This is a genomic window from Nocardioides szechwanensis (assembly GCF_900103935.1).
In the GTDB taxonomy this organism is placed as follows: domain Bacteria; phylum Actinomycetota; class Actinomycetes; order Propionibacteriales; family Nocardioidaceae; genus Nocardioides; species Nocardioides szechwanensis.
The window spans coordinates 495,887-608,627 of record NZ_FNIC01000001.1; the positions used below are offsets into that span (position 1 = coordinate 495,887).

The 112,741-nt window shown below is 69.9% G+C and carries 117 protein-coding genes (2 of these 117 cut by a window edge); 67 read left to right on the plus strand and 50 right to left on the minus strand.

Annotation, left to right across the window (positions count from 1 at the left end; translation table 11 throughout):
• Positions 1-13, plus strand: partial view of an alkaline phosphatase family protein gene (locus BLR90_RS02375; protein WP_091022198.1) — the 3' end only. The gene continues 1,106 nt to the left of window position 1, outside the view; the window shows 13 of its 1,119 coding nt (coding positions 1,107-1,119); its start codon lies off the left edge, out of view; it ends in the stop codon at positions 11-13.
• A 79-nt stretch (positions 14-92) separates the two neighbouring features.
• Here BLR90_RS02375 and BLR90_RS02380 read toward each other — a convergent pair whose 3' ends face one another.
• From BLR90_RS02380 to BLR90_RS02395, 4 genes are all read right to left on the minus strand, one after another.
• Positions 93-1,331 carry an SGNH/GDSL hydrolase family protein gene (locus BLR90_RS02380; RefSeq protein WP_245715115.1) on the minus strand — a complete coding sequence of 413 codons (1,239 nt, stop codon included), beginning with the start codon at positions 1,329-1,331 and terminating at the stop codon, positions 93-95.
• 71 nt (positions 1,332-1,402) lie between these two features.
• Positions 1,403-1,678: a hypothetical protein gene (locus BLR90_RS02385; RefSeq protein ID WP_091022200.1), complete on the minus strand. Its 276-nt coding sequence runs from the start codon at positions 1,676-1,678 to the stop codon at positions 1,403-1,405.
• 8 nt (positions 1,679-1,686) lie between these two features.
• Positions 1,687-1,950, minus strand: coding sequence for a hypothetical protein (locus BLR90_RS02390; RefSeq protein ID WP_091022201.1), 264 nt, complete (start codon positions 1,948-1,950; stop codon positions 1,687-1,689).
• Between the two features lie 94 nt (positions 1,951-2,044).
• Positions 2,045-2,710, minus strand: coding sequence for a thymidine kinase (locus tag BLR90_RS02395; RefSeq protein WP_091022203.1), 666 nt, complete (start codon positions 2,708-2,710; stop codon positions 2,045-2,047).
• 105 nt (positions 2,711-2,815) lie between these two features.
• Here BLR90_RS02395 and BLR90_RS02400 point away from each other — a divergent pair, with 105 nt between their 5' ends.
• Together BLR90_RS02400 and BLR90_RS02405 are read left to right on the plus strand one after the other, a co-directional pair.
• The gene (locus tag BLR90_RS02400; protein WP_091022205.1) at positions 2,816-4,492 is read left to right on the plus strand and encodes an alkaline phosphatase D family protein; all 1,677 of its coding nucleotides are present in this window, start codon (positions 2,816-2,818) and stop codon (positions 4,490-4,492) included.
• A 14-nt stretch (positions 4,493-4,506) separates the two neighbouring features.
• Positions 4,507-5,325, plus strand: a complete 819-nt coding sequence (locus BLR90_RS02405; protein ID WP_091022207.1) for a sulfurtransferase — start codon at positions 4,507-4,509, stop codon at positions 5,323-5,325.
• 226 nt (positions 5,326-5,551) lie between these two features.
• On the opposite strand, the gene BLR90_RS02410 is transcribed toward BLR90_RS02405, so the two are convergent.
• The 4 genes from BLR90_RS02410 to sepH all read right to left on the minus strand — a co-directional run bounded on the left by BLR90_RS02410 (position 5,552) and on the right by sepH (position 10,840).
• Positions 5,552-7,558: an SDR family oxidoreductase gene (locus tag BLR90_RS02410; RefSeq protein ID WP_091022209.1), complete on the minus strand. Its 2,007-nt coding sequence runs from the start codon at positions 7,556-7,558 to the stop codon at positions 5,552-5,554.
• Positions 7,559-7,618: 60 nt separating this feature from the next.
• A complete protein-coding gene (locus tag BLR90_RS02415) occupies positions 7,619-8,224 on the minus strand; it encodes a class I SAM-dependent methyltransferase (RefSeq protein WP_091022211.1) in 606 nt (201 codons plus the stop codon).
• A 72-nt stretch (positions 8,225-8,296) separates the two neighbouring features.
• A complete protein-coding gene (locus BLR90_RS02420) occupies positions 8,297-9,526 on the minus strand; it encodes an HNH endonuclease signature motif containing protein (protein WP_091022213.1) in 1,230 nt (409 codons plus the stop codon).
• A gap of 342 nt (positions 9,527-9,868) precedes the next feature.
• Positions 9,869-10,840: a septation protein SepH gene (gene sepH / locus BLR90_RS02425; RefSeq protein ID WP_091022215.1), complete on the minus strand. Its 972-nt coding sequence runs from the start codon at positions 10,838-10,840 to the stop codon at positions 9,869-9,871.
• Positions 10,841-10,987: 147 nt separating this feature from the next.
• Between sepH and BLR90_RS02430 the strand changes: the two genes are divergently transcribed.
• The gene (locus BLR90_RS02430) at positions 10,988-11,608 is read left to right on the plus strand and encodes a trimeric intracellular cation channel family protein (protein ID WP_091022217.1); all 621 of its coding nucleotides are present in this window, start codon (positions 10,988-10,990) and stop codon (positions 11,606-11,608) included.
• Between the two features lie 7 nt (positions 11,609-11,615).
• Here BLR90_RS02430 and BLR90_RS02435 read toward each other — a convergent pair whose 3' ends face one another.
• The 4 genes from BLR90_RS02435 to BLR90_RS02450 all read right to left on the minus strand — a co-directional run bounded on the left by BLR90_RS02435 (position 11,616) and on the right by BLR90_RS02450 (position 15,790).
• A complete protein-coding gene (locus BLR90_RS02435) occupies positions 11,616-12,692 on the minus strand; it encodes a hypothetical protein (RefSeq protein WP_091022219.1) in 1,077 nt (358 codons plus the stop codon).
• On the minus strand, positions 12,689-13,219 hold the full coding sequence (locus BLR90_RS02440; RefSeq protein ID WP_091022221.1) for a SigE family RNA polymerase sigma factor: 531 nt from the start codon (positions 13,217-13,219) through the stop codon (positions 12,689-12,691). Before BLR90_RS02440 ends, BLR90_RS02435 begins: the two co-directional genes overlap by 4 nt.
• Positions 13,220-13,283: 64 nt before the next feature.
• Positions 13,284-14,588 carry a D-arabinono-1,4-lactone oxidase gene (locus BLR90_RS02445; protein ID WP_091022223.1) on the minus strand — a complete coding sequence of 435 codons (1,305 nt, stop codon included), beginning with the start codon at positions 14,586-14,588 and terminating at the stop codon, positions 13,284-13,286.
• Positions 14,585-15,790, minus strand: coding sequence for an MFS transporter (locus tag BLR90_RS02450; RefSeq protein ID WP_091022225.1), 1,206 nt, complete (start codon positions 15,788-15,790; stop codon positions 14,585-14,587). The genes BLR90_RS02445 and BLR90_RS02450 overlap by 4 nt, the downstream gene beginning before the upstream one ends.
• A gap of 33 nt (positions 15,791-15,823) precedes the next feature.
• Between BLR90_RS02450 and BLR90_RS02455 the strand changes: the two genes are divergently transcribed.
• The 3 genes from BLR90_RS02455 to BLR90_RS02465 all read left to right on the plus strand — a co-directional run bounded on the left by BLR90_RS02455 (position 15,824) and on the right by BLR90_RS02465 (position 18,152).
• Entirely contained in the window at positions 15,824-16,912 is a 1,089-nt protein-coding gene (locus BLR90_RS02455) for a ferrochelatase (protein WP_091022227.1), read from the plus strand.
• Complete coding sequence (locus BLR90_RS02460) at positions 16,909-17,751, plus strand: inositol monophosphatase family protein (protein WP_091022229.1); 843 nt, start codon at positions 16,909-16,911, stop codon at positions 17,749-17,751. The genes BLR90_RS02455 and BLR90_RS02460 overlap by 4 nt, the downstream gene beginning before the upstream one ends.
• Positions 17,752-17,861: 110 nt before the next feature.
• The gene (locus tag BLR90_RS02465; protein ID WP_091022231.1) at positions 17,862-18,152 is read left to right on the plus strand and encodes a DUF4193 domain-containing protein; all 291 of its coding nucleotides are present in this window, start codon (positions 17,862-17,864) and stop codon (positions 18,150-18,152) included.
• Between the two features lie 22 nt (positions 18,153-18,174).
• On the opposite strand, the gene BLR90_RS02470 is transcribed toward BLR90_RS02465, so the two are convergent.
• Together BLR90_RS02470 and BLR90_RS02475 are read right to left on the minus strand one after the other, a co-directional pair.
• On the minus strand, positions 18,175-18,492 hold the full coding sequence (locus BLR90_RS02470) for a DUF4235 domain-containing protein (RefSeq protein ID WP_091022233.1): 318 nt from the start codon (positions 18,490-18,492) through the stop codon (positions 18,175-18,177).
• A gap of 50 nt (positions 18,493-18,542) precedes the next feature.
• Entirely contained in the window at positions 18,543-19,019 is a 477-nt protein-coding gene (locus BLR90_RS02475) for a DUF3093 domain-containing protein (RefSeq protein ID WP_091022235.1), read from the minus strand.
• Between the two features lie 52 nt (positions 19,020-19,071).
• Here BLR90_RS02475 and dut point away from each other — a divergent pair, with 52 nt between their 5' ends.
• From dut to BLR90_RS02495, 4 genes are read left to right on the plus strand one after another with little or no spacing between them, the layout of a single operon-like run.
• Complete coding sequence (gene dut / locus BLR90_RS02480; protein ID WP_091022237.1) at positions 19,072-19,566, plus strand: dUTP diphosphatase; 495 nt, start codon at positions 19,072-19,074, stop codon at positions 19,564-19,566.
• Positions 19,567-19,569: 3 nt separating this feature from the next.
• Entirely contained in the window at positions 19,570-20,211 is a 642-nt protein-coding gene (locus BLR90_RS02485; protein ID WP_091022239.1) for a DUF3710 domain-containing protein, read from the plus strand.
• A gap of 10 nt (positions 20,212-20,221) precedes the next feature.
• Positions 20,222-20,575: an OB-fold nucleic acid binding domain-containing protein gene (locus tag BLR90_RS02490; RefSeq protein ID WP_091022241.1), complete on the plus strand. Its 354-nt coding sequence runs from the start codon at positions 20,222-20,224 to the stop codon at positions 20,573-20,575.
• Positions 20,576-20,580: 5 nt separating this feature from the next.
• Complete coding sequence (locus BLR90_RS02495; protein WP_091023184.1) at positions 20,581-21,294, plus strand: DUF3159 domain-containing protein; 714 nt, start codon at positions 20,581-20,583, stop codon at positions 21,292-21,294.
• A gap of 63 nt (positions 21,295-21,357) precedes the next feature.
• Here the strand turns inward: BLR90_RS02495 and BLR90_RS02500 are convergent, their stop codons facing one another.
• Both BLR90_RS02500 and BLR90_RS02505 read right to left on the minus strand, forming a co-directional pair.
• Positions 21,358-22,038 carry a potassium channel family protein gene (locus tag BLR90_RS02500; protein ID WP_091022243.1) on the minus strand — a complete coding sequence of 227 codons (681 nt, stop codon included), beginning with the start codon at positions 22,036-22,038 and terminating at the stop codon, positions 21,358-21,360.
• A gap of 2 nt (positions 22,039-22,040) precedes the next feature.
• Positions 22,041-22,688, minus strand: a complete 648-nt coding sequence (locus BLR90_RS02505) for a potassium channel family protein (protein WP_371863142.1) — start codon at positions 22,686-22,688, stop codon at positions 22,041-22,043.
• Between the two features lie 72 nt (positions 22,689-22,760).
• On the opposite strand from BLR90_RS02505, the gene BLR90_RS02510 reads away from it, so the two are divergent.
• The 7 genes from BLR90_RS02510 to BLR90_RS02540 all read left to right on the plus strand — a co-directional run bounded on the left by BLR90_RS02510 (position 22,761) and on the right by BLR90_RS02540 (position 32,789).
• Positions 22,761-24,803, plus strand: coding sequence for an APC family permease (locus BLR90_RS02510; RefSeq protein ID WP_091022247.1), 2,043 nt, complete (start codon positions 22,761-22,763; stop codon positions 24,801-24,803).
• Positions 24,800-25,948, plus strand: a complete 1,149-nt coding sequence (locus BLR90_RS02515) for a class I SAM-dependent RNA methyltransferase (RefSeq protein ID WP_091022249.1) — start codon at positions 24,800-24,802, stop codon at positions 25,946-25,948. The genes BLR90_RS02510 and BLR90_RS02515 overlap by 4 nt, the downstream gene beginning before the upstream one ends.
• A 118-nt stretch (positions 25,949-26,066) precedes the next feature.
• Positions 26,067-26,783 carry a helix-turn-helix domain-containing protein gene (locus BLR90_RS02520; RefSeq protein ID WP_091022250.1) on the plus strand — a complete coding sequence of 239 codons (717 nt, stop codon included), beginning with the start codon at positions 26,067-26,069 and terminating at the stop codon, positions 26,781-26,783.
• 17 nt (positions 26,784-26,800) lie between these two features.
• Positions 26,801-27,505, plus strand: coding sequence for a hypothetical protein (locus BLR90_RS02525; protein ID WP_143016080.1), 705 nt, complete (start codon positions 26,801-26,803; stop codon positions 27,503-27,505).
• A 2-nt stretch (positions 27,506-27,507) separates the two neighbouring features.
• On the plus strand, positions 27,508-28,482 hold the full coding sequence (locus BLR90_RS02530) for an ERCC4 domain-containing protein (protein WP_091022254.1): 975 nt from the start codon (positions 27,508-27,510) through the stop codon (positions 28,480-28,482).
• A gap of 393 nt (positions 28,483-28,875) precedes the next feature.
• Positions 28,876-31,716, plus strand: coding sequence for an aconitate hydratase (locus BLR90_RS02535; protein ID WP_091022256.1), 2,841 nt, complete (start codon positions 28,876-28,878; stop codon positions 31,714-31,716).
• Between the two features lie 107 nt (positions 31,717-31,823).
• Positions 31,824-32,789, plus strand: coding sequence for a glycoside hydrolase family 26 protein (locus tag BLR90_RS02540; protein ID WP_091022257.1), 966 nt, complete (start codon positions 31,824-31,826; stop codon positions 32,787-32,789).
• A gap of 45 nt (positions 32,790-32,834) precedes the next feature.
• On the opposite strand, the gene BLR90_RS02545 is transcribed toward BLR90_RS02540, so the two are convergent.
• Together BLR90_RS02545 and BLR90_RS20850 are read right to left on the minus strand one after the other, a co-directional pair.
• Positions 32,835-33,536, minus strand: a complete 702-nt coding sequence (locus BLR90_RS02545; RefSeq protein ID WP_170254201.1) for a Vgb family protein — start codon at positions 33,534-33,536, stop codon at positions 32,835-32,837.
• A gap of 46 nt (positions 33,537-33,582) precedes the next feature.
• Positions 33,583-33,735, minus strand: a complete 153-nt coding sequence (locus BLR90_RS20850; RefSeq protein ID WP_170254200.1) for a hypothetical protein — start codon at positions 33,733-33,735, stop codon at positions 33,583-33,585.
• Positions 33,736-33,804: 69 nt separating this feature from the next.
• On the opposite strand from BLR90_RS20850, the gene BLR90_RS02550 reads away from it, so the two are divergent.
• The 5 genes from BLR90_RS02550 to BLR90_RS02570 all read left to right on the plus strand — a co-directional run bounded on the left by BLR90_RS02550 (position 33,805) and on the right by BLR90_RS02570 (position 36,751).
• Positions 33,805-34,104 carry an MTH1187 family thiamine-binding protein gene (locus tag BLR90_RS02550; RefSeq protein ID WP_091022261.1) on the plus strand — a complete coding sequence of 100 codons (300 nt, stop codon included), beginning with the start codon at positions 33,805-33,807 and terminating at the stop codon, positions 34,102-34,104.
• Entirely contained in the window at positions 34,104-34,853 is a 750-nt protein-coding gene (locus BLR90_RS02555; protein WP_143016081.1) for a thioredoxin-like domain-containing protein, read from the plus strand. Before BLR90_RS02550 ends, BLR90_RS02555 begins: the two co-directional genes overlap by 1 nt.
• Positions 34,853-35,257, plus strand: coding sequence for a secondary thiamine-phosphate synthase enzyme YjbQ (locus tag BLR90_RS02560; protein WP_091022265.1), 405 nt, complete (start codon positions 34,853-34,855; stop codon positions 35,255-35,257). Before BLR90_RS02555 ends, BLR90_RS02560 begins: the two co-directional genes overlap by 1 nt.
• A 151-nt stretch (positions 35,258-35,408) precedes the next feature.
• Positions 35,409-36,320, plus strand: a complete 912-nt coding sequence (locus BLR90_RS02565) for a hypothetical protein (RefSeq protein ID WP_091022267.1) — start codon at positions 35,409-35,411, stop codon at positions 36,318-36,320.
• Between the two features lie 59 nt (positions 36,321-36,379).
• Positions 36,380-36,751: a hypothetical protein gene (locus BLR90_RS02570; RefSeq protein ID WP_091022269.1), complete on the plus strand. Its 372-nt coding sequence runs from the start codon at positions 36,380-36,382 to the stop codon at positions 36,749-36,751.
• A gap of 14 nt (positions 36,752-36,765) precedes the next feature.
• On the opposite strand, the gene BLR90_RS02575 is transcribed toward BLR90_RS02570, so the two are convergent.
• Both BLR90_RS02575 and BLR90_RS02580 read right to left on the minus strand, forming a co-directional pair.
• Complete coding sequence (locus tag BLR90_RS02575; RefSeq protein WP_091022271.1) at positions 36,766-37,749, minus strand: glycosyl hydrolase family 18 protein; 984 nt, start codon at positions 37,747-37,749, stop codon at positions 36,766-36,768.
• Positions 37,750-37,962: 213 nt separating this feature from the next.
• Positions 37,963-38,958, minus strand: coding sequence for a helix-turn-helix transcriptional regulator (locus tag BLR90_RS02580; RefSeq protein ID WP_091022273.1), 996 nt, complete (start codon positions 38,956-38,958; stop codon positions 37,963-37,965).
• A 111-nt stretch (positions 38,959-39,069) separates the two neighbouring features.
• Between BLR90_RS02580 and BLR90_RS02585 the strand changes: the two genes are divergently transcribed.
• From BLR90_RS02585 to BLR90_RS02625, 9 genes are all read left to right on the plus strand, one after another.
• A complete protein-coding gene (locus tag BLR90_RS02585; RefSeq protein WP_091022275.1) occupies positions 39,070-40,023 on the plus strand; it encodes an alpha/beta fold hydrolase in 954 nt (317 codons plus the stop codon).
• 107 nt (positions 40,024-40,130) lie between these two features.
• Positions 40,131-40,553 (plus strand): NUDIX domain-containing protein, encoded by a 423-nt coding sequence (locus BLR90_RS02590; protein WP_091022277.1) that lies wholly within the window; start codon positions 40,131-40,133, stop codon positions 40,551-40,553.
• Complete coding sequence (locus BLR90_RS02595; protein ID WP_091022279.1) at positions 40,550-41,485, plus strand: SMP-30/gluconolactonase/LRE family protein; 936 nt, start codon at positions 40,550-40,552, stop codon at positions 41,483-41,485. The genes BLR90_RS02590 and BLR90_RS02595 overlap by 4 nt, the downstream gene beginning before the upstream one ends.
• Before the next feature lie 29 nt (positions 41,486-41,514).
• Complete coding sequence (gene dxs / locus BLR90_RS02600; RefSeq protein ID WP_091022281.1) at positions 41,515-43,419, plus strand: 1-deoxy-D-xylulose-5-phosphate synthase; 1,905 nt, start codon at positions 41,515-41,517, stop codon at positions 43,417-43,419.
• Positions 43,400-44,785 carry a hypothetical protein gene (locus BLR90_RS02605; protein WP_091022283.1) on the plus strand — a complete coding sequence of 462 codons (1,386 nt, stop codon included), beginning with the start codon at positions 43,400-43,402 and terminating at the stop codon, positions 44,783-44,785. The genes dxs and BLR90_RS02605 overlap by 20 nt, the downstream gene beginning before the upstream one ends.
• Before the next feature lie 118 nt (positions 44,786-44,903).
• The gene (locus tag BLR90_RS02610; RefSeq protein ID WP_245715116.1) at positions 44,904-45,857 is read left to right on the plus strand and encodes a PAC2 family protein; all 954 of its coding nucleotides are present in this window, start codon (positions 44,904-44,906) and stop codon (positions 45,855-45,857) included.
• 23 nt (positions 45,858-45,880) lie between these two features.
• The gene (locus tag BLR90_RS02615; protein ID WP_307725092.1) at positions 45,881-46,735 is read left to right on the plus strand and encodes an acyl-CoA thioesterase; all 855 of its coding nucleotides are present in this window, start codon (positions 45,881-45,883) and stop codon (positions 46,733-46,735) included.
• Complete coding sequence (locus BLR90_RS02620) at positions 46,732-47,616, plus strand: acyl-CoA thioesterase (protein ID WP_091022285.1); 885 nt, start codon at positions 46,732-46,734, stop codon at positions 47,614-47,616. The genes BLR90_RS02615 and BLR90_RS02620 overlap by 4 nt, the downstream gene beginning before the upstream one ends.
• Before the next feature lie 47 nt (positions 47,617-47,663).
• Complete coding sequence (locus tag BLR90_RS02625) at positions 47,664-48,140, plus strand: hypothetical protein (protein WP_091022287.1); 477 nt, start codon at positions 47,664-47,666, stop codon at positions 48,138-48,140.
• 10 nt (positions 48,141-48,150) lie between these two features.
• Here the strand turns inward: BLR90_RS02625 and BLR90_RS02630 are convergent, their stop codons facing one another.
• Entirely contained in the window at positions 48,151-48,996 is an 846-nt protein-coding gene (locus tag BLR90_RS02630; protein ID WP_091022289.1) for a MaoC/PaaZ C-terminal domain-containing protein, read from the minus strand.
• Between the two features lies 1 nt (position 48,997).
• A complete protein-coding gene (locus BLR90_RS02635; protein WP_091022291.1) occupies positions 48,998-50,332 on the minus strand; it encodes a 3-oxoacyl-ACP reductase in 1,335 nt (444 codons plus the stop codon).
• Between the two features lie 130 nt (positions 50,333-50,462).
• On the opposite strand from BLR90_RS02635, the gene BLR90_RS02640 reads away from it, so the two are divergent.
• Complete coding sequence (locus BLR90_RS02640) at positions 50,463-51,746, plus strand: acetyl-CoA C-acetyltransferase (RefSeq protein ID WP_091022293.1); 1,284 nt, start codon at positions 50,463-50,465, stop codon at positions 51,744-51,746.
• 51 nt (positions 51,747-51,797) lie between these two features.
• Here the strand turns inward: BLR90_RS02640 and BLR90_RS02645 are convergent, their stop codons facing one another.
• From BLR90_RS02645 to BLR90_RS02655, 3 genes are all read right to left on the minus strand, one after another.
• Positions 51,798-52,490, minus strand: coding sequence for a TetR/AcrR family transcriptional regulator (locus BLR90_RS02645; protein ID WP_091022295.1), 693 nt, complete (start codon positions 52,488-52,490; stop codon positions 51,798-51,800).
• Positions 52,491-52,579: 89 nt separating this feature from the next.
• Positions 52,580-53,887, minus strand: a complete 1,308-nt coding sequence (locus BLR90_RS02650) for an HNH endonuclease signature motif containing protein (RefSeq protein WP_091022297.1) — start codon at positions 53,885-53,887, stop codon at positions 52,580-52,582.
• A gap of 99 nt (positions 53,888-53,986) precedes the next feature.
• Entirely contained in the window at positions 53,987-54,283 is a 297-nt protein-coding gene (locus BLR90_RS02655; protein ID WP_342706565.1) for an ATP dependent DNA ligase, read from the minus strand.
• Here BLR90_RS02655 and BLR90_RS02660 point away from each other — a divergent pair.
• A complete protein-coding gene (locus BLR90_RS02660) occupies positions 54,266-55,699 on the plus strand; it encodes a recombinase family protein (RefSeq protein ID WP_091022299.1) in 1,434 nt (477 codons plus the stop codon). The genes BLR90_RS02655 and BLR90_RS02660 overlap by 18 nt on opposite strands.
• 367 nt (positions 55,700-56,066) lie before the next feature.
• On the opposite strand, the gene BLR90_RS02665 is transcribed toward BLR90_RS02660, so the two are convergent.
• Genes BLR90_RS02665 through BLR90_RS02680 form a run of 4 tightly spaced genes read right to left on the minus strand, consistent with a single transcriptional unit; the run spans position 56,067 to position 57,278 of the window.
• Positions 56,067-56,405, minus strand: coding sequence for a hypothetical protein (locus tag BLR90_RS02665; protein ID WP_143016082.1), 339 nt, complete (start codon positions 56,403-56,405; stop codon positions 56,067-56,069).
• Positions 56,402-56,626, minus strand: coding sequence for a hypothetical protein (locus tag BLR90_RS02670; RefSeq protein ID WP_091022303.1), 225 nt, complete (start codon positions 56,624-56,626; stop codon positions 56,402-56,404). The genes BLR90_RS02665 and BLR90_RS02670 overlap by 4 nt, the downstream gene beginning before the upstream one ends.
• 14 nt (positions 56,627-56,640) lie before the next feature.
• Positions 56,641-56,985, minus strand: coding sequence for a hypothetical protein (locus tag BLR90_RS02675; RefSeq protein ID WP_091022305.1), 345 nt, complete (start codon positions 56,983-56,985; stop codon positions 56,641-56,643).
• Positions 56,982-57,278: a DUF7249 family protein gene (locus BLR90_RS02680; RefSeq protein ID WP_143016083.1), complete on the minus strand. Its 297-nt coding sequence runs from the start codon at positions 57,276-57,278 to the stop codon at positions 56,982-56,984. Before BLR90_RS02680 ends, BLR90_RS02675 begins: the two co-directional genes overlap by 4 nt.
• A 113-nt stretch (positions 57,279-57,391) precedes the next feature.
• Between BLR90_RS02680 and BLR90_RS20855 the strand changes: the two genes are divergently transcribed.
• The 3 genes from BLR90_RS20855 to BLR90_RS21740 all read left to right on the plus strand — a co-directional run bounded on the left by BLR90_RS20855 (position 57,392) and on the right by BLR90_RS21740 (position 60,207).
• Positions 57,392-57,547: a hypothetical protein gene (locus BLR90_RS20855; protein ID WP_170254199.1), complete on the plus strand. Its 156-nt coding sequence runs from the start codon at positions 57,392-57,394 to the stop codon at positions 57,545-57,547.
• 672 nt (positions 57,548-58,219) lie between these two features.
• Complete coding sequence (locus BLR90_RS02685; RefSeq protein ID WP_143016084.1) at positions 58,220-59,029, plus strand: hypothetical protein; 810 nt, start codon at positions 58,220-58,222, stop codon at positions 59,027-59,029.
• A gap of 695 nt (positions 59,030-59,724) precedes the next feature.
• Positions 59,725-60,207 (plus strand): hypothetical protein, encoded by a 483-nt coding sequence (locus tag BLR90_RS21740; RefSeq protein WP_176943972.1) that lies wholly within the window; start codon positions 59,725-59,727, stop codon positions 60,205-60,207.
• 371 nt (positions 60,208-60,578) lie between these two features.
• Here BLR90_RS21740 and BLR90_RS20625 read toward each other — a convergent pair whose 3' ends face one another.
• Positions 60,579-60,893: a hypothetical protein gene (locus BLR90_RS20625; RefSeq protein ID WP_143016086.1), complete on the minus strand. Its 315-nt coding sequence runs from the start codon at positions 60,891-60,893 to the stop codon at positions 60,579-60,581.
• A gap of 15 nt (positions 60,894-60,908) precedes the next feature.
• Between BLR90_RS20625 and BLR90_RS02690 the strand changes: the two genes are divergently transcribed.
• From BLR90_RS02690 to BLR90_RS02700, 3 genes are all read left to right on the plus strand, one after another.
• A complete protein-coding gene (locus tag BLR90_RS02690; protein WP_143016087.1) occupies positions 60,909-64,763 on the plus strand; it encodes a hypothetical protein in 3,855 nt (1,284 codons plus the stop codon).
• Positions 64,764-64,978: 215 nt separating this feature from the next.
• Positions 64,979-65,659, plus strand: coding sequence for a TolC family protein (locus BLR90_RS02695; RefSeq protein ID WP_091022312.1), 681 nt, complete (start codon positions 64,979-64,981; stop codon positions 65,657-65,659).
• A gap of 405 nt (positions 65,660-66,064) precedes the next feature.
• A complete protein-coding gene (locus tag BLR90_RS02700; protein WP_143016088.1) occupies positions 66,065-66,445 on the plus strand; it encodes a hypothetical protein in 381 nt (126 codons plus the stop codon).
• 1,011 nt (positions 66,446-67,456) lie between these two features.
• Here the strand turns inward: BLR90_RS02700 and BLR90_RS02710 are convergent.
• Together BLR90_RS02710 and BLR90_RS02715 are read right to left on the minus strand one after the other, a co-directional pair.
• On the minus strand, positions 67,457-68,149 hold the full coding sequence (locus BLR90_RS02710; RefSeq protein ID WP_143016089.1) for a hypothetical protein: 693 nt from the start codon (positions 68,147-68,149) through the stop codon (positions 67,457-67,459).
• Between the two features lie 9 nt (positions 68,150-68,158).
• Entirely contained in the window at positions 68,159-68,473 is a 315-nt protein-coding gene (locus tag BLR90_RS02715) for a hypothetical protein (protein ID WP_091022317.1), read from the minus strand.
• 80 nt (positions 68,474-68,553) lie between these two features.
• On the opposite strand from BLR90_RS02715, the gene BLR90_RS02720 reads away from it, so the two are divergent.
• Together BLR90_RS02720 and BLR90_RS02730 are read left to right on the plus strand one after the other, a co-directional pair.
• On the plus strand, positions 68,554-69,453 hold the full coding sequence (locus tag BLR90_RS02720) for an LAPAL motif-containing putative phage structural protein (protein ID WP_091022318.1): 900 nt from the start codon (positions 68,554-68,556) through the stop codon (positions 69,451-69,453).
• Positions 69,454-69,866: 413 nt separating this feature from the next.
• Positions 69,867-70,697, plus strand: coding sequence for a hypothetical protein (locus tag BLR90_RS02730; protein WP_091022319.1), 831 nt, complete (start codon positions 69,867-69,869; stop codon positions 70,695-70,697).
• Between the two features lie 69 nt (positions 70,698-70,766).
• Here the strand turns inward: BLR90_RS02730 and BLR90_RS02735 are convergent, their stop codons facing one another.
• Both BLR90_RS02735 and BLR90_RS21745 read right to left on the minus strand, forming a co-directional pair.
• The gene (locus tag BLR90_RS02735) at positions 70,767-71,033 is read right to left on the minus strand and encodes a hypothetical protein (protein WP_091022320.1); all 267 of its coding nucleotides are present in this window, start codon (positions 71,031-71,033) and stop codon (positions 70,767-70,769) included.
• 9 nt (positions 71,034-71,042) lie between these two features.
• Positions 71,043-71,666, minus strand: coding sequence for a helix-turn-helix domain-containing protein (locus BLR90_RS21745; protein WP_091022321.1), 624 nt, complete (start codon positions 71,664-71,666; stop codon positions 71,043-71,045).
• A 201-nt stretch (positions 71,667-71,867) separates the two neighbouring features.
• Here BLR90_RS21745 and BLR90_RS02745 point away from each other — a divergent pair, with 201 nt between their 5' ends.
• The gene (locus tag BLR90_RS02745; protein WP_143016090.1) at positions 71,868-72,599 is read left to right on the plus strand and encodes a hypothetical protein; all 732 of its coding nucleotides are present in this window, start codon (positions 71,868-71,870) and stop codon (positions 72,597-72,599) included.
• Positions 72,596-73,639, plus strand: a complete 1,044-nt coding sequence (locus BLR90_RS02750; RefSeq protein ID WP_091022323.1) for a helix-turn-helix domain-containing protein — start codon at positions 72,596-72,598, stop codon at positions 73,637-73,639. Before BLR90_RS02745 ends, BLR90_RS02750 begins: the two co-directional genes overlap by 4 nt.
• 139 nt (positions 73,640-73,778) lie before the next feature.
• Here BLR90_RS02750 and BLR90_RS02755 read toward each other — a convergent pair whose 3' ends face one another.
• Entirely contained in the window at positions 73,779-74,801 is a 1,023-nt protein-coding gene (locus BLR90_RS02755; protein ID WP_143016091.1) for an LPO_1073/Vpar_1526 family protein, read from the minus strand.
• A gap of 295 nt (positions 74,802-75,096) precedes the next feature.
• Positions 75,097-76,689 carry an ATP-dependent DNA ligase gene (locus BLR90_RS02760; RefSeq protein WP_091023192.1) on the minus strand — a complete coding sequence of 531 codons (1,593 nt, stop codon included), beginning with the start codon at positions 76,687-76,689 and terminating at the stop codon, positions 75,097-75,099.
• A gap of 146 nt (positions 76,690-76,835) precedes the next feature.
• Here BLR90_RS02760 and BLR90_RS02765 point away from each other — a divergent pair, with 146 nt between their 5' ends.
• The 12 genes from BLR90_RS02765 to BLR90_RS02820 all read left to right on the plus strand — a co-directional run bounded on the left by BLR90_RS02765 (position 76,836) and on the right by BLR90_RS02820 (position 89,861).
• The gene (locus tag BLR90_RS02765) at positions 76,836-80,069 is read left to right on the plus strand and encodes a M36 family metallopeptidase (RefSeq protein WP_091022326.1); all 3,234 of its coding nucleotides are present in this window, start codon (positions 76,836-76,838) and stop codon (positions 80,067-80,069) included.
• 112 nt (positions 80,070-80,181) lie between these two features.
• The gene (locus BLR90_RS02770) at positions 80,182-80,760 is read left to right on the plus strand and encodes a TetR/AcrR family transcriptional regulator (RefSeq protein ID WP_091022328.1); all 579 of its coding nucleotides are present in this window, start codon (positions 80,182-80,184) and stop codon (positions 80,758-80,760) included.
• Positions 80,757-82,004 (plus strand): cytochrome P450, encoded by a 1,248-nt coding sequence (locus tag BLR90_RS02775; RefSeq protein ID WP_091022330.1) that lies wholly within the window; start codon positions 80,757-80,759, stop codon positions 82,002-82,004. The genes BLR90_RS02770 and BLR90_RS02775 overlap by 4 nt, the downstream gene beginning before the upstream one ends.
• Positions 82,001-82,786, plus strand: a complete 786-nt coding sequence (locus BLR90_RS02780; RefSeq protein ID WP_091022332.1) for an SDR family oxidoreductase — start codon at positions 82,001-82,003, stop codon at positions 82,784-82,786. Before BLR90_RS02775 ends, BLR90_RS02780 begins: the two co-directional genes overlap by 4 nt.
• Positions 82,783-84,150 carry a cytochrome P450 gene (locus tag BLR90_RS02785; protein WP_091022334.1) on the plus strand — a complete coding sequence of 456 codons (1,368 nt, stop codon included), beginning with the start codon at positions 82,783-82,785 and terminating at the stop codon, positions 84,148-84,150. Before BLR90_RS02780 ends, BLR90_RS02785 begins: the two co-directional genes overlap by 4 nt.
• A gap of 7 nt (positions 84,151-84,157) precedes the next feature.
• A complete protein-coding gene (locus tag BLR90_RS02790) occupies positions 84,158-84,358 on the plus strand; it encodes a ferredoxin (RefSeq protein ID WP_091022336.1) in 201 nt (66 codons plus the stop codon).
• Between the two features lie 7 nt (positions 84,359-84,365).
• Positions 84,366-84,998: a nuclear transport factor 2-like protein gene (locus BLR90_RS02795; protein ID WP_091022337.1), complete on the plus strand. Its 633-nt coding sequence runs from the start codon at positions 84,366-84,368 to the stop codon at positions 84,996-84,998.
• Complete coding sequence (locus BLR90_RS02800; protein ID WP_091022339.1) at positions 84,995-86,449, plus strand: aldehyde dehydrogenase; 1,455 nt, start codon at positions 84,995-84,997, stop codon at positions 86,447-86,449. The genes BLR90_RS02795 and BLR90_RS02800 overlap by 4 nt, the downstream gene beginning before the upstream one ends.
• Before the next feature lie 106 nt (positions 86,450-86,555).
• A complete protein-coding gene (locus BLR90_RS02805; RefSeq protein ID WP_091022341.1) occupies positions 86,556-87,308 on the plus strand; it encodes an SDR family oxidoreductase in 753 nt (250 codons plus the stop codon).
• Positions 87,305-88,144, plus strand: a complete 840-nt coding sequence (locus BLR90_RS02810; protein WP_245715117.1) for an NAD(P)-dependent oxidoreductase — start codon at positions 87,305-87,307, stop codon at positions 88,142-88,144. Before BLR90_RS02805 ends, BLR90_RS02810 begins: the two co-directional genes overlap by 4 nt.
• Entirely contained in the window at positions 88,141-88,539 is a 399-nt protein-coding gene (locus BLR90_RS02815; protein ID WP_091022343.1) for a carboxymuconolactone decarboxylase family protein, read from the plus strand. The genes BLR90_RS02810 and BLR90_RS02815 overlap by 4 nt, the downstream gene beginning before the upstream one ends.
• Positions 88,434-89,861: an alpha/beta hydrolase domain-containing protein gene (locus tag BLR90_RS02820; RefSeq protein WP_218029301.1), complete on the plus strand. Its 1,428-nt coding sequence runs from the start codon at positions 88,434-88,436 to the stop codon at positions 89,859-89,861. Before BLR90_RS02815 ends, BLR90_RS02820 begins: the two co-directional genes overlap by 106 nt.
• Here the strand turns inward: BLR90_RS02820 and BLR90_RS02825 are convergent.
• From BLR90_RS02825 to BLR90_RS02840, 4 genes are read right to left on the minus strand one after another with little or no spacing between them, the layout of a single operon-like run.
• Positions 89,852-90,085 (minus strand): hypothetical protein, encoded by a 234-nt coding sequence (locus BLR90_RS02825; RefSeq protein ID WP_091022345.1) that lies wholly within the window; start codon positions 90,083-90,085, stop codon positions 89,852-89,854. The genes BLR90_RS02820 and BLR90_RS02825 overlap by 10 nt on opposite strands.
• A gap of 57 nt (positions 90,086-90,142) precedes the next feature.
• Complete coding sequence (locus tag BLR90_RS02830) at positions 90,143-90,709, minus strand: dienelactone hydrolase family protein (protein WP_091022346.1); 567 nt, start codon at positions 90,707-90,709, stop codon at positions 90,143-90,145.
• Positions 90,709-91,500, minus strand: a complete 792-nt coding sequence (locus BLR90_RS02835) for a DinB family protein (RefSeq protein WP_091022348.1) — start codon at positions 91,498-91,500, stop codon at positions 90,709-90,711. Before BLR90_RS02835 ends, BLR90_RS02830 begins: the two co-directional genes overlap by 1 nt.
• Positions 91,497-92,051 (minus strand): DinB family protein, encoded by a 555-nt coding sequence (locus tag BLR90_RS02840; RefSeq protein WP_091022351.1) that lies wholly within the window; start codon positions 92,049-92,051, stop codon positions 91,497-91,499. The genes BLR90_RS02835 and BLR90_RS02840 overlap by 4 nt, the downstream gene beginning before the upstream one ends.
• Positions 92,052-92,113: 62 nt before the next feature.
• Here BLR90_RS02840 and BLR90_RS02845 point away from each other — a divergent pair, with 62 nt between their 5' ends.
• Entirely contained in the window at positions 92,114-93,067 is a 954-nt protein-coding gene (locus BLR90_RS02845) for a helix-turn-helix transcriptional regulator (RefSeq protein ID WP_091022352.1), read from the plus strand.
• Here the strand turns inward: BLR90_RS02845 and BLR90_RS02850 are convergent.
• The 4 genes from BLR90_RS02850 to BLR90_RS02865 all read right to left on the minus strand — a co-directional run bounded on the left by BLR90_RS02850 (position 93,064) and on the right by BLR90_RS02865 (position 97,764).
• Complete coding sequence (locus BLR90_RS02850) at positions 93,064-94,209, minus strand: alpha/beta hydrolase (RefSeq protein WP_091022354.1); 1,146 nt, start codon at positions 94,207-94,209, stop codon at positions 93,064-93,066. The genes BLR90_RS02845 and BLR90_RS02850 overlap by 4 nt on opposite strands.
• A gap of 4 nt (positions 94,210-94,213) precedes the next feature.
• Positions 94,214-95,608, minus strand: a complete 1,395-nt coding sequence (locus BLR90_RS02855; RefSeq protein ID WP_091022356.1) for a wax ester/triacylglycerol synthase domain-containing protein — start codon at positions 95,606-95,608, stop codon at positions 94,214-94,216.
• Between the two features lies 1 nt (position 95,609).
• Positions 95,610-97,073, minus strand: coding sequence for a WS/DGAT/MGAT family O-acyltransferase (locus tag BLR90_RS02860; protein WP_170254197.1), 1,464 nt, complete (start codon positions 97,071-97,073; stop codon positions 95,610-95,612).
• 67 nt (positions 97,074-97,140) lie between these two features.
• Positions 97,141-97,764 (minus strand): TetR/AcrR family transcriptional regulator, encoded by a 624-nt coding sequence (locus BLR90_RS02865; RefSeq protein ID WP_091022360.1) that lies wholly within the window; start codon positions 97,762-97,764, stop codon positions 97,141-97,143.
• A 100-nt stretch (positions 97,765-97,864) separates the two neighbouring features.
• Here BLR90_RS02865 and BLR90_RS02870 point away from each other — a divergent pair, with 100 nt between their 5' ends.
• Complete coding sequence (locus tag BLR90_RS02870) at positions 97,865-98,980, plus strand: DNA glycosylase AlkZ-like family protein (RefSeq protein WP_245715118.1); 1,116 nt, start codon at positions 97,865-97,867, stop codon at positions 98,978-98,980.
• A gap of 181 nt (positions 98,981-99,161) precedes the next feature.
• Positions 99,162-100,382, plus strand: coding sequence for an HNH endonuclease signature motif containing protein (locus BLR90_RS02875; protein ID WP_245715119.1), 1,221 nt, complete (start codon positions 99,162-99,164; stop codon positions 100,380-100,382).
• A 17-nt stretch (positions 100,383-100,399) separates the two neighbouring features.
• Here the strand turns inward: BLR90_RS02875 and BLR90_RS21205 are convergent, their stop codons facing one another.
• A complete protein-coding gene (locus tag BLR90_RS21205) occupies positions 100,400-101,296 on the minus strand; it encodes an MOSC domain-containing protein (RefSeq protein WP_218029300.1) in 897 nt (298 codons plus the stop codon).
• A gap of 10 nt (positions 101,297-101,306) precedes the next feature.
• Entirely contained in the window at positions 101,307-101,882 is a 576-nt protein-coding gene (locus BLR90_RS02885; protein ID WP_091022364.1) for a GNAT family N-acetyltransferase, read from the minus strand.
• Positions 101,883-101,942: 60 nt separating this feature from the next.
• On the opposite strand from BLR90_RS02885, the gene arr reads away from it, so the two are divergent.
• Positions 101,943-102,398 (plus strand): NAD(+)--rifampin ADP-ribosyltransferase, encoded by a 456-nt coding sequence (gene arr, locus BLR90_RS02890; protein ID WP_091022366.1) that lies wholly within the window; start codon positions 101,943-101,945, stop codon positions 102,396-102,398.
• Here arr and BLR90_RS02895 read toward each other — a convergent pair.
• From BLR90_RS02895 to BLR90_RS02910, 4 genes are read right to left on the minus strand one after another with little or no spacing between them, the layout of a single operon-like run.
• The gene (locus tag BLR90_RS02895) at positions 102,395-103,234 is read right to left on the minus strand and encodes an SDR family NAD(P)-dependent oxidoreductase (RefSeq protein ID WP_218029299.1); all 840 of its coding nucleotides are present in this window, start codon (positions 103,232-103,234) and stop codon (positions 102,395-102,397) included. The genes arr and BLR90_RS02895 overlap by 4 nt on opposite strands.
• Before the next feature lie 9 nt (positions 103,235-103,243).
• Complete coding sequence (locus tag BLR90_RS21210) at positions 103,244-103,576, minus strand: rhodanese-like domain-containing protein (protein ID WP_218029298.1); 333 nt, start codon at positions 103,574-103,576, stop codon at positions 103,244-103,246.
• A complete protein-coding gene (locus tag BLR90_RS02905; RefSeq protein ID WP_091022368.1) occupies positions 103,527-104,357 on the minus strand; it encodes a class I SAM-dependent methyltransferase in 831 nt (276 codons plus the stop codon). The genes BLR90_RS21210 and BLR90_RS02905 overlap by 50 nt, the downstream gene beginning before the upstream one ends.
• 43 nt (positions 104,358-104,400) lie before the next feature.
• Complete coding sequence (locus tag BLR90_RS02910; RefSeq protein ID WP_091022370.1) at positions 104,401-105,186, minus strand: enoyl-CoA hydratase/isomerase family protein; 786 nt, start codon at positions 105,184-105,186, stop codon at positions 104,401-104,403.
• 126 nt (positions 105,187-105,312) lie between these two features.
• Between BLR90_RS02910 and BLR90_RS02915 the strand changes: the two genes are divergently transcribed.
• The 7 genes from BLR90_RS02915 to BLR90_RS02945 all read left to right on the plus strand — a co-directional run.
• Positions 105,313-106,251, plus strand: a complete 939-nt coding sequence (locus tag BLR90_RS02915) for a DNA-3-methyladenine glycosylase family protein (RefSeq protein ID WP_245715120.1) — start codon at positions 105,313-105,315, stop codon at positions 106,249-106,251.
• A complete protein-coding gene (locus BLR90_RS02920; protein ID WP_091022371.1) occupies positions 106,248-107,192 on the plus strand; it encodes an SCP2 sterol-binding domain-containing protein in 945 nt (314 codons plus the stop codon). The genes BLR90_RS02915 and BLR90_RS02920 overlap by 4 nt, the downstream gene beginning before the upstream one ends.
• A gap of 70 nt (positions 107,193-107,262) precedes the next feature.
• Entirely contained in the window at positions 107,263-108,522 is a 1,260-nt protein-coding gene (locus BLR90_RS02925; protein WP_245715121.1) for a phospholipase D-like domain-containing protein, read from the plus strand.
• Between the two features lie 51 nt (positions 108,523-108,573).
• On the plus strand, positions 108,574-110,718 hold the full coding sequence (gene uvrB / locus BLR90_RS02930; protein ID WP_091022373.1) for an excinuclease ABC subunit UvrB: 2,145 nt from the start codon (positions 108,574-108,576) through the stop codon (positions 110,716-110,718).
• On the plus strand, positions 110,715-111,146 hold the full coding sequence (locus BLR90_RS02935; protein WP_091022375.1) for a VOC family protein: 432 nt from the start codon (positions 110,715-110,717) through the stop codon (positions 111,144-111,146). Before uvrB ends, BLR90_RS02935 begins: the two co-directional genes overlap by 4 nt.
• A gap of 153 nt (positions 111,147-111,299) precedes the next feature.
• Positions 111,300-112,073 (plus strand): alpha/beta fold hydrolase, encoded by a 774-nt coding sequence (locus BLR90_RS02940; RefSeq protein WP_218029297.1) that lies wholly within the window; start codon positions 111,300-111,302, stop codon positions 112,071-112,073.
• A 199-nt stretch (positions 112,074-112,272) separates the two neighbouring features.
• Positions 112,273-112,741, plus strand: partial view of an MFS transporter gene (locus tag BLR90_RS02945; RefSeq protein ID WP_245715122.1) — the 5' portion only. 719 nt of this gene lie beyond the right edge of the window; only the first 469 of its 1,188 coding nucleotides appear in the window; it begins with the start codon at positions 112,273-112,275; its stop codon lies off the right edge, out of view.

The following is a 112,741-nucleotide window of genomic DNA, read 5'->3' on the forward strand; positions in this document are numbered from 1 at the left end:
CGTCGTCGACTGACGGGAAAGTACGGAACGTTTTCGACCTGGATCTGCTGATCTGAGGTCGAAAACGTTCCGTACTTTCCGGGGGACGCGGGCTACTGGAGGGCCATCCTCGGCTCGCCGTTGACCAGGCCGATTCCGGAGATCGTGCAGCGGCCGCCGCGGGTGGTGCCGCCGTTGTAGGCCTGGCGGACGCAGGAGCGGGTGGCGAGCTGGGCCCAGTAGTTGGGGTGCAGCGACTCCTGCACGTAGTAGGGGCTGTTGGAACAGCAGGTGGAGACGGTGCGGATCTGGTTGATCCACTCGGTCTGGTCGACCGCTCCGGGCGACTGCCAGCTGGCGATGCCACGCTCCTCGTAGAGGCCCACGGTGTTCTCGCAGAGGCGGCGGCCGTTGAACGCCGTGGCGAGGTCGAGCACCTTGGCGTTGGGCAGCCCCGAGGCGGCGATCGCGCCGGTCACCGTGGCGTTGATCGTGGGCAGCGCGTAGTCGTTGGCCCAGTCGGCGTCGCCGTTCCAGAAGCCGCAGCCACCGGTGCTCTGGCGGGTGTAGCCGCTCTGGGAGTAGCGGATGCCGCTGCCGCGGGGGATCGGCGACGGGTAGGTCTGGACCATCAGGGTCCAGGAGGTGTCGGAGTAGCCGGCGTTGCGCATGGCCGTCTGGACGTTGCGGAAGGCGCCGGCGATGCGCGCCTTCACCGCCGCGATGTTGGCGGAGGTGAAGTTGGTGGTGACCGAGCTGTCGTCGCGGCAGTAGTCCTTGGCCCACGACGGCGAGTAGAGGAAGTCGACGACGCACGACTGCACGATCGAGGCGAAGTTGAAGTCGTTGCCCCCGATGGACAGCACCACCATCCTGACGTTGTGGCTCGCGGCGAACTGCTGGAGCGCGTTTGCCTGCCCGATCTTGCCGGCCCCGTTGTCGAAGAAGTCGATGCCAGGCTTGAAGTTGTCGCCGTCGCTGGTGGCGGTCGTGGCGCCGGAGCAGGCCAGGTTGAGCCCGTTGACGCCGCCGCCGATGTAGGCCTCGCTCGACTTGCTGCGGTGACAGCGGTTGATCGCCTCGCCAGTGCCGCTCGCGTTGTCGTAGTACGCCGTGGCGCCCAGCGCGTCGGCGCGGGCGGACGAGGCGTTGGAGCTGCCGGCCCAGCGGCCGGCCTCGCCGCTGATGTAGGAGTCGCCGAGGGTGACGACCCACGGGGCGCCGACACCGGGGCCGTCGGCGCGCGCGGGCGAGGTGGTCGCCGGCACGGCCAGCAGGGCGACGAGGAGGGCTCCGAGGAGCGCGAGACACACACGGGGGGACAGGCGTGCAGCCTGGAGGGGGAGGGTCACCCGCTGAACGTAGTGACGGCCGTCACGACCGGCAAGGGGGAAGTCCCTTGCCGGTCGTGCCGGCGCAGCGGTCAGCGGTAGGTGACGACCCGCACGGGGAAGCCGCTGATCGCGGCCTGGGCGCCGCCGCTGAAGTTGCACAGCACGGCGTCGTCCACGATGTTCACCGCGCTCACCCGGACGCCGTACCAGAAGACGCCGTCCTGCATGTCCGCCAAGACCGAGAACACGACGGCGTCGCCGACGGCAGCGCCACCGATGTTGACGGGGATGTTCCGGCAGGTGCCGTTGGCGACATAGCCGGCAGGGACGGCGACGTCGCCCGTGACGTCGGCTGCCGTGACCACAGCCAAGATCAAGGACGGCCAAGCGAGCTCCAGGACAACTCGGTCGACGGCGGCGAGATCGTCAACGACTCTCTGACCGCCACCGAGATCGCCGACAACGCCATCGGAGCCGGCGAGCTCGCCGACAGCTCCGAGGCCGCGGCCAACGTGGTCAACAACAGCCTCACGCTCTCGAACATCGCGGGCACGGCGGCGTACGAGACGCCGGTGCTGGTCGCGATGACCAGGGCGAGGAGCGAGCAGACGTTGGCGAAGGTGAGATACCGGCGCACCGACTGGGGCAGGGGCGGGTCATGAGGGTTCTTTCCGGAGGGCTGGAGCGATCCTCGGAGTGTCCCGCTCCGGCTCGCCTCGCGGAAGAGCCGCTCAGCCGAACGGCAGGGGCTCCGCGGCCAGGCTGACGGCCTTGGCGCGGGCGGCGGTGAGCCGGCGGCGGTGGTGCTGGCGGCACAGGACCTCGTAGGACACCTCGGCCGGCTCGCCCGCGCGCGCGTCCTCGGGCTGGTCGACGTCGCCGACCACGATCACCTCGCCCTCGACCACCATGACGCCGTCCTCGGTGCGGGCGTTGTGGGTGGCGCGCTTGCCGCACCAGCAGAGCGTCTCGACCTGGAGGACGTTCATCCGGTCGGCCAGCTCGACCAGCCGGGCGCTGCCCTCGAAGAGCGAGGTGCGGAAGTCGGTGAGGATGCCGAAGGCGAAGACGTCGATCTGGAGCTCGTCGACGACCTTCGCCAGCTCGTCGACCTGCTCGCGCGTGTAGAACTGGGCCTCGTCGCAGATCAGGTAGTCGATCCGGGCGCCCTGGGTCAGCGAGTCGACGACGTAGCGCCAGAAGTCGAAGCCGGTCGCCACCTCGATCGCGTCGTGGGTGAGCCCCAGCCGGCTGGAGAGAGTGGCCGAGCCGGCCCGGTCGAGGGTCGTGAAGATCCGGCCCTGGCGGCCCCGGACCGCGTGGTTGTGGTTGGTCTGGAGGGCCAGGGTGCTCTTGCCGGAGTCCATGGTCCCCGTGAAGAAGTGCAGTTCAGCCACGCGGCGCATCCTGTCACGAGCCGGCCCTCGGCGACGCAGCGGTGAACACCGGGTGACACCTCGCGGCCGGGCGTCACGCAGCGTGCCGCCGGTCGTTGAGGCTGCGTGACCACTCTCGACCGCCGTACCGTCCTGGCCACCGGCACCGCCGGTGTCACCGCCGCCGTCGTGTCCGCCCCGGCCCTCCCGGGAGCCGCCTCCGCCTCCCCGGGCTCCCGCGCCGCGCGGGTCTTCGCGCACGGCGTCGCCTCCGGAGACCCGCTGCCGCACGCGGTGGTGATCTGGACCCGGGTCACGCCGACCAGCGCCAGCCGTCCCGGCTCCGGCAAGGGTCCGCAGGTGGCGGTGCGGTGGGAGGTCGCGAAGGACGCGCGGTTCGACAACGTCGTACGCCGGGGCGTCTTCCGCACCGGTCCGGGCCGCGACCACACGGTGAAGGTCGACGTCGGGGGACTCGCCCCAGCCACCTGGTACCACTACCGCTTCGTCCTCGACCGCAGCGACGGACCGGTGAAGAGCCGGGTTGGCCGCACTCGGACGGCGCCAGCGGCCGACTCGCATCCCGAGCGCCTGCGGCTCGGGTTCGCCTCCTGCTCCAACCTCCCCGAGGGCTTCTTCGCCGCCTACCGCGGGCTGGCCGCGCGCGACGACCTCCACGCGATCGTCCATCTCGGCGACTACCTCTACGAGTCGGGGACCAAGAAGGTGCGGGCTCACAAGCCCGACCACGAGATCGTCAGCCTGGCCGACTACCGCCAGCGGCACGCCCAGTACAAGACCGACCCGCACCTGCAGGACGCCCACGCCAAGTTCCCCTGGATCGTGACGTGGGACGACCACGAGGTCACCAACGACGCCTACCGCAACGGCGCCGAGAACCACACCGGGGGCACCGGAGAGGGCGGCGAGGGCAGCTATGCCCGGCGGCGCGCTCGCGCGCACCGGGCGTACGACGAGTGGATGCCCGCGCGCCTCGACGGCACCGCGGCGCTGGGTGACGGGACCCGGCTCTACCGGCGCCTGAGGTTCGGGCGGCTGGCCGAGCTGAGCATGCTCGACCTGCGCAGCTACCGCGACCGGCAGGTCGAGACCCCCGGTCTGGACTCCTCGGTCGACGACCCCGACCGGACCATCACCGGCAAGGAGCAGCTGCGCTGGCTGACCGACGGCCTCGACAACGACCGCGCGCAGTGGAAGCTGATCGGCAACTCGGTGATGTTCGCGCCGCTCAAGGTGGCCGCTCTGCCCGGTGACGTGGTCGCCGCCATCAACACGCTCTCGCCACTGCTGCCGCAGGACGGCGCCTACGCCAACCCCGACCAGTGGGACGGCTACACCGCCGACCGTCGTACCGTCCTCGACCACCTCCAGGCCCAGGAGGTCAGCGACACGGTGTTCCTCACCGGCGACATCCACTCCGCCTGGGCGATCGACGTCCCTGTCGACGCCGGCACCTACCCCGTCAGCGGGACCGCGGCGGTGGAGTTCGTGTGCACCTCGGTGACCTCCGACAACCTCAAGGACGTGCTCGGCACGCCGCCACGCGCGGCGCCCAACCTGGCGGCAGAGCAGGCGATCCTCGCGGCCAACCAGCACATCAAGTACCTCAACTTCGACGACCACGGCTTCTGCGTCCTCGACGTCACCGCCGAGCGCACCCAGTGCGACTGGTTCATCATCGGGTCCCGGACCGACCGCCGGGCCCCGGTCACCTGGACCAAGTCGTTCGTGACGCAGAGCGGCTCGAGCACCGTGCAGGAGGTCGCCGCGCCGGTCCGGTGAGGCAGGATGCGGGCGTGACCGGTCCGCTGATCTCCGTCTCCGAGCTCCAGTCGCTGCTCCAGGCCGGCTCGGGCTCCGTGACCCTGCTCGACGTCCGCTACCGGCTCGGTGGCCCCGCTGGGGCGGGGGAGTACGACGCCGGGCACCTGCCCGGTGCGGCGTACGTCGACCTCGACACCGACCTGGCGTCCCCACCGGGTGCGGGCGGTCGGCACCCGCTGCCCGACCCGGCCGTCTTCGAGGCCGCGATGCGGCGGTCCGGAGTACGCAACGACCGGCCGGTCGTCGTCTACGACGACTGGTCCGCCCACGCGGCCGGCCGTGCCTGGTGGCTGCTGCGGTTTCACGGACACGGCGACGTGCGGGTGCTCGACGGAGGACTGGCGGCGTGGGTCGCCGACGGCGGCGAGGTTGCGACCGGCCACGTGAGCCCCGAGCCGGGTGACTTCACGGTCAGCGCCGAGCCCGGGATGCCGATGGTCGAGGCCGACAGGGTGCTCGCCGTCGACGTGCTGCTCGACGCCCGCGCCGCCGAGCGCTACCGCGGCGAGGTCGAGCCGATCGACCCGGTCGCGGGTCACATCCCCGGTGCGGTCAACGTGCCGACCGCGCGCAACCTGTCGGACGACGGGCGCTTCCGATCGGCGGACGAGCTCCGCGCGACGTACGCCGAGGTGGGCGCCGTGCCGGGTGCCGACGTAGCGGCGTACTGCGGCTCGGGCGTCACCGCCGCCCACGACGTGCTCGCGATGGAGGTCGCCGGGATCTCCGCCGCGCTGTACCCGGGCAGCTGGAGCGGGTGGATCACCGACCCCGACCGTCCGGTCGCGTGAGCGGGCTCACGGCCCGGCCACCCCTTCAGGGGAGATAGCCGCGGCCCGGTCGCGGGCACCGGGAGGCATGTTCCTCTTCTTCAGCAACCGTCTGGGATGCGCCGGCTCACTGCTCGTCTCGGCGGCAGTGAGCGTCATCGTGGTTGCCATCCTCATGCTCCTGAACCGCTGAGAGGCCGCCGTGCTCTTCCTTCTTCGTCTGCTGCTCTGGTCGGGCAGCCTGCACTCACCAGTGGATGCCCTTGAAGACCCTCGCGAGCATGATCTGCTCTGACTCGCGGGTGCCGCCGGTGGCCTCCTGACCCTTGGCCGCGGCCGAGTCGGGGAACACGTGGTAGGCCATGTTGAGCACCCGGAACGCCAGCTTTGGCGCCACCGTGTGCGCGATCGCGCCGGCGTTGCCGAGCGCGGTGTTGATCTCGTGCGGCCGGTCGACCATGGCCGTGATGACCAGGTCGGCCGCCTGCGCGGGTGAGATCGTGGGGAACTTGTCGTAGAGCTTGGTGGGCGCGATCATCGGCGTCCGCACCAGGGGCATGTGGATGTTCGTGAACGTCACGCCGTCGCCGACCAGCTCGGAGGAGACGACGTTGCTCCACGAGTCGAGCGCCGACTTCGAGGCGACGTACGCCGAGAAGCGCGGCGGGTTGGTCTGCACGCCGATGGAGCTGATGTTGACCACGTGGCCGCGGTGCTGCGAGCGCATCTGTGGCACCAGCCCCATGATCAGCCGGATCGCGCCGAAGTAGTTGAGCTGCATGGTGCGCTCGAAGTCGTGGAAGCGGTCGTGCGACAGCCGCAGCGACCGTCGGATCGAGCGGCCGGCGTTGTTGATCACGAAGTCGACCGACGGCAGCTCGGTGGTCAGCTGCTCGCACAGCCGGTCGATCGCGTCGAGGTCGGACAGGTCGCAGGGGAACACGTGGGCGGTGCCGCCCCGCTGCTCGATGGCGGCGCGCGTCTCCTCGAGCTTGTCCTTGCCGCGCGCGACCAGGACCGGGACGCCGCCGGCCTGGGCGACCTTGAGCGCCGTCACCTGCCCGATGCCCGACGAGGCGCCGGTGATCACGACGTACTTGCCGGTCAGTGCCTCGCGGATCCTGGGGTCCCGCCCGGTCGACTCGTCGAGGTGCTCCTCCCAGTAGCCCCACAGGGTGCGGGCGTAGGACTCGAGGTCGGGTACGCCGATGCCGGAGCCGGCGAGAGCCTTCTCGGTGCGGCGGGAGTCGAACGTGGCCGTGAACGAGCTGTGCCCGAGGACCTCGGCGGGGATGCCGAGCCGGCCGATCGTCTGGTCGAGCACCGCCTGCACCGGGCCCATCCGGACCAGGCCGGTGGCGATCGTCGAGGGGTGCAGCGCCCGGGGGATGAGCGACATCGGGCCGCGCGTCACGGACCGGTCGATCGGGGTCGCGAACGTCGGCGCGCCTGCTGCCCGGCAGAACGCGTTGACCATGTCGACGACCGGCTGCGGCTCGGGGTTGACCAGGTGGAACGCCTCGCCGTCGTGCCCGGGTAGGTGCGCGAGGTGGTCCATCGCCTTGGCGACGTAGTCGACCGGTACGACGTTGGTGTCGCCGAGGTCGATGCCCACCATCGGCAGCCACGACGGCAGCCGGTCACGCATCGCCTTCATCAGCGGGAAGAAGTAGTAGGGGCCGTCGACCTTGTCCATGTCGCCGGTCTGGCTGTTGCCGACCACGATCGCGGGCCGGTAGACGCGCCATGGCACCCCCGCCTCCTCGCGCACGATCCGCTCGGACTCGTACTTCGTGCGGTGGTACGGCGACGGCAGGTGCTGCCCCTCCGCGAACATCGTCTCGTCGAACCGGCCGTGATAGTCACCCGCCGCCGCGACCGACGAGACCTGGTGGAAACACCCCGCCTTGAGCTGGTCGGCGAGCTCCACCGCGTTGCGGGTGCCACCGACGTTCATCGTCTCGTTGGTGGCGTCGTCCGCAGTCATGTCGTAGATCGCCGCGAGGTGGAAGAAGTGGTCGATCGTCCCCCCGTGCTCCTTGACCCACGCGGGGTCCACCCCGAGCGCCTGCTCCCCGAGGTCACCGACGACCGGGGTGACGCGGCCGGAACCCCACTTGGTGAGCAGTGCCTCCATGCGACTCATCGACCCCTCACGCACGAGCACGAAGATGTCGCCCTCACGGTGGTCGGCGAGCTCCTGGACGAGGTGGCGGCCGATGAACCCTGTGGCGCCGGTCACGAAGTACGACATGCCCGGGAGGTTACTCGTTGGTCACCTGAGGCGGCAGGGGTGCGGCAGGGCTTGCTGGCCCTAGCAGGGCCTGAGGACTGCGACCAGGAAGCTCGAGTCCGGGAGCCACGGGCGCAGGTCCCACGTGGACAGCAACAGGTCGGGCTCCAGCCCCGCTTGGCCGGCATCGCTCAGAAACTCGGAGAACTCGTAGTCGCGGCCGACACCGAAGCCGATCACGACGCGCCCCTCTTCGTGAACGTGTCCTCGCAACCGCCGCAGCACCTCGGCGCGGGTGCTCGGCGCCAGGAACGTCATCACGTTCCCGGCACACACGATGGCGTCGAAGGGCTCAGGGATCCCGTGGGCACCCAGGTCCAGCTCCGCCAGGTCTTCGACGATCCAACGCGGACCGGGATGGTCCTCGGCGGCCGCCGCGATCAGCACCGGGTCGACGTCGACCCCGACCACGTCGTGCCCGAGCCGGGCCAGCTCGGCACCGACGCGACCAGGGCCGCAGCCCGCATCGAGGATGCGCGACCCACGACCCACCATCGCGTCGACCAGGCGCGCCTCGCCGGCCAGGTCCTTGCCGGCTGCCGCCATCGAACGAAACCGCTCGACGTACCAGGACGAGTGGTCCGGGTCCTCCGCCACCCGCTGCATCCACGCACTCTGCTCGACCATGTCTGCATTGTGCCGTCACGTGTCATGCCCTCGTCGGCCGCGGTCTTCGGAGCGACGCGAGCGATCGGATGTCTACTCGCGCTTGGTGAAGCTGATCTTGCCGTTGGGGTGGTGGGTGAGGTCGTAGTCGTCGTGGTGGGCGAGGGTGTGGTGTCTCGGGCACAGGAGCACGCCGCCTTTCACGGACGTGCTGCCGCCCTTCGCCCACGGGACCAGGTGGTGGGCGTGGCAGGCCGAGGTAGGACGCTCGCAGCCCTGTGCCGCACAGCCCTTGTCGCGCACGGCCATGGCGATGCGTTGGGCCTTGGTGTGGAAGCGGCGCCTGCGGCCGGCGTCGAGGACCTCGGACCTGCCGCTGAGGACGGCGGGGATGACGCCGGCGTCGCAGGCCAGCTTGCGGGCGAGGCCGGGGCTGATCCTGGTGCCGGTGTCGAGCTGGGCCGCCTTGAGTCCGCCGAGGAGGGTCTCGAGGGTCATGGTCACCACCACGGTCGCGGAGACACCACCGGCTTCGGGGAGCTGCTCGGTGGGGTAGCGGCGGACGTACTCGGCGAACGCCAGCCCCATCCCGTGCGGGGAGAGTCCTTCGCCGCCGGCCTGGGGTGAGGCGATCGCCTGGAGGGCTTTGCGGAACATGTCGGCCTCGGCGGTGCCGAGGGTGAACCGGCCGTGGGTCTGGCCGTGACCGTCGTCGTGCATCGTCAATCGGGCGGCCTGATCCGCCTTCTTCTCTTCGGCGGCGAGCTGTCTGGCTTCCTCGGCCTCGCCGATCTCGGGGGCGACGACGTCGAGGATCCGTCGGCCCTGGATGCGGAGCGCACGTGCGTCGAAGTGTCGGGCGGCGTCGAGGAGGTAGTCACGTGCTCGAGTGCGGAGGTCGGGCTGGACGGTATCGGGAAGAGCGTCGACCGCATCGGTGATCACGCTCGCCTGGTCGAGGAGGACATCTCCAGCTGCGAGCGCGTGGCCGACCGCGTCGTGCTGCTCCAATGCCTTGGCGAGCTTGACCTTCCGGGCGGCTTCTCGCTGGGTCATCCGCGTGTGGTTGGCCCACCACACCGACGTCGACGTCGCAACAGACGCGTCGCCGACCTGGTTGCGGTCGGCGTGCGCGGCGACCTTGAGCTCGAGCGAGGTGACTTGCGCGACGAGCCGGGTCAGCTCCACCAACACGCGTCGGGTCTCGTCGTCGCTCATCGACCACGCCGGAGCGCGCTCGAGGGTGTCGATCTCGGAGTCAATCGCGGACAACGCAGCGAGGATCGGGTGGCCCCGATCGGCGCGGTGTCCGGTGTTAGTCATAGGTCAATTGCAGCATCGACCACCGACAGTCCGAGGCCTCAGAACCCTGTATCCACAAGGGATTCGGAAAACTTTCTGAGACTTTGCTTTCGGGTTCGCGATGGTGGGTTTGAGAATCGCTGCGCTCGCACCTCACCCACCGTGAGCCGGGCGCGGCGCGCAATCACGCGCCCACCTTCTCCCAGCTGCCAAGGCCGCAACCACAGCGGCGCGAGAGCCTAGGCCGCGTCCCCGAGGAGTCGGTCACCTCAATGGGTTTCGACGCGCCTTGCGCGACCTCGTTCCTCAGTCGCGGGCTTGCTCAACCTTCGCGACCGACGCAGTCTGCTCGTGGCCCGCGGACTACTGGTCGCCGCCGCCGAACATGATCTCGTCCCAGCTGGGGACGGACGCGCGGCCGCGCTTCTTGGCGACGGGCTTGCGTGCGGGGGGTTCGTCGGCCGCTGGGTCGTGATCGGGAGCCGAGTCAGGCTGGGGCTCGGGCTCAGGCGCGTCGGAGGCGGCGGCCTCGGCGGCCTCGGCGGCCTCCTCACGGAGGTCGGGGTCGTCGGAGGCGGGGGAGTCGTCGAGGAACGCCTCGACGGGGGCCTCCGCTCCGAGGGTGTCCTCCTCGGGAGCGTCGTCCTCGCGGACCATCTCGAGGACGTCGTCGCCGAGCGGCAGCTCGTCGGCGGGTACGGCGGAGAGCTTGCGGGAGCGGGCGCTGCGCAGGTCGTCGCGGGGCTCGGGGGCGGTGGCGACCGCTTCGCCGACCAGCCAGCGGGCATCGTCGTTGTCGAGCAGAACGAAGTTGCCCGGGGCGTCGTAGGTCAGCTCGGCGGTGCCCTTGCGGCGCAGCGTGGTGAAGACCGCGCGCAGCGCCCAGCGGCCGTCCTCGCGGCGCCAGGCGTCCCACTCGACGGTGGCGGACGGGTCGACGTTGAGGGAGCGCAGGTGGGCAGTGACGGCGTCGCCGAGGGTGCGGGCGCCGCCCTCGCCGGACGAACGGCGTACGGAGGAGCGCTGGGCGCGGTCGGCGACGTGCTGGCGCTCGGCGAGCACCGGGCCGGCGTAGACCATCACCTTCTCGACGCTGGTCTGGGCGGACTGGGCGACCGCCTCGGGGCTCTCACCGGCGCGGATCCGGGCCTGGATGTCGCGGGGACGGAGGGATGAGTCCATCTGTATCTCCAACTGGCCGAGGCGAGAGGCGTCGCCGCGGAGCGCGGCCCGGAGGCTCGGGGTGATGTCGAGCGTGAACTCGGCACCGGCATCGCTGACCAGCAGGAGGCGCTTCCCGTCGTCGCTCACTCCAGCGAGCGTGAGGTGCGCCATGGGATCTGCTTCCTGGGTCCTGCGGTGTCGGGGTGGTCGAGCCTTCGGTTGCGCCGAGCCTACGCCAGCGCCCGCCTCCGTCCGGGGTCATCACACGGCGTGCCCGACCGATAAATCGGTGACCTGATCTGCGACTACGCTGCCGAGGTGCCCGGCACCCTGGTGACCCTCGACCTCGTGGGGATCTTCGTCTTCGCCATGTCCGGCGCTCTCGTGGGGGTCCGCAAGGACGTCGACGTCTTCGGGGTGATGGTCCTGGCCGGTACGACGGGCCTGGGGGGCGGTTTCCTGCGCGACGTGCTGATCGGGGCCACACCGCCTGCCGCGCTGGCCGACTGGCGCTACCTGCTCGTGCCGGCGGCCGCTGGGCTGCTGACGTTCGTCTACCACCCCGTGGTCGGGCGTCTGGAGCGGATGGTCAACGTCTTCGACGCGTTCGGCCTGTCGCTGTTCTGCGTCACCGGAGCCACGAAGGCGCTCGAGTACGGGCTCGGCCCGGTGCCTGCCGCCCTGATGGGCATGCTCACCGGCATCGGGGGCGGCATGCTCCGCGACCTGCTGGCGGGGCGGGTGCCCGTCATCTTCCGGGGCGAGCTCTACGCCACGCCGGCGCTCGCCGGGGCCGCTATCGCCGTCGTCGGCACCCGGCAGGACCTGCCGGTCCTCGCGGTCGCCTTCGCGGGAGCCAGCGTGTGCCTGGTCTGGCGGCTGCTGGCGATGTGGCGTGGCTGGCAGGCCCCGATGCCCACCGGGCCTGCGAGCGTCTGAGCCGGTCTCAGCCGCCAAGGGGCTCCCCGACGGGCAGCTGGAGCCCGCCCATCCGCCCGACGGCGTCCGCCAGCAGCTCACACTTCCCGGTCGGGATCGAGCACGTGAGCAGGTCGGCGGCCGACGCCTCGTCCTCGAGCGCGATGACGTGGACGGTGTCGTCGTCGGCCCACTCGTAGACGGTGGCGAAGAAGTAGCCGTCCAGGGCGGGGGTCAGGTCACCTCCGTCCACGCCGAGCACCGTGAGCTCCTCAGCGTCGGGGGCGAACCTGGTCGCCGACGGCGACAACGTGCCGCCGCTGCCCTCGGCCCCGGGCAGAGGCTCGGCGTCCTCGACGCTCGTGCCGATCTCGACGCCCTGGGCGCCGTACAGCGCCAGTACGCCGGCCTGGACGTCGAGCAGGTCGAAGCCGGTCTCCTCGCCGGCGTCGTCCTGGACCACCTCGGCGTCACCGGTCGTCACGTCGACCGCCACCGCGCCGCGCTGGTCGCGCCAGTAGGCGGTGTTGCCGTCCAACGCATAGAAGCGGGGTCGCGTGCCCGCGTCAGAGGTGCTCTCGAGGACCCGTGAGCCCGCGGCCAGGTCGTGCACGACGTACGTCGGTCTGTCGCCCTCGGTCGAGACCCAGCCCACGAACGAGCTGTCGTGGTCGGTGACCAGCCGCGCCGAGTCGGCGTCGATCCGGCCGATCTCGGAAACCTCTCCGTCGAGCACCGCGTAGACCGAGTCGTCGGTGCCGGCGAACACGTAGCCGGTGTCGTTGACGACGTACGCCGCGATCGGTACGCCGACGTCGACCTGCTGGTCACCGGTGTGGATCACCGAGCCGGTGACCCAGGTGAGGGGAGCCGGCGGGGTGGTCGAGGTGTCGTCCGCCGACGGAGACACCTCGTCGTCGCCGCCGGTGAGGGCGGGCACGATCAGGACGCCGGCCACGGCGAGCGCGGCAACGCCACCGACGAGGGCGCTGCTGCGGCGCCGTCGACGGCGGTCGCCGGCGCGGACCAGGGTGTCGAGATCGGGGGTCGCGAAGTCCACGTCCGTCGCACGGTCGTGGAGCAGGGAGCGGAGCTTCTCGGTCATCGGTTCACCACCAGGTCGGTCAAGGGGAGAAGGTCGTCGTCGGCGGAGTCGCCGAGGTGTTCGCGCAGCTTGGCGATGCCGGCCGAGACCTGGCTCTTCACGGTGCCGACCGCGCAGCCCATCGCCTCCGCGGTCTGCGCCTCGGTCAGGTCCTCGTAGTAGCGCAGCACGATCGCCGCCCGCTGCCGCACCGGCAGCTGCTGGAGCCCGTCCCACAGCCACTGGCTCTGGGCGACCCCGTCGGCGTGCCCGGGTACGTCGGTCGGCTGCGGCAGGCGCTCCATCGGGCGCTCCTGCCAGCTCTTGCGCCGGAACCACGTGATCGCCGTGGTCGTGATCGCCTTGCGGCAGTAGGCCTCGGCGTTCTGCTTGGCCCGCAGCCGCGGCCACGCGGCGTAGGTCTTGACCAGGGCCTCCTGCACGAGGTCCTGGGCGAGCGCGGCGTCGCCGACCATGAGGTACGCCGCCCGGTGCAGGGCCGGCGAGCGGGCGGTCACGAACTCCGCGAACTCGTCGCGACGCGTCATGGCTTTCCCTTCGTCATGACCACCAGACGACCCGGGTGCGGCAAAAGGTTCGTCGGCGGACGCCCTAGGGCCCGAGCACGCGGCGCAGGTAGCCGTTGGCGAAGACCCGGTCGGGGTCGAGCCGCTCGCGCATCGCGAGGAACTCGTCGAAGCGCGGGTAGAGCGGCGCCAGGCCGTCGGCCTGCCGGGTGTGCACCTTCCCCCAGTGGGGGCGTCCGTCGTGGGCGCGCATGACCTGCTCCATCAGTGCGAAGTAGGCCGTGTGGTCGGCGTCGCGGTGCGTGTGGAACGCGAGGTAGAACGAGTCGCGGCCGCCGGCCGTCGACAGCGGGATGTCGTCGGCCGGCGCGACCCGGATCTCCACGGGGAAGCTGATCTTGAGGTCGGAGGTCTCGAGCGCCGCCCGGGCCTCGCGCAGCGCCGTCAGGCCGGCCTCGCGCGGCACGGCGTACTCCATCTCGCGGAAGACGACGTTTCGCTCGGTGATGAACACCTTGTGGGCGACGTCGGAGTAGGTGCGGGCGCCGAGGAGCCGGCCGTTCATCCGGTTCATCCGCGGGATGACCGCGGGCGCCCGGTTGGCGGCGGCTGTCAGCAGCCCGAACGCCTTGTTGGACAGGAGGTTGTCGTCGAACCACGCGCGGGCCTTCGAGAGCGGCTCGGCCTCGGAGACCTCGGCGGCCAGCCGGACGTTGCGCTTGGTCAGCATCCGGTCGCTGTGGGGGAACCAGTACATGTCGACGTGGTGGCTCTCGGCGGTCATCTGGTCGAACGTGCCCAGTGCCTCGTCCCAGAGCATCGGCTGCTCGGTCGCCTCCAGCAGGAACAGCGGCTCGACCCGGAACATCACCTTCGTGAGCACGCCCAGGGCACCGAGCCCCACCCGGGCGACGTCCAGGACGTCGGCGTTCTCGTACTCGGTCGCGGTCAGCACCTCGCCGGTGCCGGTGACCAGCTCGAGGCCGCACACCTGCGCGGCCAGGCCGGCGGCGACGCCTCCGGTGCCGTGGGTGCCGGTCGAGATGGCGCCGGCCAGGGTCTGCTCGGCGATGTCGCCCATGTTGTGCAGGCTCAGGCCGAGCGACTCCAGACCGGCGTTGAGGTGCTTGAGCTGGGTGCCGGCGCGGGCGGTGACCGTCATCGCGTCGCGGTCGACCGAGAGGATCCCGGTCAGGCCCTGCGGGCGCAGCATCGTGTGCTCGGGCTCGGAGATCGCGGTGAAGCTGTGGCCGGTGCCGATCATCTTGACCGTCGTGCCCTCGGCGCGCGCCCTCTCGACGGCGGCGACCACGGCGGCCACGTCGTCCGGCGTCTCCTCGCGCTGCGCGCGGGCGGTCGCGAGACCGGACCAGTTCTGCCACTCAGTCACGAGGACACGTTAGTGCGTCTTCCGGACGCCCCGGTGGGCAGCCGCACCGCCAGCGCGGCGAGCAGCGCGACGACCCCGCCGCCGAAGGAGACGAGGTACGCCGCGGAGGCGCCGTGGGCGTCGATCACCACCCCCGCAAACGCGGCCCCGGGGGCCACCCCGGCGACGATGCCGGTCTGGAGGAAGGCCATCCCCTCGGTGAGGCGTGAGGGAGGCACCACCCGCTCGGCGAGCGACATGGTGGCGATCAGCGTCGGCGCGATCGCGAAGCCGGCGACGAAGAGGACCGCCCCCATCACGACGACAGAGTCGATGAAGACGAGCGGCAGCATCGCGACGGTCATACCGAGCGCGCCCCACCGCAGGCGCTGCTCGGGACCGCGGCGCCAGGTGACGGCGCCGGTCAGGACCCCCGCGATCAGGCTGCCGGCCGCCCACAGGGCCAGCAGCACCCCGGCGAAGGCCTTGGTGTCGCGCTCCTCGGTGAAGGCCACGGTCGTCACCTCGGCGGCACCGAAGAGCAGGCCGAGGCAGGCGAAGACCACGGTGAGGGGGATCACCGCGCCCCAGGGCATCGCGGCGCGGTCGGCGGCGAGCGTCCGCGGCTGCACCGGCGGCTCGGTGGCCCGCTGCGCGGCGAACGCGTAGGTGCCCAGCGCGCCCGAGACCAGGGCGGTGACGAGACCGGCCGCCGGGTGCACCGCGGTGGCGAGCACGGTGACCAGGATCGGCCCGGTGATGTAGACCGCCTCGTCGGCGACCGCCTCCAGCGCGAAGGCCGTCTGCAGCTCGTCGGGGTCCGAGAGCCGGTGGGACCAGCGCGCGCGCACGCACGTGCCGACCGAGGGCATCGCGGCCCCGGAGACGGCGGCCAGCGCATAGGTGGCCGCGATCGGCCAGTCGAGCTCCACCGACCAGATCAACAGGGCGAGGGCGACGCCCCACACCGAGATGACCACCGGCAGGACCCGGCCCTGGCCGAGCCGGTCGAGCAGCCGGCCCTGGAGGATCGCGAAGGCAGCGTTGGCCAGCAGGCCCACGGCCGACACGGCGCCGGCCAGCGCGTACGAGCCGGACGCGTCCTCGACGAGGAGCACGATGCCGAGGCCGACCATGGAGATCGGCAGGCGCGCCACGAGGCCGGTCGCGCTGAAGAGTGCGGTCCCGGGGCGGGCGAGGATCCGGCGATAGGTGGTGAGCATGGCCTGCGAACAGTAGATCCATACGATGGGGGAGTGCCCAATCCGGACGTGACCCCTTACGACGCCCTCCTACTCGTCTCGTTCGGTGGCCCCGAGGGTCCCGACGACGTCGTGCCCTTCCTCGAGAACGTCACGCGAGGCCGCGGCATCCCGCGCGAGCGGCTCGAGGAGGTGGGCAAGCACTACAGCATCTTCGGCGGACGGTCGCCGATCAACGACCTCAACCGCGACCTGCTCGCGTCGCTGCGCGCCGACCTCGCCGAGGCCGGCATCGACCTGCCCGTCTACTGGGGCAACCGCAACTGGGACCCCTACCTGCGCGACACCCTCGCGCAGATGGCAGCAGACGGGGTGACCCGCGCGGCGTGCTTCATGACGAGCGCCTACTCGTCGTGGTCGAGCTGCCGCCAGTACCGCGAGAACCTCTACGACGCCGTCGAGGGACAGCCCGGTGCGCCCGTCCTGGACAAGCTGCGTCACTACTTCAACCACCCCGGGTTCGTGGGGCCGGTCGTCGACGCCACCCTGGCGGCGCTCGCCGACCTGCCCGACGACGTACGGCGTGGCGCGCACCTCGCGTTCGTGACCCACTCGGTGCCGACCGCGATGAACGACACCAGCGGGCCCGACGGCGGCGCCTATGTCGAGCAGCACCTGAGCGTGTCGACCGAGGTGGCCCGGCAGGTGGGCGAGGAGACCGGCATCGAGCACCCGTGGGAGCTCGTCTACTGCTCACGCTCGGGGTCGCCGCACGCGCCGTGGCTCGAGCCCGACGTCAACGACCACCTCGAGGCCCTGCACGGGGCCGGGGCCCAGGCGGTCGTGATGGTGCCGCTGGGCTTCGTCTCCGACCACATGGAGGTCGTCTACGACCTCGACACCGAGGCCCAGGCCACCGCCGAGCGGCTGGGGCTGCCGGCCCGCCGGGCCGCCACCGCCGGCACCGACCCGCGGTTCGTGGCGATGGTGCGCGACCTGCTCCTCGAGCGGGCGACCGTCGAGCGCGGGGAGGACGTCGTGCGGGCCAGCGTGGGCAGCCTGGGCGCCCTGTGGGACCGCTGCCCGGTGGGCTGCTGCGCCAACCCCAAGGGCGAGCGCCCCGCCCTGTGCGGCGAGCAGTGAGCGACGAGCGGGGGCAGGCGCTCGACCAGGAGCTGGCCGACCTCGCCCTCGAGGCGGCCCGGCTGGCCGCGACGCTCGTGCGCGGGCGGGCGGCCCAGGGCGTGACCGTCGCCGCGACCAAGACCAGCGACATCGACGTGGTCACCGAGGCGGACCGGGCGGCCGAGACGCTGATCCGCGACACCATCCGGGCCCGCCGCCCCGACGACGCCTTCCTCGGCGAGGAGGGCGACGACGAGGCCGGCACCAGTGGCGTGCGCTGGGTCATCGACCCCATCGACGGCACGGTCAACTTCCTCTACGGGCTGCCGCAGTTCGCGGTGTCGATCGCCGCGGAGGTCGACGGCCGGGCGGTGGCCGGCGTGGTGCTCAACGCGGCCACCGGCACCGAGTACGTCGCCCGCACCGAGGACGGCCGCACCGTGGCCCGACGCGACGGGCGACCCATCGGCGTACGAGCTGAGGCGCCGCTGTCACACCGCCTCCTGGCCACCGGCTTCTCCTACGACCGCGAGGTCCGGGTCCGCCAGGCCGAGGCCCTGACCCGGCTGATCCCGCACGTGCGCGACGTACGCCGGCTCGGGTCGTGCGCCCTCGACCTGTGCCTGGTGGCCGAGGGATCGCTCGACGGCTACGTCGAGGAGGGCGTCAACCTCTGGGACCACGCGGCCGGCGGCCTGATCGCCCGCGCGGCCGGCGCGAGGACCGCCATCGGGACCGGAGTGGGCGGGCTGGAGCTGCTCCTGTGTGGCCCTGCTCACGGCTTCGACGAGCTCTCGCGGGCCATCGAGGATGCCGGTTTTGTGGTCCCGGGCACCATGGCGCCCACAGGGGAATAGCCCACCGTCAAACGACGTTCCCGTCCCTGCCACCGCCCGGTGTTTGAGAAGCCGCCGGGATAGTGCACAATCTGGCCCGCCAACACACAGCCGAAGGGAGTGAGCGACGCATGGCTACTGACTACGACGCACCGCGTAAGAACGAGGAAGACCAGTCCGAGGAAAGCATCGAAGAGCTCAAGGCGCGTCGCCACGACAAGAACTCCGGCAAGGTCGACGAGGACGAGGCCGAGGCCGCTGAGGCGTTCGAGCTCCCCGGGGCCGATCTGTCGCACGAGGAGCTCGCCGTCGAGGTGAAGCCCAAGCAGGAAGACGAGTTCACGTGCATGAGCTGCTTCCTGGTGCACCACCGCAGCCAGCTGGCTGACAGCAAGAAGATGATCTGCCGCGACTGCGCCTGAGCGCAGCGCCTGGGCCGTGGGCTCAGGTCTTCGGAGTGGGCGCCGAGGCGTCCTGGTTGTCCTTCTGCAGGCCCGGCGGCAGGTGGCCGGTCGACTTCGCGTAGTAGTTGGCGGCCTTGCGGGTCGCCATCATCCGCGCGATCGCGACGAACGTGCCGCTGACCGTCGCCCAGGCCACTGCCTCCCAGACGTCGACGTCGGGGTCGGCCGGGTTGGCCGGCGGGTTCTTCCCGGTGGCCGCCTTCCAGGACGTGTTCAGCGCCTTCTTGGCGAGCGCGGCCGCCCCCAGGGCAGCACCGAGCGAGAAGACGGACCAGAGCTTGGAGCTGTCGGAAGCCATGACGCAACCCTAACCACAGGCCGGACCGCCGGGGCTCACCCCAGGGTGCCTCAGTGGTCGGCGAGCGCCTGCAGGGCCGCGGCCAGCCGGTCGGGGTGCCGCGAGCTGACCAGCCAGTACGGCGTCGGGTCGGCCGGGTCGTCGAGGTGCACCTTGACCGCACGCTTGAGGTAGGGCCGCAGCACCAGGAACGCGCGGGCGTCGGCCTCCATCCCCGCGACGCGGCGGGTCTGGTCGGCGTCGAGCGCGGTGACCGCGCCGAGCAACGAGGTGTCGATGTGGGCGCGGCCGGCATAGAGGACGCCGTCCTCGACCTTGATCCGGGCCGAGCCGTAGGACGTCAGGCCCGCGGCCAGCAGTGCGAGAGCGGCGCCCGTCACGATCCACGGAACCACGCCGGGCACGGCCACGACCAGGGCCAGCCACAGGCTCGCGACCAGCATCGTCCCCTGCACCCACCAGCGCAGGGGAACACCGAGCCGCTCGGAGTAGGCGACGGTCTCGCCGTCGTTCCCAGGGCTGCTCACAGGCCCCAGCCTCCCATCCCGGCCCCCACCCGGGTTGCACTAGGGTCCCTGCGTGCCCACGCCTGACCCGACCTCGCTGACCGTCGAGGTGGTCCGCCTGGACCCCGACCTGCCGCTGCCGTCTTACGCCCATCCCGGCGACGCCGGCGCCGACCTCGTGACCACCGTCGACGTGACGCTGGCGCCGGGGGAGCGGGCGATGGTGCCGACCGGGGTCGCGATCGCGCTGCCGGAGGGGTTCGTGGCACTCGTGCACCCGCGGTCGGGGCTGGCCGCGCGGCACGGGCTGTCGATCGTCAACACTCCTGGCACCGTCGACTCCGGTTACCGGGGCGAGATCAAGGTGCTGCTGGTCAACCACGACCCGGTCGAGCCGATCGAGCTGAGCCGCGGTGACCGCATCGCGCAGCTGGTCATCCAGCGCTACGAGCGGGTGCGGTTCGCCGAGGTGGACGTCCTGCCCGACAGTGTCCGGGGGGACGGGGGTTACGGTTCTACTGGTGGCTTCGGCCGGCCCACACCGTTCGGCCCAGACCATGAGGAGTAGCACGTGAGGTTCCGCCGCAAGTCCGAGGACGACATCGACGCAGCAGCCGAGGCAGCGCTGGAGGCCGAGGCCGACGCACAGGCCGACGCCGGGGGTCCGATCGACGCCGACGACCTGCCCGACGACGGCACCGACCGGGTCGACCTCGGGTCCCTGGTCCTCACGCCCGAGGAGGGTCGCGAGCTCCGGCTCCAGGTCGACGAGGCCACGGGTGCGGTGCAGTCGGTCGTGCTCGCCGGCAGCGACGGCGCCGTCGAGCTCCGTGCCTTCTCCGCCCCGACCAACGGCGACCTGTGGAGCGACGTGCGCCCGCAGATCGCGGCCGACATGGCCCAGCGCGGCGGCACCGCCACCGAGCGCGAGGGCCGCTTCGGCACCGAGCTCCTGTGCCAGGCCACCATCCAGCGACCCGACGGCACCACCGGCACCCAGCCCTCGCGGATCATCGGCATCAACGGCCGGCGCTGGCTGCTGCGGGCGACCCTGCTAGGACGCCCCGCCGTCGAGCCCGACTCCGCGGAGGCCTGGGAGGAGACGATCAGCAGTGTCGCCGTACGACGTGGCTCGCACGCGATGCCCGTGGGCGAGGCGCTCCCCGTCGTGATGCCCGCCAACGCCCGGCGCGTCGAGCCGCCGACCTCGTGAGCAGCCCGCGATGAGCAAGCTCCGCCGCACGATCAGCCGGTGGGCCAACAGCTCCGACCAGCACGCGCGCGACATGCGGCGCACCTTCGCCGACCAGGGCAACGACACCATCGCCGAGGCGCCTGACCGCGAGGTGGTCCGCCTGCGAGGCACGCTGCGCACGGTCACGCTGCGCCCGCGCGGCGGCGTACCGGCCCTCGAGGCGGAGCTCTTCGACGGCTCCGGCGTCATCACCGTCGTCTGGCTCGGCCGGCGCCGGATCGCCGGCATCTCGCCCGGCCGCTCCATCCAGGTCCAGGGCCGCATCGGCATGCACGACGGCGTTCGCATCATCTACAACCCGCGCTACGAGCTGTTGGTGTGACCGGAGTGACCGACCACACCGCGCCCTCCGTGGCCACGGTCGAAGAGGTCGTGCGCGCCCAGCTCTCGCGCGCTCTCGGCGGCCGGCGCGGGATGGTCGAGGCGGCGGTCCCCACCCTGCTCTTCACGGTCATGTGGCTGACCACCCGCGAGCTCCAGCTGGCGCTGCTGGTGAGCATCGGCGCCGCGGTGGTGATGCTCGTCATCCGGGTGGTGCAGCGCTCCTCGCTGCAGTTCGTGCTCAACGCGATCTTCGGGATCGGCATCGGCTGGCTCTTCGTACGACTCGCCGCCAGCCGCGGCGGCAGCGAGGACGAGCAGGCGCTCGCCTACTTCCTGCCCGGGCTGATCTACAACACCGGCTACTCCGTCGTGCTCGCCGCGACCTGCCTGGTCGGGTGGCCCCTGGTGGGCTTCATGGTCGGCAGCGTCACCGGAGACCCGACCGCCTGGCACTCCAGCAAGCAGGTCGTCCGCCTGTGCACGACGCTCACCTGGCTGTTGGCCGTGCCCTGCATCATCCGCGTCGCCGTCCAGGCGCCGGTGTGGTTCGCCGGCCGCTCCGGCGGCATGGACGCCGACACCGCCGTGGCGGTCCTCGGCATCCTCAAGGTCGGCCTCGGCTGGCCGCTCCAGCTCGCCGCGCTCGGCGCTATGGTGTGGGTCCTCTCCCGCAACGCCACGCCCGTCGACCCCGGCGACCAGGTTGAGCTCGCCTAGAACCCACGGTGGTTTCGAGGCTCGTCGCTGACGCTCCTCGCACCTCAACCACCGTGGGTTGGGTCAGCCGGTCTTGCCCCCGTGGTGGGACGGGGCGAGCAGGCGCTCGAGCTCGTCCTCGCCGGCATCGGGTACGACGAACAGGAGCTCGTCGCCGGCCTCGACCGGCTGCTCGGGGTCGGGCACGTAGACCTGGCCGTCGCGCAGGATGGTGACCAGCGCGCAGTTGTCGGGCAGCGGGATGAGGCCCGACGGCTTGCCGACGTAGGGCGAGTCGGCCGGCAGCGTCATCTCGACCAGGTTGGCGTCGCCCTGGCGGAACGTGAAGAGCCGCACCAGGTCGCCGACGGTGACGGCCTCCTCGACGAGCGCCGACATGATCCGCGGGGTGGAGACGTTGACGTCGACACCCCACGCCTCGGTGAACAGCCACTCGTTGTTGGGGTGGTTGACCCGGCCCACCGTGCGGGGCACGCCGAACTCGGTCTTGGCCAGCAGCGAGGTGACCAGGTTGGCCTTGTCGTCGCCGGTTGCGGCGATGACCACGTCGCACTTGTCGAGGCGGGCCTCCTCCAGCGAGGACAGCTCGCACGAGTCGGCGAGCAGCCACTCGGCGTCGGGGACCCGCTCGGGGTGGATGGAGCCGGGGTTCTTGTCGATGAGCAGGACCTCGTGGCCGTTGCCGATCAGCTCCCGGGCGATGGAGCGGCCCACCGCTCCGGCTCCCGCAATGGCAACTCGCATGGCTACTCCTCCTCCGGTCCGCGCTCGATGACCTGGTAGGTGTGCGCGGCGTTCTCCTCGCGCATCACCAGGTGCAGCAGGTCGCCCTCCTGGATCACCGAGTCGCGCGAGGGCAGCATGCCCTCGCCGAGCCGGTCGATCCAGGCGATGCGGCTGCGCGACTGCATCTGGAAGGCCACCGTGCGGTGGCCGATCCAGGCCTCGGTGACCGGGATCTGGTCGAGGCGGATGGTGCCGGACGGGTCGCGGAAGTCGGGCTCGGCGCCGACGGGCAGGATCCGGCGGAGCACCTGGTCGGCGGTCCACTTCACCGTGGCGACGGTGGTGATGCCGAGACGCTGGTAGACCTCGGCGCGACCGGGGTCGTAGATGCGGGCCACGACCTGCTGGATCCCGAAGGTCTCGCGCGCGACTCGCGCGGCGATGATGTTGGAGTTGTCGCCGCTGGAGACCGCCGCGAACGCGTCCGCCCGGCGGATGCCGGCCTTCTCGAGGACCTGCTGGTCGAAGCCGTAGCCGGTCACCTTGTCGCCGTTGAAGCCAGGCCCCAGGCGCCGGAAGGCGTCGGGCTCGCTGTCGATGACGGCCACGGTGTGGTTGCGGTCCTCGAGGCTGCGGGCGAGGGTCGAGCCGACCCGGCCACAACCCATGATCACGACATGCACGACGCAACCGTACTGCCATGAGCCGGGTCCGGCGTCCGTGCCGTAGCCTTTCCGCTCGTGGGTGTCGGCGACGTCTCCAAACGGATCCTGCTGGGACGGAAGCTGCGAAGCTCCCAGCTGGGGGAGACCCTTCTCCCCAAGCGGATCGCCCTGCCCGTTTTCGCCAGCGACGCCCTCTCCTCCGTGGCCTACGCGCCCGACGAGGTCTTCATCATGCTGTCGCTGGCCGGCGCGTCGACCTACATCTGGTCGTGGAAGATCGCCATCGCGGTGGCCCTGGTCATGGCGGCCGTGATCGCCTCCTACCGCCAGAACGTCCACGCCTACCCGAGCGGCGGTGGCGACTACGAGGTGGCCACCGTCAACCTCGGCGCCGCCGCGGGCACCACCGTCGCGAGCGCCCTCCTCATCGACTACGTGCTGACCGTCGCCGTGTCGATCTCGTCGGGGGCGCAGTACGCCGCCTCCGCGATCCCGGCGCTCAGTGGGCACGAGGCGACCTTCGCGGCCGTGCTCGTCGTGGTCCTGATGGCGCTCAACCTGCGTGGCATCCGCGAGTCGGGCACCATCTTCGCGATCCCGACCTACCTCTTCATGGTCGCGATCCTCGGGATGTGCGCGATCGGTCTCTATCGCCTGGCGGTCGGCACCCTGCCTCAGGTGGAGAGCGCCGGGCTGTCGATCGAGCCCGCGCCGGGACTCGACGGCCCGCTGACGACGTTCGCCCTGCTGTTCCTGCTGGCCCGGGCGTTCTCCTCGGGCTGTGCCGCGCTGACCGGGGTCGAGGCGATCTCCAACGGGGTCCCCGCCTTTCGCCGCCCCAAGAGCCAGAACGCCGCCACCACGCTGCTGCTGCTCGGTGTCATCGCGATCACGATGATGATCAGCGTCATCGTGCTGGCCAAGCAGATGGGGCTGCGCTACGTCGACCCGCACGACCTGGACCGGCTCACGATGGACGGCAAGCCGCTGCCCGACGACTACGACCAGCACACGGTGATCGCCCAGATCGCGCGCGCCGTGTTCCTCGACTTCTCGCCCGGGTTCTACTTCGTGGTCAGCGTGACCGGGGTGATCCTGGTGCTGGCCGCCAACACGGCGTTCAACGGCTTCCCGGTGCTCGGGTCGATCCTCGCCCAGGACGGCTACGCCCCGCGGGCGCTGGGCTCGCGCGGCGACCGGCTCGCCTACAGCAACGGGATCGTGTTCCTCGCGGTGATGGCGATCATCCTGATCCTCGCCTTCGACGCCGAGGTGACCCGGCTGATCCAGCTCTACATCGTCGGCGTCTTCGTCTCCTTCAACCTCAGCCAGCTCGGCATGATCCGGCACTGGACCCGTCACCTCGCCACCGAGCGCGACCCGGCCGAGCGACGCCGGATGATGCGCTCCCGCGCCATCAACGCGGTCGGGCTGACGTTCACGGCGGTGGTCCTCGTGATCGTGCTGATCACGAAGTTCCTGGCCGGGGCCTGGATCACGATCCTGGCGATGATCTTCTTCTTCGTCCTCATGCGCGGCATCAAGAGCCACTACGACAAGGTCCAGCTCGAGCTCGCCGCCGACGAGGAGGACAAGCTCATGCCGACGCGCGTGCACGCGATCGTCCTCGTCTCCAAGCTGCACAAGCCGACACTGCGGGCGCTGGCGTTCGCCAAGGCGACCCGCCCCAACATCCTCGAGGGCGTCTACGTCGCCACCGACTCCGCGGCCACCAACCGGCTGCTGGAAGAGTGGGACGAGCGCCGCATGGACGTCCCGCTCAAGGTGCTGCACTCGCCCTACCGCGAGCTGGTCCGGCCGATCGTCGAGTACGCCACCGAGATCCGCAAGACCAACCCGCGCGGCGTGGTGGCGGTCTACATCCCGGAGTACGTCGTGGGCCGCTGGTGGGAGCAGCTCCTGCACAACCAGACCGCGCTGCGGCTCAAGGGGCGCCTGCTCTTCACGCCCGGCGTCATGGTCATCTCGGTGCCGTTCCAGCTGCGCTCCTCGCAGATCGCCCGCGAGCGCGAGGAGCGCGACGACGCCCGCGTCCGCGCCGGCGACCTGCGTCGCGGCCGGGTCTCCGACCGCAGCGACCGTCAGATCCAGCCGTGACGCCGCGCCCACCCCATCCGGGGCGGCAGTCGCGCCGGCCCCGTGAGCGCCAGGCCAAGGGCGCCTCGCGGGTCGGCGAGCGCTTCGAGGCCGAGGTCGGTCCGGTCGCGCACGGCGGCCACTGCATCGTTCGGCTGCCGGAGCCCGAGTCCCGCGTGGTCTTCGTGCGCCACACGCTGCCCGGCGAGCGCGTCGTGCTCGAGATCACCGAGGGCACCGAGGGCGACAAGTTCTGGCGCGCCGACGCCGTCGAGGTCCTCGCGCCCTCGCCCGACCGGGTCACCGCTCCGTGCCGGTTCGCCGGCCCCGGACTCTGCGGCGGCTGCGACTTCCAGCACGTCACGCTCGCACGGCAGCGCGAGCTCAAGGCCGCTGTCGTCCGCGAGCAGCTGTCCCGGCTGGCCGGGCTCGACCTCGACGTCACTGTGGAGCCGGTCCCGGGCGACGTCGACGGTCTGCACTGGCGCACTCGCCAGCGCTACGTCGGACTGCCCGGCGGCCGCCGGGGGATGCGCAAGCACCGCTCGCACGAGGTCGTCGAGATCGACGAGTGCCTGATCGAGGCGCCGCAGCGTCCGACGTACGTCGTGGGGCCGCACGCCTTCGATGTTGCCGACGACGGCTTCTGGCAGGTCCACCCGGGAGCGCCGACCGTGCTGGTCGACACCGTTCTCGACTACCTACGCCCGGCGCCCGGTGAGCGGGCGCTCGACCTGTACGCCGGCGTGGGGCTCTTCGCGCGCTTCCTCAAGGACGCGGTGGGGGAGTCGGGCCGGGTGGTCGCGATCGAGGGCGACGCCGACGCCTCCAAGCTGTCGAAGCGCAACTGCCCCGGGCTCGTCGCGACCGCCGGCCGAGTCGACGAGGTCCTGCGGGGCGAGGTGCACGACGAGCCGTTCGACCTGGTGGTGCTCGACCCGCCGCGCGAGGGCGCCAAGCGCAAGGTGGTCGAGCAGGTCGTGGCGCGCGCCCCTCGTGCGGTGGCCTACGTCGCGTGCGACCCGGCCGCGCTGGCCCGCGACGTGGCGATCTTCGCCGAGCACGGTTACTCGCTGACCCGGCTGCGTGCCTTCGACCTGTTCCCGATGACTTCCCATGTGGAGTGCGTTGCGCTTCTTGTGAAAAGCGACTCCGGCCTGCGGTGATGTCATCGGGGCTCGTGAGCACGAGCCCCGCGAACGGGCCGTTGGGCTCGCTTTGGGCCCGCTCTGACAATCCCGAGCCTTCTTCCACAATCCTTGAACTTCTTCTAGGATTGTGCGTATGGGAGCAGTCAGCGTCGCACAGGCCGCGGAGCGGCTGGGCGTCAGCGTGCCCCGGATCCACCAGCGCATCGCGGACGGCTCGCTGTCCGCTAAGCGGATCGGCTCCCAGTGGGTGGTCGATGAGCGCTCGCTCCTGCGTATCCAGGAGCGCAGCAAGGCAGGCCGTCCGTATTCGGCCCGCTCTGCATGGGCGGTCATCGCGGCGTCCGAGGACGACAGCGACCTGGTAGGCGTCAGCGGGCCTGCGGTGTCGGCGCGGGTGCGGATGCGGTTGCAGCGTTTGCTCGAGCCGGCCGCGGAGCCCGTCGCCCATGAGGAAGTCATCAGGCAACTTGTGGTGTCGCTCCGGTCGGTGTTGCGCAACAGGGCCGGACGGCGCCTGCTGCGTGCAGCGCCGGCCGACCTTGCCGATCTCAGGGCTGACGAGCGTTGGGCAATGATCGTCGACCTGGGTTCGAGTGGCATCGCCTCGCCCGACGTGGAGGGATATCTCGCCGAGTCGCTCGTGGAGGGAATCCTCAAGGACTACCTCTTGGTCGAGTCCGATCGAGATGCGAACGTCGTGCTCCACGTCGTCTCCGACGGGCAGTACCCCTACCCGGACTCGCGGCTCCGGCTTGCCGCCGATCTCGCCGAACACCGCGGGCCGCGCGAGGAGGCCCGGGCTGCGGAACTGCTGCACGAGCTCGCACTGGAGTGGAAGGCAGGCGAGTGATGATCTTCCTACCGCCCATGCCGCCCGAGCAGACCGCCTCGTGGATGGGCTTGCTTGACCTCCACGAGCGGCTTGCCGACGGCTGGACCCTCATCGGCGGTCAACTCGTCCACCTGCACTGCGCCGAACGGGGGCAGTTCCCGGTGCGGCCGACGAACGACGCTGACACGGTGATCGACGTTCGCGCCGACCCCACGATGCTCGCTACCTTCACGAGGACGTTGACCGACCTCGGGTTCACTTCTTCCGGCATCTCGGCCGAGGGACTTCAGCATCGCTGGATCCGGGGCGACGCGTCGCTCGACGTGCTGCTTCCGGACGGGATTGGCGAGCGCGCGAGCCTGCGTCCTGGTGTCACCGGCAGCCCGACCCTCCCGACGGCCGGCGGGACCCAGGCGCTGCTGCGCAGCGAGACCGTCGCGGTGACTGTCGCTGGCCGCGAAGGATCGGTACGTCGTCCCAACCTCGTCGGCGCACTGGTCGGCAAGGCGGCAGCGCTCAGCAACGCAGGCGACCCCGGTCTCGGTCGGCACCGGCGCGACTTCGTCATTCTCGCCGGGCTGCTCACAGCCCGCGACTTCAGGAACGAAAAGCTCACGAAGAAGGACCGGCAGCGGTTGCGGGCGATGGTTGCCGCGGCGAAGAAGGATCGCGCGCTGCTGCTCGAGGTGCCCGATGCGGAGAACTCGCTCGATCGTCTCGCTACGGCGGGGGAGCTGTAGCCATGCCCGACGACTTCGTGATCGCCCGCAACGCCGAACCTGGATCAACGCTGCCCTACCTCCTCCGCATCCCGCTCGGGGACGGGATCATCCTCAAGGCGAAGGACACCTGGCCGCGCACCGGCAAGGTCTACTGCCACCGGGTCGAGGAGTGGCCGGATGACGCCGAGATCGTCGAGCGGGTGCCGGTGCGGTCATGCGTACGACGAGGAGCCGCGATCGACCTCGTGCTCGACCGTGGCCGTGAGAACCGCTCCCAGATCATCATCACCAATGCCCGCGGACGGCAGATGATTTTTTGGCAGACGGCCCGCACCGCCAAGCAGGCGCGGCCAGCGGTGGCCCTGCCGGGCGCCCGCGCCAGCGGTGTCGCCGACCTGGAGATCGCTGTCGACATCCGTGAGCGCTATCCGTTCACGTTCGCCGACCGGCAGGCGACGACCCGACGCCAGCCGCTCAGTGCCGGCGACTACGGACTCATCGTCGACGGGCTGCTGCAGGCCACGGTCGAGCGCAAGTCCCTGGCCGATCTCGTGACCTCGCTGACGACCGGAAAGCTGAAGTTCCAGCTCACCGAGTTGGCTGCGATCCCGCGCGCAGCGGTGGTCGTCGAGGAGCGTTACTCCGAGGTCTTCAAGCTCGATCATGTCCGGCCGAGTGTCGTGGCCGACGGGATCGCCGAGTGCCAGATCCGGTTCCCGACCGTGCCCATCGTCTTCTGCGAGACCCGCAAGCTCGCTCAGGAGTGGACCTACCGCTTCCTGGGGGCTGCGCGCGTCGGGCTGGCCGAGGAGATGGTCGGCGACCTCGCCCTACGAGCAGTCCAAGCGGCGCCGCCGCTCGCGCCCGCACCGCCGACCCCGGCCGCCGTACGTCGCTGGGCATCCGCGCACGACATCGTAGTGTCCGACCGCGGTCGGATCCCGGCGGCGGTGATGGATCAGTACCTCGAGGCCTGCGCTCGTGGTGCGATCTGAACTGCGGTTGTTGCGGCTGTCGGTTTCCGCTGATAGGAGGGCTCGGAATGGGCTCGCTTTGATTGGCAAACTCCCGCAGCGGCGTGCTCACGACCTCAGGCCTCACGGGCGGCATCGCTGCAGGTCAGAGGGCAATTTTGCCCGTTGGGTACAGCCAGTCGCAAGCGATCGCACTCACGCTCAGGCCCGTCGACCTGTTCCCGATGACGCACCACGTCGAGTGTGTCGTGCTGCTGGAGCGCGCCGGTTGAGCGATGGCTCGATGTCATGTATCTTGATGTCAAGACAGTTACGCCGCTCTAGGTAAGGCACGCCTTACTACCCCGGTTCGCCAACGCGGCGGCAAGATGGGCCGGAGCAAGGACGCGACTCAACGACGAGGGAGACGGCTTGATGGCCAGCCAGGACAGCTTCGGAGCCAAGAGCACGCTGGACGTGGACGGGAAGTCCTACGAGATCTTCCGTCTCGACGCCGTGACCGGGGAGGGCCTGTCCGAGGACGCGGTCGCGAGCCTGCCGTTCTCCCTCAAGGTGCTGCTGGAGAACCTCCTGCGCACCGAGGACGGCGCCGACATCACTGCCGACGACATCCTGGCGATCGCCGGCTGGGACGCGGACGCCGACCCCAGCAAGGAGATCCAGTTCACCCCCGCCCGGGTGATCATGCAGGACTTCACCGGCGTCCCCTGCGTCGTCGACCTCGCCACCATGCGCGAGGCGATGGCCGACCTGGGCGGCGACCCGGCCAAGATCAACCCGCTCGCGCCGGCCGAGATGGTCATCGACCACTCCGTCATCGCCGACGTCTTCGGCACGCCGGAGGCCTTCGAGCGCAACGTCGAGATCGAGTACGAGCGCAACCGCGAGCGCTACCAGTTCCTGCGCTGGGGCCAGGGCGCCTTCGACGACTTCAAGGTCGTCCCCCCGGGCACCGGCATCGTGCACCAGGTCAACATCGAGCACCTCGCCCGCACGATCTTCACCCGTGAAATCAAGGACGGCGAGCGCGGCAACATTCTTCAGGCCTACCCCGACACCTGTGTCGGCACCGACTCCCACACCACGATGGTCAACGGCATCGGCGTGGTCGGCTGGGGCGTCGGCGGCATCGAGGCCGAGGCGGCCATGCTCGGCCAGCCGGTCTCCATGCTGATCCCGCGCGTCGTCGGCTTCAAGCTCTCCGGCGACCTCCCCGAGGGCGCCACCGCCACCGACCTGGTGCTCACGATCACCGAGATGCTGCGCAAGCACGGCGTCGTCGGCAAGTTCGTCGAGTTCTACGGCCCCGGCGTCTCGGTGCTGCCGCTCGCCAACCGCGCGACCATCGGCAACATGAGCCCCGAGTTCGGCTCCACGATCGCGGTCTTCCCGATCGACGAGGAGACCACCAAGTACCTCAAGCTCACCGGCCGCTCCGAGGAGCAGCTCGCGCTGGTCGAGGCCTACGCCAAGGAGCAGGGCCTCTGGCACGACCCCGACGCCGAGCCGCGCTTCAGCGAGAAGCTCGAGCTCGACCTCGCGACCGTCGTGCCGTCCCTGGCCGGGCCCAAGCGCCCCCAGGACCGGGTGTCGCTGTCCGAGGCCAAGGAGTCCTTCCGCACCGCGCTCGCCGACTACGTCGACGACTCCGCCAGTGACGGGAACAGTGAGAACGGGTACGACGAGGCCGTCGCCGAGTCCTTCCCGGCCTCCGACTCCCCGGCCAACGGCCACGGCGAGGCCGCGCCCAACGAGCTCGCTCACGCCCACCCGGCGCCGGGCGCCGGGCGGCCGAGCAACCCGGCCCAGGTGACCCTGGCCGACGGCACTGAGTTCGAGCTCGACCACGGCGCGGTGACGATCGCGGCGATCACGTCGTGCACCAACACCTCCAACCCGTCGGTGATGATCGGCGCGGCGCTGCTCGCCAAGAAGGCCGTCGAGAAGGGCCTCGAGCGCAAGCCGTGGGTCAAGACCACGCTGGCGCCCGGCTCCAAGGTGGTCTCCGACTACTACGAGAAGTCCGGCCTCACGCCGTACCTCGACAAGCTCGGCTTCAACCTCGTCGGCTACGGCTGCACCACCTGCATCGGCAACTCCGGCCCGCTCATCCCCGAGGTCAGCCAGGCCGTCAACGACAACGACCTCGCGGTCGTCTCGGTGCTGTCGGGCAACCGCAACTTCGAGGGCCGGATCAACCCGGACATCAAGATGAACTACCTCGCGTCCCCGCCGCTGGTCGTCGCCTACGCGCTGGCCGGCTCCATGGACGTCGACCTGTTCAACGACCCGCTGGGCCAGGACCAGGACGGCAACGACGTCTACATGTTGGACATCTGGCCGACCTCGAAGGAGGTCGAGGACGTCATCGCCGGCGCGATCACCTCCGAGATGTTCGACGACGGCTACGCCGACGTGTTCGCCGGCGACGCCCAGTGGCAGTCGCTGCCGACCCCCGAGGGCAAGACCTTCGCCTGGGACCCGGAGTCGACCTACGTCCGGAAGCCTCCCTACTTCGACGGGATGCCCGACGAGCCCGAGCCGGTCTCGGACATCGAGGGCGCGCGCGTGCTGCTCAAGCTGGGCGACTCGGTCACGACCGACCACATCAGCCCGGCCGGTGCGATCAAGAAGGACTCGCCCGCCGGCACGTACCTCGCCGAGCACGGCGTCGAGCACCGCGACTTCAACTCCTACGGCTCGCGCCGCGGCAACCACGAGGTCATGATCCGCGGCACGTTCGCCAACATCCGGCTGCGCAACCAGCTGGCGCCGGGCACCGAGGGTGGCGTCACGCGTGACTTCACCAACGGCGGCGAGGTGACGTCGGTCTTCGAGGCGTCCGAGAACTACCTCGCGGCCGGCACCCCGCTGGTGGTGCTGTCCGGCAAGGAGTACGGCTCGGGCTCGTCGCGCGACTGGGCGGCCAAGGGCACGTCGCTGCTGGGCGTGAAGGCGGTCATCGCCGAGTCCTACGAGCGGATCCACCGCTCCAACCTGATCGGCATGGGCGTCATCCCGCTGCAGTACCCCGAGGGCCAGAGCGCGGAGTCGCTGGGCCTCACGGGCGAGGAGGAGTTCTCGATCACCGGGATCACCGAGCTCAACGAGGGTCGTACGCCGAAGACGGTCAAGGTCAAGGCGGGAGACGTCGAGTTCGACGCGGTCGTCCGCATCGACACCCCGGGTGAGGCCAACTACTACCGCAACGGCGGGATCATGCAGTACGTCCTGCGGAACCTTCGCAAGGGCTGACCCCGCATCAGCACCTCCCGACGCGGGCGCCCTTCGACTGAGGGGTGCCCGCGTCGCGCTTTCTCCAAAGCGCCACCGGATCCACAGAGGTGCCACAGACTGGTGACATGTTGCGCATCTCGGGCCGTCTGCTCTTCCTGGTGGGAGCAGTACTGCTGCTCCTGCTCCCGGTCTTCTCCGGGACGGCCATGTCGGCCCCGCGCAAGCCGCCGGTCGTGGCGCCGCAGCAGACGTTCGGCGTGAGCCTGCCCGACGTGCCCGGAACCATGGCGCCCCTGCAGCAGCTCTCCGACGCGCTGGGCCGGCGCCCCACGCAAGTCATGTGGTACGTCGCGTGGGCGTCGGGCACCGGCTTCCCGAGCACCCAGGCCGCCGCTGTCGCGTCGTTCGGCGCCACGCCCGTCATCACCTGGGAGCCCTGGGACCCAGCCCGCGGCGTCGACCAGCCGGCGTACTCGCTGGACGCCATCACGGCCGGTAGCCATGACGCCTACGTCACGACGTGGGCGCGTCAGATCCGTGCCTACGGCAAGCCGGTCACGCTGCGGTTCGCCCACGAGATGAACGGCAGCTGGTACCCCTGGGCGGCGGGTGTCAACGGCAACACGGCGAGCGACTACGCCCCGGCGTGGCGCCACGTGCGGGCGGTCTTCGCCCGCGAGAAGGTCTCCAACGTCTCGTGGTCCTGGTCGCCCAACGTCCCCTACGACGGCAGCACCCCGCTGCGCTCGCTCTACCCCGGTGACAGCCAGGTCGAGCAGGTCGCCCTCGACGGCTACAACTGGGGCGGGGTCCAAGCGGGCGCGCCGTGGCAGTCCTTCTGGGACGTGTTCGACGACGGTGTCGCCGAGCTGCGCAGCTTCACCACCAAGCCGCTCTTCGTCGGCGAGGTCGGGTCGCCCGAGGCCGGCGGTGACAAGGTGCAGTGGGTCACCGACATGTTCGCGTCGCTGAAGGCACACCCCGAGGTCGCGGGCTCCACTTGGTTCTCCCACCTCAAGGAGGCTGACTGGCGCATCGACTCCAGCGCTGCCACCTTCGAGGCGTTCCGCACCGGCCTCGCGACCTACTGACCCGCGCTCAGCCGCCGGGGTGACCAGGGGATAGGTCGCTCAGCGTCACCGGGTGCTGAGCGGAACGTGGCGGACGAGGTCCTCGCCGAACGACGAGATCCAGACCTGCCCGCCGCTCACGGCGACGCCCAGGTTGGCGCGGTCATAGAGGGGCGCCGCGGCGCCGAGGACCGTGCTCGAGAGGACCTCGCCGGTCGCCGGGTCGATGGCCACGACGGTCGGTCCTGACTCCGCGACGACCAGAAGCCGGCCGTCGGGCGTGCTCGTCATCGCGTCCGGCGACGTCGCGCCGGACACCGACGTCTCGACCTCGAGGGTGGTGGCGTCGAGGGCGAGCACCTGGTCGGCGTAGGTGCAGGAGACCCAGAGCCGGTCGTCGACGACCTGCATCCCCTGGGGGCCGTCGCAGATCTTGGCGCTGCGGGTGACCTCCCGGGTGCGGGGGTCGAGCCGGAGGACGACGTCGTCGGCGAAGTGGGAGACGTAGACCGCCGTGCGGCCCACCGTCACCAGCCGGGCTCCGACGCCGATCTCGACCCGGTCCCGCACGCGTACCGTCTCCGGGTCGACCTCAACGAGGGGCCCGGCGTCCTGGGCAACCACCCAGATCGAGCCGAAGCCGGCCGCGACGCCTTCGGGGCCGGCGCCGATCGCGGTCTCGCCGAGCACCTCTCCGGAGTCCGGGTCGACGCGCACCAGCGTCTCGCCCCGGAAGGCGGTCACCCAGACCGAGCCGTACGCCGCCACCACCCGCAGCGGAACGCCCGCGACCTCCGTGGTCAGGTCGGGCTCGTCACCGCCGCGCGGGGATCCGCGTGAGGGTGCCGGGGGAGGACCCGTCGCCGCCGCTCACGACCCACACCGCGCCATCGGCGCCCGGCGCGACGCCGACCGGTCCGGGAGCGAGCGCGACCCCGGGAGCGGTGGTGACGGCTGCGCCCGCCACCTGCGCACGCTCGTCGAGGGCGTGCTGGCCGGCTGAGCGAGGCTGCGGGCGCTTGGCTACCGTGGCGGCATGATCGTGGCGTTCAGCATCAGCCCCATGTCGGCCGACGAGACCGGAAGCGTCACCGAGGCCGTCGCGGCCGCGGTGCGCGTCGTGCGCGAGTCCGGGCTGCCCCATGAGACCAACGCGATGTTCACCAACATCGAGGGGGAGTGGGACGAGGTGATGGCCGTCGTGAAGCGCGCCGTCGAGGTCGTCGCCGAGGTGTCCCCGCGGGTCGGTCTGGTGCTGAAGGCCGACATCCGCCCGGGCTACACCGGTCAGCTCGCCGCCAAGGTCGAGCGCATCGAGCGCGCGCTGGAGGGCTGATGTCGGAGCAGCCTCCGCCGCCTGGCCCGCCGCCCGTTGGCCCGCCGCCCGGCCCGCCCCCACTCGGTCCGCCGCCGCCGGGGCCGCCTCCGGCGTACCAGGCCTACTCGCCCTTCCCGACCGGTCCGCCGCCGGCCGAGCCTCCTCCCGGCTGGGTGCCGCAGGCTGGTCCGCCGCCACGGAAGGGACACACGCTCGCGCTCGTCCTCGGGCTGCTGGGCGCCCTGGTGGTCATCGCCGGAGCCGTTCTCGTGCCGCTCCTGGTCTCCAGCGACGACGCCGAGCCGCGTACCGGCGAGCCCACGCTCGACGCGGTCGAGAGCTTCGACGACCTCGTGCCCGACCACACCGAGGAGGACCAGGACTACCCGCAGTCGCCCGCCATCGGCGGTCCGCACAGCGGCTCCTGGCTCGACTGCGGGGTCTACGACGAGCCGGTCCGCGAGGAGAACGTCGTCCACGACCTCGAGCACGGGACGGTCTGGATCACCTACGAGACCGGGCTCGACGAGGACTCGGTGGCCCAGCTCGAGGAGGTCCTGCCGCAGAACGGCATCCTCTCGCCGTACGACGACCTCCGGGCGCCGGTGGTCGTCACGGTGTGGGGCCGTCAGCTCGAGCTCACCGGTGCGGACGACCCGCGGCTGGAGCTGTTCATCGAGCGGTTCGGCGCCGGCGAGACGGCCCCCGAGCCCAACGCATCGTGCGCGGGCGGCATCGACAACCCGTCGAGCGGGGCGGTCGCCTGATGCTGAGCGAGACCAGGAGCTACCGCACCGGCAGCGAGGAGACCGTCCTCGACCTGACCCGGGACTGCGAGGCGTTCGTGCGGGGACACGGCGACGGCCTGCTCAACGTCTTCGTGCCCCACGCCACTGCCGGGATCGCGATCATCGAGACCGGCGCCGGCAGCGACGACGACCTGCTCGCCGCGCTCGGCGACCTGCTGCCCGCCGACGACCGTTGGCAGCACCGGCACGGCTCTCCCGGACACGGCCGCTCCCACGTGATGCCGGCGTTCGTCCCGCCCTCGGCGACGGTCCCGGTGATCGGCGGCCGGCTCGCCCTCGGCACCTGGCAGAGCGTGTGCCTGGTCGACCTCAACGTCGACAACCCCGACCGTGAGGTCCGTTTCAGCCTCATCACCGCCTGAGGCTCGTCGGGGGTCGTGAGCCCGGCCGAGCGCAACATGAGAGTCCCCTCATGAACCCCCCAGGGGGGTTGCCGCTTCGCTACTGTCGGCTCGTCATGATTGATCAACTCGACACAGTCGGCTACACCCCCCCCAACAGATCGGTCCCCTGATGACACGCTCGATCACCTTGTCGGCCGCGACAGCCGCCGCCTTCCTGCTCACAAGTGCTTTCTCCGGTGCCGTGGCTGCCGAGCCGGGCGGCCGCGACTCGGACCAGGACGGCATCCCCAACCGGTGGGAGCGCGTCCACGGGATGAACCCGCACAGTGCCGCCGATGCCCGCAAGGACTTCGACCACGACCGGTTGTCCAACCTTGCGGAGTACCGACTCCGGACGCAGATCCGCGACGAGGACACCGACAACGACGGGGCCGACGACGGCGACGAGGTCAAGGACGGTCTGCGCGGCACACGGGTCCGTGACCGCGACACCGACGACGACGGAACCACGGACGGGGATGAGGACGCCGATCACGACGGCCTCGACAACGAGGACGAGGACGACTCGAGCGAGTCCTGCGTGGCCGACGACGACGACAGTGACGACGACTCGGTCGCCGACGAGGACGAGAACGAGCACGGTGCGAGCTCGCACGACTCCGACTCCGATGACGACGGCGTCGCCGATGGTGACGAGGACTCCGACGAGGACGGCGAGGCGGACGAGGACGAGGACGACGCGGCTGTCGACGACTGCGTGGTCGACAGTGACGACGACGGCGAGGGCGACGAGGACGAGGGTGACGTCCTGGGCACGATCACCTCGTTCGACTCGCTCACCGGCGTGCTGGTGATCGCCGCCGCCGCCGGGTTCGACGTGACCGGCACGGTCACCGACGACACCGAGATCACCTTCGAGGACGTCGAGGACGTCGAGGACGGGGGAGAGGTGTCGCGCAGCGACTCTGACGCGCCCGGCACCGTCGAAGACCTCCAGGCTGGTGTCGTCGTGGCCGACGTGGAGTTCGAGGACGACGGCGTCGAGCTCGACAACGTCGAGATCTACGCTCCGGCGAGCTGAGCGTCTCACGCGTGAAGTCCCGAGCTGCGATCGAACAGGTGTTCGAGTAACCTCAGGGGATGACCCCCTGCGTCGCTCCGCCCGGTTGGCCCGCGCAGGTGCGCCCGCCGGACGCCCCCGACTGGGAGCGGACCGCGGCCAGCTGGCTGCTCGACCTGTGCCCGGCCGACTACCGCGGCTACCCCGGGCTGCGTCGCCACGTGGTGGTGCTCGCCCGCTTCGCGGTGCTGTACGTCGAGGCCGGCCAGGCGGCCTGTCGTCGCGGCCTGAGCGAGGCGCGGGCCGACCTGCGCGAGGTCGCCTCCGACGAGGTCATCGACGCCGCGATCCAGACCTTCCAGCTCGAGGAGTCGCGGCTGCTCGGCATCCGCCGGGCGGTCGGGCTGGTCGAGGAGGCGCTGCGGGGCCGGCGCTACGTCGCCCGCCTCTAGCTGCCCTCGGAGCCTCAGGGCAGGGTGTCGGCCGAGCCGAGCCGCCACAGCGCGAGGCCGTGCAGCCCGCGCTGTGCCGCCAGCTCCGCACGCAGGTCCCACGAGCGGCCGTCGGACCACCAGAGCACGGTGCCGTTGGAGAGCCGCGCGCTCCACTCGCCGTACGCCTCGTGCCACACGGCGCGGGCGCCGTCGGTCCTCACGAGCCGGCGGGCGGAGGCGACGGTGAGCGAGCGACCGGTGCCCTCCTGTGGCCAGCTGTAGCCGTAGCCGGCCACCCCGAGGTCGAGCCGGTCGGCGGGCACCGCCTGGCGGGCCGCGGCGATCGCCTGGCGCTGCCACTTCAGGGGCCCGATCGGCCCGGGCTCGGACCAGGTCGGTCCGTGCATGTCGTAGGCCATCAGCACCACGACGTCCGCGGCGCGTCCGATGGCGCGCAGCCGGTAGCCGTGGGCCCGGTAGGCCTTCAGGGTGGTCGAGGCGCTGACGTCGATCGAGACCGTCCTCTTCGGCGGCATCAGCTCCTGGAGCCGCCTCAGCAGGCGCACCAGCCCGTCGGCGTCCGCCTGGCGGACGCGCTCGAGGTCGACGTTGACGCCGTCCCAGCCCTGGCGGCGTACGAAGCCGGCGACCCGGCGCGCGACCCGGTCGGTCTTGGCCGGGCTGCGCAGCATCCGACTGGCAGCGCGCGGGTCGAAGGCCTCGAGGGCGTTGCTGTAGTTGCTCAGCAGCAGCTCGGCGCGCAGGCCCTGGTCGTCGGCGGTCCCGAGCAGGCGGCGCAGGTCGCGGTTGGGCGCCGCCACGCCCGCGCCGTCGGGGGTGATCCCGATGCCGGCGACCGTCAGGGTCGTCAGTGCGTGGGCGTTCTTCTCCACGAGCCGGTTGTAGGCGCTCCCGAGCGCGAAGCCGGTGACGTCGCTGTCGGCGCTCGCCGGGGCGGACAACCCGCCGACCAGCACCGACGCGAGCAGGGGAGCGACGAGGCGCAGCCGAGACATGCGCCCACCCTGGCACGGCTAAGTGCGTTCCTTCACGACGTTGTTGACACGTCGGGACTCTGCCGGCGGCGCTGGCGGTACTTCACAGGGCCCTCGACTGCCTCCGCCGTGACGCCGACCTGCTCGCCAATCCACTCGTAGGCGCCCCCAGCGGCATGGAGTTGCGCTGCGATCTCGCGGCGGTGCCGAGACTCAGTGCGGGCACCGGCGCGGTCATCTGTCCACTGATGTCGTCGCGGTCATGGTCGATGCTGGTGTGAGGTGGGCGCCGAGGCGCTTGACGGCGTACGCGAGGTCGGCGGGTTCGATCACGCGCACGGATGTGGTGAGAGCGATGCGGGCGACCGTCATGGCCAGCCGCCCATGGTCCTCGCCACGGATCTGGATCACCGTGGCCCCGGTCGTGGTCTCGACCACCCCGTGGTCCACCCACCGGAGCACGTCAGTGAGGTCGTCGAGCTCGGCGCCCAGGGTGAGGGTGGCGACCCGCTCACGGGGGATCGAGCCAATGGCGCGGGCGACGTACGCTGCCGCGTCGCCGCCGGGGATCTCGCGGGGCGTGAAGCGACCCGAAGTCGCCCAGGGGCGCGCGAGTCGGTCGAGCCGGAAGGTGCGCCAGTCGTCGCGGTCCCGGTCCCACGCAAGGAGGTACCATCGGCGGCCGGCCGTGACGAGCCGATGCGGCTCGACCAGGCGTCGAGTGTCGATGCCCTCGCCGGGGCGGTAGTCGAAGCGTGCTAATTCATGGTCGCGGCACGCCGCGGCAAGCGCGCTGAGCAGATCTGGGTCGACCAGGTCCTGCCCGGTGGGCGACGGCACGGACGTGACGCTGGAGTGCAGTGCCGCCACCCGCCTGCGAAGTCGATGTGGCAGCAGGCTCTCGATCTTGGTGAGGGCGCGCAGCGACGTTTCCTCCATGCCGTCGATGGCGGCGACGGCCGCAAGGCGGAGCCCCACCGCGAGCGCGACGGCCTCGTCATCGTCGACCATGAGCGGCGGCATGTGCGCTCCGGACTCCAGGCGATATCCCCCGTACCTGCCCGAGGTGGCGGCGACGGGATAGCCGAGCTCCCGGAGACGGTCCAAGTCGCGGCGCACCGTCCGCTCGGTCACGTCGAGGCGCTCGGCGAGCTCCGCACAGCGCCAGAACCGGTGGGTCTGGAGCAGCGAGAGCAGCGTGAGCGCGCGCCCGGTGGGGTCAGCCGACATGTTCCCAGTCTGCCCGGTATCGCGGACAGTTCCTGTCCGCGATGGCTTCTACGGTCACATCGACCGACCGCCACACCGCGCGCATCGGCACGTCACTGAAAGGACAACGCAGTGTCAGACACCATCGACTTTGCCCAACCGAGCATGATCGCCGTCAACGGCATTGAGCTCGAAGTCTTCGAGGCCGGGCAGGAGAACGTCGGCAATCCCATCATCCTCTGCCACGGCTGGCCGGAGCTGGCCTTCTCGTGGCGCCATCAGATGGGTGCGCTCGCCGACGCCGGCTACCACGTCATCGCCCCCAACCAGCGCGGCTACGGCAAGTCGTCCCGCCCCGCCGAGGTCTCCGACTACGACATCTCGCATCTCTGCGGCGACCTCGTCGGCCTCCTGGATCACTTCGGATACGAGGACGCCACGTTCGTGGGCCACGACTGGGGCGCAAACGTGGTGTGGAGCGCAGCCGTGCTGCATCCCACCCGGGTGAACAAGGTGATCGCGCTCAGCGTGCCGTACATGGAGCGCGGTGAGGTGCCACCCCTCGCGTTCATCGAGGCGATCGTCGGCAGCGACTCCTACTTCGTCCACTTCAACCGCCAGCCCGGGGTGGCCGACGCCGTGTTCGACGCGAACGCGCGCCAGTTCCTGTGCAACCTCTACCGCAAGAACGAGCCCGCGGCCGAGCCGGAGCCGGGCATGCCGCTGATCAACCTCGCACACGCCGAGACTCCACGCGGCGACCCTGTGATGAGCGACGGCGAGCTGGCGGTGTTCGTTGACGCGTTCGAGGCGTCGGGCTTCACTCCCAGCGTGAACTGGTACCGCAACGTGGACCGCAACTGGGAGCTGATGGAAGATGTCGACCCGATTGTCCGCCAGCAGGCGCTGATGATCTACGGCGCACGTGACACGGTCATGAGGGCGCCGAACCTTGAGGCGTTCGTACCGCGCGTCGAGGTCGTGGAGCTGAACTGTGGCCACTGGATCCAGCAGGAGCTGCCGGAAGCGGCCACTCGCCTGATTCTCGAATGGCTCCAGCGGCAGGATGTCGCCGACAAGTCGTAACCGGATTCGGCGGGCATCGGCACTCGCCTCGGTGTCCTCGGATACGAGTCCACGCTGTTCGATCTGCTGTGAACAACCTCATGAAGAGGAACAGCTAGCCTCACCGGATGCATCACTTCGCGAGCGTCGCCCTGGTCGACCGTCGTGGCTGGGTCCTGCTCCAGGAGCGCGACGGTCACCCGCGGATCGACCCTGAGAAGTGGGGCTTTCCCGGCGGGCACCGCGAGGCCGGCGAGAGCTACGAGCAGACCGCCTACCGCGAGCTGGCCGAGGAGACAGGGGTCCGGCTCGCGCTCGGCACCCTCGAGCTGTACGGCGAGTTCCAGTTCTTCAGCGAGGCGTGCGGGGAGACCGACGCGTTCCAGCTCTTCGTGGCCGGCACCGACGTCACCGAGGTCGAGTGCCACGAAGGGCGGCAGATGGTCTTCGTGGACCCCGAGGTCGCGGTCGGGCTCGACCTGACGGTCTCGGCGCGCCTGGTGCTGGCGAACTTCCTTGTCTCGCCGTTGTACGCGAGGGTGTGCGCATGACCTTCTCAGTGATCCCCGTGCCCGGCTCCGGCGCCGAGGACGTGGTGGTGGCGACCAGCGGTCCCGACGAAGGTGCGGTCTTCACCGGCACCGAGGACGGCGCGATCTTCCGGGTCAGCCACGACGGCCGCAAGGTCGACCGGGTCGCCGACACCGGTGGACGGCCCCTCGGCATCGAGCTCGACGTCGACGGCCGGCTGCTGGTCTGCGACGCCCGCCGCGGCCTGCTGCGGGTCGACACCGCCAGCGGAGCCGTCGAGGCGGTCACCGACAGCGTCAACGGCACCAAGATGGTCTTCTGCAACAACGCGGCCGTGGCCTCCGACGGCACCGTGTGGTTCTCCGACTCCTCCACGAAGTACGGCATCGACCAGTGGAAGGACGACTTCGTCCAGAACACCCGCACCGGTCGGCTGATGAAGCTCTCGACCGACGGCACCATCGAGGTGGTCCTCGACGGGCTGGCCTTCGCCAACGGCGTCGCGCTGTCGGCCGCCGAGGACTTCGTCTGCGTTGCCGAGACCGGCGCGCGGACCGTCGTACGCCGCTGGCTCACCGGCAACCGCGCCGGGATGCGTGACCTGCTCTGCCAGGGCCTGCCCGGCTATCCCGACAACATCGCGCGCGGCACCGACGGCTTGATCTGGATCACCATCGCCAGCCCGATCGACCCGCTGGTGGAACGGCTGCAGACCGGTCCGATGCCGTTGCGCAAGCTGGTGACCAAGATCCCCGAGCGGCTGCAGCCCAAGCCCAAGCAGACCGTCCGGGTCCAGGCCTACGACGAGACCGGCGTGCTCGTGCACGACATCGACGTGCGGCCCGCCGACCACGGCGCGGCGTACCACATGGTCACCGGAGTGCGCGAGCACGACGGCCGCGTGTGGATGGGGAGCCTCCACGAGCCGGCCGTGGCCGTGCTGGATCGGTGACCGGACCCGCAACCCGTAAACTCGCCGACATGAGTGTCCTCGAGTCGATCGCCGGGCCGCGCGACCTGCGTGGCCTGTCCGACGACCAGCTGACGACGCTGGCCGCGGAGATCCGTGACCTGCTCGTCCGGTCGTGCTCGCGGGTCGGCGGCCACCTCGGCCCCAACCTGGGCGTCGTCGAGCTCACGCTCGCGATCCACCGTGTCTTCGACTCGCCGCGCGACCGGGTGGTCTTCGACACCGGCCACCAGGCCTACGTCCACAAGATGCTCACCGGGCGCGCCGAGGACTTCTCCGGGCTGCGCACCGAGGGCGGCCTCAGCGGCTACCCGAGCCAGACCGAGTCTCCCCACGACATCGTCGAGAACTCCCACGCGTCCACCGCGCTGAGCTACGCCGACGGCATCGCCAAGGCCTACGCCATCCGTGGCGAGGACCGCCACACGGTCGCCGTGATCGGCGACGGCGCCCTCACCGGCGGCATGGCCTGGGAGGCCCTCAACAACATCGCGATCGCCCGCGACTCCCGCCTGGTGATCGTGGTCAACGACAACGGCCGCTCCTACACACCCACCATCGGCGGCCTCGCGACCGCGCTCACCGCGCTGCGGACCAACCCGCGCTACGAGCAGGTGCTCGACCAGGTGAAGCGGCGCCTCAACGCGGTCCCCGGCGTCGGCCCCGCGGCGTACGACGCCCTCCACGCGGTCAAGAAGGGCCTCAAGGACGCGCTGGCGCCCCAGGGTCTCTTCGAGGACCTCGGGCTCAAGTACGTCGGTCCGGTCGACGGCCACGACCTCCAGGCCATGGAGCACGCGCTGGCGCAGGCCAAGCGCTTCGGAGGTCCGGTGATCGTCCACGCGCTCACCCACAAGGGGTTCGGCTACGACGCGGCAGAGCGGCACGAGGCCGACCAGTTCCACTCGCCCCAGCCGTTCGACATCGAGACCGGCGAGGAGAAGGTCCGCGGCCAGATCTGGACCGACGTCTTCTCCGACGAGATGCTCCAGATCGGCGCCCGCCGCAAGGACGTCGTCGCGATGACGGCGGCGATGATGCACCCGGTGGGCCTCGACGCCTTCCAGGCGCGGTTCCCCGAGCGCACCTTCGACGTCGGGATCGCCGAGCAGCACGCCGCGACGTCGGCGGCCGGCCTCGCGATCGGCGGTCTGCACCCGGTGGTCGCGATCTACGCGACCTTCCTCAACCGTGCCTTCGACCAGGTCCTGATGGACGTCGCACTGCACAAGTGCGGCGTCACGTTCGTGCTCGACCGGGCCGGCGTCACCGGTGACGACGGCGCCAGCCACAACGGCATGTGGGACATGTCGATCCTCCAGGTCGTGCCTGGGCTCCGGCTGGCCGCGCCGCGCGACGCGACCCGCCTGCGTGAGCTGCTCAACGAGGCCGTCGAGGTCAGCGACGCACCGACCGTGGTCCGGTTCCCCAAGGGCCCGCCGCCCACCGACATCCCGACCCACACCAAGGCCGGCGGTGCCGACGTCCTGGTCCGACGCGGTCCGCTGGACGTGCTCGTCGTGGCCGTGGGCTCGATGGCGACCGTGGCGGTCGACGTGGCCGAACGCCTCGACGCGCAGGGGATCGGCGTCACCGTCGTCGACCCGCGCTGGGTCAAGCCGGTCGATCCCGCGATCGTCGAGCTGGCCGGACAGCACCGGCTGGTCGTGAGCGTGGAGGACAACGGCCGGATCGGCGGCTGCGGGGCGGTGCTCCTGCAGGCGCTCAACGACGCCGGGGTCACCACGCCTTACCGCCTGCACGGGATCCCGCAGGAGTTCCTCGGCCACGCCAAGCGGGCCGCGATCCTCGAGCGGGTCGGCCTCGACGCGCAGTCGCTGGCCCGCGGGATCGTCGAAGACATGACGGCCCTCACCGAGGGCAGAGCCGTGGTCGATGTCGACCATCGCGGCTGAGCGTCCTGGGGAGGAACGCTCAGCCATCAAGAGTCTCGCTCTCGGGATCGTGTGCTGCCTGGCGCTCGCCGGGTGCTCCGAGCCGCTCACCAACGACCCCCCACCGCCCGACGACGGCGCCTCCTCGGCGCTGCCGTCCACTGCCGCCGTACCGCCCGACCTGCTCCAGGCGTTCCGGCGACTCCTGGACCGACGCGCCGCCGCCCTGCTCGAGGGCGACGCGGTCGCCTTCCGCGCCGGGATCGCGAAGGGCAACCCCGACTTCGTCGCGCAGCAGCTCGACTACCTCGACAGCCTGAGCCAGCTGCCGCTGGGGGAGCTCACCTACGAGGTCGACCGGGGGAGCCTGCTGCGCCAGGGCGACGACTACTGGGTCGCCGTCGACCTGGGGCTCCAGCTCGAGGGCTACGACGCCGTCCCGGTGCACGCCCCCGACCGCTACCGGTTCTCCCCGTCGCGGCGCGACCCGGAGCGTTTCGTGCTGAGCTCCGTGACCGATGCGGAGTGGGAGGAGCGCAACGACGTGCAGCCCCAGCCCTGGGACCTCGGACGGATCGAGGTGCGCGAGGGCGTAGGGGTGCTGGGGATCTTCGACGAGGGGAGCCTCGGGGCGTCGGAGCGGCTGGTGTCGTCGGTGGAGCGTGGGGTCTCCGACGTCAGGGCGCTGGTGCCGTACCCGTGGGACGCCTCGGTGGTGGTCTACGCGCTGTCCGACCCGGAGTTCCTCGGCACCGTCGACGACCTGCCCGGCGGTGATCCCGAGACCCTCGACGGCGTCAGCTTCCCGGTGCCGGCGGGTCCGGGCAGCGAGGAGCTCGCCTCGACGAGGTTCGTGCTCAACCCGCGGATGCTGGGCCGGGCCGGCCCGGAGCGCGACCGCCTGGTGCGCCACGAGCTCACCCACGTCGCCATGGCCGGCCACGACACGCATGCCCCGGTGTGGCTGAGCGAGGGGCTCGCCGAGTACGTCTCGGTCCGCCCGATGGCGCCCGAGGACCGGCGCGTCGACCAGGCCGCGATCGACCTGGCCGAGGCCGGCGTCGACGCCCTGCCCGAGGACTCGACGTTCAACGACGCCGGCTCCGCCGCCAACTACGGCCTCGCCTGGTGGGCGTGCGAGTACGTCGCGGCCACCTACGGCGAGTCCGCGCTGTGGTCGCTGCTCGACTACGTCAACGTGCCCGGCTCCGACCCCGGCAAGCGGATGCAGATGGCGATCGGGCTCAACTCCCGGCAGTTGGCGCGCAAGGGCGCCCGGCTGCTGATCGCGACCTTCGACCCGGAGTTTCTCGAGCCCACCCCCAGCCCGAGTCCCACGCCGACCCCGACGCCGACCGGCTCGCCCAGCGCCTCCCCGGCGGGGTGACAGCTGGCTAGTAGTGGGCTGGCGGTGTGCCGATAGTGGCCGGGGCGCCGGTGTGGGTGGTGTCACGCCGAGCACGGTCCGCCGTACGACGCGACCGGGGTGGGCATATCGTTCCCCCGTGACCCCCGAACCCCGACTCGTCCACATCGTCGACGATGTCCCCGAGCTCGACGAGACGTCGGACCTGACCATGGTCGCGGTCCTCGACGGGTTCCTCGACGCCGGGAACGCCGCGGCGATCGCGAGCCGGTTCCTCGTGCAGCTGACCGAGGGCCGTGAGGGCAAGGGCGCCGGGCCGGTCGTGGCGACCTTCGACGTCGACCAGTTCCACGACTACCGCGCCCGTCGGCCGGCGATGTCGTTCGTGCGTGACCACTACGAGGCCTACGACGCGCCGCGGCTCGTCGTACGCCTGCTCCACGACTCCGGCGGCACGCCCTACCTGCTCCTGCAGGGGCCGGAGCCGGACAACCGCTGGGAGGCCTTCGCCCGGGCCGTGCGCGCGGTCGTCGAGCGCTTCGGCGTCACCCGCGTGGTGAGCATGGGCTCGGTGCCGATGGCGGTGCCGCACACGCGTCCGGTCGCGATCACCCACCACGCCAGCCGCCCTGAGCTGCTGACCGGCGAGAGCCCGTGGCGCGGCGAGCTGCGGATCCCGAGCAGCGCGCAGTCCCTGCTCGAGGTGCGGCTGGGGGAGTGGGACCACGACGCCCTCGGCTTCGTCGCGCACATCCCGCACTACCTCGCACAGATGGACTATCCGCGGGCCGCGCTCGCGCTGCTCGAGAACGTCGAGCGGGCCGGTCGGCTCACGCTCGACCTGTCCGACGTACGCAGCGAGGCCGACGAGCGCGAGGACGAGATCGCGCGCTACCTGTCGGCCAACGAGGAGGTCGCCGAGGTCGTCGACGCGCTCGAGCGGCAGTACGACTCGTTCGAGCTGGCCGAGGAGTCCGGCAACAGCCTGCTCGCCGCAGACGAGCCACTGCCGACGGGTGAAGAGATCGGGCAGCAGTTCGAGCAGTTCCTCGCCGGGCTCGAGGGTCCCGACGACCAACCGGGCGCCCCCTAGTGCCGCGTAACGCCGAGGAGCTCGTGCAGCTCCTCGACGTCGAGCAGCTCGACCTCGACCTGTTCCGCGGACAGCAGATGCCGTCGGTGCTGCCGCGCGTGTTCGGAGGGCAGGCGGCCGCGCAGGCGCTGGTCGCCGCCAGCCGCACCGTCGACCCGGCGTACGTCGTGCACTCGCTGCACTCCTACTTCCTCCAGCCCGGCGACACCGAGGCGCCGACCGTCTTCGACGTCGACAACCTGCGGGACGGGCGGTCCTTCGCGACCCGGCGTGTGGTGGCGCGCCAGCACGGGCGACCGATCTACGCGATGACGGCCAACTTCCAGCGGGCGGAGGAGGGCTTCGACCACGCGGAGCCGATGCCCGAGGCGATCTCGCCGGAGGACGCGATCGACGCCCGCGCGGCGAGCCGGGCGCTCGACCCCGACCGCGACTCGGCGATGGACTCCGAGTGGGACGTCGTCGACTTCCGCTACGTCGGCAACTCCGCGGACGGCCTGCTGCCCCCCGAGGACGCGGCCACCGCGCGCCAGCGCTTCTGGCTGCGGGTCTCCTCGAAGCTGCCCGACGACCCGTTCTGGCACGTCGCGGCGTTCACCTACCTCTCCGACATGACGCTCATGGGCGCGGCGCTGGCGCCGCACGGCGTCCGGATGGGCGGACCCGAGATGCTGATCGCGTCACTCGACCACTCGATCTGGTTCCACCGGCCGTTCCGGGCCGACGAGTGGTGGCTCTACGACCAGGTCTCCCCGTCGGCGTCCGGGGGCCGCGGGCTGGTGCTCGCCAAGGTCTACACCCAGGACGGGACGCTGGTGGCGACCGTCGCGCAGGAGGCGCTGCTGCGCCGCCGTACCCCGTCGGAAGGAAGCCCGTGACCTCGTCAGCAGCCCAGGAGCTGGTCGGCCTGCTCGACCTCGAGACCATCGACAAGGACCTCTTCCGCGGGTCCCAGCCGGACTCCGCGCGGGCGCGCGTGTACGGCGGTCAGGTGGCGGCGCAGGCGATGATCGCCGGGGCGCGGACCGTCGAGCCCGACTATGCGCTGCACTCGCTGCACTCGTACTTCCTGCTGCCCGGTGACTACCAGGTTCCGATCATCTACGACGTCGAGCGGATCCGGGACGGGCGGTCGTTCAACACGCGGCGGGTGGTGGCGCGGCAGCACGGCCGGCCGATCTACTACCAGACCCTCAACTTCCAGCGGCCCGAGGAGGGCTACTCCCACCAGGACGCCATGCCCGCCGTCGGGACGCCCGAGGAGGGCTTCGACCTGGTCGACCTGATGCGGGCCCGCGGCAACGAGGAGGCCGACGCGCTCGGCAAGGAGTGGGCCGCGCTCGACGTGCGCTACCTCGGCAACTCGCGCACCGGTCTGCCGAAGGACCCCGACCACCCGGCGCAGGCGCGGATGTGGATCCGGATCAACGGCGAGATGGGCGACGACCCCCTCGAGCACCTGGCGCTGTTCACCTACGCCAGCGACGTCAGTCTGCTCGGTGTGTCCCTCACGGCGCACGACGCCAACCCGGCGACGACACAGATGGCCTCGCTCGACCACACGATCTGGTTCCACCGACCGTTCCGGGCCGACGAGTGGTGGCTCTACGACCAGTGGTCGCCGTCAGCCAGCGGAGGCCGCGGGCTCTCGCTCGGTCGGGTCTTCCAGCAGGACGGGACCTTGGTCGCGACCGTGGCGCAGGAGGGTCTGATCCGGCCGCGCCGGGACAAGACCGCCGGGCCTGGTCTGTCTGCCTGAGACACAAAGACGTGGTGCGAGGGGTTGGGGGGTGCCACGATCGGCCCGTGCCTACCTCGTCCGAGACGCCTCAGGGTGAGCCGTCGCGCTACGGCTGGTTCGTCGTCGACCGGGCTGGCGAGCGGCACTACTCCGGGGGAGGGTCGACCACGCCGTACCCGCCGCCTCCGAAGCCGGCCAAGCCGATGACGATCCGCATGTTCGTCGACGACGTCTCCGGCGTCGGGCTGTGGCCCGACCTGGCGTGGGACTATCCGGGCTCGCCGTTCGAGGACCTCTTCGACGACGAGCTCGAGAACACCCTGCCCATCTCGCGCGAGCTGCGGGACAGCATCAGGGCGTGGGTCGACGAGTACACCGACTCCTTCGAGACCCCCATGGGCGTTGCCTGGCACGTGGAGCATGACCGGCGCGGGCTGCGGCTGAGCCAACAGCTACGCGCCGAGCTCGACAGCTCCGCGTTTCGTGTGCGGTACCTCGCCGACACCCAGACCGTTCGTCGGGAGCTGCGAGGCGGCTCCTGAGTGAGGGGCCTCAGAGCGCGGTGGTGACCCCCGCGAGGTGCGGGGCGCCGCTCCGGGGGCTGCTCAGGGAGAACGCGAAGCCGTCGTTGGTCGGCTTCGAGCCGAACGCCACGGAGCCGGGCAGCAGAATCGGCTTCTTGAACGCGACCTCCACGCGGACCGCGTTGGGCAGCCGGTTCTCGAGGGCGCCGACGCACCGAGCCTTGCTCCACATGCCGTGCGCGATCTGGCGGGGGAAGCCCAGCGCCTTCGCCGTGAGCAGGTAGAGGTGGATCGGGTTGTGGTCGCCCGACACCGCGGCGTAGCGCCGGCCCAGGTCGGCAGGCAGCTGCCAGACGGTTCCGGTCGGCGCGGCCTCGGGGAACGTCGTACCGGGGGAAGCGTCGTCGTCGCCCTTGCCGCGACGCAGGAACGTCGAGGTCTCCTCCCAGACCAGCTCGCCGCGCGAGTGGATGGTCGTGACCATGTCGAAGACCCGGCCCTTGGTGTGGGGGCGGAGGTGCTCGACGTGGGCGGTGACCTGGAGCTGCTCGGTGACGGCGATGGGCCGGTGCTGGGTGATGGAGTTCTCGAGGTGGACGGTCCCGATCGCGGGGAACGGGAACGCCGTGTCGGTCATGATCTCCATGTGCAGCCCGAACGCCAGCAGGTGCGGGTAGGTCAGCGGAAGCGTGTCCTTGCGGGGGAAGCCGCACAGGGCGGCGTACGCCGCGGCGTGGGCGACGTCGACCGGGACGTCGTGACGCGTCAGCGACAGGTCGGGCAGGTCTGTGCCGCTCTTGCGGATGCCCGGCAGGAGGTTGACGACCGGGATGGACGGGAGCGCCGCCTTGACCAGGACCGGGAGGCCGTCCATGTCAGGCCCCCAGCATCATCTGGCCGCAGACACGCACGACGTTGCCGTTGACTGCGGTGGACGCGGGGTTGGCGTACCAGGCGATCGTCTCGGCGACGTCGACCGGCAGGCCGCCCTGCGACATGGCGTTGAGGCGCTGGCCGACCTCGCGGGTGGCGAACGGCACGGCGGCGGTCATCTGCGTGATGATGAAGCCGGGCGCGACGGCGTTGATGGTGATGCCGTCCGTCAGCTCGTCGGCCAGTGAGTCGACGAAGCCGATGACGCCGGCCTTGGAGGCGGCGTAGTTGGTCTGGCCGACGTTGCCGGCGATGCCTGCGATGCTCGCGACGCCGACGATCGAGCCGCCCTTGTTGACGACGCCCTGGTCGATCAGCTCGCGGGTGATCAGCTCGGGTGCGGTCAGGTTGACGGCGATCACGGACTCCCAGCGGGGCTCGTCCATGTTGGCGAGCTTCTTGTCCCGGGTGATGCCGGCGTTGTGGACGACGACGTCGACCCCGCCGTGCTTCTCCTTGAGGTGGTGGGCGATCCGCTGCGGGGCGTCCTTGCCGGTGATGTCGAGGGTCAGCCAGTCACCGTCGAGCTCCTTCATGAGCGACTGCAGCTCGCTCGCGGCCTGGGGCACGTCGACGCCGACGACGGTCGCGCCGTCGCGGTGGAGCACGCGGGCGATCTGCTCGCCGATGCCACGGCTGGCGCCGGTGACCAGGGCGACCTTGCCGGTCAGGGGGCGGGTCCAGTCGGTGACCTCGGGCGCGTCCGTGGTCCCGTGGGCGCCGATGCGGACGACCTGGCCGGAGACGTAGGCGGACTTGGGGGAGAGCAGGAAGCCCAGGGTGCTGGTGGCCGCGCCCTCGGCGCCCTCGGCCACGTAGACCAGCTGCACGGTGCCGCCGCGGCCGATCTCCTTGCCGAGGCTGCGGGTGAAGCCCTCGAGCGCGCGCTGGGCGACCCGCTCGGGGCCCTCGAGGAGCTCAGGGGGAGTGCCGAGCACGACGACGCGGGGGCACGACTCCAGGCTGCGCATGACGGGGGTGAAGAAGTCGCGCAGTGCCACGAGGTCGGCGCTCGTCGTGATCCCGGTCGCGTCGAAGACGAGGCCCTTGAACCGCTCGCCGTCCCCGGCCGCCTCGGCGGAGGCGATGCCGAGGGTGTCGAGCAGGCCAGGGAGGGACTCGGCGAGGCGGCCGCGGCCACCGACGAGGACGGTGCCGTCGACCAGGGGTGCGCCGTCGACGTACCGCTCCAGCTTCATCGGAGCGGGCAGGCTGAGGTTCTTGACCAGCAGCTTGCCGATGGGGGTCTGCGTGAAGCCCTGGTAGCGGTCGCTCATGGGGTGCTGTCCTCCGTGGAGTCGTGGGTGCTTTGGAACATGTAACTGCAGGTGTAACTCGGAGTCCACATTTCGTGACCTGCCCCTCATTGCCTTCTCTGACCGCGAGCGGCGGGCCAGGATGTGCTCCATGAACGAACGTACTCGTCGCGTCGCCGTCATCGGCGGCAACCGGATCCCCTTTGCCCGCTCGAACACCGTCTACGCCGGTGTCTCCAACCAGGACATGCTGACCGCCGCGATCGACGGCCTGGTCACGCGCTTCGGGCTGGAGGGGGAGCGTCTCGGTGAGGTCGTCGCCGGGGCCGTGCTCAAGCACGCCCGCGACTTCAACCTGACCCGTGAGTCGGTCCTCGGCTCCAAGCTGTCGCCCGAGACGCCCGCCACCGACATCCAGCAAGCGTGCGGCACCGGCCTGCAGGCGGCCATTCAGGTCGCGAACAAGATCGCCCTCGGTCAGATCGAGGTCGGCATCGCAGGCGGCACCGACACCACGTCGGACGCCCCGGTCGCGATCAGCGACAAGCTGCGCAAGAAGCTCATGAAGGTCAACGCCGCGCGTGACACCAAGTCGCGCCTCGCCGCGCTCGCGGCCATCCGGCCCGGCGACATCGGCCTGGAGATCCCGCAGAACGGTGAGCCGCGCACGCGGCTGTCGATGGGCGAGCACGCCGCTCTGACTGCGCTGGAGTGGCAGGTCGGCCGCGAGGAGCAGGACCTGCTCGCCGCCACGTCGCACCAGAACCTGGCCAAGGCGTACGAGGCCGGCTTCCTCGACGACCAGGTGACGCCGTTCCGCGGTGTCGAGCGCGACAACAACCTGCGCCCGGACTCCTCGGTCGAGAAGCTCGGCAAGCTCAAGCCGGCCTTCGGCAAGGGTGAGGCCGCGACCATGACCGCCGGCAACTCCACCCCGCTGACCGACGGCGCCTCGGTGGTGCTGCTGGCCTCCGAGGAGTGGGCCGAGGAGCGGGGCCTTCCGGTGCTGGCGTACCTGACCGCTTACGAGACCGCCGCGGTCGACTACGTCCACGGCGGGGAGGGGCTGTTGATGGCGCCGGCCTACGCGATGGCGCGGATGCTGGCCCGCGAGGGGCTCACGCTGCAGGACTTCGACTTCTACGAGATCCACGAGGCGTTCGCGTCCCAGGTGCTCTCCACCCTCAAGGCGTGGGAGGACCCGGTGTTCTGCAAGGAGCGCCTCGGTCTCGACGCACCGCTGGGCTCGATCGACCGCACCAAGCTCAACGTCAACGGTTCGTCGCTCGCCGCTGGCCACCCGTTCGCGGCGACCGGCGGCCGGATCGTGAACGTGCTCGCCAAGCTCCTGGCGGAGAAGGGGTCGGGCCGTGGCGTGATCTCGGTCTGCGCAGCGGGCGGCCAGGGCGTCACCGCGATCCTCGAGCGTCCCTGATCCAACCTCGTCGCCCTCGCGCCAGCCTCGGCTGCGCGGGGGCGACGCCGTTCAACGGGTGACGAGGCCGAGCGCCGACGCGACGAGATGGCTGCGGACCTGCTCTGACGAGATCACCCCGACGGTGGGGATTCCCGGGGCAGCCTCCTTCACCAGGATGCCGACGCGGGCGAGCTGCAAGGCGCCGAGCCCCATCGCGTAGAGGATGTTCGCCAGCACCGTGGCGTCATCGCTGGCGATCGTGAAGTCGCCCGACTCCACGCCGGCCTCGATCGCGTTGGACAGCACGACCAGGCACGACGAGATCCCTCGCCCGAGGCGGAAGAGCGCGCTCTCCGAGATCTCGTCGAGCAGCTCGGGGCCGGGCCGGCGCATCAGTGCCTGGGCGCAGTCGACGAACGCGGGGTGCGCCAACCCGTAGTCGACGAACGCGCCGACGATCGCCTGCAACCTCTCGGTCGGCGTGGGCGCCGCCTCGTCCACGAGCACGATCGCCTCACGGAGCTCGTCGAGGTATCCGACCAAGGTCAGGGCGAAGAGCTCCTCCTTGCCGGTGAAGTGTCGATAGACGATCGCGCGGTTGATGCCGACCGCTCGCGCGATGTCCTCGATCTGGGCATCGCGCACGCCGCGCTCGTCGAACAGGGTCCGCGTCGCGGCGATGATGTCGGCCTCGCGGGCACGCCTGCGGATGGCGGCTGCCCGGCGGCGACCGTCGGTCTCGGGAGCCCGTGTCGTGCTCATGCGACACACGATAGAAGATGTGCAACTCCCAGTTGCACATCTGTGACATGTTGCTCAAAGTCAGCCGTCGCGCACCGGACCGCCGGCCCCTACTCGAGCCGTGGTCGGCTGCGCATCCAGTCGGGCGGATGACCGTGGTGGTGCGGCGGGAGGAACTCCGGCAGCCCGTCGTCGCTGTTGATCCGAACCTGCCACGGCGTCTGGTGGATCGTTCGGTGGTGGTGGCCGCACACGAGCACCAGGTTGGACAGCGACGTCTCGCCACCCTCGAACCACGGCACCACGTGATGCGCGTGTCCCATCACCGGCGGCCGCGTGCAGCCCGGGAACGCGCAGTGGCGGTCACGTTGCACGAGGGCCCGCCAGAGCGCGGCGGTCACCAGTCGATGGGTGCGTCCGACGTCGAGCACCTCGCCCGCGGTGCCGAGGGTCATGGGGATGACGTCGGCGTCGCATGCGAGCCGGCGTACGACGGACGGCGCGAGCTCGAGCCCGTCCTCGGTGACCCCCCGGCTGGCCAGCTCGCCGCGCAGCGTCTCAAGGTCTGTGGTGACCGTGACCCGCGGACGCGCGCCGTGGCACTCGGGCGGCAGGTCGGAGTCGAGACCATGCTGAGCCAGCGCCACCAGCGCGTCCCACATGCGCACGCCGTAGTCGCGGGCGTCCGGCAGCTGTCGGCAGGTGGTGGTGTCCGTCTCGGGGACCGGTGCAGTCAGCGGGAGCAGGGCCGCGCGCAGCACCGCCCCGTCCTCCACCGATCCGCGGCCCTTGACCCGGATGCCACCGGCACCGTCGTCGGTGATCGACAGGAACCTGCGCTGGTGCGCCACCCGGTCCTCGCGGTCGAGCTGGGCCTCGCGTGCCCGCACCGTGCTCTCGGGGTCGACGATCTCGATCACGCCGCGGGCATGGCGGGCCAGTTCCGTGGCGGTGAGTCGGGTGGCCTCGGAGAGCAGGGCTCGCTCGGCTTGGTCACGGATCTCCTCGTCGCCCGGCAGGCGGTCGACAGCATCGAGCACCACGTCGGCCTGTTCCGGACTGATGGAGCCCGAGCCGAGGTCCTCGAGCGTGGCGGGATGCTCGGCGACGAGCTCGCGCGCGTGGTCGACGATCTGTTTGCCCTGCCCCCGCCGTACGCCGGCCAGATGGGTGTACCAGTCGACGGTCGACCCCCAGCCGAGCCGCCGACGCGCGATGTCGCGGCCGTCGATCTCCGCGAGCAGCGGCGCCTCCAAGGCGCGGATGCGGGAGCGGAGCCGTTGCAGCTCCTCGACGAGCGACACCAGCTCGTGGTCGGGCGTGTCGACCCAGTCGATGCCGAGAAGGCCACCGAGGAGGGCAGCCGCGTCGACCACCAGGTCGTGGGGTGTGGGGAGAGGAAGCGCCGAGATCGCCATGGCGACAGGGAACCAGCGGACCCCGACACCGACGACCCACCACGAGCCCGACTGTGGAAACCCCCGACGCAGCGCCCCCTGTGGGCGACAGCTGGCCAGTCAGCGACCGAACAGCTCCCGCACCGTCGCCACCGTGTCGGCCTCAGCGGCCGGCTTGTCGTCGCGGTAGCGCACCACCCGCGCGAAGCGCAGGGCCATCCCCGCGGGGTAGCGGCTCGACTGCTGCACCCCGTCGAGCGCGATCTCGACGACCTGCTCAGGCCGCACGTGTACGACGTGCCCGGACCGCGACGTCTCCAGCGCGAGGAAGCGCTCGGTCTGCCACGCCAGCACCTCGTCGGTCATCCCCTTGAACGTCTTGCAGGGTACAATTTCAGGATGGCCGACAGAGGGTATGGGCGCATCAGCCTGGACACGCTCCGCTCAGGCTCCATCAAGAAGCAGCGGGAGCGCATCGCAGGGGCCGCTGGGCCTGATCTGGTCTGGTATCCCGATGAGTCTGTCAGCGGCTCTAAGATCCCGTTCGCCTCGCGCCCTGCCGGCGCCCAGCTCCTAGCCGACCTGCGGCCCGGTGACCGTGTGTTCGTCACCAAGATCGACCGAGCGGCACGGAGCGTGCGCGACCTGCTCGGCCTGGTCGAGCTCATCGAGACCAGGGGCGCCTCGATCATCTTCGTGGACCAGAACATCGACACCTCGGGTTCGATGGGCCGTTTCCTCCTGACCCTCCTCGGAGCCATCGCGGAGCTGGAGGCCGCGATCATCGCGGAGCGCCGCAAGGAGAGCCTGGAGTCCTTCGCTCAGGAAGGCCGGCACGCTGTCGGCCAGGCCCCCTGGGGCTTCGAATCGGTGGAGAACCCCGATGGTCGAGGACTGGTCATCCGAGTCGACCCGGAGCTGCGGGAGACGGCTCGTTCGATGGTCGCCCGGATCATGGCCGGGGAGTCGCAGGAGTCAGTGCGTCAGGAGATCGGCATGAGCAAGACCGGCATCAGCAAGTGGCTGCGAAATCCCCGGCTCGCTGGCATGACCCCAGACGGCGATGGTGTGGTGACCATCGAGGGCATTCCTCGCGTCGTCCCCGAGGCGGCACTCCTTTCGATGCCAGAGTGGCGCGACCTCCAGGCTCGGCTCGCAAGGGCCCGCAAGAGCTGGAGCCTGCGGGCGACCTACGGCGCCGCCCTGCGCTGCGGGGTCTGTGGCGAGCGCATGTACCTCAACGCAAGCAAGAAGGTGAACGCGGTCACGGGGGCCACGCACGACACGTACACATGCCGAAAGCAGAAGCACGCTAAGGGTCAGGGGGCGCCGGCCATCATCGCTCGCAACGCTGACACATACATGGAGCAGCGCTTCCTCGAAGGCTACGGACATCGCCGCGCCCTAGTCGGATCGTGGGCCGACTCCCTCACTGCCAAGGACGAGGCCGTGAGCATGGCTGAGACCCGACTAGAAGAGGCCCAGCGCCGCTTTAGTGCGGCCACGACGGACGAGGATGAGGACGAGGCCCTGGTCCACCAGCGAGCGGCCAAGCGGGCTCTGAGGGAGGCTGAGGCGATGCAGGGGGAGCGTGTATTCACTATCGAGGACTCGGGGCAGACCGTGGCCGAGGTCTGGGCGAGCGCAACGATGGGCGAGCGGTGCCGGATGCTCAACGTGCTCGGCGCATGGACCCTCCAGCCGGGACGGGGATCGGTCGGACGGCGCATCACCCTAAACCCGGACGAGCTGCTGGCCGAGCTCGTCACTCACCAGCCGGGGAGCGAACTCACCTCCCACGACGACCAGGGCGGCTTCCTGCTGCCAACCTAAATGGGGGGCCGCTCAAAGGACCGAGCCCTAGGTTCTCCCACCTTCTCGATCGTGCGTCGGCGGAACGTACGGGGAAGTACAGGGAAATGCCCCCCTGGCCAATCGAGGCTAGGGGGCTTCCGATCCCGCCGGACGACCTGCCGCTGCTACCCAACGTCCTGGCCGGGTATCCAGGTCACGCGCAGGATGTGTTAGCCAACGTCGGGCGTTAGCGCCTGCAAGGCAACAGCCTGCAACCTCGTAAGGCCCTGATCTGCTCCGTACTGAGCGCAGGGGAGGCGAGGTGCTGGCGGATGAGCCAGTTTCTCTCTGCCTGTCGCGTCGATAAGGAATGGCGACAGGTGGGCCAACGTCTCCTCGTTGCTACTCACGAAGTCACCCGCGCCCGCAGCATCAGTGCTTGCGACCCCGCCGCAATTAGGTCGAGGGGCGGGTCTGTGACGATGGGATCTCTGCCGAACAATCCCACGATGGCGCGCCCGTCGCGGGTCTGCCCGCACTCGACAGGCGCATGTCCGCGCTCGTCGTCGCTGAGCTCGTAACCCACCGCGTCCAGGCGGCGGATCATCGCGTTCCAGTCCGCCTCATGCACGCTCTCCGCGCCGAGCCACACGTTCCGCGACGGGTTCGGGCAGACCAGCACCCCCTCGCCAGACATGGGATGCAGATGCGCAACGTAATTGCCGGTCTCAATAGTTTGGATCATCCCCGCTCGCCCCTCTTGGTCCAGCGGACATCGGTGCCATCTGCTCGATCCTCTCGCCCAACGACGCCCCGCGTGTCCGTGAGTCCAAGGAAGGCAATGAGGGACTGACGCACGATGGTCGACACGGCCACCCCCTCGGCCTTGGCGCGCTGCTCAGCGGCCTCCCACACGTCATCGCTTATGCGGATGGTGTGCCCTCGCGTCTTGGCATCGTTCGGCATGACTGCATCCTCTCTCATGGGTTGACCCTGCTGTCGGTGTCCTCTGACCAGATCCAGCCGTAGGCACCCATCGCATAGAGACCGTCCTCGTCTGCCGGAAGGATCTCCGGTCGGTAGTGCGCCGGGTCCTCCTCGGCGTACAGGACGTCGGTCAGCACGAGTGCGCCGTCCTCGGTCCAGTCGATCCGCACCGCACCATCGTCGGCACCGTCGTTGAGCCGGTCGGCGACGAGGACCACGGACCACGCGTCGATCACGGGGCAGAGCCACCCATTCCACCGGACCCGCTCATCCCACTGGCCCCCGACGCTCACGGTCTCGTCGAGACAGACCCGGCCCTGACGCGCGAACTCGTTCACGAGATGTACGCCTCGCGCATGGCAGCGCCGATCTCGCGCTCATCGACGCGCCACCACGAACCGATCTCGCGATACATGTCGCCACCGGCCTGCCCGCACTCCTCAAGCAGATCCTTGACCCACTCAACGACGAACTCACCGAGTCGCCAGTTGCTCATCTCGTCGCAGTTGTAGGCGAACTCCTCGACGCTCTCGCGGAGGGTCTCGTACATGCCGCTGTCGTTGCTGACCCATAGGTGGAAGGCCCACGTCTCCCTGTTGGCCCAGCCGTTGTACGCCTCGCTGTCGCTCATCGCAATCCCCTTCGATTCGTGGTGCATGACACCTTGATGAGAGGACCATGACACAGGTGCATTACACCTGTCAACCCTGTCGGTTGCATCTTCCTGTGGCTTACGCTCACGCGATGACGCCGACCCGCGACGCGCAGTCTGATCCGATCGAACGAAACGCACCCACGGTGGACGAGGTGATGGCTCTGATGCCGGCCGCTCAGGCCGAGCCGGTCATCGAGATCAGCAGGGAGCAGGCAGCCACCGTGCGCAAGTTGCTTCGCGGCTAGAGCCACGCGCCCCGACGCCGAGAGGGGTGGGGTGTGAACCCGTTGCGTGCTGGGGGGCCTACCGGGAGTCCTTAGCAAGCCGGGTTCTGCCACGGTCTCAAGGTCGATGAGATTTCGGCAGAACAGGCCCTGGGAGCCGCGAAAGCACCCCCACCAGACGCAGGGCCGACGCGGGATCTTGGTGCTGCTACCGGGGGGATAGGAGTCGCTGAGAACAGCCGCTCTCGGCCTTACGGTCCCGGCGATAAAGTACGGTCTGCTCGTTAGGACTTGACGTCGCGGCCCGCCTGCCTGTCGCCGGGATGATGTATGGTTTTACTCGTTGGGACTTGACATCGCGGGGCTTTACCTATCCGCGATGCCGTAAGGTCTCGATCGAGCGTGAGAGCTGAGGTCCGGGGAGAAGAACGCCGGCAGCCTCACGCACCCAGAACGAAACGTCAACGAAGCTCACGCCGACTGCCTATGCATTGCATCGGGGTCGGGGGCACGCGGAGTCGTATCTCAAGATCGCTGTGCCACCTGTGGCACGCCGGTCTGGTGATGCCGCCTGCCCGATGAGCCCCGCTCACGTGCCGACCAGCGCCGTCACCTGTTCCATCGGTGGCGGCGCTTCCTGCGTCCCGCCGACTCCGAGGAGGAGATCAACGACAACAGCGAGGAGAACAGGGCATGCCCACGACACAGCAGCACGGCAACGGCGATACGGCTGGAAGGCCACGGCTCCGCAGCGTGACCACGCGCGCCTACTGGGCGGCGCTCGAAGTAGAGGGCGTGGAGAATGCCATCAAACAAGCCGTCAACAAGGTCTCGTTCCACTACAGCATCGACAAGGACGACCTGCTCCAGGACGCCCGCCTTGCTGTCGTCACGACCGCCGACCTGCTCGACTGCATCGACGAGGACAAGCCCGAGCTCACGCTCGGCACCCTCCAGTACCGGCTGGAGCGGGACCTCGTGACGATCGCCGACCGAGAGGTGCTGCGCCGTCATCGCCAGCCCTCCTACGAGGAGCGCAACGACCGCAACGACGGTGACGAGGGGTTCGCCCCTCGCCCTGCCAACATCGCCATCCGCAACGACACGTCGACCTACACCCGCGAGCTCGTCGAGTCGCTGATCCCTGCGGTGTGGGACGAGTCGTTCTGCTACGGCGTCCGCGTCGAGAACGCACCCGACCCGGACATGCCGCGAGGCACGACGAACAAGGCGACCGGCAACACGCTGGCTGCTCACATCGTCGACATCAAGACCGGGTGGACCAAGACTCTGCTGACGCTGAACGAGCGGCGCGCGCTACTCCTCTGCTACGGGCTCGACTGGACCACCCGTGGTGCTGGATTCAACCTCGGAGTTAACCACTCAACGGTCGTGCGCTGGCTCTACGCAGGCGTCGGCAAGTTGGTAGCAACGCTGAACGGACATAGCGCCGAGGTCATTCACCTTGCTGACGTTCGTCGCGACCTGGCCGTAGCCGCTTGACCAAGCCCCAAGCCCCAAGCCCCTGACGAAGGATGAGTGGTGGCGAAGATGCGGAAAAGGGTTCGCCGATCCGTGCACCAAACACGCGTCTCGCTCAGACATACAAGTAGGTAGCAAGCCCCCATCGCGTCCTTACTCAACGCGACGGGGGCTTTCGCTTGGCCCGTATTGCGACGGCGTAGGTCCGTCCCGGAAGGAAAGGTGTAACACCATGCTCGATCTAGACTTGGGCACCACATGGATGCCGAGTACCGAGGCGGCGTTGCTACTCGGACTCTCGGTCTCCGGTTTGCGCTCACGGCGCAAGCGGGAAGGCGCGGCACATCCTCGCTACCTCGTAGCCGGCAGTGCGTGCTTCTATCACGCTGGCGAGTTCGCGAAGTACGCCGAACGATGGCGGGATGGTCGGTGTGCGTGAGCGAGTACCGCGACCGGGTAGGGCAACGCATCGGCCCTCTTGAAGTCCTTGCCGACCACAAACGGACCCCCAGCGGCAAGGTGATCTGGCGTTGTCGGGACCTTGAAACAGGCAAGTCCCATTATCTCCGCACCGAGGCGCTAATCGCCCTTGATCGTCGATCGACGCGAGCTCAGGAACTATGAGTGAGGGTCGGGGGAATCCTAAGTTCATCTGGCAAGACGCCGTAGCCAGTGCAGGACTCCGTCCCTATTCCACCGCATACCTGGCTCAGGTTATGGCGAATCGCGATAACGGTGACGGTCGGGGGTTCTACATGACCGTAAGGAGTCTCGCCGAGATGGCCGGCTCTACCGAGTCGGTTGCTGAGCGAGCGATCGGCGAGCTGCGCAAGGCTGGATGGATCACTCAGACGCGGCAGGGGCGTGGGGGAGTTGCCTCACGGTATGCCCTGACATACCCCCCTCGCGCAGAGCCGGTGGCCCAGCACCCCGCTCCTGAGGTGCTGGAGTCATCTGAGCCCGAACGCCAGCACCCCGCTCCTGAGGTGCTGGAGTCCTCTCAGCACCCCGCTAGCGGGGGACAAGTAGACCAGTTACTTCCTTATAGACCAGAAGAACCTCTTCCTCTTCCTCCTCCTCCTCCTCTATCCACTCGGTCTCACGGCGGCAGTGGCGAGGGACGTAGGTCGTTCGGTCGCAGAGCCATTCCTGTAGATGAACCCGCTACTCGCTTTATCCCCAAGCGAGTGGGTCCATAAGCATCTTCATCTATTGCACATTCGCCCGTTAGCGGTTCGCTCACGGGTTCTCCCACGTCAGGACACTCCATGAGTATGAATGCCCGTCAATCACATCGTCTGCAACTCGACGAGGAGCGCAAGGCGTCAGCGCGTGCCTATCACGCAATGCCTATCAGCAAGGATTGCCCAGATCGGACTCTTGTCGATTGGAGGTCAATCTCCATCGGCATGAGCATCGGTTGGCTCTCCGTTCTGGAGTCGCCAGGCTCCGCCGATGCACGCACTCTCGTTCGCTGCGTTTGCGGCGATGTAACGGCCCCGCGAGCACTCGACCTAGCCCGTGGTGCCACTCGATCCTGTGGGGCCGTTAGCCGCCATGGCCGTGGCTGCTAGCGCAGCTCTGCTCCTTCCCCCTCTAGCCCGCCAGCGCCTTGTTGGCGGGTTTCGTCGTTTCCAAGGAGATTCATGAACTCACTCCACCCTTCCTCGCCGCTGCTGGCGGGAGGTGCCGCATGGCGGATCTGACCGTCATCGGTCGGGTTGCCGTAAAGGTGATCCCCGATACCAGTGACTTCCGAGGACAGGCGAAGCGAGAGCTTGCCGCCATCGAGAAGTCCATCAAGAAACTGACCATCGGCTTCACAGCCGATGTGCGGGAAGCCGTCAAGCAAGTCGACCGGGCAATCGACAAGGCGCAGAGCCACGCTAAGCACAAGCCCGTGGAACTGAGCGTCGGACTCAACGCCGTCTCGCATCGCGTCACTCAGACTCGGCTGGCGGCGCTATCCCGACCGCGCATCGCGACCATCGTCCCCAAGATCAACGAGGCCGCTGCCGGCAAGGTCGGGGCCAGCCTCGCTGCCCTGTCAGGTGGTCGGGGGCTCGGCAACATCGGGAGCGACCTCGCCGACTACATCGGCGGACTCGACAAGGCCGTCCCCAAGATCGCAGCAGCAGGGCTTGCCGTCGCCACGCTCTCGTCGCTGGCTCTCGCTTCCTCCAGCAACGTCCTCGCGCTCGGCACCTCGCTCGCCTCCACGGCCGGCGCGGGCCTCGCCCTGCCCGGAATCCTCGGGGGGCTCGCCATCGGCTTCGGCGCAAGCATCGCGGTCCTCAAGGACTTCAACGAGGTGCTGCCTGGAGTAAGTGAGAGGCTCAGCGCCCTCCAAGACTCCATGTCCACCCGGTTCTGGAACCAGGCCAAGGAGCCCTTCCAGGACTTCATCCAGTCCATCTTCCCGCAGTTCGCGTCCGGCATGAACGACACAAGCACCGCACTCGGCACCTTCTTCGGCAACCTCGCCAACTCGGGCACCAGCGTGTTCGACGGCCAGCTCAACTCGATGTTCGTCGACCTCCAGCGGAGCATCAGGATCTCCGGGCAGTACACCGACGAGTTCGTCGGCATCCTGGAGAAGCTCGGCTCTGTCGGCGCAGGCAACCTGCCTCGACTGGCCGGCTGGTTCGGCGACATCTCCACCGAGTTCAACAACTGGCTCGCCAAGAAGGGGGACTCCGGTCTCCAGACGTTCGTCGACGAAGGCGTCACCGCCCTCAAGGATCTCGGCGGCGTGCTCAACGCGACGGGCGGAATCTTCGCCGGTCTCGCTCGGGCTGCTGAGGTAGCCGGGGGCTCGACCCTCTCGATCATGCGCGACACCCTCGAAGGCGTCGAGCGGATCGTCGACTCGTCCAAGTTCCAGACCGCCCTCAGCAACGCCTTCCGGGGCGCACACGAGGGCATGTCGGCCCTGACCGACGAGGCAGGCCCCGCACTCCAGAGCCTCCTCTACTCGCTGTCCGACACCCTGACCACCGTCCTGCCCTCTGCGGGCAAGACCGCTGGCACGGCGCTCGGCGCGATCTTCGACGGGCTCGACCAGCCCAAGGTTCAGCAGTCCATCATCGGCCTGTTCGACAACATCGGGACGGCGGTCGACAACCTCAAGGGCTCCATGCCCGGTGTCGGCAAGGCGCTCGCCTCGATCGTCGATGTCGTAGGCGACGTGGGGGTCAACCTCTCCCGCGCACTCGGCCCTGCGCTCGACACCATCTCTCCCGCCATCGTCAGCCTCTCCGAGGATCTCGGTCCTCTGATCGACCAGCTCGGCGACCTGCTCGTCAACGCCGTCAAGGGCGCAAGCCCTGTGATCGTTGACCTCGTGAGCGTGCTCGGCGATCTGGCCGGCGCACTGGCGATGATCCTCCAGCCCATCAACGAACTGGCCGACCTGTTCGGCAAGCTCCCCGACCCTGTTCAGTCGGCCATCGGCAGTCTCGTTTCTGTCGGCCTGCTGGTGGGTGGCGCGATGTGGATGGGCGCTGCTGTCCGCGCCAAGCTCATGCTGCTCAGCGGCGCGATCCTCGACGCTGGCACCAAGGCCGGCGTTGCTCAGGGCGGCTTCCTCCGCGCTGGTCTCGCCGCCGAGTCGATGGGCAACAAGATGACCTTCGCTCGGGCTGGCGCTGCCGGCCTGGCGCTCGCCGTCCTCACGCTGGGCACCGACGCAGCAGGATCCAACGAGAAGCTCTCTGCCCTGGCTACGGTCGGTGGCGGCGCGCTGCTCGGCTTCTCGGTCGGTGGTCCCATCGGGGCTGCCATCGGTGGAGGCGCAGGCGCTCTCTACGCACTGTCGCAGAACGCTCGCGACACGACTGCCGCTCTCTCCGAGGCCAAGCCTGCCGCTCTCGACTACGCGGCCACGCTCGACTCCATGACGGCTGCCGCCACCAGGGTCACTCGCGGAATGGCGCTCGTTGCGCTGACCGAGAACGGTGCTGTGGAGGCGGGGGCCAAGCTCGGCATCACCTCCCGCGAACTGGTCAACGGAATGCTCGGTCAGGGCAACGCCTACGAGACTCTCGGTCGCAAGATCGCGGACATCCGCAACCCGCTCAACCAGGCGTTCGCGGCCGGCGAGACCCTCACCCAAGGGCAACTCGACATGCTCCGCGCTACCGGCGATCTCAACGTGCTCCTAGGCGAACAGGCATGGGACTTCAAAAACCTCACTGCCGCCAAGCGCAACGAGATCATGGCCACACAGGATCTCTCGTCTCTCCAGGGCAAGATTCCCAAGGCCGTCTACACCAAGATCGAAGCCACGGGCATCCCCCCCACGCTCAACGGCATCGCTCGCGTCGTGAACAAGTACAGCCTGCTCGACGGCAAGCAGATCAAGTCCGTCATCGAGGCGACCGGAGTTGACACCTCGGTCCGTGCGGTCAACCGCGTCATCGCCAAGCTCGTCGCTGCTGGCAAGATCAAGGCCAACCCCAAGATCAGGGTCGAGACGAAGGTCGCCGAGGGCGACACCGCTGCCGTGACCGAGAAGGTCAAGAACCTCAACAAGGTCGAGGGCGTCGGTCGAGTCAAGATCAAGGACGAGGCCACCAAGCCCGTCAACGAGGTCCAGACCCTCCTCGTGCGCTACGGCAAGATGACGGTGAGCGCGCTCGTCAAGATCACGGACCACGCGACCGCAGGCATCAACGCTGTGCGAGCGAACCTCCAGTCCCTCAACGGGGACACGGCCACCGTGACCACGCTCCACCGCAACGTCACCACCTTCTCCGGTGGAGGCAGCACCCCCGACCCACTCGGCGAGGGTGCGAGCGGACGCGTCGTCGCAGGCAAGGCGGGCCAGGCTGCTGCCGCAGCGTTCGCCGAGAACTTCTCTCGGGTGATCGACCGCTACATGTCCAAGACCAGCGGCATGTTCGACAAGCTGATCGACAAGGCCAAGACCAAGGAGCAGCGCAAGCACCTCAAGGACATGTTCGGCGGGGCGCTCGACCACCTCAAGGAGATGTCCAAGCGGCACGAGAAGTGGATGCGTCAGCTCGACGCAGCGCGGACCAAGCTCAAGCAGGTCCAGGCCGACCTGGCGTCCTTCAAGGACGCTGCTCGCGCCGTCATCGTCGAGTCTGCCAACCCGACCAACATGGAGATCGGTGGCTTCGACGACCTCGTGGCGCAGATGCAGAACGCTGCGCTGGAGGCCGAGGAGTTCGAGCGGGTCATCAAGGCGCTCATCGCTCAGGGCCTCAACTCCACCACGCTCCAGCAGATCCTCGACAAGGGCCCGCAGGCCGGCATGGCTACGGCGCAGGCGATCCTCCAGGGCGGCGTCAAGCAGATCGACGCCATCCAGGACCAGATCAATGCTGCTGCCAACGGAGTCGCCAACGCGGCTGGCTCCGAGCTGTTCGGCGGTCTCCTCAACGAGGCTCAGACCGACGTGGACAAGCTGATCGGTCAGCTCGCTCCACTCCAGGCTCGCCTGCGTGAGTTCGCCACGAACCTCGTGGCTGCCTTCCGCGACCAGCTCGACAAGGAGTTCGGCAAGCCGGGCAAGCCCGGTCGACCGGACAGCGGCAAGGACTGGCTGAACCCGCAGTCCAACACCAAGCGGGCCGTCGTCGGGCGCATCGCCCACGAGGACACGCACAGCAAGTCCAAGGGCAACGGCACGACTCTCATCTACAACGCCGCACCCGGTCCACAGATCACCTCCGAGGAGGCCCTGTTCCGGGCAGGCAAGCGCGCAAGGGCTGTGTTCACCGCAGCCTGACCCCACCGCAACACCCGAGGGCGAGTCTCCATCTCCGAGAAACCGAGGGTGGGGCTCGCCCTTCTCAGCTCCAGGGGCGGCGCACCGCCGCGCCGTTCGCATGCCCTTGGCAGTTCGTCCCTAGACCCAACACCAGCAGAACCGCTCCGCAAGCACCACCGCCACAGCCCGAGTCGTCTTCACAAGAAGATGGCCGACCACACAGAGGGAACAAGATGACCACCAAGTCGACCAAGACCATCAAACCGACGGAGACCGAGCAGTTGGCCTCTAACTCCCTAGACGCGGCGCACGAAGCCGCCGTGGCCGACCTAGCCAGCAAGCGCACAATCCTGGCCGACCTCATGGACCGCCTCGCCGAAGGCGACTCCACCGTGACGGGCGCAGGTCGCTCCGCGGCGGAGGCCGATGTGACCAATGCCGAGGCGCTCCTAGTTGGAGCCGAGGCCAGGCGAGACGCCGCCCGGCTCGCGCTCGCGACCGCCATCGCAGAAACCGTCGCCGACGAGATCGCCCATTCGGCCGCGCCAGTCCGAGTACCCAACGCCGTGGCCGAGTCCACCGAGGCTGTCAGCACCGCCATCAGCAACCTCCTCATCGCCCTTCGCGAACGCGACGAAGCAAGCGACGGGGCGGGACAGCGGCTCGCTGCTGCCGGCGTGCCTCAGGGGGAGCAGGTGGGTCGGATTAGGTACTTGGGCGTCAGCGCAAACGGTATGGGAGGACGCCGCAGCGCGACCGAGTTCAATGTCAATGTCGACGGCGTCTGGCTTTCGGCCCGACAGGGCATCGGTCACACCCGCGACGAAGGCGAACGGCTCGTCAAGGAGCTGCTGGAGACCACTCTCCGCGAGAACGGTCTCCAGTGGACCACCACCGGCTTGCGGGCCATCTGACGCTCCAGCCCACGGCTGAGCTGTCGGCCTGACACCACACCAGCAGCCCCAGCATCCATTAGCCGGCCCTTGACGTCCGGCGGGCGCTGGGGCTGCTGTCGCTCGGCGCACCGCAATACCACCCACACCTACGACATAGCCGATCTGGCCCGCCACGAGCGACCGGGGGTCTCCGTACCCCCGGTCCTGCTCGCGGGGCTGTCACGTCGGCAGAGAGCGACTCTCCATGACCATCAAGGCATCACGACCCGAGACCCAAGGCGAGGCCGAAGCCTTCCACTTTACGGCGAACCACTATCGACACCTTGGCCTGTGTCACACCTGCGCAGCTCAGGCCGCATACGGTCACCAACTCGGCTTCTCCCTGATCGACTCGCCCTGTCGCGTGTGCGCGACGGTCGTGGCGTGCATGCCGAAGACGGAGGTCAACGGCTGGCGTTCCAAGTCCCCGAGCACGAGTGCCCAGTGGCGCACGGCGGTGGCGGCATGAGTGCGTCGTTCGTCGATCTCGCCGACGCGTTCGGACATCTCCTCGGACTCGCTCTGAGCCCCGAGGACGAGGAAGGCATTCAGGTGGACGCCATGTACGACACCCTCGAAGCGGTCAATGCTCAGTTCAGCGGGATAGGTGTCCTCACTCTCACCGTGGCGTTCGCACAGCGCCATGCGCTGCTAGTCGGACAGCTGGACCGCGCCATCAAGGAGTGCACGGTTGTCCCGCTCTCCGCGGAGGCAATCAGGCACATGATGGCGCAGGTCGAAGACGCCTTGCGGGAAGGCGAGTGACTCCGCGGATCGGACGCCTACAGTGCCGGTATCGCAGGTGCGCCCGTTTTGTCCCTGGCAAGGGCAAGACCGGCAGGCGGCCAGAGTTCTGCAACACCACGTGTCGGCGCAGGGAACGAGCAGCGCGTGACATGGACGCCGGTCGAGGCTACGTCTCGACGGGGCAGCCAAAGGTCCGCCCGTGGCTGCGCACACTCAAGGTTGGGGAGCGCCGCGGCGAACTGGTTCTCGTGGAGTACGTCTCCTCTGACAGCCATGGGTCGCGTGCTCGCTTCGCCTGCGACTGCCGAGCTGAGTACGAAGCGGCGGTCCGCAACGTCGCTTCCGGCGCCACCATCCACTGTCCGGATGCTGTAGCGCACCCACCTGCCGATGAGCCAGGTGAGGCGCTGTCGATCTCGGCCTGGCATCAGCGGCTCAGCCGTTCCCGAGGGCGAGCGTCGTCACTGCCGTGCGCACTGTGCTCGCTCGTCACTCCCGGCAACCAGTGGGCCTATCGTCACTGTTCCCCCGAGGCGCGCACCCAGCTCGCCGGGAAGGACAGGGGGCAGGTGTTCTCACTCAGCGAGAACGACTACTGGGTGCTCTGCCGAAGCCACCACCAGCGATGGGACAGGGGCTACGCGCGAACCGTCCCCGTGGGGGCTACATCGCTCGCTCACTTAGCCCTCGCGATGGCCTACGACCCCGACTACGGGCAGGTCGGCGGCGCGAATGAGTACGCCGGTGAGCCTGGACATTGACGCCCACGAACGCCGCCCAAGATCGAGCCCTGCGTGACGAGTGCCGAGCCTGCGAAATCCGCCTGGACCCCGGGTTCGACGGACGCCGCTTCTGCTCCGACCGTTGCGCAAAGCGGTTCGGCCTGTGCTGCCAGAGAGCAGGTCTCGACCACTTCAGAGCCGCCGACAGGCCCTGAGCCACTCGCCCCTCCCGCCAGCCCTCCAGGGTTGCCAGGAGGGGCGTCTTTGGCGTTTCCGGGGCGCGCGCGGGAGGAGCCGGCGGCCCGTGTCACATCAGCTCCGGGCACGACTCCTCAAGCGTCCGCAACAGCTCCCAGGTGATTTGGCGGACGCTTGCGCGACCGACGTCGCTGCTCACTGGCTTGGGCACACCGTTCGCACCACTGGTATGCCAGCTCGACACCTGCTCCTGCAGAGCTTGGTAGTCGCCATCAAGATACGCGTCCGTGTGCGCACCCTCGGTGTTCGCCATCTGCGTGACCAGGAACGACCTGCTGAACCATCTTCCATCTTCAGCCGTGACGACCAGGCGCGTCTTCCACCACTCCGTGTAGGTGCGGTGCCTGACGTTGGTGGGTGGACCCTCCGGGCCGCCGGTCGCGTAGCGCGGCACGACGGATCCGTCGGTGTCGCCACCTTCGCCGAAGGCCACTTCAAGAACCGTCAGACCTCCTCCCCACATGTGCACGGTGCCCGGGCTTGAGGGCGGTCGCTCCGGCGCTGAGTCGACGTACTGCAGAGTCTTGATGAGCCCGAGCTCGTGCAGGAGCGGCCGGCTGCTGCCGTAGTGCAGCAGGGCACGCAGGTCCACCGACATGCGCAACGCCTCGTCATGGTCGCCGTCGTCGTACGCGGCCGCGGACGCACGCAGGAACTTCACACGCCGACGAAGCGCCGCCTCGATGTCATCGCGGGGCCGCTGGACCTTGGGAGTGGCTGTCTGCCCCTTACGCAGACTCATGGCCGGGCCTCAGCCCTGCAGGATCTCGGTCAGCTGCTCCCGAATCGTCGCAGTCACCGCGTCGTAGTCAGCGTTGTACTTCTCGGCAAGAGTCCGGGCGAGCAAAGTGATGGTCACGATCGCCCCACTCACCAGAGGGGATGGATCGAGCACGATCGTCCCGTCGTCCTGCTCGATCACACGGATGGACCCGATCTCGCTAAGCCGATCCAGGGCCAGCTTTACGGCCGCCTCATTCTGTGGCGTTTCGCCCTGGCCGTGGTCGAACGCGCTTACTGCGTCGAGGAGCACGTGGGCGGCCGCGAGTTGCTCGCTTTGGGTCATGCCTCACCATAGGCGGGGGAAACGCTCACCGTGCTCAAGAGCGCCGGGGCCGGCCTTCGATGCATGTAGGTTCCTGCGCTATGGAAAAAGCGCCGGAAGTCGTTGACTCGCTCACCCTCCGCTTTGTTGGGGAGGAAGAAGACGGCACCGAGCTGCACGAACTCCGCGCCGCGCACGTGGCCGAGGTGCTGCAGGGGGTCGTCGAGCTTGCCAGCGACTTCTCGAAGGCTGGCGCCTTCGGGGACGGACCGAGTGCCGAGGTGCTGGTACGGCCGGCGCAGGAGGGTTCGTTCCTCATGGAGGTGGTCCGCCTGACCGAGGACTACCCAGTACTCTCCGCTGCCGCGCTGTCTCTACCGCCCAGTTTGAGCACGATCCTATTCTGGGCGACCAAGTCGATTCGCGCGGCTCCTAGCGATTTCGAGTACCTGGAGAACGGGAACGTCAAGGTCACTTGGCAGGACAACACTGTCAGCGAGGTGCCTCGCGACGCATGGAGCGAGTTGAACAAGCGCAAGCGTCGCCGCAAGAAGCAGCTCCGGCAAATTATGGCTCCGCTGAGTGATAAGCGTGTGAGTTCGATTGAGGTTGGCGCTCAGGACCCGCCCGCACCGGACGAGAAGGTCCCGCAAGTCGAAGCTGACTTTGTCCTCGGGAAGCCTGACTACGATGCGGCGCGACCGGAGGACGAGGTCGAGGAGACTTCGAGCGTCTTCGAGACCGAAGCCCAGATGTCAGCGATCGACTTCGACAACGCAGACAAGTGGCGAGTAAGGACGAAGGAGGCAAACCGGTCGGCTACCGTCAAGGATGACGACTTCCTCGGTCGGATCAGCAACAGTTTGGCCATCCGGAAGAGCGACATCTTCCGGCTCAAGATTCGCGAAGACGTGACCGTGAAGAACGGCCGAAGCCGGACCGAGTGGACCGTGGTCGAGGTCCTAAGTCACAGGAGGGCAGCACATGACGATGACTCATAGCCATCACTCGCATCGTCGGCTAGATGTCGCTAGCCTCGCGTTGTTCTTGGTCGGCCTCGCGTTTGGCACCGTTTCATACTGGCTAGTAGCCGAGCACGGCATGAACCCGCTAGTCATGATCCCGTCAGCAGTGGCCGCGACGATCGGAGCCTTCCATCTGGTCAAGCACGAGGCGCGACGCTAGACGCTAGCCGGCGCTCATGCCCCGGCCTGTTGCCGCAATTCAGCGCACCGACGGATGACGCTCGCGCACGTCTTGCAGGTCGTGGGGCGCGCTGTGACTTCCTCGCTCGACGGCGCTTCGGTTTCGCCAGGCCAGGACCAGCGGCCCGCACTCAGGTTCGGAACCGAACGCTGAGCTCGCGCGGCGTTGAGCAAATAGACTGCGTAGCCGAGAGAAACGGAGCAGGCGCGTGGGGCAGCTCATCACGAACAATGGCAGTTTGCCGCGGGAGTATCTCGAAGTCATCGGCAAGATCACGGTGCTGAGCGGCCGGATCGAGAGCAGTCTCACCACCTGCATCACGTTCGCTGCAGGTGCAATCCAGGGGCCGAGCCACAATGCGATAGCCGCGCTCGTCGCGGACCTCGGCTGGAGCGCGAAGCTGGACCGGCTCGAATTGCTTGCTAGCCGACAGATCTCGCACAACGGCGAGCGGTGGGCCGGCGCGATCAACAGAGTTGTTCCCGACGTTACGGCCGAGGCGATAAGGAAGGTCGTGAGGCTTTGCCGCGAGGCGGTCACGCCGCGCAACAACGTCGTGCACGGCACGTGGCGGCGCGGCACCTTGGACGGCGACCGGAGCATCAGTCATGTGGTTCTGAACACCGAGAGAAATCGCGGCATGCACAAGTCCACCAACGAGATCGTCGACCTCGACCAGCTTGAGGAGTGGGCAGGGAAACTCGAACTCGCCGACCTATACACAGGCATCCTGGAGATCTATCTGAGCACCGGCGACCCCGAACACAGTCTGAAGCAGAGGTTCGAAGGCGTCTTGTCGCCCCCTGCTCGGACGCCTGACGATCTCGGTGCGGGATTGCGGTTGGTGAGGCTCGTGTACGTCGAGGGCGGCGGTCTGGCCATGCAGGCCGCTGCGGCCACCGAAGCCGCGGCTATCGAGAAACTGCGACGGTGGTCGGTCACTGCGGTGCACCGCGCTCCGTTTGCGTTCGAGCGCTGCGTTCGGCCGGGGGAGTGGGAGTCGATTCCGATTCCCGAGATTCCCGGCAACCGGGACTGAGTGCGGCATCGGCACCGGCACCGGTGGCTTCGGCGCTAGAACGGGGTTGGGCCCGCCGACGGGGTCCCGCTAGTCCTGCGTATGAATCAGCAGGTCCTCGGCCGCGGCGGGCAGATCCGGACCGTCGAAGGTCACCTGGATGGTGGAGGTTCTCGGCACCCACGTGAGGAAGGCGGATCTGGAGCCGTCGTCGTCGACGGCGCCGCCGACCCATGCTCCGCCGCGCCTCTCGAAGTCAGCGGTCAGCATGACCATGAGGGCGGCAGCATCATCGTCGGTCGCGCGCGGGAGGGTAATCCGGTTGCCGTCGGGGGGCGTGATCGTGACGTGGGCCATTCTCTGACCTTACGGCGTCTGTGGCGGCCCTTGGAGCGGAAACCTCTCTCCAAGGGCACGCGCTCGTCGGCCCGCCGCCACTTGCTCAATGTGGTCCCGCCGGTACCACCGGCGCCCTTGGCATTCGCAGAAGGGCACCCGGTCATTGGCGGCGAGTTGGCGCAGCCGCGAAGCGGTGATCCCGAGCACCAGTGCGGCGGTAGTGGGCCTTAGCCACACGTGCTCTTCGTCGGGCGGACCTGAGGGCTTGCGGCGCTCGCGCTCGCGGCGTCGTCGCTCCATGTCCGCCTGTCGCACCGCCCACTCTTCTGCGAACTGGTCAACCGACGCGCGGCTCAGCGCCGGCTGCGCGTTGCTCTCCACCTGCCGGCGGTCGATGTCACCACGTCGCACGGCGTGCAGGATCGCGGTCTCGGAGCATCCGACGATCGCTGCGGCGCGGACGTAGGAGACCCACCGTGCGGTCTCCTCGACTCGATCGCGCACAGCGGTCTCGTCGACCAGGAGCTCCCGGCCGCGGCGCTTCCAGGGAAGGTGCCCGGTGCGTGCGAGGTGGCCGACGGTGTGTCGGCTTCGGTTTAGGAGTGTCGCGGCCTCGGCTGTGGTGAGCCAGCCGTCATCCCGACATGTCACCCCGGCAGTATCAGGCGCTGTCGTCTTCGGGAGCCAGGTCTGGGTGTGTCCCGAAGATCTGCAGGTAGGCGTCGTCGAGCTCGTTCCAGCCGTCGGGTCTGCTCATGCCCACCAGAGTGCCTCAGGTGCGGGGTGCGGCGCTGGTGTCATCCACAGCGGCCCCGCCCGCTGTCGGCGCCCGGCTCTATGGTCCCCAGCGTGATGACCTCGGTGGGCGATTCCCTGACGCTGCGCTCGTGTGCGGCGCGTCGTGTCGGCACTGGTATATCTGGTGGTATATTTTCTTCCATGATCGCATACCCCACTTCAACGCAAGTTCTCGACGACCTTGGCGACAAGGTGGTGCACGGCTTCTCCTCGATCGTAGCCGGGTCGAGGGCCGACTTGGCGGAGTACAGGGCTGCGCTGCCCCATGCCGTCGCCCGGGCAAGCGGTCGCGGGCTCGCGTCGTGGGTCCACGACGCCATGTGGGCGCGGGCCGTCGACGTCTTCGACGACATCACCGAGGTCCAACTGCACGAGTCGGGTCCAACCCGCGACATCTACGTCGGTCTGACGTACCACCTGCGGCTGAAGAGGCACAGCCCGACTGGGGCCATCCGGTCGTACCCGACCCAGAGCGCGCTGGACTTCATCACCCAGGAGCCCGACCTCTTCACCCTGCTGGGGATCCGCCAGCTCAACTTGTGCGTCGGCTACGAGTGGGACGCCGCGACTCGCGAGATCGGTGGCGCCGTCATGTCGTTGCGCGACGGTTCATTCGACGAAGTCATCTGGATGATCGACCTGCCTGCAGCACCCGCGACCGGCACAGGTACGGTCGCCCCGATCACCCCGACCACCCCAGATATCGACGGTCCGAGCACCCCCATCATCGCCGTACCGCGACTCGACGCCGCCGACGACACGAAGCAGGGAAACGACACGCCATGAACGACCTCGGCGAGGTGCTGACAACCGCCCGCCGAGCGAGCGGCATGACGCAGGGTGAGCTGGCGGACCGCGTGGACATCACGCAGGCCGCGCTCTCCAGGTACGAGAACGGGCTACGCGAGCCGGACGACACCACCCTGCAGGCGCTTGCACGGGAGTTGGGCGTCACGATCAAGTTCATTGAGCATGCAGGGCGGGCCCGCGGTGCTGTGGCAGTTGATGCGCACATGCGGAGGCGAGGGACTGCGCCGGCCACCATCTGGAAGCGTCTCGAAGCTCGGCTCAACATGTACCGGATGCACGCCAGCCTGATGACCGAGGAAGTCACCATTCATGCAGATCGGCGCATCCCGACCTTTGACCCGATCGACACGCGCCCCGAGGACGCGGCGCGGCTGGTGCGGATGCAGTGGGGCATGCCGGTAGGCCCAGTTCGCAACCTCATCGGCTGGATCGAAGCGGCAGGATGTCTGGTGATCGAAGAGAGCTTCGGGTCTCCACGGGTCGATGGCATGTCCCAGTGGGTCAACGCGCAGCCCATCATGTTCGTCAACCGGGACGCCCCCACGGACCGCAAGCGGCTCACGCTTGCCCACGAGTTGGGGCATCTCGTCTTGCACTCAAACGAGGTTGTCGAGGACGTCGAGGATCAGGCGAACGCGTTCGCCGCGGAATTCCTGATGCCGATCGACGTCATTAGGCCGAGACTTCGGAACCTTCGGCGTGACGCTCTGCCGGACCTGAAGCGCGAGTGGGGAGTCTCTATGGCCGCCTTGGTAGAGCGTGGATACCGAGCTGGCTTGATGACCTCCAGCCAGCGCACCGGGTTCTACAAGTACTTGGGCGTGATGGGCTGGCGGACGCGTGAACCGGTGAGCGACGAGCTCGCTCCCGAGGTACCTCGTCTCGCAGGTGCCATCGCGTCATCCTTGGCGGAGCGAGGACTGAGTGCCACCGAGATTGCCGATATAGCCGGCTTCGCGTCTCCCGAGGACAATCGACTACTCGACCTAGCCCCGCGCGGCCTGCGGATCGTCTGAGTCAGCGCCCGCCTGGCAGAGCAGGCGCCACGAGTGGTGCGCGCGAAGACGCTGGGGTTGACATCGTTGCAGAGGTGGTAGCGCCTTCAGTCCTGACATCGCAAGGCGTCATGAAGCAGCCCTAGACGTGCGAGAACAGTCACGCAGTGAGGTCGATGCGTTCCCAGTTGTTCACTAACTTGTTGAGGCCGCGGTGCTCCGCGTACGAGCGGGCAAGGATGACGCCGGCGTCCGTCATGAAGCAGCCGTTCGGCAGCGAGTCCAGCCAGCGACGAACTTTGCCTAACGTGGCCGTAGCGTCCAGTCTGTCGACTACCTGCTGCCTCATCACGGGGTCGCCAGAGTCGTTTAGTCCGAACCAGTTTGACGCGTAATCCATGATTCCGTCGACTTGGCTCTCAGTGTGTTTCCCTGCCGCGACGAGAGCCTCCCGCATGTAGGCGGGGCGGGCGTAGGCCAACCGCCAACGCTCCGCATCCAACTCGTGCTCGGAGAGCAGGGGTTTGAATCCTCGCCGCGCAAAACCCGTCCAGACTTCATCGACCATGGGATCGTCTTTTCGGATTCCTGATGCGTACCACCCGGACACAGTTGGGATCCAGTAGTCATCAAACTTGCGGAATCCGCCGATCTGGTTCACGCGTACCAAGTTCAGCAGATCGAGTCGATCCATAAATCCTCGGCCCAACGGTAGATCAGAATCGCCGAGCAGGGATCCGTAGAGCGCATCGTGCGTTTCAAGACTGCGAACAAGGGATCCTCCCATCGCTCTGACCTTCGTCAGCACGAAGATTGTCGTGAGTGCGCGAAGGTCCGAAATCTCCACCTTCTCGACCACCTCGACGGCACGGTCCAAGCCGATCCGTCTCCTTCTCTCGTCGCCCTTCCGAGCGCGGTCAGCGAGAATGTTGGCCAGGAGGTCGTAGTCGGTCTGCTCGTCGGTTTGCGCCGCTCCAATAGCTGACCTCGCTAGCAGGGCCTGGAAACTCGGTTCCCTGAAAACTGAAAGGAGGCCCTCTTCCGCTAACTGGTTTACAAGCCTATCCCTGAGCTGCTTGGCCCGTGCGCCGCCGACTTCTTGGGCCTCTTCGGTGAACGCGGACCGGATCGCTTCGGCCTGTTGGCGGTCGGTGATAGCGCGAGCGTCGTCGGGTGTTACCACCACAATGTTCTGTGTGACTGTGTGCGCTTGGATTTGTGTCGAAGCGGCGCCAGCAGTCTGCCGGCTTCTCCAGAACTTGAATCTCACCCTCGCCGTCGCTTGCTGCGATCGTTGCCGCCGACCTGAGTCTGAGTCGCGTGGTCGTGGGCCGTCTGGGTCTGCCGTACAGACCGCATGCCTATCCGATAACCGCCGTAGGCACCGCCTGCACCCCCGATAAGCAGGCCAACTATGAGCGTCCCAAGCCCCTCAAAGAGCCAATCCATGATTCCCCCGATCCTCTCTAACTATCGTCTCACTCGTCGCCCACAGAGTCAGGGATCTCCGAGCCAGGCCAGTGGCGTCGCACTGTCAGAATCGTGTCTGCTTCTGCGGCTCGCTTGTCGTCGCGGTACCGCACCACCCGAGCGAAGCGAAGAGCGACCCCACCCGGGTAGCGCGTCGACCGCTGCACGCCGTCGAAGGCGATTTCGACCACCTGCTCGGGGCGAACATGAACGATGTGTCCCTCTCGGTGCGTCTCCAGCTCAAGAAACCGCTCTGTCTGCCACGCCAGCATCGCGTCCGTCATGCCCCTGAACGTCTTGCCGACTGGTACCCAGCCGGATACTGAATTTGTTCTCTTGAACGTCTTGCCGAGCATCACGAACCCGCCGTCCGCACTCTCGTCGCGCGCCCCCAGGTGGATGTTGGAGAGCAGCCCCTCGCGGCGGCCGGACCCCCACTCGACCGCGAGCACCACGAGGTCGAGGGTGTGGACCGGCTTCACCTTCACCCACGACGAACCCCGCCGGCCGGCGTCGTAGGGCGCCGCCGGGTCCTTCACCACGACGCCCTCGTGGCCGGCCGCCAGCACCGAGGCGACGAAGCCAGACGCCTCCTCGGCGTCGGCGGTCACCAGCCGTTCGGTCAGGTGCGCCGCGGGAACCAGCGCCGAGAGCGCGGCCACCCGCTCGGACAGCGGCGCGTCCAGCAGGTCGACGCCGTCGAGGTGCAGCAGGTCGAAGAAGTAGGGCGTCACCGAGACCCCGCTGGCCTGTGCGGTGCGCGACGCGGTCTCCTGGAAGGGCCGTGGCCGCCCGGCGTCGTCGAGGGCCAGCGCCTCCCCGTCGAGCACGAACGACGTGGCCGGCAGCGCCAGGGCGACGTCGACCACCTCCGGCAGCCGGGACGTGATGTCCTCGAGGCTGCGGGTCGCGATGCGCACCGTCGATCCGGAGCGGTGGACCTGGATCCGGATCCCGTCGAGCTTGGTGTCGATCGACACCGCCGCGGCACCGGCAGCCTTGGTCATGGCCGCCTCCACGCTCGGCGCCGACGACGCCAACATCGGCAGCACCGGCCGCCCCACCTCGAGCCCGACGGCCCGCAGTGCCGCCTCGCCGCCGTCGAAGGCCAGTCGCGCGACAGCGACCGTCGAACCGGACAGCATCGCCGCCCGTCGTACGTCGGTCAGTGGCACGCCGGCGGCTGCGGCCACGGCCTCCTGCACGAGCGCGTCAAGGGCGCCCTGCCGGACCTCGCCGGTGACGACGCCGCGCAGCCACACCTGCTCGTCGGCGGTGGCCCGGCCGAACAGCTCGGCCACCGCGGCCGCGCGTGCGGCCTGTGAGCCGGCGCCGGCCATGGCGCTGATCGTCGTGAAGGCGGCATCCACCTCCCGCAACCCCAGCGACGGTAGGTCGGCAGGGGAGGGGAGCGTGCTGACACTGCGCCAGCCCAGCCCGGTGCGCCGCTGCAGCAGCGTGCCGCCGACGTAGGCGGTGACGACCTCGATCTCGTCCGGATCCGCGCGGGACAGCAGGTCGGCGATGGCGGCGGTCTTGGCCTTGCGCGACCGGGTCGCGGCGACCACGCCCGAGGTGATGACGACGTCGTGGAGCAGCACCCGCACAGTCTGCTCGACGGCACCGACACCGCACGTCGGTGACGGCCGTTACCTGACTGGACCGCCGCGTAGCGAACGGCCCGATCCGTCGTTTGTCGGACAAGGCCTCCCACCCCCGAGGCCCTTCCACCGACGACAGGTGCCCCGTGACCCGATCGAAGAAGCCGCTCGTCGCTGCCATCGCCGCGACGCTCGTGCTCACGCCGACCCTCACCCAGCTCTCCGCCGACGCCGCCTCCGCCCCGACCGGGCCCACGGCAGACCTCGCCCGCAAGGCCACCGACGTACTCCCGCTCGGCGACGGCCTCACCGCCGCCTTCGACTCGCGAGCCTCACTGCCCGCCCTGAAGCCCACGACCACGCAGCGCTCGGCACTCGCCCAGATCGCCGGCGCCTCGGTCACCTGGAACGCCAGCGGCACCCCGCGCTCGATCGCCAAGGCCGGCGGTGCCCTGACCGCCCCCCGGGCCGGCGACCCCCTGGCCATCGCCCGCGGCTGGCTGTCCGCGCACAGCGCCGCCTTCGGCCTCACCGCCGCCGACATGCAGGCGCTCGAGGTCGTGCGCAACCACGAGCTTCCCGGCATCCGGACCCGCGTCCTGAGTTTCGCCCAGACCTTCGGCGGCGTCGCGTCGGGGTACGGCGGCATTCTCACCGTCGTCGTCGACCGGGACGGCCGGGTCGTCAGCTACGCCGGCGACCCCGTCCGCAGCAGCAGCCTCCTGGGTGGCTTCGAGCTCAGCCCCACGGAGGCGGTCGCCACGACCGTGGCCGACCTGCTCCCGGGCCTCGACCTCGACCCGACCCCGACAGGCAAGACGCAAGGTGGGTACGACGTCTTCACCGCGGGTCCGCTCGCCGACGTGCTGCGGGTCCGCAAGATCGCGTTCCCGACGCCGACCGGCGCCCGGGCGGCGTACGCCGTCCTCGTGGTGAAGGCGATCGACGAGGCCTGGGCGGTCATCGTCGACGCGACCACCGGCCGACCGCTGCTGCGCAAGTCGCTGGTGGCGCACGCCGAGGGCACGGTCTACGAGAACTACCCCGGCGCCCCCAAGGGCGGCAAGCCCAAGGTCGTCAGCTTCGGTCCCACCCCGCAGTCGCCCGGCGGCTGGGTCGACCCTACCGGCATCGTGGGGCTCCGGGGGGTCACCACCCTCGGCAACAACGCCAACACCGCGATCGCGTGGACCGTCCCGCTGGTCGCCGCCGACCAGGAGAACCGGCCGGTGAGCCCCACCGGTGAGTTCAACTTCGCCTTCCCGAACTCGTGGGCGAAGTCGGACGGCGGGACCGGCACGTTCGTCGCCGACGCCAACGCCGCCGCGGTCAACCTCTTCTACCACCACAACCGGATCCACGACGAGTTCTACAAGTTTGGCTTCACCGAGACCGCCGGCAACTTCCAGCTCGTCAACAACGGCGAGGACGGCCCCGGCCTCGGGGGCGACCCGATCATGGGCGGCGCCCAGTCCGGCGCCCTCAACCTGACCCAGCCGGTGCTGGCGCTCGGCCGCAACAACGCCAACATGCTGACGCTGCCCGACGGCATCCCCGGCTTCACCAACATGTACCTCTGGGAGTTCGTCGACGACGCCTTCGAGGCGCCCGCCCGCGACGGCGACTTCGACGCCACGATCATCCAGCACGAGTACGCCCACGGCCTGTCCAACCGGTACGTCGGCGGCGGCGGCCTCGGCTCCCTCGGCAGCGTCCAGGCCGGGGCGATGGGGGAGGGCTGGGGCGACTGGTACGCCATGAACCACCTCTTCCGCGAGGGGCTCTCCCGCACTGCGGTCACCGCGCCGTACGTCGGTGACCCGCAGCGCGGCATCCGCAACTGGAACTACGCGAAGAGCCCGGCCACCTACGGCGACTACGGCTACGACATGTCCGGGCCCGAGGTGCACTCCGACGGCGAGATCTGGACCGCAACGCTGTGGACCGTGCGGAGCAACATCCTGAAGTCGGTCGGCGGCAACCACCGCCGCGCCAGCGACATCGCCGAGCACATCGTGACCGACGCGATGCCGATTTCGCCTCCGGCGCCGTCGTTCCTGGACATGCGCGACGCGATCCTCAAGGCCTCCGAGCTGCGCTACAAGAACAAGTACACCGCCCTGCTTTGGAGCGCGTTCGCCGAGCGCGGCATGGGCGTCTCCGCGAAGACCAAGGGTGAGACCGACACCGACCCGAGGCCCGGCTTCGACATACCCGGCCAGGACCGCAACGGCAGGGTCACCCTGCGCATCGTCAACGCCTCCGCCGGTGGCCCCGCCGAGGACGTCCGCGTTCTCGGTGGCCTCTTCGAGGGCCGCGGCACGCCGCTGTTCACGACCGGCAAGAACGGCACCGGCACCGTCACCATGACGCCCGGCCGCCACACCCTCACCCTCCAGGCGGCGGGTTTCGGCATCCAGCGGGTCACGGTGGACGTGCGCAAGGGCGACACGGTGACCAAGCGCGTCGAGCTCCGTCCCAACTTGCTCTCGCAGTCGTCGGGCGCCAAGGTCGTCATGGTCACCAGCCAGGCGGCCGCGCTGCCGGCCACCAACCTGGTCGACGACACCGAGGTCACCGCCTGGCAGACCGGCCCGTCAGACAAGGCTTACAACCAGGGCCCCAGCCGGTCGGTGACGCTGCGCCTGAAGAAGCGCTCGATGATCGACACGGTCGCGGTCAGCGTGATCAAGCCGATCGGGCTGCCGCGCTTCGCCGCCGCCAGGCGGGTGCTCGTGCAGACGTCGCTCGACGGGAAGACCTGGAAGACGGCCAAGGTCGCGAAGTTCCGCTTCACGGCGCCGCGGCCCGCGGTGCCCGACCTCGCGCTGAGGACCTACCGGCTGCCCGAGGCGGTGCCGGCGGAGTACGTCCGCGTGGTCGCCGACGCTGTGTTCGGCAACGGTGCCACCAACGCGTCGACCGCGCTGGTCGCCGAGGTGCAGGCGTTCGGCACGGCCTCCGGCATCCGGCCCCAGCAGCCGCCGGCGGACAAGCCCGTCACGTCCCACGGTTCCGTGGCGACCGGCAACGCGGCTCAGGGCTCCCTGCTCGGCCTGGACCCCTACCGCCCCGGTGTCACCGAGCTGTCCTGGGCGGCCTCCTGCCCGGACCTGCCCTCGGCCAACGGCGTGGACGCGTGGATGACCAAGCTGCCCAAGGGTGCCGGCGACGGCCTGCACGCCGCGACGTACTCCGGCTCCGTGCCGATCGGGGAGTTCCTGGTCTTCGCCTACGACGAGGACTGCCAGCCGATGACCGGCGGGTTCGCCCTCCTCGACGAGGCCACGCCGATCCCGGCCGGAGCCGCCTACCTCGGCTTCCTGCTGTTGTACGGCGGCGGCGCGGACTTCGACGTCACGATCACCGAGCCGCGCTGATCGGGAAAGTACGGAACGTTTTCAACCCCGCCCAGGGCGGATCGGGTCGATTACGTTCCGTACTTTCCGGCTCCTCTTGCGCACGAACAGGAACACGTTCTAGATTGGACAGGTGTCCAGTCAGGTGTCCAGCGCGCCCCGCCAGGGGCTGAACCCGCGCCAGGCGGAGACCGTCGAGCGGCTGCTCGCCGCGGGCGACCAGGAGCTGCGCGAGGTCGGCGTCGACGGGCTGACCGTGCGGACCGTCGCCCTGCGCGCCGGGGTCTCCGCCGCCACCGCCTACACCTACCTCTCCTCGAAGAACCACCTCTTCGCCGAGCTGTTCCTGCGCCTGCTCACCGACACCGACCCGCCCGTCCCGACCGGCAAGGACGCGGTGGAGCGGGTGCAGAGCGTGATCCGCCAGACCATGGGCTCGCTCGGCTCCTCGCCCGAGCTGGCCGCCGGCGCCACGCTCGCCCTGCTCAGCACCGACCCGGACGTCGCCCGGCTGCGGCTGCGGATCGGCGCCGAGTTCGTCGAGCGGTTCCGCGGCGCCCTCGGCGACGGCGCCGACCCCGTGGTGCTCGAGGCGCTCGCGCTGACGTTCTCCGGAGCGCTGCTCCAGGCCGGCATGGGCCTCATGACCTACACCGAGATGGGCGAGCGGCTCGACGCCGTCGTCGCCACGATCCTCAGGGGCAACGTATGACGAGCACGCTGAACACCCCGGGCACCCAGACGCCGATGGCGCTGGACCCCTACGACTACGCGTTCCAGGAGGACCCCTACCCGGTCTACGCACGCCTGCGCGCCGAGGAGCCGCTGCACCACAACCCCGACCTCGACCTGTGGGCGCTGACCCGGCACGCCGACATCGCCGAGGCGGTGCGCACCGAGGGCACCTACTCCAACTCCTGGGGCGTCGCGATCGAGAAGTCCGCGTGGGGGCCCGACGCCCACCGAGTGATGTCGATCCTCGGGATGGACCCGCCCCGCCAGAAGACCATGAGGTCCCTCGTCTCGCGGGGCTTCACGCCCAGACGCGTCACCGAGCTGCTGCCCCGGATCCAGGCACTCACCGACCAGTACCTCCGGGAGTGCCTCGCACGGGCCGGGGACGGGGAGGGCTTCGACTGGATCACCGACTTCGCCGGCAAGCTCCCGATGGACGTGATCTCCGAGATGATGGGGGTGCCGCCCGAGGACCGCGACGACGTACGCCGCCAGGCGGACGTCGTCGTGCACCGCGAGGAGGGCGTGTACGACGTCCCGCCCGCCGCGATGGACGCCTCGCTGTGGCTGGTGGGCTACTACCAGGAGATGGTCACGCAGCGCCGCCGGCAGCCGCAGGACGATCTCACCAGCGCTCTGCTGGCGGCCGAGATGGAGGGCGAGCGGCTCGAGGACGAGGACGTCATCGCCTTCCTCTTCCTCATGGTTGTCGCCGGCAACGAGACGACCACCAAGCTCCTCGGCCACTGCCTCTTCCACCTGACCCGCCACCCCGACCAGCTCGCCCGCGTCTTCGGCGGCGCCGGCGACCCCGACCTGGTGGTGCCGTGGATCGAGGAGACGCTGCGCTTCGACACCTCGAGCCAGCTGCTGGCCCGCTACCTGCTGCGCGACGTCGAGCTGCACGGCCGGGTCGCGCCGAAGGGGTCCAAGCTGCTGCTCTGCCTCGGGTCCGCCAACCGCGACGAGCGCGTCTTCAGCCGCCCGGACGAGTACGACATCTTCCGGGACAAGGACGAGCTCGCGCAGATCCTCTCCTTCGGGGGTGGTCGGCACTTCTGTCTCGGCGCCAACCTCGCGCGCCTCGAGGCCCGGATCGCGCTGACCAGCCTGGTGAAGGCGGTCCGCTCGGTGGAGGTCGACCACGACCGCTGCGGCCGGGTCCACTCGCTCAACGTGCGCGGTTTCGCGTCCGTGCCCGTACGGGTGGAGGCGCGATGAGCCGCTACGCGCAGCCCGACCGCCGCCCCGCGGTCGTCACCGGTGCGTCGTCCGGCATCGGCGCGGCGACCGCCCTGTCGCTCGCGGCCGCCGGCCACCCGGTGGCGCTGGGCGCACGGCGTACGGACAAGTGCGAGGAGCTCGCCGCCCAGGTGCGCGAGGCCGGGGGAGAGGCCAGCGTCCACCCGCTCGACCTCACCGACACCGACTCCGTCACCGCCTTCGCCGCGGCGGTCACTGCCGACCTGGGCGACATCGAGGTCGTCGTCAGCAACGCGGGCGCGGTCGCGCCCGGCACCATCCACGAGGTCGACAGCGAGTGCTTCGCCCGCGAGCTCGACCTGAACATCGTCGGCGCCCACCGGCTGGTGCGCGCGTTCGTGCCCGGCATGGTCGAGCGCCGCCGGGGCGACCTGGTCTTCGTCTCCTCCGACGTCGCCGTGCGCGCGCGCCCGTTCATGTCGTCGTACGCCGCCGGCAAGTGGGGGCTCGAAGGCATGGCGCACGCGATGCAGATGGAGCTCGAGGGCACCGGCGTCCGCGCCAGCATCGTGCGTCCGGGCCCGACCTGGAGCGAGATGGGCACCGACTGGGAGGACGAGGAGGCCGCCTTCGTACTGAACCAGTGGGTGCGCTTCGGCCTCGCCCGTCACCCGCACTTCATGAAGCCGACCGCCATCGCCGACGCGATCACGACGGTGGTGAGCGCTCCGAGGGGCGTGCACTGGAACCTGGTCGAGGTCTCACCCGAGGCACCCCTTTCCAAGCAGGAGGAACGATGACCAGCACGGTAGGCAGCACCACCGACATCACGCCTCAAGGGATCCGGGAGGTCTCGTACGCCGTGGCCGACGACGGCTACGGGCACCTGGCCGAGATGCGGGTCGACCCGATCGGTCTCTTCGAGCGGGTGCGGGCCGAGTGCGGCGAGATCGGCCGCTTCCGGCTGGCCGACAAGGACGTCGTGCTCGTGTCGGGCGCGGAGGCCAACGAGCAGTTCTTCCGGGCGCCCGACTCGACGCTCGACCAGGCCGCGGCCTACCCGTTCATGACCCCGATCTTCGGCAAGGGCGTCGTGTTCGACGCCTCGCCCGAGGAGCGCCAGCAGATGCTGAAGAACCAGGCGCTGCGCGGCGATATGATGCGCGGCCACGCGACCACGATCGAGAACGAGATCAACCGGATGGTCGCCGACTGGGGCGACGAGGGCGAGATCGACCTGCTCGACTGGTTCGCCGAGCTCACGATCTACACGACCAGCAGCTGCCTGATCGGCAAGCCCTTCCGCGACGAGCTCGACTCCTCCTTCGCGCACTACTACCACGAGCTCGAGCAGGGCACCGACGCCATCGCCTACGTCGACCCCTACGCCGACATCGAGAGCTTCCACCGGCGCGATGCCGCGCGCGAGAAGCTCGTCGAGCTGGTGCAGGGGATCATCGACCGGCGCAAGGTGCGGGGCAAGGTGCCCAAGGAGGACCGTGACCTGCTCGACGTACTGATCTCGATCGACATGACCGCCGACTACATCACCGGGATCTTCATCTCGATGATGTTCGCGGGCCACCACACGTCGTCGGGCACGGCGTCGTGGGCGCTGATCGAGCTGATGCGCAACCCCGACGCGATGGCGACGGTCGTTGCCGAGCTCGACGAGCTGTACGCAGACGGCTCCGAGGTGTCGTTCCAGGCGCTGCGCTCGATCCCGCAGCTCGAGGCGGCGCTGAAGGAGACCCTGCGGCTGCACCCGCCGCTGATCATCCTGATGCGCGTCGTGCAGGAGGAGATCGAGCTCGCCGGCCACCTGATCGCGCCCGGCACCGTCGTGGCCGCGTCGCCCCGGGTCTCGAACCGGATCGCCGAGGACTTCCCGGAGCCGGAGTCCTTCGACCCGGGTCGCTACCTCGACCCGCGCCAGGAGGACCTGCAGAACCGCTGGACCTGGATCCCCTTCGGCGCCGGCAAGCACCGGTGCGTCGGCAACGCCTTCGCGATGATGCAGATGAAGGCGATCTTCTCCGTGATCCTGCGCGACTACCAGTTCGAGATGGCCCAGCCGCCCGAGGCGTACGCCGACGACGTGTCCAAGATGGTCATCCAGCTCCAGCAGCCGTGCCGCGTGCGTTACCGGAGGCGCGTCAAGTGAGCCGGCGATGAAGGTGGTCGCCGACCTGGACCTGTGCCAAGGCCACCAGATGTGCCAGGGCGAGGCACCCGACGTCTTCGGCTTCGACGAGGACGCCGACGTGGTCGTCGTCCTCCAGGAGCACCCCGACCAGTCCGTGCGGCCGCAGGTCCGGGCCGCCGTCCAGTACTGCCCAGCCATGGCGCTCGCCATGACCGACGAAGAATGAGGAACCCATGAGCGAGTTCACCCGCGACGAGATCGACGAGTTCTGGCAGAGCTGGCTGGAGGTCAACCGCGAGGCCGAGCGCCTCGGCGACTGGAAGATCATGGCCGACCACTACGCCGAGGACGCCACCTACGGCTGGATGTACACGCCCGACGAGCACTTCATGGCGATCGGCCGCGAGGAGATCCGCGAGCTGGCGATCGGCCAGGAGATGGAGGGCCTCGACGGCTGGCACTACGACTACCAGGCCACCGTCGTCGACGAGAGGACCGGCATGATCGTCGGCTTCTGGAAGCAGAAGTCCGGCATCACCAACGACGAGACCGGCGAGGAGTACGAGATCCTCGGCATCGGCGGCTCGTGGTTCGGCGTCGGGCGCAACGCCGAGGGCAAGCTCGAGTTCGCCTGGCAGCGTGACTGGTTCGACCTCGGGTCGACCGCCCACACGTTCCTGGCGATCGCCGGGTCGGGCAAGGCGCCGCAGGGGCTGCTCGACCGGATGGGCGTGCACGGTCCGTCGCAGCCCGGCCACTACCAGCTCAAGGACATCCCGTCGCCGGTGTGGCCGCCGCCGGTGGAGCGCGGCGCCTACGTCACCCAGGACGCTCCCCAGGACGCCTCCCAGGACGAGTCGAAGTGAGCACACCCGCGCCACAGCTCCTCGTCGACGGCAGGCTGACGCCGGCCGGTGACGGCACGACGTACCCGATCCTCAACCCGGCCACCGGCCAGGAGATCGGCCAGGCGCCCGACGCCACCGCCGGCGACGTCGACGCCGCGATCGCCGCGGCCCGGCGGGCGTTCGACGAGTCCGCCTGGTCGACCGACGTGGCGCTGCGGGTGCGCTGCCTTCGTCAGCTGCACCAGGCGCTGCTCGACCACGCCGACGACTTCCGCGCGCTCACCACGGCCGAGGTCGGGATGCCCGGCTTCATGATGGGCGCCGCGGGCTTCGACGTACCGGTCGAGGGCCTCAAGTGGGTCACCGACCTGCTCGAGTCCTACGAGTTCGAGACCGACCTCGGGGTCGCGGCACCGATGGGCATCAAGAGCCGCCGGACGGTACGGCGTGAGCCGGTCGGGGTGGTCGCGGCGATCACTCCCTGGAACGTGCCGACCCAGATCAACCTCGCCAAGGTCGGGCCGGCGCTCGCCGCCGGCTGCACGGTCGTGCTGAAGCCGGCTCCCGACACCCCGTGGGTCGCCTGCCAGCTCGGGCGCCTGGTGGCCGAGCACACCGACATCCCGGCCGGCGTCTTCAACGTGGTCACGCCGCGCTCCAACGACGTCGCCTCCGTGCTCTCGACCGACCCGCGGATCGACATGGTGTCGTTCACCGGCTCGACCGCGACCGGGCGGGCGATCATGGCCGCGGCCGCACCGACGCTGAAGAAGGTGTTCCTCGAGCTGGGTGGCAAGTCCGCCGCGATCGCGCTCGACGATTCCGATGTCGCGGCCGTCGCCGGCGCCACCGCGTTCACCGCGTGCATCCACGCCGGCCAGGGCTGCGCGATCACGACCCGGCTGATCGTCCCGCGCGACCGGTACGACGAGGCGGTGCAGGTCGCCGCGTCGACGATGGAGTCGATCGGCGCCAAGGACCCGGCCGACCCCGGCGCGATCTGCGGCCCGGTCATCTCCCAGGTGCAGCGCGACCGGGTCCAGGCCTACCTCGAGCTCGCGGTCACGGAGGGCGGCACGTTCGCCACCGGTGGCCACGTGATCGACCAGGACGGCTTCTGGGTCGAGCCCACCGTCGTCGCGGGCCTCGACAACTCCTCGACGCTGGCGCAGGAGGAGATCTTCGGGCCGGTGCTCGTGGTCATCCCGCACGACGGCGACGACGACGCCGTACGTATCGCCAACGACTCGCCGTACGGGCTCTCTGGCTCGGTCGACTCGGGCTCGCTCGAGCGCGCGAAGGCGGTCGCCGCCCGGATCCGGACCGGCACCCTGTCCGTCAACGGTGGGGTCTGGTTCAGCCCTGACGCGCCGTTCGGCGGCTACAAGCAGTCCGGCATCGGCCGGGAGATGGGCGTGGCCGGCTTCGAGGAGTACCTCGAGACGAAGACGCTGGCCTTCCCGGCGTGAGCCTGCGAACGCCGGAAGACAAGACAGCGGGTAGAGCGAGCCCGCGACCGAGGTACGAGGTCGCGACGGCGAGTCGAAACCCAGTGAGATACGAGGAGACAGCACAGTGAGCACACGGTTCAAGGACAAGGTCGTCATCGTGACGGGCGCCGCGCAGGGCATCGGGGAGGCCTACGCGAAGGCGCTCGCGGCGGAGGGGGCGTCGGTCGTCGTGGCCGACGTCAACACCGAGGCCGGCGAGAAGGTCGCCGCGGCGATCAACGAGACCGGCGGCCGCGCGATCTTCGTGCACACGGACGTGTCGTCGGCCGAGTCGGCGACGGCGATGGCGGAGCGGACCGTCGCCGAGCTCGGCGGGATCGACGGGCTGGTCAACAACGCCGCGATCTACGGCACCATGCAGTTCGACCTGCTGATCACCGTCGACTGGGACTACTACAAGAAGTTCATGTCGGTGAACATGGACGGCGTGCTCGTCGTCACCCGCGCGGTCTGGAAGCACATGCAGGCGCGCGGCGGCGGCTCGATCGTCAACCAGAGCTCGACCGCGGCCTACCTCTACTCCGGCTTCTACGGCCTGGCCAAGACCGGCGTCAACGGGCTCACCCAGCAGCTCGCGCACGAGGTCGGCGGCATGGGCATCCGGGTCAACGCGATCGCGCCCGGCCCCACCGACACCGAGGCCACGCGCACCCAGGCCGGCGACGCTGCCAAGGACCTGGTCAAGGGCCTCGCCCTCAAGCGGATGGGCCAGCCCGAGGACATGGTCGGCGCCTGCCTGTTCCTGCTCTCCGACGAGTCGTCGTGGGTGACCGGCCAGATCATCGCCGTCGACGGCGGACAGACCTTCCGACCGTGAGTCAGCTCAGAGTCGGGTTCATCGGGCTGGGCAACATCGGGAAGCCGATGGCGCTCCGTCTTGCCGGTGCCGACGCGATCGACCTAACGGTGTACGACGTCGCGTCCGGGCCGGTGGCCGAGCTGGAGGCCGCCGGAGCGGCCGCCGCCGACAGCGTCGCCTCCCTCGCCGCGTGTTCGGAAGTCATCTGCGTGATGGTGCGCGACGACGACCAGGTCCGCGACGTACTCGGCGAGATCCTCGGCGTGGCCGGTGACGCCCAGACCGTCGTCATCCACTCGACGGTCTCCCCGGCGACGCCGGCCGAGCTCGCCGACACCGCGGCCCGTCACGGCGTCAAGGTCGTCGACGCACCGGTCAGCGGTGGCGCGATGGGTGCCACCGATGGCACCCTCGCGATCATGGTCGGCGGGACGGACGAGGCGTTCGCTGCCGCCCGCCCGGCGCTGGAGGCGATGGGGTCGCTGGTCACCCACGCCGGCCCGATCGGTGCCGGTACCAAGATGAAGCTGGCCCGCAACCTGATGCACTTCGTCGCGTTCACCGCCGCCACCGAGGCACAGCGCCTCGCCGAGGCTGCGGGGCTCGACCTCGTCGAGCTGGGCAAGGTGGTCCGGCACACCGATGCGATCACGGGCGGGCCCGGCGCGATCATGCACCGGGCGACGACGGCGCCGCTCGACCAGGACGACTTCTGGTACGGCGTCTTCGACCACGTCCGCGCCCTGGGGGAGAAGGACCTGACGTTCGCCATCGAGCTGGCCGACGAGCTCGACGTCGACGTACCGATGGCACGAGAGGCGCTCGCCCGCCTCGGAAAGGGGCTTGGCGTATGAGCAAGTTCGAGGATCTCCCGGAGCAGCGCCGCCGCGGCCTGGAGAAGATGGAGGAGGTCTACGGCTTCGACATGACCGACGGTGCGGGCGACTTCTTCGGCTACACCGCCGACCACCTCTTCGCCGACATCTGGAACCGCCCCGGCCTCTCCGACCGCGACCGACGGCTGCTGCTGATCGGGCTGCTCTCCGGCACCGGCGGCGCCGACGTGCTCGGCATCCAGATCCCCGCGGCCTACGCCAACGGCGAGCTCGACGACACCGCCCTGCGGGAGATCGTGATCTTCCTGTGCCACTACGCCGGCTGGCCCAACGGCGCGCGGCTCAACTCGATCGTCGAGGAGACCATCGCCAAAGCGGCGCGCGCCAAGGCTCGGTCCGAGGAACAGTCCTGACCGGCCGCGCGTCGCTGCGGGAGCTGCCGCCCGGCGACTCCGGCATCGTCTCGGCGCGGCCTGGGCCCGACCTGACGGCCGCGGGCTACGTCGAGACCGAGTACGTCGCGTCCGGCGCCGCGGTGTCCTACGCCGCCGACGAGCTGCCCGCCGACGGACACTGGTCGCTGCGCGAGGATGCTCACGCCGACTACGTCACCCGGGTGGTCGTACGCCGCCCTGACGAGGCCGCCGCGAGCGGCACCCTGGTCGTCGAGTGGCTCAACGTCAGCAGCGGCATGGACGCGGCGCCCGGATGGACGTTCTTCGCAGAGGAGGTCGTCCGCCGCGGCCACGCCTACGCCGCGGTCTCCGCCCAGCACGCCGGCGTCGAGGGCGGCCTGTCGTCGGTCTCCGTCGGGGACCTCGGCAGCCCGGGGCTCAAGGGCGGCAACGCCGAGCGCTACGGCGAGTTGTCCCACCCGGGTGACGCCTTCGCCTACGACCTCTTCACCCAGGCCGCCCGCGCGGTCGCGGACGACCTCGGCGCCACCTGCGTGCTCGCCACAGGGGAGTCGCAGTCGGCGTTCGCGCTGACGTCGTACGCCAACGGCATGCAGCCGCTGGCCGGGCTCTTCGACGGACTGCTCATCCACAGCCGCGGGGGAGCGGCGCTGCCGCTGGGCCGCTCCGGCGCCGGCCTGCCGATGGCGGAGGTCATCACCGGCACCCCGACCCGGCTGCGCACCGACCTCGAGGTCCCGGTACTTGTGGTGCAGACCGAGACCGACCTCTTCGGCCACCTGGCCTACCTGCCCGCGCGCCAGCCCGAACACAACCGGCTGCGCACGTGGGAGGTCGCGGGCACCGCCCACGCGGACAAGTTCGTGATCGGCGACTTCGAGGAGTTCCTCGGCTGCGCCGAGCCGGTCAACCGCGGGCAGCAGGTCTTCGTGGTGCGCGCCGCCCTGCACCACCTGGAGCGCTGGGCGCGAGGCGGCTCGGCCGCGCCCACGGCCCCGCCGCTGGAGGTCGTCGGCGACGGCTACGCCCTGGACGAGGTGGGCAACGCGAGAGGCGGCGTACGCACCCCGGCCGTGGACGCCCCCGTCGAGGTCCTCTCCGGGCTGGGCGTGCCCGGGGCCTCCAACATCTGCCGCCTGTTCGGGAGCACCGCGATGCTGCCGACCGCCCGGCTCGCCGAGCTGTGGCCGGACGCCGACGCCTACCTCGCGGCCTACCGAGCCGCCGCAGAGGCCGCGGTCAGCGCGGGGTTCGTGCTGCCCGAGGACCACGACGAGCTGCTCGCCGACTCACGGGAGAGCCTGCTCGCTCAGGCGTAGCGGTGGCTCTTGGCCGCGTGGCCCTTCTCGCGCGTGCAGGTGCGCCCGCTGATCGCCTTGTGGCCGCACAGCTCCTCGCCGGAGGCCTCGGCCGTCGGCTGCTTCGCCTTGGCCACCGCGGGTGCGGTCGGCACCTTCGGCTTCGCGGCCGGCGCCTTGGCGCCCTTCTGTGCCGCCTCGTAGCGCGCCTCGCGCATCGCCCGCAGGCCGTCCATCTTGCTCATCGTCGACTCACGGACCCGACTCTAGAGCCCGGCACCGACAGTCCCCGACAGGCGCCCTCAGAGACCGCCGAGAAACGCCAGCGCTCGCTGCATGACCAGCGCCGTCGCGTCCGCGTCGAACGCCGCCAGCGAGCTGTCGGTGAACAGGTGCTCGTCGCCCGGGTAGAGGAACAGCTCCACCCCGTCGTGGGCCGCGACCATCGCCTCGGCGGCCGCGAGGTCGCCGTCCTCCTCGATGAAGAACGGGTCGGCCTCCATGGCGTGGATCTGGGCGGGTACGCCGTCGGGCCAGGGCCCCACCCACTGCGGGTCGATGGCGGAGTGGAGGAGCAGACCACCGACCGCACCCGGGCGGCTGGACGCAAGCGTCTGGGCGCACATGACGCCCATCGAGAACCCGCCGTAGACCAGCTCGGCCGGCAGGCCCTCGACGGCAGCGGCGGCGCGATCGTCGACGGGGACCGTCCTGGAGAAGGCCATCCCCTCCTCGAGGGTGTCGAAGACCTGGCCCTCGAACAGGTCGGGCGTGTGGACGGTGTGCCCGGCGGCGCGCAGCTCGTCGGCGAACTCCTGCACTCCCGTGGTCAGCCCGTGCACGTGGTGGAACAGCACTACGTCGGCCATCACGGCCTCCTTTCCAGGGCAGCGAGGTCACGCTGCGCAAACCTGAGGTGCTCGCACTCCTCCTCCATGACGACCGCGAGGCAGTCCGCGACGGCGCGGTCCTCCTCGGGGTAGCCGGGCGCGGGCGTGCGCGAGCAGGTGCGCCCGAGATCTTGGTCGGTGAGTCCGTCGAGGATGCGTTGGACGACGGCCCCCCGGTCGGCACGCGCCTGCGTCACCTCGGCGTACGACGGCCGCGCGTCGACGTCCATGCCGAGGGCGGCGGCGTCGGCCGGCGCGTAGGCGGTCTGGGGGAGGGCGAGCCGGTGGAAGGGTGCCGGGTCGTCGAGCACGGTGCGGCTCGCCCACGAGTCGGTGATGAAGACCAGGTGGCGCAGCGTCTCGACGAACGACCACTCGCCGTCCACGCGCTCCTGGCGCAGCTCCTCAGGCAGCGCCTCGGCACGGGCAGTGGCCTCGGACCAGAGCCGCTCCAGCTCGGTCCACATCGCGCGGAACCCGTCGGCGTCACGGATCTCGCGCAGCTGCACCCGCTCGGGGTGGCGGCGATCCAGCTCGCTCTCGACGTACGCCGTGACGTCGACGCCGTTGACCGAGAGGCCGCCGACGAATCCGGACAGCTCCACCCCGACCAGCCAGGAGTCGACGATCTTCACGCCGGTCAGGTCGCAGTCGACGAACCTGGCGCCGGTCAGGTCGCGCACCAGGAAGGAGGCGCCGCGGTGCTCGGCGTTGCGGCCGTCGTCATGGACGCCCGCGGACCAGCGGTGTGGTCCGTACTGGGCCGTCATGCGGGCGGGTCCTCGCCGACGAGACCGTCGATGGACTCGCGGACCAGGTCGGCCTGGCCGACGTGGCGCGCGTACTCCTCGATCAGGTCGACGATCATCCGTCGGAGGCTGGCGTGCTCGCCCTCGGGGGTGCTCTTGCCGGGCACCGGCTGGTCGAGCCCTGCGACTGTCAGCGCGTCGGCGACCACGGCCCGGGAGCGGGCCACGGCCTGCTGCCAGAGCGTCGTCAGCTCCTCGGGGGTGTCGCCGGCCGCGGAGGTCCACTCCCAGTCGGGGTCGGTGTCGAAGTCGGCCGAGGCCCACGGCTCGCCCATCGGGCGGCCCGCGAGCGAGCTCGTGAAGTAGTGGTCCTCGACCAGGGCGAGGTGCTTGAGCAGCCCGCCGAGGCTGACCGTGGACGGGCCGAGGGTCGCGGCCAGACCGGCGGCGTCCAGCCCGCCGCACTTCCAGGCGAAGGTGCGGCGCTGGCGCTCCAGCGAGCCGAGGAGGGTGTCGACCTCGGTGCCGGCGATCGGCGGCTCGGTCAGCACGGGAGTGGTGTCGTGGCTCATGGGGCAGACGTTAGAGGAGGTTCCGGACGTTCTACTTCCGGAACATGCGCCATCATGGAGGAATGTCCGACTCGAGCCCCACGTCGCGGGCGCTGCTGGCGCTCGAGCTGGTGCAGAACGCGCCGGGCATCTCGGCGGCCCGGCTCGCGGACCGGCTCGGCGTCTCCGAGCGCGCCGCGCGGCGCTACGTCGCCATCCTGCGTGAGGCGGGCGTCCCGATCGAGTCCGTGCGCGGGCCCTACGGCGGCTACCGGGTCGGTCGCGGGCTCCGGCTGCCGCCGCTGATGTTCAGCGTCCCCGAGGCGATGGGCCTGGTGATGGCCGTGATCGAGGGGCGCGGCTCCGCCGACACCGACGACCCGGTCGGGCACGCGCTCGGCAAGATCATCCGGGTGCTCCCCGAGCCGGTGGCCGGCCCCACCGCCGCGGTCCGGGGCGTCAGCACCCTCGACCGGTTCACCCCGGTGACACCCGGTCCCGAGACGACCGCCGCACTGGTGCAGGCGTGCGCGGCGCGGCACCGGGTGCGGCTCGGCTACCTGCTCGCCCCCGACGACCAGCGCGAGATGGACGTCGACCCGTGGGCGGTCGTCGTACGGCGGGGGCGGTGGTACCTCCTGTGCTGGTCGCACCACCGCGACGCCCGGCGGCTGCTGCGCGTCGACCGGGTCGCCTCGGTGGAGTCGCTCCCCGAGACGTTCACGCCGCCCGAGGACCTCGACGCCCACCAGACGGTCGAGGAGCACCTGTCGGAGGGCTGGCCCCTGGAGGTCGAGGTCGTGATCGACGCCCCGCTCGCGGAGGCGTCGACGTGGGTACGGCGCAGCCTCGGCCGCCTCGAGGAGATCGACGCCGAGCACACCCGGCTGCGCGCGACGACCAACAACCCGGGCTGGTATGCCGGTCAGCTCACCGTGATCCGGGCGCCGTACCGGATCGTCGGGCCGCCGGAGCTGCTCGAGGAGAGCCGGAAGCTCGGGAGGCGGCTGCTCGACGCGGCCCCGGACCGGGACTAGGTGGCCTCGGGCGCCAGGAACTCGTCGAGCGCGGCCTTCACGTCACCGGAGATCAGGTGGCCGATGTGGCCGCCGGCGTGCCAGTGGACCTGCCCGCCCCAGCTGCCGTGGAGACGCTGGGCGGCGCGCACGGACGTCATCCGGTCGCCCAGCGCAGCGACGACCAGGCGCCGGTCCTGGGCGGCGTACGGCTCGAGTGCCGTCGGGTCGACGACGGTGCCGACGGCCTTGACCGGCTCGGAGCGCAGCAGCGCGGCGAGCTTCTTGCCGCGGCCGCCGGTCTTGGCGGTGTGGTGGGCGATGGTGGCGTGGGCGTCGAGCATCGGGACGATCGCGACCACGCCGTCGACGCGGTCGTCGAGGCCGGAGACCAGCGCGGCGACCGGACCGCCGAGCGACATGCCGACGACGGCGACCGAGACCGGGTCCTGCTCGTGGATCCACCCGACGACGGCGCGTACGTCGGACACCGCGCGCATCATCGTGGCGATGTTGCCGAGCAGGTCGAAGCCCGGCCAGGAGCGGCCGAGGTCGCGGCGGGGTCCGTGCTGCGGCAGCACCGGCATCGCGACGTTGAGGCCGAGGTCGTGGTGCAGGTGGCCGGCCCGGAAGGCGAAGAGGTCGTCGAGGCGGCCCTGCTCGGCGCCGTGGACCCAGACCACCCACGGGCGGGGCTCGCCCTCGTGGCGCAGGACCCGGGCGTGCGCGACCTCGACCTTGCCGTAGCCGGCGTCCATCAACGAGGGCGGCAGGTCAGGGCGGCTCTCGAACTCGAGGTGCTCGAAGCGCAGCCGGCCGACCTTGCGGCGTCGGAGGCCGAGCGTCGCGAGCGGCGGCGGCGGCCGGTGGGCGCCCGCGACCCCCAGGGCCGAGAGCTCCGGCGCGGCGGCGGCGCACGCCTCGACGGACGCCTGGACGGCGTCGAAGTGCGGCACCTCGCGATAGAGCGCGCTGATCGCGATGAACAGCTCGTCGGTCGCGGTCTCGCCGAACTCGCGGACCCCGAGGTTCCAGGCCGGGATGCCCGACTCCTCGGAGCGCTTGCTGGCGGCGACCGAGCTGGCGACCGCGCGGGGCACCACGCAGCCGAACAGCCACAGCCGGGCCCGCGTGGACTCCGCGAACTCGAGCACGGACGTCACGCGGTCAGGCAACGGAAGCCACGCCCTCAGGTGCGGAGGCGTCGGTGGCGACGGCCAGCAGCTCGTCGAGCGCCGGCTGGAGCCGCGCGAGGAACGCCGCCGGGTCGGGCATCGACTCGGGGGTCGCGACCAGGCCGATGCTCAGCCGCCCGGCGTAGGAGTACGCCGTGAGGTTGACGTCGGCGGGCGCCACGGCCACGGCGTACGAGATCCAGTCGGCGACCGCCACCTCGCCGAACCAGCGGATGCTCCGAGGGCCGGCCACGTTGGCGGTGGTGATGTTGTTGACGACCCTGGGGACGTGCGGGGCGAGCAGCTGGCGGACGGCGGGCGCGAGCCGGGGCACGATGGCGAAGGCCTGCTCGGTCAGCTCGAACCCACGGCGGCGGCGCAGCTCGACGCCCAGCAGGCAGCTGCGGGCGGTGGCCCGCAGGCGCTCGGCGGCGTCGGCGATGTCGACGTGCAGGTAGACGCTGGCCGGGGCGATCTGGTTGCCCCAGCGCCGCGTCGACGAGGTGTCGGCGGCGACGCCGAACGTCGCCACCGCCGGCTGGTCCAGCGAGTCGCCGCGCGCGGCGTACTCCTCGCGCATCGCGCCGGCGATCACCGCGTGCAGGACGCCGTTGATCGTGGCACCGGTGGCGCGGCCGACCCGCTTGAGGTCGGCGAGGTCGAGCTCGGCGCTGGCGCACACGCGGGTGACACCGCCGCGCGCGTTGAAGCTGGAGCGCACGCCGCCGAGGGCGGCGGGCACGTGGTCGTGCCCCTCGAAGCCGGCGGTCGCGCGGCGGGTAGCGAGCCCGGTGCGGACCAGGCGGGGGAGCCCGGCGAGGGTGACCGGGAGGTCGCGCCGCACCTGGCGGCGTACCTCGTGCGGGGCGGGGGCGATGGCGGGCTCCTCGGGCGCGATCGGCGCCGTGACGCCGCGCTCGTCGGTGCTCGCGGCGAGGAACGTGTTGAGCGCGGCGAGCCCGTCGCTGACCGCGTGGTGGAGCCGGACCACGACGGCCTGGCGGCCCCCGGACAGCCCGTGCACCAGGGTCATCGACCACAGCGGGCGGCTGCGGTCGAGGTGGCGCTCGGCCAGGCTCGCGCAGAGCTGGTCGAGCCCGGCGCGGCCACCGTCGGCGAGGGTGACCTGGTCGAGGTGCCGGTCGAGGTCGAAGCCCGGGTCGTGCACCCAGAACGGGCGGCCTCCGCACCCGGGTGCGGCGTACACCTTCTGGGTGGCGCGCGGGACGAGGCCGAGGTACGGCGCCACGGCGGCGCGCAGCTCGGGCAGCGTGACGTGGTGCCCGCGCGTGCTCGGATCGAGCACGACGATCTTCAGCGTGTGCATCGGGACGGTGGCGCACTCCATGTTGAGCATGAGCGCGTCGGGGCCGGTCATGCGTTCCATGTCAGACCCTCACCTTCGTCTTGTCCCGCGCGGGCGCGGGGACGGCGAACGGGTCGGTGACCGGCGTCGGGGTGCCGAGGCCGCTGGCCTCGAACAGCTCGGCGAGGGCGCGGGGGATCGCGTCGGCGATCACCCACGGGTCGGGCACCAGGTCGGGGTCGACGTGGAGCCCGAAGTCGAGGCGGTCCATGTTGCTGAGCACCGTGAAGTTGGTGCCCATCCCCTCGAGGATCACCGAGCTGGGGTAGATCCCGGTGACCTTGGCGCCGCACATGTAGAGGTCGACCGGCGGCCCGGGCACGTTGGAGACCAGCGTGTTGACGCAGAACGGCCCCCTCGACATCGCCGACGTGGCGTAGAGCGCGCGGACCGCGGCACTGATCAGTAATGGCGCGGCGACCTTGCCGAGCGACTCGACCCGGGTGGCCCCCGTGGCCTGAGCGAGGTCCTTCGCGCCGAGGCTGGAGATGTGGATCGCCTTCAGGCGCTCGACCGGGTCGTCGAGGTCGGTGGCCAGGCTGACGAACATCGTGGTGACCTGGTTGTCGAGGGTGTCGTCGCCCTCGGCGCGGGTCGAGAGCGGTACGCCGCTGGTGAGGGGGGCGTCGGGCAGCTCGCCGCGGTCGGCGAGGTAGCCGCGCAGGGCGGTGCCGCACAGCGCGAGCACGACATCGTTGACCTTGACGCCGTGCGCGTCCTTGAGGCGCCGTACGTCGGACATGGCGACCGACGCGAAGGCGAGCTGGCGGCGGTGGCCGACCGCCTCGTTGAGCGGGGTGCGCGGCCCGCGCAGCATCGTGCGCGACGCGTCGTCACGGACCATCCGGGTCAGCATGGTGGCGCCCTTGGCGGCCAGCCCGGCGCCGTACCGGCCGTAGCTCAGCGGTGCGGTGGCCCAGCGCGAGGCGATGCCGCCGAGCACCTCGAGGGCGCCGAGGTCACCGGCCGTGGACTCCTCGGCGGACGGGAAGGGGACCAGTGGGCCGTCGGCGTCGGGCTCGAGGTCGAGCAGCGCGGTGGCCAGGCCGGCGCCGGCCAGGCCGTCGAGCAGGCAGTGGTGGTACTTCATCAGGATGCCGGTGCGGCCGCCGGCCAGGCCCTCGAGGACCCAGATCTCCCACAGCGGGCGGCTGCGGTCGAGCTGCGAGCTCAGCAGCATCCCGCAGACCTCGCCGACCTCCTTGGCGCCGCCGGGGGAGGGCACGCCGATCCGGTTGACGTGCTGGCGCACGTCGAAGTCGGGGTCGTCGACCCAGGCCGGCCGGTCCAGGCCGAGCGGGGTGCTCGCCAGCTTCCAGGTGAACTTGGGCGCGTAGCCGATCCGCTCCTTGACCGAGGCCAGGATGTCGGCATAGCTCAGGCCCCGCGGGCCGGGTTCGAGGATGGTCAGCCCGCCGACGTGCTGGTGCCACGACGGGGTCTCCATCGAGAGGAACAGTGCGTCGGTGCCACTGAGTCGCTGCACAGGGGTCTCCTTCATGGCGAACAGGTCCGCGTGTATTAACGAAACCTATTCGTATTTCCATGAAGGATCAAGCGGTGGCGCCCACCGGCTGTGTGGCTTCCAACACAGCGGCGGTGACCGCGCCGCGGATCACCTGTGCGAAGACCGAGTCGAGGTCGTCGACGCCGCCGAAGTAACCGCTGACCTCCAGCGAGACGAAGCCGTGGAGGGCGGAGAAGATCGCCATGCCCGTCATCAGGATGCGCTCCTCGGGCAGACCCGTGGAGCGGACCATGACCGCGAGCGCCTCGATCGTCTCGGCCGCGGCGGCGAAGAAGCTGGTGCGGTCGATCGGCTCGCGGGTCATGCCGGCGTAGCGGTGGGGGTAGGCGCGGGCGAACTCGCGCAGCGAGTGGCTCAGCACGCGCAGACCCTCGGCTCCGGCGTGGCCCATCGCGGCGCTGCGGACGTGCTTGCCGAGCAGCTGCATCGCGCGGACCTGGATCTCGGCGCGGAGGTCCTCGAGGTTGGCGACGTGGTTGTAGAGCGAGGAGACCCGGGTGTCGAGCTCGGCGGCGAGCAGGGTCATCGACAGTGCGTCGTAGCCCTCGCGGTCGACCAGCGCTTCGGCGGCACGCAGCACGCTCTCGTGGTCGAGACGCGGGCGGCGAGCCCGGGCCGGCTCGTCGGGGGCGGCCGTGGACGGCGACATGGAGCACTCCTGTCGATGAAGCAGTTTCGTTCTCCGGTGAATGACTATACCGCGTCGGCGACAGTTGCCGCCGTACGCGTGAGCCACGACGATGTCCCTCGTGTCCCACGACGTCCGCGAGGTGCACCGCCTCTCCCGGCGCGACGCCCGCCGGATCGCCGTGCGCGCCCAGCTGCTCGACCAGCCCCGTCCCACCGACCTGTTCGAGGTCGTCCGGCGGCTGACCCTGCTCCAGGTCGACCCGATCAAGGCGGTCGCACCCAGCGCCGACCTGGTGCTGTGGAGCCGGCTCGGGTCGTCGTACGACCCCCAGGAGCTGAGCGACGCGGTCGACGAGCATGCCCTCGTCGAGCTCGAAGGGCTGCTGCGGCCCGCCGACGACCTCGTGCTCTACCGCGCCGAGATGCAGGTGTGGCCCGGCGTCGGCGAGCTGCGCGACTGGGAGGAGGAGCAGGTTGAGTGGGTCGAGGCCAACACCGCCTGCCGGCTCGACATCCTGGACCGGCTGCGCTCCGACGGCCCGCTGCTGCTGCGCGAGCTGCCCGACACCTGCGTGGTGCCGTGGAAGTCCAGCGGCTGGAACGACAACAAGAACGTCCAGCGGATGCTGATCTTCCTGGTCCGCTCCGGCGAGGTCGCCGTCGCGGGCGGCACCGGCCTTCGTCGGCTCTGGGACCTCGCGGAGCGCGTCTACCCCGACGACCCAGTCGTACCGCTCGAGGAGGCGGGCCGCGAGCGCAACGAGCGGCGGCTCCGCGCGCTCGGGATCGCGCGCTCACGCGGGCAGCTGATGCCGGGGGAGCCCAACCTCGTCGCCGACGCGGGCGAGCCCGCCGTGATCGACGGGGTCCGCGGTGAGTGGCGCGTCGACCCGGCGCAGCTCGGCCAGCCGTTCCGGGGTCGCGCGGCCCTGCTGGCGCCGCTCGACCGGCTGATCCACGACCGCGGCCGGATGGCAGACCTCTTCGAGTTCGACTACCAGCTCGAGATGTACAAGCCCGCCGCCGCCCGGCACTGGGGCTACTACGCCCTGCCGGTCCTGTACGGCGACCGGCTGGTCGGCAAGCTCGACGCCAAGGCCGACCACAAGGACGGCGTGCTCCGCGTCTTCGCCCTCCACGAGGACGAGCCGTTCACACCGGCCATGTCCCAGGCGGTGCAGGCCGAGATCGACGACCTCGCCCGCTGGCTGCAGCTCGAGGTCGACTGGGTCTAGCCGGTGTCACGGTGGTTGAGGTGCGAGCGAAGCGAGCGGTGCGGTGGTTGAGGTGCGAGCGAAGCGAGCCTCGAAACCACCACCGCGAACTTGAAAGTAGAGTCTCAGGAAGTTTCGGAATCCCTTGTGGATAAGGGCATTCTCGGCCTCTCATGTCGGTGCCCAGTGCTTGAGTGGACCCATGAGCATCAGCGCGACCCACTCCCCGAGGCACCCCATCGCCTCGCTGGTCGCGCGCTTTCACGACGAGCTCGACGACACCGCCGACCGGCCGCTGTGGTCGATGAGCGACGACGAGACCCGCCACACCCTGATCCAGGCGGCACGCCTGGTCGCGCGACTCCAGTCCCTGGAGCTGAAGGTCGCTGCGCACGCAGACCGCAACCAGGTGGGTGATGCCTCGGGTGCGACGTCGACGTCGGTGTGGTGGGCCAACGCCACCCGCATGACCCAGCGCGAAGCCGCACGCAAGATGAAGCTGGCGAAGGCGTTGGAGACCCACGAGCCGGTCGGCCAGGCGCTTGCTGCGGGTGACGTGCTGGTCGACCAAGCCAGCGCACTCACCGACGCTGTCGACGCCTTGCCCGACACCGTGCAGCCCGAGGTCCGCACTCGAGCCCGCGACTACCTCCTGGAAGCAGCGGCGCACTACGACGCCCGGGCGCTGCGGATCCAGGGTCGCCGGATCCTCGACGTCGTCGCCCCCGAGGTCGGCGAGGAGGAAGAGGCCAGACAGCTCGCGAGGGAAGAGGCGCTGGCTGAGCAGAAGGCGCGGCTGACCTTCCACGACGACGGCCACGGCCTCACCTACGGCCGCTTCACCCTCGGCAGCGCCGAGGCCGACATGCTCCGCAAGGCCATCCACGCGGTCGCCAAAGCCAACGGGCTCGGCCTCGACCCCCACGGCATGGGGCTCGCGTTCGGCGACTACGTCCGCCGCTACCCGGTCGATGAGCTGCCCACCGCCGGTGGAGTCTCAGCAGCAGTCGTCGTGACCATGACCCTCGAGACCCTGGTGGGTGGGCTGATGTCAGCCCAGCTCGACACCGGCACCATGATCAGCCCCGGCCTCGCCCGCAAGCTCGCCTGCGAAGCCGGCGTGATCCCCGTCGTGCTCGGCGGGAGGTCCGAGGTCCTCGACGTCGGCCGCAAGCGGCGGTTCCACACCAAGGCCCAGCGGATCGCGATGGCAGTGCGCGACAAGGGCTGCGTCGCGGTGGGCTGCGAGCGCCCCGGGTCCTGGTGCCACGCCCACCACCTGATCCCGTGGAGTGAGGGCGGTGCGACGTCGGTCGCGAACGGCACGCTCCTTTGCCCCCGTCACCACACCCTGGCCCACCACCAGGACTACGAGCTCACCCACCACCCCGACGGCAGGGTCGCCTTCACCAGGCGCGAGTGAGCATCGCCGGCCCGAGGTCAGTCGATGGTCTCGATGGTGTCGCCGGTGCTGATCTCGCCGTCGGTGAGGACGTCGGCTCGGAGTCCGCCGCGATGGATCAGCCCCCGGAGCGTGCCCTTGGTGGTGAGACGTTCCAGGTGTGAGCACGGCTCGCAGAGGCGCTGGCCGAGACACTCGACGCTGCCCACCCGGAAGCGTCGCCCGACCAAGGCGTTGAGGTCGATCCCGCGAGTGACGACGTTGCGCCGCGCCTCGCCGTAGCCGAGGGTGCGGCCATCGGGCAGCGTGAGGCTGTCGAGCGCCTCGCTCTCGATCAGGGTCAGGTCGTAGCCACGCGCGGTGTCGCTGGCCGGGGTGAAGGTGCCTGCCTTGGCGGCGTACCGGTCACCGTCCAGGCCCCGGTTGGCGTGCGCCATCGCGTGGTCGACGGTCGCCATGTCGCCGGTGGCCCGCTCGGCGAGCGCGATCGCGGCGACCGTGCCGCTCAGGTGCGGAAGGGGAGTCGTAGGCGCGATGAAGGCCGGGTCGAGACCGCAGACGACGTAGCCCTCCCGTACGGGGAGGTCGGTGGCGGCTCGGCCGAGCAGGCTCGGGTCCTGAGGGCTCAGGACCACCCCTGCCGGCGTGCCGAACATGAGGACCACCGTGGCGTCGGGACTGGCACTGGGGCGCGGGGTCCCGAGGACGGCCAGCCAGTACCCCGGCCAGTTGAACGAGGCAGGCTTCGCCAGCGTCACCAGCCCGGCGCCTCTCCCTGCGAGCCAGCTGCGCCAGTGACTGATCGCCCCCGGCAGGTCGGCTCGTGGCTGAGGCACCTCCGCGATCGGGGTCTCGGTCACCGAGGCCACGCAGGCGGCGAAGGAACGAGTGAGCTCGGGCACCGTCTCGTCTTCGGGGAGGCCGACGTCGATCATGCGGGCATCCTCACACGGGGGACAACCGCGTCGGATCCCACTCCCGCCGGAGCAGCCCGTAGACCCACGAGTCCGACACCTCGCCGTTCACGACGCAGTCCTCCCGCAGCGTGCCCTCACGCACGAAGCCGAGCTTCTCGAGCACCCGCGCCGACGCGGGGTTGCGCGTGTCGGCCTCGGCCTGGACGCGGTTGAGGTCCAGCGTGTCGAAGGCCCACCGCAACATGGCGCGCGCTGCCTCCGTGGCGTAGCCGCAGCCCCACGCCGCGTCGTCGAGGATGTAGCCGAGCGACGCGCGGCGGTGCTCAGGCTCGAACCGGGTCAGGCTGCACCAGCCAAGGAAGGCGTCGTCGGATCCGCGCTCGATGGCCAGCCGCGTCCCGGTGCCCTCCTCCGCCAGCTGTCCACATCTCGCCAGGAAACCGTCGGCGCGACCGCGCTCGGTCCAGGCCGGTCCGTCCCAGTAGCGGAGTACGCGGGTGTTGCTGTGCAGCGCGAGGAGAGCGTCCGCGTCCCCGCTGGTGAACGGGCGCAACCTCAGCCGGTCGGTGAGCAGCATGGGGGTCGGCAGGGACACGAGGGTCATGCTGCCCGTTCACGCGAAGTGACGACAGCGAGTTTGCCGTCGTACGCCAAGATGAGCCGCATGCCCGGCGATGACACCGAACGGCCCGTCACCTACGACAGCTACGCCCACGCCGAAGGTCCTTTCTTCCACGGCACGAAGGCGACGATGGTGGTTGGCGCCGAGCTGGTGCCGGGCTACGGCTCCAACTACCAGGACCGGGTGCTCAAGCACATCTACTTCACCTCGGTCCTGGAGACCGCGGTGTGGGGTGCCGAGCTGGCGACGGCGCTGGCCGGGATCGACGACCGCGGGCACATCTACGTGGTGGAGCCGGCCGGCCCGTTCGAGGACGACCCCAACGTCACGGACAAGAAGTTCCCCGGCAACCCCACGAGGTCCTACCGCACCCACGACCCGCTGCTGGTCGTCGGCGAGGTCGACGGCTGGGAGGGGCATGACCCCGCGGTCCTGCAGGGGATGTTGGACGGTCTGGCGAAGCTGAGGGCCGAGGGTCGGGACGTCATCTTCGACTAGAGCCCGACCAGCTCCGTCGAGCGCTCCCAGAGTCCATCGATCAAGACCTGGTCCTTGGCCTGCTTGTTCTCCCAGCCGTCGGCGGTGAAGCGGCTGAAGTAGCGCCCGTTGAGCTCGGGGTCGGCGCCGCGCTCGGCGAGCGCGATCAGCGGCGCCGCGCCGTCCGGGACGGTGATCGTGGCGAACCGCTTCAGCGGCGAGCGGTAGAGCAGCCCGACGAACCACGAGTCGCGACCGAACGAGCTGCCCACCGGTCCGGGGTGGACCGCCACCGACACCACGCCGTCGTCGACCCAGCGCCGGGCGATGCCGCGGGTGAAGAGGATGTTCATCAGCTTGCCGGTGCCGTAGGCCGGGAACTCGATCGCGCGCCGGCGCTCGTAGTCGAGGTCGTCCAGCACGACCTTGCCGATCAGGTTGCCGATACTGGAGGTGTTGACCACCAGCGATCCTCCCGCCGCGGCGAGCTGGGGGCGGAGCAGGTGCGTGAGCAGGAACGGCGCCAGGTGGTTGATCTGGAAGTTCGGCTCGTGACCGTCGTGAGTCTTCTTCGAGGGCGAGAACGTCCCGCCTGCGTTGTTCATCAGTACGTCGAGCCGCTCAACGCGCTCGCCGACCTCGCGCGCCAGGCGGCGTACGTCGTCGAGGCGGGAGAAGTCCGCAACCAGCGGCTCGGTGCCCACGGCCTCGGCCACGGGCCGGAGCTTGTCGGCGGAGCGGCCGGTCACGTGCACCGTCGCGCCCTTGGCGGCCAGCTCGCGCGCCGTCTCCGCGCCGATCCCGTCGCTCGCCCCGGTCACGAGCACCGTGCGGCCTGCCATCGTCTGGTCGGTCATGCCGCGAGCCTAGGTGGGGGACTCGAGGTCCCCTCCGGCCGCACGCCAGTCGATCAGCCCCCGGCTCATGTTGACGGCCTCGAAGCCCTGCTCCACCAGCAGGTTTGCGGCTCCCGCCGAGCGGAGCCCGCCGGTGCAGAACGTGATCAGCAGCCGGTCCTCGGCCAGCTCCTCGCACCGGTGCGTGGAGTCGAAGCAGAGGAGGAGCTGGGCGGGGTGGAGCTCGAGCTGGCGAACCTGCGCCGGCTGCTCGACGTGGTCACCTGAGCGCGACGCCGACGCCGGCGACGGCTCAGGTCCGGTCGAAGCGGCAGGTGATCCGGCGGCCGATGCGGTAGTCACGCACCTGGTCGGCGTCGGGGTTGTCGCGCAGGAGCCCACCCCAGTCGGACAGGCCCTTCATCTCGAAGCCCTGGCCGCGGCCCAGCATCTCGAGCGCGGACAGCGACGGGCGGCCGGTCAGGACGACGTCGCCGACCGAGAGCTCGTCGGCCACGGCGTTGCCCTGGCGTTCGACCGTCTCCTCGTCGAGCCACATCACCGGGGCGTCGCTGCGGTGGATCTCGGTGTCGACGACCAGGTGTTGGGCGCCGGTCTGGCGGACCCGCGTGAGCAGCTCCGAGTGGCGCAGCGTGTGGTAGAGGAAACCCAGGCAGAGCACGACGTCGACCTCGATCTGCTCGTCGCGCAGCACCTCGAAGATGTCGCCGGAGACGAACCGCCAGCGCGACTCGTCCACGTCGTACTTGCGCAGGCTGGCCTCGGCGTTGGCGACGAGGTCGGGACGTGCCTCCACGCCGGTCACGTGCGCCGCGCCCGCCTCGAGCGCGGCCATGGACCAGCGGCCGTCGTGGCTGGCGATGTCCAGGACCCGCGCGCCGGCGAGCAGGTCCCTGTTCTCGGTGAAGATCGCCTCGTGGCGCAGGTTGAGCCGCCACCGGTACGACGAGGTCTCGCTCGTCTCGAGGAAGGTGGGGAAGCGGTCGAAGAAGCCCTCGGTCAGGGTGCGACTGCCGGGGACCGACGTCGACGCGGGGGCGACCTGCCGTGGCGCCGGGTCGGGGCCTGGGTGCTTCCCGACGATGGCCGTGCCCAGGCGCCGACGAACGGTCTGCAGGTTCACGCGGCCAGGCTAGTGGACGAGGGCGGCCCCTACGGGGACCCGGTCACCAGCCCGGCGGGAGGTGGGTGAAGTCGGGAGCGCGACCCTCGGCGAACGCCGTCAGCGCCTCGAGGTTGGCCGGCCCACCCATCAGCTCCGCGAAAGCGGCGTTCTCACGCTCGCGGGCTGCCCGGATCTCGTCGTGCAGCGGCGCGGTCATCGTCCGCTTCACGGCGATCAGTGACGAGATCGGCCGCGCGGCCAGGACCTCGGCGTGCCGTCGCGCCTCGGGCAGCAGGTCGTCGGGCTCGCAGACCCGCCACACCAGCCCCATCTCCAGGGCCTCCTGGGCGCTGACCCACTCGGCCGACAGCAGCACCCACGCCGCCTGCTGGCGGCCCAACAGCTGCGGGAAGAGGTACGACGACGCCGCTTCGGGCGCCACGCCGAGGCTCGTGAACGGGCACTTGAGCTTGGCCGCCGTCGACATGAACGCGAGGTCGGCGTAGCCGAGGATCGTCATCCCGATCCCGAGTCCCACCCCGTTGACGGCGCAGACGAGCGGCTTCGGGAACGCCACGAGTGCGTCGAGCAGCCCGAGGAAGCCGTGCTTGCCGGCCACGAAGTCGGGGTTGGTCGCGCGCTCGTGCATCTCCAGCAGGTCGGTGCCGGCGCTGAACCCCCGACCGTTGCCGGTCAGCAGCACCACGGCCACGGTCGGATCGGCGGCGGCCTCGAGGAGCGCGTCGGCCGTGGCGTCGTACAGCGCCTCGTTGAAGGCGTTGAGTGCCTCGGGCCGGTCGAGGGTGATGGTGCGGACCCGGTTGAGGTCGCTGATCTGCAGGCTCATGCCCGAAGACTAGAACGTGTTCCTGTCTGGTGGCTGTCCCTTTGTTGTCCCTGGGCTGCGTTAGCGTCGGAGCGTGAGCACCCCAACGAGCCACTCGCTGCGCTCGCGCCTCGCCGGGGACCCCGCGTGACCTCCGCGCCGCTGACCCGTGTGTGGGTCCCGGGCTGGCCGTGCCCGGTCGGCTCGGTCCTGCGTCAGCACCGCCGCGGCGGGGGAGACCCGACCTACCGCGTCGACGAGAGCGGGCGCCACTGGCGCGGCCTCCGCACCCCCGACGGGCCGGCGACGCTGGCGATCGAGGCCCGCCCCGGTGCGGGCGACGTGCTGGCCGAGGCCTGGGGCCCCGGCGCCGCCTGGTCGCTGGAGTCGGTGCCCGCGCTGCTCGGCGCCCACGACGACTGGACCGGCTTCGAGCCCCGCCACCCGGTGCTGGCCGAGGCCTGGCGCCGCCACCCGCACGCCCGGCTGGGCCGCAGCGGGCTGGTGATGGAGGCGCTGGTCCCCGCGATCATCGAGCAGAAGGTGACCGGCCAGGAGGCCTTCGCGGGCTTCCGGATGCTGGTCCACCGCTTCGGCGAGCGCGCCCCCGGACCCGGTGCCGACCTGCGCCTGTGGGTGCAGCCGACGCCCGAGGTGCTGCGCACCATCCCGTCCTGGGAGTGGCTCCGGCTCCATATCGACCCGGCGCGCTCGCGCACCATCGTCACCGTGGCCCGGGTGGCCGACGCAGTCGAGCGGACCGCGACGGTCGCGCCCGAGGAGGCCGAGCGACGGCTGCGCACCTTCCCCGGCATCGGCGTCTGGACGAGCGCCGAGGTCCGCCAGCGCGCGTTCGGAGACCCCGACGCGGTGTCGTTCGGCGACTACCACGTGGCCAAGGACGTCGGCTGGGCCTTGACCGGCACCCCGTTCGACGACGACGAGCTGGAGGAGTTCCTCGAGCCCTGGCGTCCCCAGCGTGGCCGGGTGCCTACCCTGGTCGGCATGGCCGGTCTGCGCCGCCCACGCCACGGGGCCCGGATGTCGCCCCGCACGCATCTACCCGCGAAGGTGACCCGCCCGTGAGCCCTGGTCCGGAGCTCGACCACCTGCTGGAGGCAACCCCCCAGGAGGCCGCGGCCTGGTTCGCCGAGACCGAGGCCGAGGCGCTCGTCGCGGCGGTCCGGGCCACCCCCGACGACCACCTGCTCAAGCTGATCGGGCGCGACGGGATCCGTTCGGTGGCCATCGAGGGCATCCTCGCGCGCCTCCACGAGTACGCCGTCCAGGAGCGGCTGGCGCTGCTCCACGGCGTGGTCCGCTTCGACCTCGAGCGCCGCGGCACCCTGCTGGAGCGGCACGCGCTGGCCTTCGACCACGGGTCGCTCGACCTGGTCGCTCACGTGTCCGCCGACGAGCACGCCGACGTGGTGCTCACCACCAGCGTCGTGCGCTTCGTGCGCATCGTCAGCGGGGAGCGCAACGCCGGGCTGGAGTTCCTCGGAGGCACGCTCGACATCGACGGCGACGCCGACCTGGCGCTGGCGCTGGGCGGGATCTTCCGGGTCCCCGGCACCGACCACGTCGCGGTCGACCCGCGCGAGCTCGACCCGGTGGAGGTCGCCCGGGTCCTGGGCACGGTCAAGGGCGACCACCTCAAGAAGGTGATGCGCTCGGGCTTCCGCCACGTCGTGCTCGACGAGATCTTCCGCCGGCTGCCCGACTTCGTCAACGAGCGCAAGGCCCGCAACGCCGACATCACCGTCGGCTTCCGGCTGCTCGGCAGCCCGTCGGGCGAGATCGAGCGCTACGTCGTACGGATCCACGACGGCGTGGCGACGGTCAGCGCCGGCGACGACGGCAGCGAGCGCGACGCGACGGTGACCTGCGAGGCCCACGACTTCCTGCGGCTGGCGACCGGTCACCTCAACGCGGTCACCGGCGTGCTGCGCGGGCAGCTCAAGGTCAGGGGCGACCGGGGCAAGGCGCTCCAGCTCAGCTCGGTCCTGGACATCCCCAGCGCATGACCCAGCGCATGACCCAGCGCGTGACCCAGCGCGTGAGCTCCAGCCATCGCCCAGCCACTAGATTGTGAGCGTGTTCCCGCGCAGCTCGACCGCCAGCAAGGCGCTGTCCGTCGTGCGCAAGACCCTGCTGACCGTCTTCGGCGCCCAGCTCGGGATCGCGGTGGTGATGTCGCTGGTCGACTCCTACCGCAGGCGCGGCAAGAAGCCCAAGCCCTTCCCCGTCACCTCGCCGAGCACCGTGACCGTCGGCGACGGGACGGTCACGACCTACACCTACGGCCGCGACCTCTACGAGGACATGCTCGCCGCGATCGAGGGCGCCCAGCGCCAGATCCTGCTTGAGACCTACATCTGGAAGGGCGACGAGACCGGTGAGCGCTTCAAGGCCGCGCTGGCCGCCGCCGCCGACCGGGGCGTCGAGGTCTACGTCATCTACGACGGCTTCGCCAACCTCGTCGTGTCGCCGGTCTTCAAACGGTTCCCCGACAACATGTTGGTGCTCCGCTACCCCCTGTACGCCGCGGGCTGGCGCTTCTTCGACCTCGCCCGCTACGGCCGCGACCACCGCAAGATCCTGGTGGTCGACGAGACCGTCGGCTTCGTCGGCGGCTACAACATCGGGTCGGCCTACGAGACCGAGTGGCGCGACACGCACGTGCGGATCACCGGGCCCGCGGTGTGGGACCTCAAGCGCGCCTTCGCGGACTTCTGGAACCTCAACCGCCGCCGTCGGATCCGCGCCAGCGAGCGGCCGCTGCTGCTCGAGACCGCCTCGACCTGGGAGCCGCACATCCGGGTGCAGCGCAACGTCCCGCGACTGTGGATGTTCCCGATCCGGTCGATGTACATCGAGGCGATCAACCGGGCCAGCCGCAACATCTGGATGACCACGGCCTACTTCACGCCCGACCAGGACTTCGTCGACGCGATGCGCCACGCGGCGCTGCGCGGTGTCGACGTACGGCTGCTGCTGCCGCTGAAGTCCAACCACATCGTCGCCGACTGGATCTCGCGCGGCTACTTCACCCAGCTGCTCGACTCCGGCGTGCGGATCTTCCGCTACAAGGACGCGATGGTGCACGCCAAGACCGCCACCGTCGACGGCACCTGGACCACGGTCGGCACCGCCAACATCGACCGGCTCAGCCTTCAGGGCAACTACGAGATCAACGTCGAGGTGATCGACGAGCAGCTCGCCAAGCGGCTCGAGGAGGTCTTCGCGACCGACGAGTCCAACTGCCTCGAGCTGACCAGCGGTGAGTGGGAGGCGCGCGACCTCCACCGCAAGTTCACCGAGTTCTTCCTCGCGCCGCTGCGGCCCCTGCTCTGAGCCGGTCCCGGCCCGGACGGGACTGTCGGTGGCCGCCCGTACGCTGGAACCATGCGTCCAGTCACCGATCTCGAGCGTCGTGTCGCCCCGTTCAAGGTGGTGGCCGACTACCAGCCCAGCGGCGACCAGCCGGCGGCCATCGAGGAGATCACCAAGCGGATCAACGGGGGTGTCCAGGACGTCGTGCTGCTGGGCGCGACCGGCACGGGCAAGACCGCGACCGTGGCCTGGGTGGCCGAGCAGGTGCAGCGCCCACTGCTGGTGCTCCAGCCCAACAAGACGCTCGCCGCGCAGTTCGCCAACGAGCTGCGCCAGCTCTTCCCCGACAACGCGATCGAGTACTTCGTCTCCTACTACGACTACTACCAGCCCGAGGCCTACGTCCCCCAGACCGACACCTACATCGAGAAGGACTCCTCGATCAACGAGGAGGTCGAGCGGCTGCGCCACTCGGCGACCAACTCGCTGCTGACGCGCCGCGACGTGATCGTGGTGTCGACTGTGTCGTGCATCTACGGCCTCGGCACCCCGCAGGAGTACGTCGACCGCATGCTGCGGCTGCGGGTGGGGGAGGAGCGCGACCGCGACTCGATCCTGCGCCAGCTCGTCGAGATCCAATACACGCGCAACGACATGAGCTTCACCCGCGGCACGTTCCGGGTGCGCGGCGACACCCTCGAGATCTTCCCGGTCTACGAGGAGCACGCCGTCCGGATCGAGTTCTTCGGCGACGAGATCGAGCGGCTGATGACGCTGCACGCCGTGACCGGTGAGGTGATCACCGAGGACAAGGAGCTCTACGTCTTCCCGGCCACCCACTACGTCGCCGGCCCCGAGCGCATGGAGCGGGCCATCCGCGGCATCGAGCTCGAGCTCGAGGACCAGCTGGCGACGTTCGAGAAGCAGGGCAAGCTGCTGGAGGCGCAGCGGCTGCGCATGCGCACGACGTACGACGTCGAGATGATGCGCCAGATCGGCTCGTGCTCCGGCATCGAGAACTACTCGATGCACATGGACGGGCGCTCGCCGGGCTCGGCGCCCAACTGCCTGCTCGACTACTTCCCCGAGGACTACCTCGTGGTCATCGACGAGTCCCACGTCGCGGTGCCCCAGATCGGCGGCATGTACGAAGGCGACATGTCGCGCAAGCGCAACCTGGTCGACCACGGGTTCCGGCTGCCGAGCGCGATGGACAACCGGCCGCTGCGCTGGGAGGAGTTCCTCGACCGGATCGGCCAGACCATCTACCTCTCCGCCACCCCCGGCAACTACGAGCTCGACAAGGTGACCGGCCCCGACGGTCAGCCGGACACCGTCCAGCAGATCATCCGCCCCACCGGCCTGATCGACCCCGAGGTGGTGCTCAAGCCGACCAAGGGCCAGATCGACGACCTGATCCACGAGATCCGCACCCGCTCCGACAAGAACGAGCGGGTCCTGGTCACGACGCTGACCAAGAAGATGTCCGAGGACCTCACCGACTACCTCCTCGACGCCGGCATCCGCACCCGCTACCTCCACTCCGAGGTCGACACCCTCAAGCGGATCGAGCTGCTGCGCGACCTCCGGCTCGGCGACTACGACGTGCTGGTCGGCATCAACCTGCTCCGCGAAGGCCTCGACCTGCCGGAGGTGTCGCTGGTCGCGATCCTCGATGCCGACAAGGAGGGCTTCCTGCGCTCCGACAAGTCGTTGATCCAGACCATCGGCCGCGCCGCGCGCAACGTGTCCGGCCAGGTCCACATGTACGCCGACAAGGTCACGCCGTCGATGGCCAAGGCGATCGACGAGACCAACCGCCGCCGCGCGATCCAGGTCGCCTACAACACCGAGCACGGCATCGACCCGACACCGCTGCGCAAGAAGATCGCCGACATCACCGAGATGCTCGCCCGCGAGGACGAGAACACCCAGGAGCTCCTCCAGACCTGGGCCGGCACCGCCGCCCAGGGCCGGGCCGGGGGAGTCAAGGCGCGGCAGCCGGTCCCGGGCCTGTCCAAGGCGGCTTCGGGCAAGCACGCCAAGGATCTCGCCGGGCTGCCGAGCTCCGAGCTCGCTGCCCTGATCCAGGAGCTGACCGACCAGATGAAGGGTGCGGCCGCCGAGCTCCAGTTCGAGCTCGCCGCCCGGCTGCGTGACGAGATCGGCGACCTCAAGAAGGAGCTGCGACAGATGATGGAGGCCGGAGCCAGATGACCCGCGAGATACAGGTGACCTTCGACTGCGCCGACCCCCGGGCGCTGTCGCTCTTCTGGAACGACGTGCTCGGCTATGAGCTCCCACCGCCGCCGCCCGGGTTCGGGTCGTGGGACGAGTTCTCCGAGTCGCTGCCGCCCGAGCTGCGCAACAGCGCCTCGGCCGCGCAGGATCCCGCGGGCCACGGTCCCCGGGTGTTCTTCCAGCGGGTGCCCGAGGGCAAGTCCGCCAAGAACCGCGTCCACCTCGACGTGCGGGCGGCTCCGGGGCTCCAGGGCGACGAGCGGATGGCCGCGCTAGAGGCCGAGTGCGACCGCCTGGTCGCGCTGGGAGCAACCCGCGCCGAGCGGCACGAGCCCTCCCCGCCCATGGGCGCCGGCCACATCGTCATGCAGGACCCGGAGGGCAACGAGTTCTGCCTGGACTGAGACCCTGGTGACCGGTCCTGACCGTGATCCTGGCCAGCCCCGGCCTGAGTCTCACCACACCCAGAGGCAGGTATGACGCTCCCAGCAGTCCAGCTGTTGCCCTGGCGCGGCCGGCAGTTGACGGTTCGACGAGCAGGCGTCGGACCGTCGATCGTGCTGATCCATGGCATGGCCGGCTCGCTGACCACCTGGGACCCGGTCTTCGCCGACCTGGCTCGGACCCACGACGTCATCGCCCTCGACCTGCCGGGTCACGGAACGTCTTCGGGGTTGCGGGACTACTCGCTCGGGTCTCTGGCGGCGAGCGTGAGGGACCTCCTCGACGCGCTGGAGGTCGAGACGGCCACCATCGTCGGACATTCGCTCGGTGGCGGGATCGCCATGCAGTTCATGTACCAGTTCCCGGAGCGCTGCGAGCGGCTGGTGCTGGTGAGCAGCGGGGGACTGGGGCGTGAGGTGACCCCGATGCTGCGTGCGCTCACCGTGCCCGGAGCCGGACTTGTGCTCGCAGGTGGCGCCCGGATCCGACACCAGCGGCACGTCGCCGCCGCGGCCAGGCTGGCGGGCCCGGTGGCCGGCCGGGTGTGGAACGACCTGCCCTACATGCTCCGACAGATGGCGACCCTCGACGACCCCGAGCGGCGCAGGTCGTTCCTGGCAACCATCAACGCCGTCATCGAGATCGGGGGCCAAGGCATCAACGCCGTCGAGAAGCTCCACCTCGCGGCCGGGCTGCCTACGCTGATCGTCTGGGGTGAGGACGACCGGATGATCCCGAGCGGCCACGGTCACGTGGCCGCCGACCTCATCCCCGGCTCTCGGCTGGAGCTCGTTCCCGGAGCCGGCCACTACCCCCACGAGGACGATCCCGAGCGGTTCGCCAGGGTGGTCGCCGACTTCATGGCCACCACCCGGCCACGGACCTGAACGTGGGCTGGCTCGAGCTCTCGACGAACCGCGCCACCAGACGAGTTCGTGGTGGGTGGCCCCCTGACGAGGCGCGCCTCGCCTGAGGCTTCTACGATCACCCGGTGACAGCGCCCCCCGCGACGAGGACCGTCGCGGCGGTGTGGCTGGTGGGCCTGCTGACCTACATGGTGGCGTCTTCCACCGCTCCTCACTGGCCGTGGCCGGCCTCGAGGCCTCCGAGCGGTTCGACATCTCGGCCGCGGAGCTCGCGACGTTCACGATGCTCCAGCTGCTGGTCTACGCCGCGATGCAGATCCCGGTGGGGCTGCTCGTCGACCGCTTCGGGTCGCGCAGCGTGCTGCTGGCCGGGACGTCGCTGCTGGTGCTCGCCCAGGCGGGCTTCGCCCTCGCCGAGAGCTACCCGCTCGCGCTGCTGGCGCGCACCTTCGTCGGGATGGGCGACGCCCTCACCTTCATCTGCGTGCTGCGGCTGGTGAGCCGCTGGTTCCCTGACCGTCGGGTCCCCTTCATCACCCAGCTCACCGGCACCCTGGGACAGCTCGGTGCCGTGGGGGCCGCCGTACCCATGACCTGGGCGCTGGGCCGGTGGGGCTGGACGACGGCCTACCTCGCCGCCGCCGTCCTGGGAGCGGTGCTGGCGCTCGCGGTCCTGGTCGTCGTGCACG

Bases quoted from the DNA above. Each gene is read 5' to 3' on its own strand.
- BLR90_RS02410 (WP_091022209.1), bottom strand. From the start codon at position 7,558: ATGTCGTACTTCGTGACCGGCGCCACAGGGTTCATCGGCCGCCACCTC.
- BLR90_RS02415 (WP_091022211.1), bottom strand. From the start codon at position 8,224: ATGGTCGAGCAGAGTGCGTGGATGCAGCGGGTGGCGGAGGACCCGGAC.
- BLR90_RS02420 (WP_091022213.1), bottom strand. From the start codon at position 9,526: ATGACTAACACCGGACACCGCGCCGATCGGGGCCACCCGATCCTCGCT.
- sepH (WP_091022215.1), bottom strand. From the start codon at position 10,840: ATGGCGCACCTCACGCTCGCTGGAGTGAGCGACGACGGGAAGCGCCTC.
- BLR90_RS02435 (WP_091022219.1), bottom strand. From the start codon at position 12,692: ATGACCGAGAAGCTCCGCTCCCTGCTCCACGACCGTGCGACGGACGTG.
- BLR90_RS02440 (WP_091022221.1), bottom strand. From the start codon at position 13,219: ATGACGCGTCGCGACGAGTTCGCGGAGTTCGTGACCGCCCGCTCGCCG.
- BLR90_RS02450 (WP_091022225.1), bottom strand. From the start codon at position 15,790: ATGCTCACCACCTATCGCCGGATCCTCGCCCGCCCCGGGACCGCACTC.
- BLR90_RS02465 (WP_091022231.1), top strand. From the start codon at position 17,862: ATGGCTACTGACTACGACGCACCGCGTAAGAACGAGGAAGACCAGTCC.
- BLR90_RS02470 (WP_091022233.1), bottom strand. From the start codon at position 18,492: ATGGCTTCCGACAGCTCCAAGCTCTGGTCCGTCTTCTCGCTCGGTGCT.
- BLR90_RS02490 (WP_091022241.1), top strand. From the start codon at position 20,222: ATGAGCAAGCTCCGCCGCACGATCAGCCGGTGGGCCAACAGCTCCGAC.
- BLR90_RS02500 (WP_091022243.1), bottom strand. From the start codon at position 22,038: ATGCGAGTTGCCATTGCGGGAGCCGGAGCGGTGGGCCGCTCCATCGCC.
- BLR90_RS02505 (WP_371863142.1), bottom strand. From the start codon at position 22,688: ATGGGTTGTGGCCGGGTCGGCTCGACCCTCGCCCGCAGCCTCGAGGAC.
- BLR90_RS02520 (WP_091022250.1), top strand. From the start codon at position 26,067: ATGGGAGCAGTCAGCGTCGCACAGGCCGCGGAGCGGCTGGGCGTCAGC.
- BLR90_RS02525 (WP_143016080.1), top strand. From the start codon at position 26,801: ATGCCGCCCGAGCAGACCGCCTCGTGGATGGGCTTGCTTGACCTCCAC.
- BLR90_RS02530 (WP_091022254.1), top strand. From the start codon at position 27,508: ATGCCCGACGACTTCGTGATCGCCCGCAACGCCGAACCTGGATCAACG.
- BLR90_RS02535 (WP_091022256.1), top strand. From the start codon at position 28,876: ATGGCCAGCCAGGACAGCTTCGGAGCCAAGAGCACGCTGGACGTGGAC.
- BLR90_RS02540 (WP_091022257.1), top strand. From the start codon at position 31,824: ATGTTGCGCATCTCGGGCCGTCTGCTCTTCCTGGTGGGAGCAGTACTG.
- BLR90_RS02550 (WP_091022261.1), top strand. From the start codon at position 33,805: ATGATCGTGGCGTTCAGCATCAGCCCCATGTCGGCCGACGAGACCGGA.
- BLR90_RS02555 (WP_143016081.1), top strand. From the start codon at position 34,104: ATGTCGGAGCAGCCTCCGCCGCCTGGCCCGCCGCCCGTTGGCCCGCCG.
- BLR90_RS02560 (WP_091022265.1), top strand. From the start codon at position 34,853: ATGCTGAGCGAGACCAGGAGCTACCGCACCGGCAGCGAGGAGACCGTC.
- BLR90_RS02565 (WP_091022267.1), top strand. From the start codon at position 35,409: ATGACACGCTCGATCACCTTGTCGGCCGCGACAGCCGCCGCCTTCCTG.
- BLR90_RS02570 (WP_091022269.1), top strand. From the start codon at position 36,380: ATGACCCCCTGCGTCGCTCCGCCCGGTTGGCCCGCGCAGGTGCGCCCG.
- BLR90_RS02575 (WP_091022271.1), bottom strand. From the start codon at position 37,749: ATGTCTCGGCTGCGCCTCGTCGCTCCCCTGCTCGCGTCGGTGCTGGTC.
- BLR90_RS02580 (WP_091022273.1), bottom strand. From the start codon at position 38,958: ATGTCGGCTGACCCCACCGGGCGCGCGCTCACGCTGCTCTCGCTGCTC.
- BLR90_RS02590 (WP_091022277.1), top strand. From the start codon at position 40,131: ATGCATCACTTCGCGAGCGTCGCCCTGGTCGACCGTCGTGGCTGGGTC.
- BLR90_RS02595 (WP_091022279.1), top strand. From the start codon at position 40,550: ATGACCTTCTCAGTGATCCCCGTGCCCGGCTCCGGCGCCGAGGACGTG.
- dxs (WP_091022281.1), top strand. From the start codon at position 41,515: ATGAGTGTCCTCGAGTCGATCGCCGGGCCGCGCGACCTGCGTGGCCTG.
- BLR90_RS02605 (WP_091022283.1), top strand. From the start codon at position 43,400: ATGTCGACCATCGCGGCTGAGCGTCCTGGGGAGGAACGCTCAGCCATC.
- BLR90_RS02630 (WP_091022289.1), bottom strand. From the start codon at position 48,996: ATGGACGGCCTCCCGGTCCTGGTCAAGGCGGCGCTCCCGTCCATCCCG.
- BLR90_RS02635 (WP_091022291.1), bottom strand. From the start codon at position 50,332: ATGAGCGACCGCTACCAGGGCTTCACGCAGACCCCCATCGGCAAGCTG.
- BLR90_RS02640 (WP_091022293.1), top strand. From the start codon at position 50,463: ATGAACGAACGTACTCGTCGCGTCGCCGTCATCGGCGGCAACCGGATC.
- BLR90_RS02645 (WP_091022295.1), bottom strand. From the start codon at position 52,490: ATGAGCACGACACGGGCTCCCGAGACCGACGGTCGCCGCCGGGCAGCC.
- BLR90_RS02650 (WP_091022297.1), bottom strand. From the start codon at position 53,887: ATGGCGATCTCGGCGCTTCCTCTCCCCACACCCCACGACCTGGTGGTC.
- BLR90_RS02660 (WP_091022299.1), top strand. From the start codon at position 54,266: ATGGCCGACAGAGGGTATGGGCGCATCAGCCTGGACACGCTCCGCTCA.
- BLR90_RS02665 (WP_143016082.1), bottom strand. From the start codon at position 56,405: ATGATCCAAACTATTGAGACCGGCAATTACGTTGCGCATCTGCATCCC.
- BLR90_RS02670 (WP_091022303.1), bottom strand. From the start codon at position 56,626: ATGCCGAACGATGCCAAGACGCGAGGGCACACCATCCGCATAAGCGAT.
- BLR90_RS02680 (WP_143016083.1), bottom strand. From the start codon at position 57,278: ATGAGCGACAGCGAGGCGTACAACGGCTGGGCCAACAGGGAGACGTGG.
- BLR90_RS20855 (WP_170254199.1), top strand. From the start codon at position 57,392: ATGACGCCGACCCGCGACGCGCAGTCTGATCCGATCGAACGAAACGCA.
- BLR90_RS02685 (WP_143016084.1), top strand. From the start codon at position 58,220: ATGCCCACGACACAGCAGCACGGCAACGGCGATACGGCTGGAAGGCCA.
- BLR90_RS21740 (WP_176943972.1), top strand. From the start codon at position 59,725: ATGGCGAATCGCGATAACGGTGACGGTCGGGGGTTCTACATGACCGTA.
- BLR90_RS02695 (WP_091022312.1), top strand. From the start codon at position 64,979: ATGACCACCAAGTCGACCAAGACCATCAAACCGACGGAGACCGAGCAG.
- BLR90_RS02710 (WP_143016089.1), bottom strand. From the start codon at position 68,149: ATGAGTCTGCGTAAGGGGCAGACAGCCACTCCCAAGGTCCAGCGGCCC.
- BLR90_RS02715 (WP_091022317.1), bottom strand. From the start codon at position 68,473: ATGACCCAAAGCGAGCAACTCGCGGCCGCCCACGTGCTCCTCGACGCA.
- BLR90_RS02720 (WP_091022318.1), top strand. From the start codon at position 68,554: ATGGAAAAAGCGCCGGAAGTCGTTGACTCGCTCACCCTCCGCTTTGTT.
- BLR90_RS02735 (WP_091022320.1), bottom strand. From the start codon at position 71,033: ATGGCCCACGTCACGATCACGCCCCCCGACGGCAACCGGATTACCCTC.
- BLR90_RS02745 (WP_143016090.1), top strand. From the start codon at position 71,868: ATGACCTCGGTGGGCGATTCCCTGACGCTGCGCTCGTGTGCGGCGCGT.
- BLR90_RS02750 (WP_091022323.1), top strand. From the start codon at position 72,596: ATGAACGACCTCGGCGAGGTGCTGACAACCGCCCGCCGAGCGAGCGGC.
- BLR90_RS02775 (WP_091022330.1), top strand. From the start codon at position 80,757: ATGACGAGCACGCTGAACACCCCGGGCACCCAGACGCCGATGGCGCTG.
- BLR90_RS02780 (WP_091022332.1), top strand. From the start codon at position 82,001: ATGAGCCGCTACGCGCAGCCCGACCGCCGCCCCGCGGTCGTCACCGGT.
- BLR90_RS02785 (WP_091022334.1), top strand. From the start codon at position 82,783: ATGACCAGCACGGTAGGCAGCACCACCGACATCACGCCTCAAGGGATC.
- BLR90_RS02790 (WP_091022336.1), top strand. From the start codon at position 84,158: ATGAAGGTGGTCGCCGACCTGGACCTGTGCCAAGGCCACCAGATGTGC.
- BLR90_RS02795 (WP_091022337.1), top strand. From the start codon at position 84,366: ATGAGCGAGTTCACCCGCGACGAGATCGACGAGTTCTGGCAGAGCTGG.
- BLR90_RS02815 (WP_091022343.1), top strand. From the start codon at position 88,141: ATGAGCAAGTTCGAGGATCTCCCGGAGCAGCGCCGCCGCGGCCTGGAG.
- BLR90_RS02825 (WP_091022345.1), bottom strand. From the start codon at position 90,085: ATGAGCAAGATGGACGGCCTGCGGGCGATGCGCGAGGCGCGCTACGAG.
- BLR90_RS02830 (WP_091022346.1), bottom strand. From the start codon at position 90,709: ATGGCCGACGTAGTGCTGTTCCACCACGTGCACGGGCTGACCACGGGA.
- BLR90_RS02835 (WP_091022348.1), bottom strand. From the start codon at position 91,500: ATGACGGCCCAGTACGGACCACACCGCTGGTCCGCGGGCGTCCATGAC.
- BLR90_RS02840 (WP_091022351.1), bottom strand. From the start codon at position 92,051: ATGAGCCACGACACCACTCCCGTGCTGACCGAGCCGCCGATCGCCGGC.
- BLR90_RS02845 (WP_091022352.1), top strand. From the start codon at position 92,114: ATGTCCGACTCGAGCCCCACGTCGCGGGCGCTGCTGGCGCTCGAGCTG.
- BLR90_RS02855 (WP_091022356.1), bottom strand. From the start codon at position 95,608: ATGGAACGCATGACCGGCCCCGACGCGCTCATGCTCAACATGGAGTGC.
- BLR90_RS02865 (WP_091022360.1), bottom strand. From the start codon at position 97,764: ATGTCGCCGTCCACGGCCGCCCCCGACGAGCCGGCCCGGGCTCGCCGC.
- BLR90_RS02875 (WP_245715119.1), top strand. From the start codon at position 99,162: ATGAGCATCAGCGCGACCCACTCCCCGAGGCACCCCATCGCCTCGCTG.
- BLR90_RS21205 (WP_218029300.1), bottom strand. From the start codon at position 101,296: ATGATCGACGTCGGCCTCCCCGAAGACGAGACGGTGCCCGAGCTCACT.
- BLR90_RS02885 (WP_091022364.1), bottom strand. From the start codon at position 101,882: ATGACCCTCGTGTCCCTGCCGACCCCCATGCTGCTCACCGACCGGCTG.
- arr (WP_091022366.1), top strand. From the start codon at position 101,943: ATGCCCGGCGATGACACCGAACGGCCCGTCACCTACGACAGCTACGCC.
- BLR90_RS02895 (WP_218029299.1), bottom strand. From the start codon at position 103,234: ATGACCGACCAGACGATGGCAGGCCGCACGGTGCTCGTGACCGGGGCG.
- BLR90_RS02910 (WP_091022370.1), bottom strand. From the start codon at position 105,186: ATGAGCCTGCAGATCAGCGACCTCAACCGGGTCCGCACCATCACCCTC.
- uvrB (WP_091022373.1), top strand. From the start codon at position 108,574: ATGCGTCCAGTCACCGATCTCGAGCGTCGTGTCGCCCCGTTCAAGGTG.
- BLR90_RS02935 (WP_091022375.1), top strand. From the start codon at position 110,715: ATGACCCGCGAGATACAGGTGACCTTCGACTGCGCCGACCCCCGGGCG.